The sequence below is a fragment of the Micromonospora sp. WMMC250 genome (genome assembly GCF_027460215.1).
Classification (GTDB): domain Bacteria; phylum Actinomycetota; class Actinomycetes; order Mycobacteriales; family Micromonosporaceae; genus Micromonospora; species Micromonospora taraxaci.
In genome coordinates this window covers 3,096,303-3,209,804 of sequence record NZ_JAPZBJ010000002.1, presented here as the reverse complement: position 1 = coordinate 3,209,804, position 113,502 = coordinate 3,096,303, and the positions used below count along the sequence as shown (strand labels likewise).

At 71.7% G+C, this 113,502-nt stretch carries 105 protein-coding genes and 8 tRNA genes (2 of these 113 running past the window's edge); 53 read left to right on the top strand and 60 right to left on the bottom strand.

Translation table 11 applies throughout. The features are described from left to right. A protein-coding gene (locus O3438_RS14045) for an aldehyde dehydrogenase family protein (RefSeq protein ID WP_269680397.1) crosses the window boundary here: on the bottom strand, positions 1-698 show its start. 868 nt of this gene lie to the left of the window's left edge; 698 of the gene's 1,566 nt are visible here — the first part of the coding sequence; it begins with the start codon at positions 696-698; its stop codon lies beyond the left edge, outside the window. A 347-nt stretch (positions 699-1,045) separates the two neighbouring features. On the opposite strand from O3438_RS14045, the gene O3438_RS14040 reads away from it, so the two are divergent. Further along, positions 1,046-3,943 carry a glycoside hydrolase family 9 protein gene (locus tag O3438_RS14040; RefSeq protein WP_269680396.1) on the top strand — a complete coding sequence of 966 codons (2,898 nt, stop codon included), beginning with the start codon at positions 1,046-1,048 and terminating at the stop codon, positions 3,941-3,943. A 92-nt stretch (positions 3,944-4,035) separates the two neighbouring features. On the opposite strand, the gene O3438_RS14035 is transcribed toward O3438_RS14040, so the two are convergent. After that, positions 4,036-5,187, bottom strand: a complete 1,152-nt coding sequence (locus O3438_RS14035) for a DDE-type integrase/transposase/recombinase (protein WP_269678512.1) — start codon at positions 5,185-5,187, stop codon at positions 4,036-4,038. A gap of 201 nt (positions 5,188-5,388) precedes the next feature. Between O3438_RS14035 and O3438_RS14030 the strand changes: the two genes are divergently transcribed. After that, positions 5,389-5,916 carry a DUF488 domain-containing protein gene (locus tag O3438_RS14030; protein ID WP_269680395.1) on the top strand — a complete coding sequence of 176 codons (528 nt, stop codon included), beginning with the start codon at positions 5,389-5,391 and terminating at the stop codon, positions 5,914-5,916. 9 nt (positions 5,917-5,925) lie between these two features. Here O3438_RS14030 and O3438_RS14025 read toward each other — a convergent pair whose 3' ends face one another. Genes O3438_RS14025 through bioB form a run of 3 tightly spaced genes read right to left on the bottom strand, consistent with a single transcriptional unit; the run spans position 5,926 to position 7,631 of the window. Next, positions 5,926-6,432, bottom strand: a complete 507-nt coding sequence (locus O3438_RS14025; RefSeq protein ID WP_269680394.1) for a GNAT family N-acetyltransferase — start codon at positions 6,430-6,432, stop codon at positions 5,926-5,928. Between the two features lie 6 nt (positions 6,433-6,438). Further along, positions 6,439-6,630 (bottom strand): biotin synthase auxiliary protein BsaP, encoded by a 192-nt coding sequence (gene bsaP, locus O3438_RS14020; protein ID WP_269680393.1) that lies wholly within the window; start codon positions 6,628-6,630, stop codon positions 6,439-6,441. A 5-nt stretch (positions 6,631-6,635) separates the two neighbouring features. Next, positions 6,636-7,631, bottom strand: a complete 996-nt coding sequence (gene bioB, locus O3438_RS14015) for a biotin synthase BioB (protein ID WP_269680392.1) — start codon at positions 7,629-7,631, stop codon at positions 6,636-6,638. Positions 7,632-7,784: 153 nt separating this feature from the next. On the opposite strand from bioB, the gene O3438_RS14010 reads away from it, so the two are divergent. Genes O3438_RS14010 through O3438_RS13995 form a run of 4 tightly spaced genes read left to right on the top strand, consistent with a single transcriptional unit; the run spans position 7,785 to position 11,970 of the window. Further along, positions 7,785-8,921 carry an 8-amino-7-oxononanoate synthase gene (locus O3438_RS14010; protein ID WP_269680391.1) on the top strand — a complete coding sequence of 379 codons (1,137 nt, stop codon included), beginning with the start codon at positions 7,785-7,787 and terminating at the stop codon, positions 8,919-8,921. Further along, positions 8,918-9,643 carry a dethiobiotin synthase gene (gene bioD / locus O3438_RS14005; protein WP_269680390.1) on the top strand — a complete coding sequence of 242 codons (726 nt, stop codon included), beginning with the start codon at positions 8,918-8,920 and terminating at the stop codon, positions 9,641-9,643. Before O3438_RS14010 ends, bioD begins: the two co-directional genes overlap by 4 nt. Before the next feature lie 36 nt (positions 9,644-9,679). Then, positions 9,680-11,296 carry a sensor histidine kinase gene (locus tag O3438_RS14000; RefSeq protein ID WP_269680389.1) on the top strand — a complete coding sequence of 539 codons (1,617 nt, stop codon included), beginning with the start codon at positions 9,680-9,682 and terminating at the stop codon, positions 11,294-11,296. Beyond that, positions 11,293-11,970 (top strand): response regulator, encoded by a 678-nt coding sequence (locus O3438_RS13995; protein WP_269680388.1) that lies wholly within the window; start codon positions 11,293-11,295, stop codon positions 11,968-11,970. The genes O3438_RS14000 and O3438_RS13995 overlap by 4 nt, the downstream gene beginning before the upstream one ends. 36 nt (positions 11,971-12,006) lie before the next feature. Here the strand turns inward: O3438_RS13995 and O3438_RS13990 are convergent, their stop codons facing one another. The 5 genes from O3438_RS13990 to O3438_RS13970 all read right to left on the bottom strand — a co-directional run bounded on the left by O3438_RS13990 (position 12,007) and on the right by O3438_RS13970 (position 16,524). Then, positions 12,007-12,777, bottom strand: a complete 771-nt coding sequence (locus tag O3438_RS13990; protein WP_269680387.1) for an ABC transporter permease subunit — start codon at positions 12,775-12,777, stop codon at positions 12,007-12,009. After that, positions 12,774-13,706: an ABC transporter ATP-binding protein gene (locus O3438_RS13985; protein WP_269680386.1), complete on the bottom strand. Its 933-nt coding sequence runs from the start codon at positions 13,704-13,706 to the stop codon at positions 12,774-12,776. Before O3438_RS13985 ends, O3438_RS13990 begins: the two co-directional genes overlap by 4 nt. Before the next feature lie 85 nt (positions 13,707-13,791). Beyond that, positions 13,792-14,643, bottom strand: coding sequence for a polysaccharide deacetylase family protein (locus tag O3438_RS13980; protein WP_269680385.1), 852 nt, complete (start codon positions 14,641-14,643; stop codon positions 13,792-13,794). A 24-nt stretch (positions 14,644-14,667) separates the two neighbouring features. Next, complete coding sequence (locus O3438_RS13975) at positions 14,668-15,846, bottom strand: cytochrome P450 (protein WP_269680384.1); 1,179 nt, start codon at positions 15,844-15,846, stop codon at positions 14,668-14,670. A gap of 9 nt (positions 15,847-15,855) precedes the next feature. Continuing rightward, positions 15,856-16,524, bottom strand: a complete 669-nt coding sequence (locus tag O3438_RS13970; protein ID WP_269680383.1) for a class I SAM-dependent methyltransferase — start codon at positions 16,522-16,524, stop codon at positions 15,856-15,858. A 151-nt stretch (positions 16,525-16,675) separates the two neighbouring features. Here O3438_RS13970 and O3438_RS13965 point away from each other — a divergent pair, with 151 nt between their 5' ends. Beyond that, positions 16,676-17,563 carry a hypothetical protein gene (locus O3438_RS13965; protein WP_269680382.1) on the top strand — a complete coding sequence of 296 codons (888 nt, stop codon included), beginning with the start codon at positions 16,676-16,678 and terminating at the stop codon, positions 17,561-17,563. A gap of 46 nt (positions 17,564-17,609) precedes the next feature. Here O3438_RS13965 and O3438_RS13960 read toward each other — a convergent pair whose 3' ends face one another. From O3438_RS13960 to O3438_RS13950, 3 genes are all read right to left on the bottom strand, one after another. After that, complete coding sequence (locus O3438_RS13960; RefSeq protein ID WP_269680381.1) at positions 17,610-20,540, bottom strand: M36 family metallopeptidase; 2,931 nt, start codon at positions 20,538-20,540, stop codon at positions 17,610-17,612. Between the two features lie 228 nt (positions 20,541-20,768). Next, a complete protein-coding gene (locus O3438_RS13955; RefSeq protein ID WP_269680380.1) occupies positions 20,769-21,350 on the bottom strand; it encodes a TIGR03086 family metal-binding protein in 582 nt (193 codons plus the stop codon). Between the two features lie 79 nt (positions 21,351-21,429). Next, a complete protein-coding gene (locus O3438_RS13950) occupies positions 21,430-22,032 on the bottom strand; it encodes a TetR/AcrR family transcriptional regulator (protein ID WP_269680379.1) in 603 nt (200 codons plus the stop codon). A gap of 387 nt (positions 22,033-22,419) precedes the next feature. Here O3438_RS13950 and O3438_RS13945 point away from each other — a divergent pair. The 3 genes from O3438_RS13945 to O3438_RS13935 all read left to right on the top strand — a co-directional run bounded on the left by O3438_RS13945 (position 22,420) and on the right by O3438_RS13935 (position 22,685). Next, positions 22,420-22,492 (top strand) — tRNA-Gly (locus tag O3438_RS13945). Between the two features lie 34 nt (positions 22,493-22,526). Next, positions 22,527-22,597 (top strand) — tRNA-Cys (locus tag O3438_RS13940). 13 nt (positions 22,598-22,610) lie between these two features. Next, a tRNA-Val gene (locus O3438_RS13935) sits at positions 22,611-22,685 on the top strand. Between the two features lie 61 nt (positions 22,686-22,746). Here O3438_RS13935 and O3438_RS13930 read toward each other — a convergent pair. The 3 genes from O3438_RS13930 to O3438_RS13920 all read right to left on the bottom strand — a co-directional run bounded on the left by O3438_RS13930 (position 22,747) and on the right by O3438_RS13920 (position 25,194). Then, positions 22,747-23,235 (bottom strand): winged helix-turn-helix domain-containing protein, encoded by a 489-nt coding sequence (locus O3438_RS13930; protein ID WP_442929723.1) that lies wholly within the window; start codon positions 23,233-23,235, stop codon positions 22,747-22,749. A gap of 185 nt (positions 23,236-23,420) precedes the next feature. After that, complete coding sequence (locus tag O3438_RS13925) at positions 23,421-24,155, bottom strand: GNAT family N-acetyltransferase (RefSeq protein ID WP_269680378.1); 735 nt, start codon at positions 24,153-24,155, stop codon at positions 23,421-23,423. 58 nt (positions 24,156-24,213) lie between these two features. Next, positions 24,214-25,194: an ArsR/SmtB family transcription factor gene (locus tag O3438_RS13920; protein ID WP_269680377.1), complete on the bottom strand. Its 981-nt coding sequence runs from the start codon at positions 25,192-25,194 to the stop codon at positions 24,214-24,216. Positions 25,195-25,264: 70 nt separating this feature from the next. Here O3438_RS13920 and O3438_RS13915 point away from each other — a divergent pair, with 70 nt between their 5' ends. Then, on the top strand, positions 25,265-26,080 hold the full coding sequence (locus tag O3438_RS13915) for an isocitrate lyase/PEP mutase family protein (protein ID WP_269680376.1): 816 nt from the start codon (positions 25,265-25,267) through the stop codon (positions 26,078-26,080). Between the two features lie 111 nt (positions 26,081-26,191). Here the strand turns inward: O3438_RS13915 and O3438_RS13910 are convergent, their stop codons facing one another. Beyond that, positions 26,192-26,434, bottom strand: a complete 243-nt coding sequence (locus tag O3438_RS13910) for a DUF6458 family protein (RefSeq protein WP_269680375.1) — start codon at positions 26,432-26,434, stop codon at positions 26,192-26,194. A gap of 148 nt (positions 26,435-26,582) precedes the next feature. Between O3438_RS13910 and O3438_RS13905 the strand changes: the two genes are divergently transcribed. After that, positions 26,583-26,655, top strand: a tRNA-Gly gene (locus tag O3438_RS13905). A 48-nt stretch (positions 26,656-26,703) separates the two neighbouring features. Then, positions 26,704-26,778, top strand: a tRNA-Val gene (locus O3438_RS13900). Positions 26,779-26,844: 66 nt separating this feature from the next. On the opposite strand, the gene O3438_RS13895 is transcribed toward O3438_RS13900, so the two are convergent. From O3438_RS13895 to O3438_RS13880, 4 genes are read right to left on the bottom strand one after another with little or no spacing between them, the layout of a single operon-like run. Continuing rightward, a complete protein-coding gene (locus tag O3438_RS13895; RefSeq protein WP_269680374.1) occupies positions 26,845-29,604 on the bottom strand; it encodes an FtsX-like permease family protein in 2,760 nt (919 codons plus the stop codon). Then, complete coding sequence (locus O3438_RS13890) at positions 29,601-32,771, bottom strand: FtsX-like permease family protein (protein WP_269680373.1); 3,171 nt, start codon at positions 32,769-32,771, stop codon at positions 29,601-29,603. The genes O3438_RS13895 and O3438_RS13890 overlap by 4 nt, the downstream gene beginning before the upstream one ends. A gap of 7 nt (positions 32,772-32,778) precedes the next feature. Continuing rightward, positions 32,779-33,501 carry an ABC transporter ATP-binding protein gene (locus O3438_RS13885; RefSeq protein WP_269680372.1) on the bottom strand — a complete coding sequence of 241 codons (723 nt, stop codon included), beginning with the start codon at positions 33,499-33,501 and terminating at the stop codon, positions 32,779-32,781. Further along, on the bottom strand, positions 33,498-34,430 hold the full coding sequence (locus tag O3438_RS13880) for an ABC transporter ATP-binding protein (protein WP_269680371.1): 933 nt from the start codon (positions 34,428-34,430) through the stop codon (positions 33,498-33,500). Before O3438_RS13880 ends, O3438_RS13885 begins: the two co-directional genes overlap by 4 nt. Positions 34,431-34,656: 226 nt before the next feature. Here O3438_RS13880 and O3438_RS13875 point away from each other — a divergent pair, with 226 nt between their 5' ends. Further along, positions 34,657-35,649: an NAD-dependent epimerase/dehydratase family protein gene (locus tag O3438_RS13875; RefSeq protein ID WP_269680370.1), complete on the top strand. Its 993-nt coding sequence runs from the start codon at positions 34,657-34,659 to the stop codon at positions 35,647-35,649. 16 nt (positions 35,650-35,665) lie between these two features. Here the strand turns inward: O3438_RS13875 and O3438_RS13870 are convergent, their stop codons facing one another. Then, a complete protein-coding gene (locus O3438_RS13870; protein ID WP_269680369.1) occupies positions 35,666-36,640 on the bottom strand; it encodes an Acg family FMN-binding oxidoreductase in 975 nt (324 codons plus the stop codon). Positions 36,641-36,825: 185 nt separating this feature from the next. On the opposite strand from O3438_RS13870, the gene O3438_RS13865 reads away from it, so the two are divergent. Further along, on the top strand, positions 36,826-37,464 hold the full coding sequence (locus O3438_RS13865) for a response regulator (RefSeq protein WP_269680368.1): 639 nt from the start codon (positions 36,826-36,828) through the stop codon (positions 37,462-37,464). A 10-nt stretch (positions 37,465-37,474) separates the two neighbouring features. Here O3438_RS13865 and O3438_RS13860 read toward each other — a convergent pair whose 3' ends face one another. From O3438_RS13860 to O3438_RS13820, 9 genes are all read right to left on the bottom strand, one after another. Then, positions 37,475-39,208, bottom strand: coding sequence for a sensor histidine kinase (locus tag O3438_RS13860; protein ID WP_269680367.1), 1,734 nt, complete (start codon positions 39,206-39,208; stop codon positions 37,475-37,477). Positions 39,209-39,248: 40 nt separating this feature from the next. After that, entirely contained in the window at positions 39,249-40,232 is a 984-nt protein-coding gene (locus O3438_RS13855; RefSeq protein WP_442929598.1) for an Acg family FMN-binding oxidoreductase, read from the bottom strand. Between the two features lie 92 nt (positions 40,233-40,324). Beyond that, positions 40,325-41,170, bottom strand: coding sequence for a universal stress protein (locus O3438_RS13850; protein ID WP_269680365.1), 846 nt, complete (start codon positions 41,168-41,170; stop codon positions 40,325-40,327). A gap of 11 nt (positions 41,171-41,181) precedes the next feature. Beyond that, positions 41,182-43,575: a phosphoketolase family protein gene (locus tag O3438_RS13845; RefSeq protein WP_269680364.1), complete on the bottom strand. Its 2,394-nt coding sequence runs from the start codon at positions 43,573-43,575 to the stop codon at positions 41,182-41,184. Between the two features lie 62 nt (positions 43,576-43,637). Then, a complete protein-coding gene (locus O3438_RS13840) occupies positions 43,638-44,498 on the bottom strand; it encodes a universal stress protein (RefSeq protein ID WP_269680363.1) in 861 nt (286 codons plus the stop codon). A gap of 184 nt (positions 44,499-44,682) precedes the next feature. Continuing rightward, positions 44,683-45,567: a DUF1963 domain-containing protein gene (locus O3438_RS13835; RefSeq protein WP_269680362.1), complete on the bottom strand. Its 885-nt coding sequence runs from the start codon at positions 45,565-45,567 to the stop codon at positions 44,683-44,685. A 149-nt stretch (positions 45,568-45,716) separates the two neighbouring features. Then, the gene (locus O3438_RS13830; RefSeq protein ID WP_269680361.1) at positions 45,717-47,480 is read right to left on the bottom strand and encodes an FtsX-like permease family protein; all 1,764 of its coding nucleotides are present in this window, start codon (positions 47,478-47,480) and stop codon (positions 45,717-45,719) included. Between the two features lies 1 nt (position 47,481). Continuing rightward, entirely contained in the window at positions 47,482-48,210 is a 729-nt protein-coding gene (locus O3438_RS13825; RefSeq protein WP_269680360.1) for an ABC transporter ATP-binding protein, read from the bottom strand. Then, entirely contained in the window at positions 48,207-48,746 is a 540-nt protein-coding gene (locus O3438_RS13820; protein ID WP_269680359.1) for a PadR family transcriptional regulator, read from the bottom strand. Before O3438_RS13820 ends, O3438_RS13825 begins: the two co-directional genes overlap by 4 nt. Before the next feature lie 127 nt (positions 48,747-48,873). On the opposite strand from O3438_RS13820, the gene O3438_RS13815 reads away from it, so the two are divergent. The 7 genes from O3438_RS13815 (at position 48,874) to O3438_RS13785 (ending at position 55,295) form a co-directional block, all read left to right on the top strand. Further along, positions 48,874-49,110: an HTH domain-containing protein gene (locus O3438_RS13815; protein ID WP_007457155.1), complete on the top strand. Its 237-nt coding sequence runs from the start codon at positions 48,874-48,876 to the stop codon at positions 49,108-49,110. Continuing rightward, a complete protein-coding gene (locus O3438_RS13810; RefSeq protein ID WP_269680358.1) occupies positions 49,110-49,688 on the top strand; it encodes a Clp protease N-terminal domain-containing protein in 579 nt (192 codons plus the stop codon). Before O3438_RS13815 ends, O3438_RS13810 begins: the two co-directional genes overlap by 1 nt. 93 nt (positions 49,689-49,781) lie before the next feature. Then, complete coding sequence (locus O3438_RS13805; RefSeq protein WP_269680357.1) at positions 49,782-50,786, top strand: diacylglycerol/lipid kinase family protein; 1,005 nt, start codon at positions 49,782-49,784, stop codon at positions 50,784-50,786. Then, positions 50,779-51,780 (top strand): YihY/virulence factor BrkB family protein, encoded by a 1,002-nt coding sequence (locus O3438_RS13800; RefSeq protein ID WP_269680356.1) that lies wholly within the window; start codon positions 50,779-50,781, stop codon positions 51,778-51,780. Before O3438_RS13805 ends, O3438_RS13800 begins: the two co-directional genes overlap by 8 nt. A 71-nt stretch (positions 51,781-51,851) precedes the next feature. Continuing rightward, a complete protein-coding gene (locus O3438_RS13795) occupies positions 51,852-53,342 on the top strand; it encodes a phosphatase PAP2 family protein (protein ID WP_269680355.1) in 1,491 nt (496 codons plus the stop codon). An 8-nt stretch (positions 53,343-53,350) separates the two neighbouring features. Beyond that, positions 53,351-54,151 carry an endonuclease/exonuclease/phosphatase family protein gene (locus tag O3438_RS13790; RefSeq protein ID WP_269680354.1) on the top strand — a complete coding sequence of 267 codons (801 nt, stop codon included), beginning with the start codon at positions 53,351-53,353 and terminating at the stop codon, positions 54,149-54,151. Positions 54,152-54,197: 46 nt separating this feature from the next. Beyond that, positions 54,198-55,295 (top strand): hypothetical protein, encoded by a 1,098-nt coding sequence (locus O3438_RS13785; protein ID WP_269680353.1) that lies wholly within the window; start codon positions 54,198-54,200, stop codon positions 55,293-55,295. Between the two features lie 132 nt (positions 55,296-55,427). On the opposite strand, the gene O3438_RS13780 is transcribed toward O3438_RS13785, so the two are convergent. Both O3438_RS13780 and O3438_RS13775 read right to left on the bottom strand, forming a co-directional pair. Further along, complete coding sequence (locus O3438_RS13780) at positions 55,428-56,303, bottom strand: alpha/beta fold hydrolase (protein ID WP_269680352.1); 876 nt, start codon at positions 56,301-56,303, stop codon at positions 55,428-55,430. After that, positions 56,300-57,262 (bottom strand): TIGR03557 family F420-dependent LLM class oxidoreductase, encoded by a 963-nt coding sequence (locus O3438_RS13775; protein WP_269680351.1) that lies wholly within the window; start codon positions 57,260-57,262, stop codon positions 56,300-56,302. Before O3438_RS13775 ends, O3438_RS13780 begins: the two co-directional genes overlap by 4 nt. Positions 57,263-57,639: 377 nt before the next feature. Here O3438_RS13775 and O3438_RS13770 point away from each other — a divergent pair, with 377 nt between their 5' ends. Beyond that, a complete protein-coding gene (locus tag O3438_RS13770; RefSeq protein ID WP_269680350.1) occupies positions 57,640-59,001 on the top strand; it encodes a cellulase family glycosylhydrolase in 1,362 nt (453 codons plus the stop codon). Positions 59,002-59,073: 72 nt separating this feature from the next. Here O3438_RS13770 and O3438_RS13765 read toward each other — a convergent pair whose 3' ends face one another. The 7 genes from O3438_RS13765 to O3438_RS13735 form a co-directional block, all read right to left on the bottom strand. Then, a complete protein-coding gene (locus tag O3438_RS13765) occupies positions 59,074-59,394 on the bottom strand; it encodes a DMT family transporter (protein ID WP_269680349.1) in 321 nt (106 codons plus the stop codon). 212 nt (positions 59,395-59,606) lie between these two features. Next, positions 59,607-60,818: an RNA polymerase sigma factor gene (locus tag O3438_RS13760; RefSeq protein ID WP_442929597.1), complete on the bottom strand. Its 1,212-nt coding sequence runs from the start codon at positions 60,816-60,818 to the stop codon at positions 59,607-59,609. A 63-nt stretch (positions 60,819-60,881) separates the two neighbouring features. Continuing rightward, a complete protein-coding gene (locus tag O3438_RS13755) occupies positions 60,882-61,283 on the bottom strand; it encodes a YciI family protein (protein ID WP_269680348.1) in 402 nt (133 codons plus the stop codon). A gap of 94 nt (positions 61,284-61,377) precedes the next feature. Then, positions 61,378-63,513: an alpha-galactosidase gene (locus O3438_RS13750; RefSeq protein ID WP_269680347.1), complete on the bottom strand. Its 2,136-nt coding sequence runs from the start codon at positions 63,511-63,513 to the stop codon at positions 61,378-61,380. After that, positions 63,510-64,391 carry a carbohydrate ABC transporter permease gene (locus O3438_RS13745; RefSeq protein ID WP_269680346.1) on the bottom strand — a complete coding sequence of 294 codons (882 nt, stop codon included), beginning with the start codon at positions 64,389-64,391 and terminating at the stop codon, positions 63,510-63,512. The genes O3438_RS13750 and O3438_RS13745 overlap by 4 nt, the downstream gene beginning before the upstream one ends. Then, the gene (locus tag O3438_RS13740; protein ID WP_269680345.1) at positions 64,388-65,344 is read right to left on the bottom strand and encodes a carbohydrate ABC transporter permease; all 957 of its coding nucleotides are present in this window, start codon (positions 65,342-65,344) and stop codon (positions 64,388-64,390) included. Before O3438_RS13740 ends, O3438_RS13745 begins: the two co-directional genes overlap by 4 nt. A gap of 21 nt (positions 65,345-65,365) precedes the next feature. Continuing rightward, the gene (locus O3438_RS13735) at positions 65,366-66,694 is read right to left on the bottom strand and encodes an ABC transporter substrate-binding protein (protein WP_269680344.1); all 1,329 of its coding nucleotides are present in this window, start codon (positions 66,692-66,694) and stop codon (positions 65,366-65,368) included. A 284-nt stretch (positions 66,695-66,978) separates the two neighbouring features. Between O3438_RS13735 and O3438_RS13730 the strand changes: the two genes are divergently transcribed. After that, entirely contained in the window at positions 66,979-68,994 is a 2,016-nt protein-coding gene (locus tag O3438_RS13730; RefSeq protein ID WP_269680343.1) for a beta-galactosidase, read from the top strand. 1 nt (position 68,995) lies between these two features. After that, positions 68,996-69,772, top strand: a complete 777-nt coding sequence (locus O3438_RS13725) for a DeoR/GlpR family DNA-binding transcription regulator (RefSeq protein WP_269680342.1) — start codon at positions 68,996-68,998, stop codon at positions 69,770-69,772. Positions 69,773-69,936: 164 nt separating this feature from the next. Here the strand turns inward: O3438_RS13725 and O3438_RS13720 are convergent, their stop codons facing one another. From O3438_RS13720 to O3438_RS13710, 3 genes are all read right to left on the bottom strand, one after another. Continuing rightward, positions 69,937-70,467, bottom strand: a complete 531-nt coding sequence (locus O3438_RS13720; protein ID WP_269680341.1) for a hypothetical protein — start codon at positions 70,465-70,467, stop codon at positions 69,937-69,939. A gap of 23 nt (positions 70,468-70,490) precedes the next feature. Continuing rightward, a complete protein-coding gene (locus O3438_RS13715; RefSeq protein WP_269683641.1) occupies positions 70,491-70,751 on the bottom strand; it encodes a hypothetical protein in 261 nt (86 codons plus the stop codon). Positions 70,752-70,825: 74 nt separating this feature from the next. Continuing rightward, the gene (locus O3438_RS13710) at positions 70,826-71,083 is read right to left on the bottom strand and encodes a DivIVA domain-containing protein (protein WP_269680340.1); all 258 of its coding nucleotides are present in this window, start codon (positions 71,081-71,083) and stop codon (positions 70,826-70,828) included. Positions 71,084-71,414: 331 nt separating this feature from the next. Between O3438_RS13710 and O3438_RS13705 the strand changes: the two genes are divergently transcribed. The 4 genes from O3438_RS13705 (at position 71,415) to O3438_RS13690 (ending at position 74,820) form a co-directional block, all read left to right on the top strand. Next, positions 71,415-72,287 (top strand): helix-turn-helix domain-containing protein, encoded by an 873-nt coding sequence (locus tag O3438_RS13705; RefSeq protein ID WP_269683640.1) that lies wholly within the window; start codon positions 71,415-71,417, stop codon positions 72,285-72,287. Then, the gene (locus O3438_RS13700) at positions 72,284-72,505 is read left to right on the top strand and encodes a DUF397 domain-containing protein (protein ID WP_269680339.1); all 222 of its coding nucleotides are present in this window, start codon (positions 72,284-72,286) and stop codon (positions 72,503-72,505) included. Before O3438_RS13705 ends, O3438_RS13700 begins: the two co-directional genes overlap by 4 nt. Positions 72,506-72,628: 123 nt before the next feature. Then, on the top strand, positions 72,629-73,657 hold the full coding sequence (locus tag O3438_RS13695) for a HEAT repeat domain-containing protein (protein WP_269680338.1): 1,029 nt from the start codon (positions 72,629-72,631) through the stop codon (positions 73,655-73,657). 212 nt (positions 73,658-73,869) lie between these two features. Continuing rightward, positions 73,870-74,820 (top strand): sporulation protein, encoded by a 951-nt coding sequence (locus O3438_RS13690; protein WP_269680337.1) that lies wholly within the window; start codon positions 73,870-73,872, stop codon positions 74,818-74,820. A gap of 67 nt (positions 74,821-74,887) precedes the next feature. Here O3438_RS13690 and O3438_RS13685 read toward each other — a convergent pair whose 3' ends face one another. After that, positions 74,888-75,265, bottom strand: a complete 378-nt coding sequence (locus O3438_RS13685; RefSeq protein WP_145784774.1) for a hypothetical protein — start codon at positions 75,263-75,265, stop codon at positions 74,888-74,890. Positions 75,266-75,443: 178 nt separating this feature from the next. Further along, the gene (locus O3438_RS13680; protein ID WP_269680336.1) at positions 75,444-77,486 is read right to left on the bottom strand and encodes a glycerophosphodiester phosphodiesterase family protein; all 2,043 of its coding nucleotides are present in this window, start codon (positions 77,484-77,486) and stop codon (positions 75,444-75,446) included. Between the two features lie 193 nt (positions 77,487-77,679). Here O3438_RS13680 and O3438_RS13675 point away from each other — a divergent pair, with 193 nt between their 5' ends. Continuing rightward, positions 77,680-78,099 carry a hypothetical protein gene (locus tag O3438_RS13675; protein WP_269680335.1) on the top strand — a complete coding sequence of 140 codons (420 nt, stop codon included), beginning with the start codon at positions 77,680-77,682 and terminating at the stop codon, positions 78,097-78,099. A gap of 58 nt (positions 78,100-78,157) precedes the next feature. Here O3438_RS13675 and O3438_RS13670 read toward each other — a convergent pair whose 3' ends face one another. Further along, a complete protein-coding gene (locus O3438_RS13670; RefSeq protein WP_269680334.1) occupies positions 78,158-80,449 on the bottom strand; it encodes a HelD family protein in 2,292 nt (763 codons plus the stop codon). A gap of 147 nt (positions 80,450-80,596) precedes the next feature. On the opposite strand from O3438_RS13670, the gene O3438_RS13665 reads away from it, so the two are divergent. Beyond that, positions 80,597-81,232, top strand: a complete 636-nt coding sequence (locus O3438_RS13665) for an SGNH/GDSL hydrolase family protein (RefSeq protein WP_269680333.1) — start codon at positions 80,597-80,599, stop codon at positions 81,230-81,232. Between the two features lie 58 nt (positions 81,233-81,290). Here the strand turns inward: O3438_RS13665 and O3438_RS13660 are convergent, their stop codons facing one another. Then, positions 81,291-82,454, bottom strand: coding sequence for a LolA family protein (locus O3438_RS13660; protein WP_269680332.1), 1,164 nt, complete (start codon positions 82,452-82,454; stop codon positions 81,291-81,293). Positions 82,455-82,549: 95 nt separating this feature from the next. Here O3438_RS13660 and O3438_RS13655 point away from each other — a divergent pair, with 95 nt between their 5' ends. Together O3438_RS13655 and O3438_RS13650 are read left to right on the top strand one after the other, a co-directional pair. Beyond that, positions 82,550-83,206: a response regulator transcription factor gene (locus tag O3438_RS13655; RefSeq protein ID WP_269680331.1), complete on the top strand. Its 657-nt coding sequence runs from the start codon at positions 82,550-82,552 to the stop codon at positions 83,204-83,206. A 68-nt stretch (positions 83,207-83,274) separates the two neighbouring features. After that, complete coding sequence (locus tag O3438_RS13650; protein ID WP_332367495.1) at positions 83,275-84,663, top strand: sensor histidine kinase; 1,389 nt, start codon at positions 83,275-83,277, stop codon at positions 84,661-84,663. Between the two features lie 371 nt (positions 84,664-85,034). Here the strand turns inward: O3438_RS13650 and O3438_RS13645 are convergent, their stop codons facing one another. Both O3438_RS13645 and O3438_RS13640 read right to left on the bottom strand, forming a co-directional pair. Next, positions 85,035-86,609, bottom strand: a complete 1,575-nt coding sequence (locus O3438_RS13645; protein WP_269680330.1) for a tetratricopeptide repeat protein — start codon at positions 86,607-86,609, stop codon at positions 85,035-85,037. A gap of 57 nt (positions 86,610-86,666) precedes the next feature. After that, entirely contained in the window at positions 86,667-87,128 is a 462-nt protein-coding gene (locus O3438_RS13640) for a MarR family winged helix-turn-helix transcriptional regulator (RefSeq protein WP_269680329.1), read from the bottom strand. Positions 87,129-87,177: 49 nt separating this feature from the next. Here O3438_RS13640 and O3438_RS13635 point away from each other — a divergent pair, with 49 nt between their 5' ends. Further along, a complete protein-coding gene (locus O3438_RS13635; protein WP_269680328.1) occupies positions 87,178-87,699 on the top strand; it encodes a VOC family protein in 522 nt (173 codons plus the stop codon). A 24-nt stretch (positions 87,700-87,723) separates the two neighbouring features. Beyond that, positions 87,724-88,605 carry a hypothetical protein gene (locus tag O3438_RS13630; protein WP_269680327.1) on the top strand — a complete coding sequence of 294 codons (882 nt, stop codon included), beginning with the start codon at positions 87,724-87,726 and terminating at the stop codon, positions 88,603-88,605. Between the two features lie 75 nt (positions 88,606-88,680). Here the strand turns inward: O3438_RS13630 and O3438_RS13625 are convergent, their stop codons facing one another. Continuing rightward, a complete protein-coding gene (locus O3438_RS13625) occupies positions 88,681-88,860 on the bottom strand; it encodes a DUF4236 domain-containing protein (RefSeq protein ID WP_088990736.1) in 180 nt (59 codons plus the stop codon). Positions 88,861-89,108: 248 nt separating this feature from the next. On the opposite strand from O3438_RS13625, the gene O3438_RS13620 reads away from it, so the two are divergent. After that, entirely contained in the window at positions 89,109-89,792 is a 684-nt protein-coding gene (locus tag O3438_RS13620; RefSeq protein WP_269680326.1) for a malonic semialdehyde reductase, read from the top strand. A gap of 58 nt (positions 89,793-89,850) precedes the next feature. Here the strand turns inward: O3438_RS13620 and O3438_RS13615 are convergent, their stop codons facing one another. Beyond that, positions 89,851-90,306, bottom strand: coding sequence for an RrF2 family transcriptional regulator (locus O3438_RS13615; RefSeq protein ID WP_145784759.1), 456 nt, complete (start codon positions 90,304-90,306; stop codon positions 89,851-89,853). Positions 90,307-90,313: 7 nt separating this feature from the next. Beyond that, positions 90,314-91,294: a helix-turn-helix transcriptional regulator gene (locus O3438_RS13610; protein WP_269680325.1), complete on the bottom strand. Its 981-nt coding sequence runs from the start codon at positions 91,292-91,294 to the stop codon at positions 90,314-90,316. Positions 91,295-91,524: 230 nt separating this feature from the next. Here O3438_RS13610 and O3438_RS13605 point away from each other — a divergent pair, with 230 nt between their 5' ends. Next, positions 91,525-92,301, top strand: coding sequence for a glucose 1-dehydrogenase (locus tag O3438_RS13605; RefSeq protein ID WP_269680324.1), 777 nt, complete (start codon positions 91,525-91,527; stop codon positions 92,299-92,301). Between the two features lie 117 nt (positions 92,302-92,418). Here the strand turns inward: O3438_RS13605 and O3438_RS13600 are convergent, their stop codons facing one another. Further along, positions 92,419-92,850: an SsgA family sporulation/cell division regulator gene (locus O3438_RS13600; protein WP_007457244.1), complete on the bottom strand. Its 432-nt coding sequence runs from the start codon at positions 92,848-92,850 to the stop codon at positions 92,419-92,421. Between the two features lie 273 nt (positions 92,851-93,123). Here O3438_RS13600 and O3438_RS13595 point away from each other — a divergent pair, with 273 nt between their 5' ends. The 5 genes from O3438_RS13595 (at position 93,124) to O3438_RS13575 (ending at position 96,460) form a co-directional block, all read left to right on the top strand. Further along, positions 93,124-93,702: a TIGR02611 family protein gene (locus O3438_RS13595; RefSeq protein ID WP_269680323.1), complete on the top strand. Its 579-nt coding sequence runs from the start codon at positions 93,124-93,126 to the stop codon at positions 93,700-93,702. Positions 93,703-93,753: 51 nt separating this feature from the next. After that, positions 93,754-93,825: transfer RNA gene (locus O3438_RS13590), tRNA-Val, on the top strand. Between the two features lie 164 nt (positions 93,826-93,989). Next, positions 93,990-94,844, top strand: a complete 855-nt coding sequence (locus O3438_RS13585) for a helix-turn-helix domain-containing protein (RefSeq protein ID WP_269680322.1) — start codon at positions 93,990-93,992, stop codon at positions 94,842-94,844. Positions 94,845-94,908: 64 nt separating this feature from the next. After that, positions 94,909-95,853 carry an NADP-dependent oxidoreductase gene (locus O3438_RS13580; RefSeq protein ID WP_269680321.1) on the top strand — a complete coding sequence of 315 codons (945 nt, stop codon included), beginning with the start codon at positions 94,909-94,911 and terminating at the stop codon, positions 95,851-95,853. A 106-nt stretch (positions 95,854-95,959) separates the two neighbouring features. Then, entirely contained in the window at positions 95,960-96,460 is a 501-nt protein-coding gene (locus tag O3438_RS13575; RefSeq protein ID WP_269680320.1) for a cupin domain-containing protein, read from the top strand. A gap of 425 nt (positions 96,461-96,885) precedes the next feature. On the opposite strand, the gene O3438_RS13570 is transcribed toward O3438_RS13575, so the two are convergent. Together O3438_RS13570 and O3438_RS13565 are read right to left on the bottom strand one after the other, a co-directional pair. Continuing rightward, the gene (locus tag O3438_RS13570; protein WP_269680319.1) at positions 96,886-97,386 is read right to left on the bottom strand and encodes a hypothetical protein; all 501 of its coding nucleotides are present in this window, start codon (positions 97,384-97,386) and stop codon (positions 96,886-96,888) included. Between the two features lie 565 nt (positions 97,387-97,951). Beyond that, positions 97,952-98,341: an integrase gene (locus tag O3438_RS13565; RefSeq protein ID WP_269680318.1), complete on the bottom strand. Its 390-nt coding sequence runs from the start codon at positions 98,339-98,341 to the stop codon at positions 97,952-97,954. A gap of 142 nt (positions 98,342-98,483) precedes the next feature. Here O3438_RS13565 and O3438_RS13560 point away from each other — a divergent pair, with 142 nt between their 5' ends. After that, positions 98,484-99,071, top strand: a complete 588-nt coding sequence (locus tag O3438_RS13560) for a nucleoside monophosphate kinase (protein ID WP_269680317.1) — start codon at positions 98,484-98,486, stop codon at positions 99,069-99,071. Positions 99,072-99,126: 55 nt separating this feature from the next. Here O3438_RS13560 and O3438_RS13555 read toward each other — a convergent pair whose 3' ends face one another. Further along, a complete protein-coding gene (locus O3438_RS13555; protein ID WP_269680316.1) occupies positions 99,127-99,966 on the bottom strand; it encodes an NAD(P)H-binding protein in 840 nt (279 codons plus the stop codon). A 108-nt stretch (positions 99,967-100,074) separates the two neighbouring features. Between O3438_RS13555 and O3438_RS13550 the strand changes: the two genes are divergently transcribed. After that, positions 100,075-100,437, top strand: coding sequence for a winged helix-turn-helix transcriptional regulator (locus O3438_RS13550; protein ID WP_269680315.1), 363 nt, complete (start codon positions 100,075-100,077; stop codon positions 100,435-100,437). A gap of 175 nt (positions 100,438-100,612) precedes the next feature. Here the strand turns inward: O3438_RS13550 and O3438_RS13545 are convergent, their stop codons facing one another. Continuing rightward, positions 100,613-101,236: a DUF4291 domain-containing protein gene (locus O3438_RS13545; protein ID WP_269680314.1), complete on the bottom strand. Its 624-nt coding sequence runs from the start codon at positions 101,234-101,236 to the stop codon at positions 100,613-100,615. A 73-nt stretch (positions 101,237-101,309) separates the two neighbouring features. Here O3438_RS13545 and O3438_RS13540 point away from each other — a divergent pair, with 73 nt between their 5' ends. Beyond that, on the top strand, positions 101,310-101,783 hold the full coding sequence (locus O3438_RS13540; protein ID WP_269680313.1) for an SRPBCC family protein: 474 nt from the start codon (positions 101,310-101,312) through the stop codon (positions 101,781-101,783). A 36-nt stretch (positions 101,784-101,819) separates the two neighbouring features. On the opposite strand, the gene O3438_RS13535 is transcribed toward O3438_RS13540, so the two are convergent. Both O3438_RS13535 and O3438_RS13530 read right to left on the bottom strand, forming a co-directional pair. After that, entirely contained in the window at positions 101,820-102,320 is a 501-nt protein-coding gene (locus O3438_RS13535) for a nucleotidyltransferase family protein (RefSeq protein WP_269680312.1), read from the bottom strand. A gap of 76 nt (positions 102,321-102,396) precedes the next feature. Then, positions 102,397-103,254 carry a LysR family transcriptional regulator gene (locus O3438_RS13530; RefSeq protein WP_269680311.1) on the bottom strand — a complete coding sequence of 286 codons (858 nt, stop codon included), beginning with the start codon at positions 103,252-103,254 and terminating at the stop codon, positions 102,397-102,399. A gap of 101 nt (positions 103,255-103,355) precedes the next feature. Here O3438_RS13530 and O3438_RS13525 point away from each other — a divergent pair, with 101 nt between their 5' ends. From O3438_RS13525 to O3438_RS13490, 8 genes are all read left to right on the top strand, one after another. Beyond that, positions 103,356-104,234, top strand: a complete 879-nt coding sequence (locus tag O3438_RS13525) for an NmrA family NAD(P)-binding protein (protein WP_269680310.1) — start codon at positions 103,356-103,358, stop codon at positions 104,232-104,234. Between the two features lie 970 nt (positions 104,235-105,204). Continuing rightward, the gene (locus O3438_RS13520) at positions 105,205-108,390 is read left to right on the top strand and encodes a penicillin acylase family protein (protein ID WP_269680309.1); all 3,186 of its coding nucleotides are present in this window, start codon (positions 105,205-105,207) and stop codon (positions 108,388-108,390) included. 133 nt (positions 108,391-108,523) lie between these two features. Further along, the gene (locus tag O3438_RS13515; RefSeq protein WP_269680308.1) at positions 108,524-109,348 is read left to right on the top strand and encodes a TIGR02452 family protein; all 825 of its coding nucleotides are present in this window, start codon (positions 108,524-108,526) and stop codon (positions 109,346-109,348) included. 112 nt (positions 109,349-109,460) lie between these two features. Beyond that, positions 109,461-109,859 carry a hypothetical protein gene (locus O3438_RS13510; protein ID WP_269680307.1) on the top strand — a complete coding sequence of 133 codons (399 nt, stop codon included), beginning with the start codon at positions 109,461-109,463 and terminating at the stop codon, positions 109,857-109,859. Between the two features lie 94 nt (positions 109,860-109,953). Beyond that, positions 109,954-111,366 (top strand): hypothetical protein, encoded by a 1,413-nt coding sequence (locus O3438_RS13505; RefSeq protein ID WP_269680306.1) that lies wholly within the window; start codon positions 109,954-109,956, stop codon positions 111,364-111,366. Between the two features lie 19 nt (positions 111,367-111,385). Beyond that, a tRNA-Lys gene (locus O3438_RS13500) sits at positions 111,386-111,457 on the top strand. Positions 111,458-111,467: 10 nt separating this feature from the next. Further along, positions 111,468-111,539 (top strand) — tRNA-Pro (locus O3438_RS13495). Between the two features lie 225 nt (positions 111,540-111,764). Further along, positions 111,765-112,952 (top strand): amidohydrolase family protein, encoded by a 1,188-nt coding sequence (locus tag O3438_RS13490; RefSeq protein WP_269680305.1) that lies wholly within the window; start codon positions 111,765-111,767, stop codon positions 112,950-112,952. Between the two features lie 16 nt (positions 112,953-112,968). On the opposite strand, the gene O3438_RS13485 is transcribed toward O3438_RS13490, so the two are convergent. After that, positions 112,969-113,502: the 3' end of a prolyl oligopeptidase family serine peptidase gene (locus O3438_RS13485; RefSeq protein WP_269680304.1), read on the bottom strand. The gene runs 732 nt beyond the window's last position; only the last 534 of its 1,266 coding nucleotides appear in the window; its start codon lies off the right edge, out of view — the gene reads right to left on this strand; it ends in the stop codon at positions 112,969-112,971.

Genomic DNA, 113,502 nt, shown 5'->3' with positions numbered 1-113,502 from the left:
GGCGCCCGGACCAGCACCTCGGACAGTTCCTCGCCACCGCCGCTGACGAGGGTGGCCGGCAGACCGGCGCGGCGCAGCAACGCGTGCGCGACGGTCAGACAGACCGCGCCGCCCTGGGACGGGGTCTTGGCGATGACGGCGTTGCCGGCCAGCAGCTGCACCAGCTCGGCGTGCACCAGGACGCTCATCGGGTAGTTCCACGACGCGATGTTGCTGACCGGGCCGGGCAGCGGCTCGCGGCCGTCGGCGAGCATCCTGTCGATCTCGCCCGCGTACCAGCGGACGCCGTCGAGCGCCCGGTCCACATCGGCGCAGGCCAGCCGCCAGGGCTTGCCGATCTCCCAGACCAGCAGCATGGCGAGCAGGTCACGGTGGGCGGTGAGTGATTCCAGCGCCTCGCCGACGCGGGCCTTACGGTCGGCGAGTGGGGTCAGTGCCCACTCCCGGTGTGCGGCGGCGGCGTGGGTGACCGCGGCGCGGGCGGTGTCGGCGTCGAGTCGGGGCAGGTTGATGAGGACGGTGTTGTCCACCGGGGTACGGACCGGCGCGGGCTGGCCGTCCGCCCGCCATTCGCCCTCGATCAGGTTGTGCAGAGTGGTGACACCGTCCACCTCGGCGCCGAACGCCTCCGGTGTGGCGGCCATCGCGCGGGCCAGAACCTCGGACCAGGCGGTGCCGTCGGCGAGTCGTAATGCCATCGCTTCTCCTCAGGGTCGACCGGGAACGGCGGCGTCGATGGCACCGCTGATGGTCGTACTGTCTCGCGCGAAGTAGCAGGTCGGCAACGGTGTGTCCCCTTTTCTGGGGTCGCCGCCCCGGGTGCCTGGGGGAGTCCGAGAGCGCCTCGTGAACCGTGGGGGTGGGCTGGTCCACGTGCTGGCTCTTCCCAACGTCGCAGCCGACGGCTAGATTGACGCTCATCTGTGGGAGCGCTCCCGAGGGGCGCGTCCCGGCTCCACCACCACCGCCGCCGGGCACCCGAAGAAACCCGAAGCCGTCCCGCCTCGGTCGGGCTGCCTGGCGGCGCCACCGACAGGAGTCCGCGATGTCCTACCCGGAACGGATCCGCCGGCGGTCTGCTGTGCAGCCGGTGCGAGACCAGCCCTGGCCGCGGCGGCTACTGGCCGCCGGGGTGGCCCTGCTCACCGGTCTGTCCCTCGTGGTCACCGGGCCGATGTCGTCGCCGGTCTCGGCCGCGCCGGCGACCTACAACTACGCCGAGGCGTTGCAGAAGTCGCTGCTCTTCTACGAGGCGCAGCAGTCCGGCCGGTTGCCGGACTGGAACCGGGTCTCCTGGCGCGGCGACAGCGCGCTCACCGACGGCGCCGGCGCGGGCCTGGATCTCACCGGCGGCTGGTACGACGCCGGTGACCACGTCAAGTTCGGCTTCCCGATGGCGTTCAGCGCGACCATGCTCGCCTGGGGCGCGGTGGAGTACCGCAGCGGCTACGCCTCCTCGGGACAACTGCCGCACCTGCTGAACAACCTGCGCTTCGTCAACGACTACTTCATCAAGGCGCACCCGTCGGCCAACGTCCTCTACGGGCAGGTCGGCAAGGGCGACGACGACCACAAGTGGTGGGGTCCGGCCGAGGTGATGCCGATGGCGCGGCCCGCGTACAAGATCGATGCGAGCTGTGGCGGCGCGGACCTGGCAGGGGAGACGGCGGCGGCGATGGCCGCCTCGTCGATGGTGTTCCGACCCACCGACGCGACCTACGCGGACAAGCTGCTCACCCACGCCAAGCAGCTCTACACGTTCGCCGACACGGTACGGAAGTCGTACCACGAGTGCATCACCGACGCGACGAGCTTCTACCGGTCGTGGAGCGGCTGGCAGGACGAGCTGGTGTGGGCCGCGATCTGGCTGCACCGGGCCACCGGCGAGGCCAGCTACCTGGCCAAGGCCGAGAGTGAGTACGACAAGCTCGGCACCGAGAACCAGACCACCACCCGCTCCTACAAGTGGACGATCGCCTGGGACAACAAGCAGTTCGGCGCGTACGTGCTGCTGGCCAACCTGACCGGCAAGCAGAAGTACGTCGATGACGCCAACCGGTGGCTGGACTACTGGACCGTCGGCGTCAACGGGCAACGGGTTCCCTACTCGCCGGGCGGGATGGCGGTGCTCGACTCCTGGGGCGCGCTGCGCTACGCCGCCAACACCTCGTTCGCCGCGCTGGTCTACAGCGACAAGACCACCGACGCGACCCGCAAGGCGCGCTACCACGACTTCGCCGTCCGGCAGATCAACTATGCGCTCGGCGACAACCCGCGCAACTCCAGCTACGTGATCGGGTTCGGGGCCAACCCACCGAAGAACCCGCACCACCGCACCGCGCACGGCTCCTGGTGGGACAGCCAGACCGTGCCCGTGGAGACCCGGCACACCCTGTACGGCGCGCTGGTCGGCGGCCCGTCGTCGGCCAACGACGCGTACAGCGACAGCCGGTCGGACTACGTGATGAACGAGGTCGCCACCGACTACAACGCCGGCTTCACCTCCGCGCTGGTCCGGCTGACCTCCGAGTACGGGGGCACGCCGCTGGCGAACTTCCCGGTCGCCGAGACGCCGGACATCGACGAGCTGACCGTGGAGACCACCGTGGCGCAGGCCGAGCCGCGGGCCACCGGCCTGAAGGTGATGGTCTACAACAAGTCGGCGTTCCCGGCCCGGGCGCTGACCGACGGGAAGTTCCGGTACTACTTCCGGCCCGACGGCACGGGCCCGGTGCAGGTGACAGCCGGCTACACCCAGGGCTGCCCGTCCCCGACCACCGCCAAGCAGTACAGCGGTGACATCTGGTACGTCGAGGTCGACTGCACCGGCTACGCCATCGCCCCGGCCGGCCAGTCGCAGCACCGGATGGAGGTGCAGTTCAAGGTCGGCGTCCCGGAGGGCGGCACCTGGGACCCGACGAACGACCCGTCGTACCAGGCCACCGCCGGGCCGAACCGGAAGGTCCCGCTGTACTCCGGCACCACCCGCGTCTGGGGCGAGGAGCCGGGTCCGGTCGTGCCGGACACCACAGCGCCGACCGTCCCCGGCACCCCGGTGGCGTCCGCCCTCGGACCCCGCACCGTCACCCTGACCTGGGCGCCGTCGACCGACAGCGGCGGCAGCGGCCTGGCCGGCTACGACGTCCGCGAGGTCCAGGTCAACAGCGACACGGTTCTGGTCCGGCCGGTCACCGGCACGACGTTGACCATCACGACGCTGCTGCCAGCGACGTCGTACGAGTTCACCGTCGTGGCCCGCGACGGCGCCGGCAACACGTCGGCCGCCTCGCCGAAGCTCACCGTGACCACGCCGCCGGCCGGCACCGCCGACACCACGGCGCCGACCACGCCCGGCACGCCTGTCGCGTCGGCCGTCACCGCCACCGGGCTCACCCTGGCCTGGACCCCGTCGACCGACAACGTGGGCGTCACCGGCTACCGGGTCTACCGCGAGGCCGGCGCCACCGACGTGCTGGTCGGCTCGCCGACCGGCACCACCCAGGCGGTGTCCGGGCTGACCGCCTCCACGGCGTACCAGTTCTACGTGGTGGCCGTGGACGCGGCCGGCAACAACTCGGCGGCGTCCGCGCCGGTCGCGGTGACCACCGCGGCCCCGCCGGTCGGTGGCACCTGCTCGGTGGGGTACGCCACGACCGACTGGAACACCGGCTTCACCGCCAACGTGACGATCACCAACACCGGCACCACGGCGATCAACGGCTGGACTCTGCGGTTCAGCTTCACCGGCGGGCAGACCGTCAGTCAGGGCTGGTCGGCGGCGGTCAGCCAGAGCGGCGCGGCGGTCACCGCCACGAACCTGTCCTACAACGGCACGCTCGCGCCCGGGGCGTCGGTGAGCTTCGGCTTCAACGGCGCGCACAGCGGCACCAACCCGAAACCGACGGCCTTCACAGTGAACAACACCACCTGCGCCGTCGTCTGAGTCACCGGTTCCACGAGGTCTTGGACAGTTGCCGTTCGCGCTGGACTGTCATGTCCCGGGAGGTGTGTCAATGGCATGTCCCGGGAGGTGTGTCATGGGGTGGGGGTGAGTCGGGTGTACTTGCTGTCGCTGGTGGTGGTGTGGCCGATGGGGGTGCCGTCGGGGGCGTAGACGGTGATGTGGTGGTGGTCGCGGATGGCGGTGAGGGTGTGGCCGCGCCAGGCGCAGCCGATGCCGATGCGAGCGTGAGCAACGCGGATGGTGCCGGTGTCGGAGACGCGGGGTCGGTGGATGGTGGCGTCGGTTTGGATGGGTAGGGCTTGAGGGCTGCCGTGGTGTGTGGCGGTGTGCCAGGTGTGGTGGGGGGTTGCCCGGGCGGGTAGGGCGCTGTGGCGGCGGTGGTTGTAGTAGTCGCGGTAGGTGTTGAGTAGGTGTTGCAGCTGCGTCAGGGTGCGGGGTTGGTGGGGTTGAGCGGCGAGCCATTTTTTGAGGGTCTGGTGGTGGCGTTCGACCTTCCCGCAGGTCTGTGGGTGGTAAGGGCTGGAGTGGATCAGGCGGGTGCCGTGGTGGTGCAGGGTTTGGGCGAAGCGTGATGGTCCGGCGTTGTCGTGCCGGTGTCGGCTGGTGAATGCCGCTCCGTTGTCGGACAGGACGATCGCGGGTGCGCCGTGGTCAGTGACCGCCTGGTTGATGGCGGTGATAGCGGCGGTAGCGGTTTCGGCGAGGGCGGCGTGGCAGGCCACCAGCATGCGGGTGCAGTCGTCCAGGACGTCGAACACCGCGACGAGACGGCCGTTGGCGAGCGCGACCATCGTCGCGTCGATCTGGTAGCAGTCGCGGGGGCGGGCGTAGGCGAACCGGCGCCAGGAACACCGCGGCTTCTTGGCCGGATTGCGCTGCAGCAGGTCGTGGCGGGACAGCACCCGGTTGATCGTGGACCGTGACGGCACCGACCAGCCAGGACGGATCTCGGCGTGCACGCGCATCAGTTCGTCATGGATGTGGTCCGCGCCGTTGTCGACGCCCAACTCGGCGCGCAGCTTGCAGATCCAGGCATCCAACTCCGGCGGCGTCTGGCCCGGGCTGTGATGCGGCCGGCTCGATCGAGGCCGCCACACACCCTCGGCCTCGACCCGTGCCCGATGTCGGTAGAACGTACGCGGATTAACCCCGTTCTCCCGGCACCACTGCTGAACATTACCGATCTTCACCCCTGCCGCCAGCAGGGCATCCAACGCGCTCATGACCTGACGCCGAGTCGCCATGCCCAGCAATCAAACCGCCCTACACACCCCCACCCAACCCGCTGATCTTGTGACACGCCTACCGGGACATGAACTGCGACAGAGGTCATGGGACTGAAGAGTTCGCGCTGGACGGTAACTGTCCAAGATCTCGCCGGCGTCCGGGGATAACCTCCCGGTATTGCGGGCAAAGGCAAACCCGTGGGGGAGTTGCTGACCGTCGGGCACGGCACAGCCGACCGGGTGCGGCTGGGTGAGCTGCTGACCGCCGGCGGGGTGGCTCTGCTGGTCGATGTCCGGCGCTACCCGGCCAGTCGCACCAACCCCGACGTCCGCCGCGAGGAACTCGAACGGTGGCTACCCGAGTACGGGATCGACTACCGCTGGGAGCCACGCCTCGGCGGACGCCGGCACGTCCCGGCCGGAGAACCCGAGCCGGACACCTGGTGGAAGGTCGAGGCGTTCCGGGCGTACGCCGCGTACACCCGTACGTCGGAGTTCGACACGGCGCTGACCGAGGTGCTGGCCGACGCGGCAGCGCGGACCACAGCTGTCCTGTGCAGCGAGAGCCTGTGGTGGCGCTGCCACCGCCGGCTCATCGCCGACGTCGCGGCACTCGGTCGCGGAACACCTGTGGCGCACCTCATGCCGGACGGGCGGCTCAGCCCCCACCAGCCCGCCGAGGGCGCCCGCCGACTGCCCGACGGGCACCTGTGCTGGGACGGTTGACCCGCCCGCTCACTCCACCAGGTCGTCGGCGAGCAGATCCATCAGCAGACCGTCGTGCCACCGCCCGTCCTCGCCGCGCTCGTAGCGGCGCAGCACCCCCACCGGACGGAAACCCACCTTGGCGTACGCGCGGATCGCGGCGCTGTTCGCCGCCGCCGGGTCGATGGTGAAACGGTGATGGCCGTACTCGTCGATGAGGTGCCGGGCCAGGGTGCGGATCGCGTCCACACCCAGACCGGCGCCGCGCACCGCCGGGTCGAGGAAGACATCCAGGCTGGCGTGGCGGTAGTCCGGGTCGGCCTCGGCGTACCACTGGATCGCGCCGACCACCCGGCCGTCGTGCTCGATCGCGTACACGTGCAGGTCGTCGTCGCCGAGGTCGGCGCGGACGGCACCGGTCAGGTCGTCGCTGCCGCGCCACCACCGGCGCACCTCCGGGTCGGCGCGGATCGCCGCGAGGGCCTGCACGTCTGCTGCCGTCGCCGGTCGCAGGGTCACCGCCCGCCCGTGCAACATCGGCCGTCAGCCCCGCACTTCGCCGTGCTCGACGCAGATCGCCGACCAGCCCACCGGCAGCACCTGCACCTTCATCCGACGCCGGCACCGGGGGCAGAACCGGGGCGGCTCCAGCTGACGGGCCGTGGCGCAGGCCGGGTGGGCGGCGGCCGTCGCCGGCTCACCGCACCTGTCACACCACAGCCCGGTCGTCGTCATCGTCGTCACAGGGTGGCGGAGAGGGCCTTGACCGGCATCTTCAGCTCGTCCAGCAACTCCAGGTCGGCGGTCGCCGGTCGACCCAACGTGGTCAGGTAGTTGCCGACGATCACCGCGTTGATGCCACCGAGCAGACCGTCGCGGGTGCCCAGGTCACCGAGGGTGATCTCCCGGCCGCCCGCGTACCGCAGGATGGTGCGCGGCATGGCCAGCCGGAACGCGGCGATGGCCCGCAGCGCGTCCTTGCCCTCCACCACCGGCCGGTCACCGAGCGGGGTGCCCGGACGCGGGTTGAGGAAGTTGAGCGGCACCTCGTGCGGGTTGAGTTCGGCGAGCTGCGCGGCGAACTCGGCCCGCTGCTCGACGGTCTCGCCGAGGCCGAGGATCCCGCCGCAGCACACCTCCATGCCGGAGTCGCGGACCATCCGCAGCGTCTCCCAGCGCTCCTCCCAGGAGTGCGTGGTGACCACGTTCGGGAAGTAAGAGCGGCAGGTCTCCAGGTTGTGGTTGTAGCGGTGCACACCCATGTCGACCAGGTCGTCGACCTGCTCCTTGGTGAGCATGCCCAGCGACGCGGCGACCTGGATGTCGACAGCCGCCTTGATGGCGGCGACGCCCTCGCGCATCTGCTTCATCAGCCGGGCGTCCGGACCGCGGACCGCCGCGACGATGCAGAACTCGGTCGCCCCGGTCGCTGCGGTCTGCTTCGCCGCCTCGACCAGCGACGGGATGTCCAGCCACACCGAGCGCACCGGGGAGGTGAACAGGCCGGACTGCGAACAGAAGTGGCAGTCCTCCGGGCAGCCGCCGGTCTTCAGCGAGACGATCCCCTCGACCTCGACCTCCGGACCGCACCAGCGCATCCGCACGTCGTGAGCGAGTTGCAGGGCGGCGGGAAGGTGCTCGTCGGGCAGGTTCAACACGGCGAGGATGCCGGCCTGGTCGAGGCCGACACCGTCACCGAGGACCTGGGTCCGGGCCTGGTCGAGGATCTCTGGCATGGCTCGTACCCTACAAGGCGGCCCGACCGGCCGGAATGACCTGGCAGCCCCTATACCTGCCGGCGAGTGGGATCGGTCGGACGTCGGCGGCGGGTGGTAATTTCGCCCGGCGGGTGTCGGGCTGACCGGCACGGACGGCGGTGAAGGGGTGACGTGGCGGACTGGCTGGCGGCGCTCGACCGCCGCGCGGATCTGCGGGCGAAGGCTGGGCTGACCCGGCGACTGCAACCGCGTCCCGCCGCCGACGGGATGACCGACCTGGCCGGCAACGACTACCTCGGCCTGGCCACCCACCCGGAGGTCACCGCCGCGGCCGCGGCGGCGCTGTCGGCGTACGGGCTGGGGGCGACCGGGTCGCGCCTGGTGCGGGGTTCCACCGAGGCGCACGAGGCGTTGGAGACCGAGCTGGCGCAGTGGCTGGGCACCGACCGCGCTCTGGTGTTCTCCTCCGGCTACCTGGCAAACCTGGGTGCGCTGCGGGCGCTCGTCCAACCTCGGACGCTGCTCGTCTCGGACGCGCACAACCACGCGTCCCTGATCGACGGCTGCCGGATCTCCGGTGCGGAGACGGTGGTCACCCCGCACGCCGACGTGGACGCGGTGGCCGCGGCGCTCGCCGCCGCTCCGGGACGCCCGGCGGTGGTGGTGACGGAGTCGGTGTTCTCCGTCGACGGTGATCTCGCCCCGCTGACCCGGCTGCACGCTGTGGCCCGCCGTCACGGCGCGCTGCTGCTGGTCGACGACGCGCACGCGCTGGGTGTGACAGGTCCGGCCGGCGCCGGTGGGGTGGCGGCGGCGAAGCTGGCCGGTGAGCCGGACGTGGTGGTCACCGCCACCCTGTCCAAGGCGCTCGGCGGCGCGGGTGGCGTGGTGGCCGGCCCGGCGGAGTTCGTCCGGCACCTGGTCGAGACGGGGCGTACGTTCATCTTCGACACGGCCCTGCCCCCGGCGGTCGCCGCCGGTGTGCACGCGGCGCTGCGGCTGACCCGGGTCGGCGACGACCTGCGCGTGGAGCTGGCCGACCGGGTGGCGTTGGCGGTCGGTCGACTGCGGTCGGCGGGGTTGACCGTCTCCGCGCCGGACGCGGCGGTGGTCTCGGTGACGGCTCCCGGCCCGGAGGCGGCGACCGCCTGGGCCGCCGACTGCCGGGACCAGGGTGTGGCGGTGGGGTGCTTCCGGCCGCCGTCCACCCCGGACAGCCGATCCCGCCTGCGACTCACGGTCAGCGCCGGGGTGCCGCGCGCGGCGTTCGAGCGGGCCCTGGACGTCATCGTGGAGTGTGCCCCATGACCGGGTGGGAGGGGCCGGTCCTGGTCACCGGGACCGACACCGAAGTCGGCAAGACGGTGGTGACGGCGACGATCGCGGCTGCCGCGCAGGCCGCCGGGTTGCGGGTGGCGGTCGTCAAACCGGGGCAGACCGGTACGGCGAGCGGTGAGCCGGGCGACGTGGACGCGGTCAACCGGCTGGCGGCCCCACTGACCGGGCGGACCCTGGCCAGTTATCCCGATCCGCTGGCTCCGTTGGCTGCCGCCCGGGTCGCCGATCTGCCGCCGTTGGAGCTGTACACGGCGGTGGACGCGGTGCGGGACGAGGTCGACAAGCACGACCTGGTGCTGGTCGAGGGCGCGGGTGGGCTGCTGGTGCCGATGGGGCTGCGTCCGTCGGGGGAGCCGTGGACGATGGCCGACCTGGCGGTGTCGCTGGGCGCGCCGGCGGTGGTGGTCGCCCGCGCCGGGTTGGGCACGCTCAATCACACGGCCCTGACCCTGGAGGCGCTGGACCGGCGCGCCGTGCCGGCGGGTGTGGTGATCGGCGCCTGGCCGGCGCGGCCGGAGTTGGTGCACTGGACGAATCTGACGGATCTGGTGCCGAACCTGCTCGGCGCGGTGCCCGACGGCGCCGGTGCGATGGACCCGGGGGTGTTCCGGCGGTCCGCCCCGGGTTGGCTCACCCCGGCGCTGCACGGTGTGCTCGACGACTGGCGGGTGTGGGCCGAGGAGAGCGGCTGAACACCTGACTTTCGTCGGTGTCCGCGCAGGTCGGGCGTGGGTAGCCTGACCGCCGTGCGGATCCTCGACTCCTCGTCGCCGGGCCGGCTGGACCGGTGGCGTCGCCTGCTGTCGGACGTGCTGCTCTGGGCGGTGGTCGCCGCTCCGGTCGGGTACGCCGGCTTCAGCCCGCCCTACGCGCCGTACGCGGTGCCGCTGGTCGTCGGCAAGTTGGTGGTGCTCGGCGCGGCGGTGGTGGCGAGTCGACGGCAGCCGTTGCTCGCCCCCGTGCTGGTGGTGCTGGGGTCGGTGGTCGACGGCAACTTCGCGTTCGCGATTCCGGTCTTCAGCTACCTTGCCGGGCGGCGCACCGCGTCGGTGGGTCCGGCGGCTGGTGTCTTCGTGTTGATCGTGGGCGGCGGCACGGCGCTCAACCTGGGGCTGCTCGGCACCGGCGCGGCCACCTGGTTCCTGCTCGCCTCGGTGTTGCTCTTCGCCGCGGTGTTCCCCTGGTTGGTCGGCCGGTACCGGCGTCAGCAGCAGGAGTTGGCGGACGCCGGTCGGCGGCACGTGGAGGCGTCGACCCGCGAGCAGCGCGGTGCCGCCGAGCGGATCCGGCTCCGCGAGCGGGCCCGGATCGCCGGGGAGATGCACGATTCGCTCGGTCACGACCTCAGCCTGATCGCGTTGCGTGCCGCCGCCCTGGAGGTGGCCGCCGACCTCGACGACCGGCACCGGGCGGCGGCGGGGGAGTTGCGGGCCAGTGTCTCCGCCGCCACGGAGCGCCTGCACGAGATCATCGGGGTGCTCCGTGAGGAGGGGGGCGCGTCGGTGCGGCCGAGCGGGGAGACCGTCGCCGAGCTGGTCGAGGGTGCCCGGGAGGCCGGCATGGCGGTACGGATGGAGGCGATCCCGACGGTCGCGGAGCTACCGGCGATGACCGGTCACGCCGCCCACCGGATCGTGCGGGAGGCGTTGACCAACGCCGCCCGGTACGCGCCCGGCGCTCCGGTCCAGGTGTCGGTGACCCGCGCGGGTGACCGGGTGGACGTGGCCGTCGTCAACGACGCTCCGCCGGCGGGGCCGTTGCCCGCTCCGCCGTCGCAGGGCAGCGGGTTGCTCGCCCTCGCCGAGCGGGTCCGTCTCGCCGGTGGAACGCTGCACGCGGGTCCCCGTACCGGCGGTGGTTTCGCGGTGCGGGCGGCGTTGCCGGCCACCGGGCCGGTGGAGAGCGCGGCTGGCACGGGCCCGGCGGGACCGTCCGACCCGGCGCTGTCCGACCCGGCGCTGTCCGGCGCGGTGGGGGAGCCCGGCCCGTCGGAGCGGCCGGTGGACGCGGAGCGACGGCTGCACGACGCCCGCCGACGGGTGCGGCGCAGTCTGCTGGTGGCTCTGCTGGCACCGGTCGGGTTCGCCCTGGTGCTCTCGCTCGTCTACTACCCGGTGGCGACGGCGGGCACGGTGCTGGACCGGGCCACCTTCGAGCAGATGCGCCTCGGTACGGCCCGTTCGGAGCTGGCCGGCCTGCCCCGCCGGCCGTTGGAACGCCCGACGACCGCCGACCGGGACGGCTGCGAGTACTACACCGACGGCAACTTCCCCCTGGCACAGCCGACCTGGCGGCTCTGTTTCACCGACGGCCGGTTGGCCAGCAAGGAGTGGATCGCGCAGTGAACAGCGACACGGCCGGCGCGCAGCGGGTCCGGGTGGTCCTGGCCGACGACGAGGCGATGATCCGCGCCGGTGTCCGGGCCATCCTCGCCACCGATCCCGGTATCGAGGTGGTCGCCGAGGCCGGCGACGGGCACGAGGCGGTGGAGCTGGTCCGTGCGCACCGACCTCGGGTCGCGTTGTTGGACATCCGGATGCCCCGGTTGGACGGTCTGGCGGCGGCCGCCGAGATCCGTCGGGTCGTGCCGGAGACCGCGACGGTCATGCTGACCACGTTCGGCGAGGACGACCACGTGGCGCGGGCGCTCGGGCACGGCGCGAGCGGCTTCCTGCTCAAGGCCGGCGACCCGCGTGAGTTGATTGCCGGGGTGCGCGCGGTCGCGGACGGTGGCGCGTACCTGTCGCCGACCGTGGCCCGCCGGGTGATCGAGCTGGGCGCCGGGCGGTTGGCCCGCCGACCCGTGGCGCGGGACCGTACCGCCGGGTTGACCGAGCGGGAACGGGAGGTGCTGGCCCTCGTGGGGGCCGGGTTGTCCAACGCCGAGATCGCCCGTCGGCTGCACCTGGTGGAGGGCACCGTGAAGAGCTACCTGACCAGCATCTTCACCCGGTTGGACGTGCGCAACCGGGTGCAGGCGGCGATCCTCGCGTACGAGGCGGGGTTGGTCGACGGCTGAGCGAGGGCCGGGGCAGCCCTCGCTCAGCCGCCGTCGTCACGCGTCGCGACGACGCAGGGCGACCCGACCCAGCAGGAGCGCGGCGCCCGCCCACCCGGCGAGCAGGAGCAACCCGACCAGCCGTGGGTACGGAGCGGCGTCGCCGGACATGAAGTGACCGCCGGCCACACCGGGGAACGCGTCGGCGATCCGGGTCAGCACGTCGATGTCCGGCTCCTGGAGGGACAACGGCACGATCATCAGGGTCGCCAGGAGCACGGTGATCGTCAGGACCGCGCTCCGCAGCGCGGCGCCGAGGCCCAACGCGAGCACACCGATCAACGCCAGGTAGACCGCCACCGCCACGATGTCGCCGATCGTGTCGGCGGCCGGGGCGCTTCCCCACTCGCCGAGCACCGGCCGGGCGACCAGGGCGCCGACGAGGCCGAGCAGCAGACCGAGGGCGAAGGTGACAGCTCCGGCGACCACTGCCTTGCCCAGCAGGACGCGACCACGCGACGGGGTGCACTGCAACGTGCTCCGGATGGTGCCGCTGGTGAACTCGGAGGTGATCGCCAGCAGGCCGAGCGCCAGCACCACGTACTGGGTCATCTCGACCGAGTCGATCAGCACGCTGCCGACGGTGACGACACCGGCGTTGTCGGCCGGATCGTCGTTGGTGTTGCCGTTGGCGACGTAGATGGCCAGTTGACCGGCGCCGGCGGCCGTCACCAGCAGCCCGGCCAGAGCCGTCCACCAGGTGCTCCGCACCGAGGAGAGCTTGGTCCACTCGGCGGCCACGACGCCACCACGGGTACTGGTGCTCATTGCGCGCCACCTCCGGTCGGTCCGCCCGCGTACTCGACGCTGTCGGCGGTGAGTTCCATGAACGCCTCTTCCAGTGACGCGCCGTGTGGGCTCAGCTCGTGCAGTCGTACCCCCAGGTCGTGGGCCAGGTCGCCGACCTGGTCCACTGTCGCGCCGGTGACGGTCAGCTCGTTGCGGTCGGCGGCCGTGACTGTCGCGCCGGCGGCGGTGAGGCGTGCGGCGAGGGCGGCCAGGCCGTCCGGGTGCGGGCTGCGGACCCGGACCGCGACGGCGCTGCCGGCGATCACCTCGTCGGTCGGCGCGTCGGCGAGCAGCCGTCCCCGACCGATCACCACGAGCTGGTCGGCGGTGAGCTGCATCTCGCTCATCAGGTGGCTGGAGACGAAGACCGTCCGTCCCTCGTCCGCCAGCGAACGCATCAGGTGACGTACCCAGCGCACCCCGTCCGGGTCCAGGCCGTTCACCGGCTCGTCGAACATCAGCACCGGTGGGTCGCCGAGCAGCGCGCCGGCGATGCCGAGCCGCTGGCCCATGCCGAGGGATAGGGTTCGCCCCGGTTTCCGGGCGGCCCGCCCGTCCAGGCCGACGGTGTCCAGCACCTCGTCCACCCGGCGGGTGGGGATGCCGTTGCTGCGGGCCATGGCCAGCAGGTGCGCCCGGCCGGATCGGGTCGGGTGGATGGCCCGTGCGTCGAGCAGTGCCCCCACCTCGTGCAGCGGGCGGCGCAACTCCCGGTACGCGCGCCCGCCCACCAGGGCCTGCCCGGCGGTGGGGCGGTCCAGCCCGAGGATCATCCGCATGGTGGTGGACTTGCCGGCGCCGTTGGGGCCGAGGAACCCGGTGACGCGACCGGGCGCGATGTCGACTGTCAACGCGTCGACAGCGACTGTCGCGCCGAAGCGTTTCGTCAACCCACGTAATGTGATCATGCGTTGACGCTAGGCGAGCGGCGGGCTGTCGCACCGCGCCCGAACGGCACCTCCCGACCCTGACTTTCGTCAAGCCCCGGCGGGCTCAGAGCACGTAGTCCTCCAGCAGTGCCGGGGTGAGCCCGGCACGGTGGATCGCCTTCAGCGCCGCGAGGAGGTCGTCCATCAGCGCCGGCCGGAAGTGCATGAGCAGCACGTCACCGGGTTGCACCACCTTCTCCGGGGTCTGGTAGCGCACCTTCCCCTCGTGGACGGTCTCGGTCCAGTGCACTACCGCCTTCGCGCCGCAGTCGTGGGCGGCCTTCAACGTGGTGCTGTCGTGTTCGCCGAACGGTGGGCGGAACAGCGTCGCCCGTCTGCCGAACAGCGCCTCCAACCGGTCCGCCGCTCCGCAGATCTCCCGCTTCTGGTAGTCGTACGACCGGCCGGCCAGCGAGTTGTGGTTGATGGTGTGGTTCTCGACGACCCCGCCCGCGACCTGAATCTGCCGGAAGTACTCGGGGTACTCCTCCGCCGCCGGTGAGTTCAGGAACATGGTGACCGGGATGTGCGCCCGCCAGACGAAGTCGGCCACCTCGCTCGGGCGGGCCAGGCCGCCGTCGTCGATGGTGATGAACGCGACCTTCTGGTCGGTCGGCAGGCGGTGCCAGAACGGGGCCGCGTCGGTGGTGGGCAGCGGCACCGGTTGCGGCGGCGGCGCCTCGGGGAAGGTCGGCACCTGCGAGAGATACCAGTCCAGGCTGCCGGGAGCGGGCTTCGCCGTCGGGGACGGCGAGGCGGACGGAGAGGTGGACGGCACGAACGGCGAGGCGGACGGGGTCGGCTGGTGCGCGGAGATCCGCCGGGCGTGCGCCGGGCCGGTTGTGCAGCCACTCAGCACCAGCAGGGCCAGAAGCGTTACGGCGGCGAGGCTTCGACGAGCCGGGGTCGCTGACACGCCCGGAAACCTACCGAAGTGACGTCAGGCCGGTGTGACCGGTGAACGCCGGACGACGAAGGCGTCGGGCATCCGGAAGGTGAGGTTGTCCGGGCACCAGGGCGGACGGACCACCCGCACCCCGTCCAGCAGCGGCGCGGCCTCGGCCACCACCACTGCCGCCTCCATCCGGGCCAGCACGTCGCCGACACAGCGGTGCGCGCCGGCCCCGAACGCCAGGTGCCGACGTGACCCGCGCTGGCCCGGGCGGAACTCATCCGGCGACTCCACGACCGCGGGATCCCGGCCGGCGCGACCCAACCACAGCACGAGGCTGCTGCCGGCCGGCACCGCCGTCCCACCCAGGGTGCTGTCCGTCGCTGCCACCCGCCGCCAGGTGACGATCGGCGGCTCCAGCCGCAGCCCTTCCTCCACGACGTCGGCGACGGAGACCTCGCCGCTGCGCAGGCCGGCCCGTACCGCCGGCTCGCCGGCCAGCCGGTGCAGCAGCAGGGTGAGGAACTGCGAGGTGGTCTCCTGCCCGGCGACCAGCAGGAAGAACAGCGCGCCGACCACCACGTCCGGCGGGTGCCCGGCCGCGCGCAACTCGGCCGCCAGGCCGCCGCCCGTGGCGGCGAAGTCCCGCAGTACGTGGTGGAACCGGCCCACCTCGGCGGCGAGCGCCACCTGCCGGTCGGCGTCCAGCGGTGCCCAGAACAACTCCAGCGCGGCACGGGCGAACTCCTTGACCGCGCCGACCGGGGCGTCCGGCAACTCCACCAGCCGGGCCAGCACCAGCAGCGGCAGGTCGGCGGCGAGGTCCGCGTACAGGTCGACCGACTCGTCGGCGTCGAGCGCGGCGGAGAGCCGGGCGACCCGGTCCCGCACCAGCGTGGTGAGCCACTGCCGTTGCGCGGCGACCCGGGAGGGGTGCAACGCGTCCGCGACGATCGTCCGGATCTGCGGATGGCTGACGCCCGAGTTGTTGGCGAGGGTCGGCGGTAGCCGGAACCGGTGCCCGGCGAGCACCCGCAGGGCGGTCACCGGCATCGGCGTCACCGCGTCCAGTGCGTTGTCCGGCCGGTAGGTGACCGGGTCGGCGAGGACCTGACGGACCAACGCGTGTCGGGTGACGACCAGGTGGGTGCCGCCGACGTGGTCCGGCACCCGGGCCACGTCCGGCCACGCGGGATCGGCCACCTGCGCCCAGCTGCGGAACAGCACCCGGACACGCTAGCCGGAGGCCCCCGGCAGCCCGGCCCGCAGTCGCCAGACGGTGGTGCGCTTCACCCGGACGCTCTCCAGCACCTCCGGCACCGGCACGTCGTACACGGCCAGCTCGTCGAAGCGGTCCTGGGGCAGGAACGCCCGGCCGGGGTCACCGACGAGCACCGGTGCGCCGGCCCGGGTGGCGCGCAGCAGGAACCGCAGGAACCGGCGGGCCATCGCGTCGCTGTAGAAGACGTCGCCGGCCAGCACCACCTCGGCGTCCCCGGCGTCGCCGTCGAGGATGTCGCCGAACTCGGCGTCGACGCGTACCCCGTTGGCCTCGGCGTTGAGCGCGACGGCCGCGACCGCCAGTTCGTCGACCTCGACGGCCCGCACGGACGCCGCTCCGGCGCGGGCGGCGGCGATGGCCACCAGACCGGAGCCGGAGGCGAGGTCGAGCACCCGGCGGCCGGCGACCAGCTCCGGGTGGTCGGTCACGTAGCGGGCGAGGGCCTGCCCGCCGGCCCAGGCGAACGCCCAGAACGGCGGCGGCCGGTCGGTGGAGAACTGGCCCTCCGTCAGCTCCCACAGCCCGATCGGCTCGTCCGCCTGGTGCAGGCGAACCTCGGGGACGAACGCGACGGGGGTGAGCCGGGCATGCAGCCGGACGAACGTGCTGGAGAGCTCGGACACGTCACCGATTGTCCCAGCGGCCCGACTCCGGGCGTGTCGCGGGGGAGTGGTGACCGGTTCACCACGGTCGGTGAAAACCCCTCCCGTCCTTAGCGCCCGGTGCGAACACACCCGTCTGGTCGGCCCCTCGCGCTGCTCCTAGCGTTGCCCAGTGGAGGCGACCGAACGGAGGGCGGCGGTGGTGACGGTGTGGCGGTACGCGGTGCGGGTCGGGGTGGTGCTGGCCTGTCTGAGCGGGGTGGAGCTGGCAGTGGCCGCTCCGGCGCAGGCGGCGTTCACCACCGAACTGAGTGGGCTGCCGGCCCGGTTCACCGCCGGTGAGCAGGTGCGCACGGTGTCCGCCGTCGTCTCCCGCACCGATCGGCGCGGAGGCTGCGTGAAGGTGCGCTGGTCGATGGTGCTGAGCGTGCAGGGCCTCCGACTCGACCAGGTCAAGATGGACCGGGTGGAGGAGGCCGGGGACTTCCCCCTGGACATCCGGACCGGGGGCGACGTCGCCCGGTTGACCGACCGGCAGCTCGACCCGGGCACCCTCTGCCCGGGCCGTACTGTCACCGCCCGCTACCGGGTGGCCTTCGCCGAGGACGTCACCCCGGGGCGGGTCACCCTCGCCGCCGAGGCGTACGACGCCAACTCGCGCCTGTTGGCCCGGCAGACCGCCACCCGTTCGGTGGTGGCCGCGGGTGGTGCCCCGACCAGCAAGCCGAAGCCGAGCGTCACCCCGCCGGAGCCCACCGACCCGCCGAGCGAGCCGGCCGAGGAGGAGACCACGGCCGGGGAGGAACCGGCCGCGGACTACCCGGTCGACGCCGCGCCGCCGGCCGCCGGCCGCCCGGTGTCGCAGTCCGGCGGGTTCGGTGCGGTGCAGGCCGCCTTCCTGCTCGGCGCGCTGCTGCTCTTCCTCGGCATGGGGTTGCTGCTGCGGCTGCGGCACCTGACCCGGCCTGCGGGCGACGAGGCGGACGAGGCCGACGGCCCGCCGGTGGACCGGCGGTGGGAACGCCCGACCGTCGACAGGTGGCGACCGGCCCGCCGCTGATCCGAGGACAGTGGGGGCCGGCGACCTGCCGCCGGCCCCCACTGTGTCACTTCGAGAACGCCTGGAACTCGGCGATCCGGACCTGGGCACGGGCCGGGCTGGCCGTCGCGCAGTCCGTCGTCGTGGCCGGGTCGGCGTCCTGCTCGCCCGCGTACTGCGGGCCGCCGGTGCACTGGCTGGCCAGCACCTCCAGCCGCAGGTGGGTGGCGAGGGTGGTGGGCACCGCGAACGTCCGCAGGTTGATGTCCCGGCTGTACGCCCGGTACGCCCCGCCGGGGAACGCGTCGTCCGCGCTGGTGTAGATCCGCTGCCAGCGCGCCGGGTCGGCGCAGTCGGTGGTCTTCGCGTTGCACGCCGACACCGCGAACGAGCGCAGCGCGCTGAGCGCGTTCTGGCTGCCGGTGTCGGCGTCGGCGGTGATCGCCGGGCGCAGCATCGCGCTGACGTTCACCCGCTTGACGGTCTGCGGGGCGTCCCCCGGCAGCGTCACCGTAACCTGCTTGCCGGCCACCCCGTCGAGCGAGGCCCAGTTCGTCGCCTCGGTGTCGTCGCCGACCCGGTCCAGGTTGACCCCGTCACCGGTGATCGTGGCCCCGGACGCGGTGGACGCCAGGTTACGGCTCATCCGCAGGTCGACGTACCCCTGCTTGCCGGCCGTGGCGACCACGCTGAGCCGCTGGTGGCCGAAGCCCGGCGCGACCGCCAGCAGGTCGTACGTGCCGGCCACCATCTCGACGGTGTCCGGGATCGGCGTGGCCGGGTCGGTGTCGGCGATCGGCACGGCCCGCGCCTCGTAGTGTCCGACGTAGACCCGGATCGGCGCGTCCGCGCTGTCCCCGCGCGGGCGCAGGGTGAGCGTGGCGTTGCCGCCGCGCGGTGAGGCGAAGCTCGGCGTCGGGTCGGTGTCGGCGGCGCCGTTGGTGACGGCGTCGCGGCCCATCCCGGAACGGGCGAACTCGGCCCAGATCAGGTCCTGGTTGGCACCACCGAAGCGGAGCAGGTCGGCGGTGAGCATGTTGTCCCGCATGTCGAGCATGCTGACCTGGCTGGCGGCCTGGAGCAGGAACGAGTCGAAGACCAGTTGCGACCAGCGCCGGTTGCCCGGGCACTGGTCGGCGGCGACCTTGCCCTGTGCGCAGTCGAGTTGCCGCTGCGGCGTGCCGAGCCCGTACCGCTTCACCAACGCCGAGCGGACCCGGAAGTTGGTCGCGCCCCAGATCTCCCCGTCGGCGTGCACCGCCGGGCCGCCGGTGTTGTAGCCGATGTCGGAGTAGTTCAGCGGGCTGCGGCTGAGGTCGTAGTTGCGGATGCCGCTGACCAGGTTGCCGGTGACGTAGCCGCCGGTGATGAAGGGCGTCTCGCCGGGTGCGCGCAGTCCGTGCTGGAAGAGGTACTCGGCGGCGAGCAGGTCGCCCCACGACTCACCCATCGCCCCGCCTTGGTGGCCGCTGATGCCGCTGTCCGGGCCGGCGATCATCCGGTTGGTGATCGCGTGGGTGTACTCGTGGCCGATCACCGTCATGTCGTAGTCGCCGTCCACACACGGCGGGTACGGCCCGCCCGCCTGCGGCTGCCACAGGTACATGTTGGTGGTCGGCGGCAGCCCGTCGCGCGGGGTGCCCTGGTTGGCGTTGTTGCGGTTGCCGGTCAACGCGCCCTGCTGGGCACGGCCCTGCTCGGCGTCACCGCCCAGCCCGGACGGGGTGAGGTTGACCGCCTGGAGGTTCCACGCCGACTCGGTGAAGCCCAACTGGTACGACCAGTCGTGCATCCGGTTGTGCATGGCGAAGAGGTTGGCGATCGACGCGTCCGCGTCGTTGCGCTGGGCGGAGGTGAACACCTCCGGGTTGCACTTCGCCTGGTGCCACTGGTCGGTGAACGGGTACTCGTAGCGGCGTTCCGGGCTGGTGGGGGCCGGGACGACAGGGGTGTTCGCGCCCCAGGAGAGCACCGTGTTGGCCGAGTTGCCGCGCGAGGTGTACGTCGGCGTGCCGGTTGCCGCGTCGACGTCCCACGGCTGGCCGGTGGCCGGGTCGCGCCAGGAGGCCACGCAGCCGGGCGCCGGGTCGGCGCACCACCGCACCCGGGGGTCCTGCCCCGGGCCGAGGTCGCGGGGCGGGGTGGCCGGGAAGACCGCCCAGCTGGGGTTGTCGGAGTCGTAGTCGACGAGATCCTCGCGGACCAGCACCTGCCCGGTGGTGCCGTCCACGTAGCTGGTGAACGCGGCGGGGTGCTCGGTGTCCGCGCCGATCATGGTGACCTCGTACGCGGCCCGGGGCCCGTCCACCGGGGTGGGCACTGCCACCGCCCGGACGGTGTGGCTGGCCACCGCGTCGGCGGTCAGCCTGGCGTCGGCGAGCGCTGCCTCGTACGCCTGCTCGGGGGTGCGGGTGGCCGGGGCGGGGGTGCCGCCGTTGCGGGCCAGCGAGGAGCTGACCGAGAGCACCGTGCCGCCCGCGACCGCGAGCGTGACGAGGCCGTCCGGCCCGGCCGGCAGGTCGCCGAAGCGTTGCCGGAGGGTGACCACGGCACCGCTGCCGATCGGCCGGACCAGCACGCGGTCCATGGCGGCCACCGAGGCGGCGTCCAGCCCGAACAGGTCGCGGTTGGCGGTCAGGTAGGCGCGGGCGGCGGCCTCCGGGTCGGCGGGCAGCCCGGTGGCGAGAGGGGTGCGACCAGGGCCGAGCGCCTGCGGGGTCCCGAGCCGGTTCCACCGGACGTCGGGGTCTGCGGCGCGGGCCAGGCCGCGCTGGCGGGAGTCGGGTGCCGCCGTACCGGTGCGGTTGTCGGCGTCGGCGGGCTCGTGGCCCTCGGCGAATGGTCCGGACGTGCGCTCGGCGGGCGCCGCGTTGCCGGTGGGGGCCGCGGTGCTCACGCCGGTGGGGAGCAGCGCGGCGACCGTCGCCGTCGTCGCCAGGACGGCGATGAGCCGGCGTCGACGCCGGCTCATCGGGGGTGACCACTCCGGTTGTGGCACGGGACCTCCTCGTGGGAGCGGGATGGCCGGCGGTCGCCGACCGTCGATGCGCGGTAACGCATGCGCATACGTGGATATCAGTCGATCGTGGTGGCGGCAAGGCCCGGGTAGGTCGGCATGTCGCGGGATCGCGGAAAGACGAAGCCGCCCTCGGGGTGTCCCGGGGCGGTCGCGACGATCGGTGTGGGGAGGTGGGCCGGTGGTCGGCCGGCTACGGGTGCGGCGTGTTCAGTCGGTCGGCGCCCAGTCGGGGTCGCGGCCGAAGGCGGCCAGGAGGTGGTCCTGTTCGTCGGCGTCGTCGGGCACCCGTACCCCGGTGCGGACCAGGTTGTTGCGCCGGTAGTCGTCGATCTGCCCGGCGAACCACTGGGCGGCCACGTGCACCGCGTCCGGGTCGAGCCGCGGCTGGGCGCCGATCGCCACGGCCACGTCCCACCCGTGGATCAGGTGCTCGGCGAGGAGTTGCCGGAGGTATTCCGCGGCCGGTGTCTCGCCACTGGAGAGGTGCACGGTGCGGTCGATCGTGCCCGGGTGGGTGGCGGCGATCTCGGCCTGTGCGGCGGCCTCCCGTGCGGTCGAGATCGGGTCGGTGCCGAGCTGGTCGCCGTCGAGTCGGTCGCCGACCTCCTCGATGGTCCGGCCGGCGAGGAGCGGGACGCTCCACCGGGCCTCGGTGACCACGTGGTTGACGAGCGTGCGGACGTTCCAGTCCGAGCAGGGTGTCGGGTCGGACCACTGGCCGGGCTCGACCTGGTCCACCCGGTCGACGAACTCGGCCAGGCTCCGGCGGTACGCCTCCAGCAGATCCATGCTGCCGATTGTTCCGGTCGGAGGGGCGGGACGAGCCGTTTTGCCCGGCCTGGTCGGGGATTGGTGCTTTCTGCCCGGCTCAGTCCAGGTCGGTGGGGTCCAGACCGAGCTCCCGGGCGGTGACCAGCCGGACCCACTCGCCGAACTGCCGGCGGGAGATCACCCGGTCGTGCACGGCCAGTTGGACGGCGAGACCGTCCATGACCGCGCTGATCCGCCAGGCGGCTCCGTCCGGGTCCGCGCACTGGAAGGTGCCGTCGGCCACCCCGGCGGAGATCACCTCGGCGAGGTCCTGCCGCCAGCGCAGATCGAGTCGGCGGGAGACCTTCTCCAACTCCGGAGTGCGCAGCGACTCGGACCAGCCGTCTATCCACATCGACCAGGAGGTCGCCCGCCCGGCCGGGGTGTAGAGCTTCAAGATCCGGCGGAGCTTGGTCAGCGGCGGGGCCGAGGAGCGGGTCACCGCGTCCAGTCGGGCCAGATCCTGCTCGACCGCGTACGCGAAGGCCTGCGCGAGCAACCGTTCCTTGGTGGCGAAGTGGTAGAAGACCAGGGCCTGGCTCACGCCTGCCGCGTTCGCCACGTCCGCCGTTCGGGTGTTGGCCAGACCGCGCTCCACGATCACGTCGCAGGCGGTGCGCAGCAGGGCATCCAGGCGGATTTCGGCCGCACGTCTCGTCACGACCGTTACCGTAGCCCATCCGAGTGAACACGAACAGTTACGGCCGCCTGCTGAGCGGCGCTCGGGTCAGTCGGAAGCCGGACACTTTCCCGGGGTGCCGTCGATCGTTCTGTAGGGGAGCATTCACCGAGGTCTGCCGCCGGAAAGCGCGTGCGGGCGGTCCGTCGGTCGAGCTGCGACACGGTGATGACGATCGTTGCCTGGCGGTGTCGGAGTGTGACCGCCACCAGCGCGTCGAGGCACCAGGCCATCCTCCTAGGAAGCCTGCGGGGGATGGTGGCGATCTCGTCCACGACGGGTCAGACGCGCCGAGACGACCCCGAGTTGGCAGTCGTTCGCCGGCTCGGCTAAAGTTCTCATCCGTCACCCGGGAACGTCCGGGGGCGTGCGGACGTAGCGCAGCTGGTAGCGCATCACCTTGCCAAGGTGAGGGTCGCGGGTTCGAATCCCGTCGTCCGCTCGGAGCTGCCGCCACGCATGACGGGGGCAACCTCGGTGGGGTGGCCGAGAGGCGAGGCAACGGCCTGCAAAGCCGTGTACGCGGGTTCAAATCCCGTCCCCACCTCGGCAACAAGCACGGGCGATTGGCGCAGTGGGAGCGCGCTTCCTTGACACGGAAGAGGTCACTGGTTCAAACCCAGTATCGCCCACCACGGGAAACGGCCCGTCACCGGAACATCCGGTGGCGGGCCGTTTCGCATGTGCCACCGGCGGTCAGTCCACGCTGAGCCGGTAGCCGATTCCGCGTACGGTCTGCACGCCCACTGTGGCGTCGGCGAGGCGCAGTTTGCGCCGCAACCGCTTGACGGCCGAGTGCAGGACGGACGAGTCGCCGAGGTAGGCGCACCCCCAGACCGACTCGAAGAGCTTCTCGTACGTCCAGACTCCGACCGGTGCGGTGGCGAGTTGGGTGAGCAGGCGGTGTTCGAGCCGGGTCAGGGCCAGCGGCTGCCCCTGCCACGTCACCAGGTGGTCGAGAGGGTCGATCTCCAGGTCGCCGAGGGTGATCCGGCCGGAGGTGGGGGTCGGGGCCGTGGCGGAAGCGGAGACGGCGGCCGAAGGGGTGGCGGCGACGGTGGGTTCGGTCGCAGGGCCGACGACCGGGGCCGGTCCGCCGATCGCGGGCGGGCCGATCATCGCCTGCAACGCGGCGAGGTCGGTGCAGATCACCAGGGTGCCGAGCCCGTCCAGCCGCCGCACCATCCGTTCGCGTACCGACACGTCGGCCGTCACGCAGAACACGAGGGACACGCCATCGATCACTGTTGTACCTCCCCAGGTGCCAGTGAAAGACAACGCTGTCTGAACCCCATAGTCAATGGTTTCCGGCAGGTAGCCATCGTGATCGACTCGGATCCGCCGACGTCGGGCCTCCCGGCGCGTACGGCTCAGAACGTCAACACGCGGAACTCGCCCACCGGCCGGAAACCGAGGCGGCGGTAGACCGACTCGCCGATCGGCGAGGAGGTGAGCGCGGCAGTGCGGGCACCCCGCTCGCTGGCCAGGCGTAGTGCCGCAGTGGTCATCGCCGCACCGATGCCCCTGCGCCGCTGCTCGGGCTGCGTACCCACGAAGTAGAGCGTGACCAGGCCGTGGCTGAGCCAGGCGACGGCGGTGCCGACGACCCGGCCGTCGTCCAGCCGGCCGGCCAGTCTGATCACCGTGCCGTCACCGGAGAACGCCTTCTCCCGCTCGATCGTCGCCGCCACACCGTCCGCCGGGATTCCCGACACCCGGGCGTAGGCCGTGACGAACGCGGCCAGGTCGGTGGTCTCGGCGATGTGCAGGCCGGCCGGAGTCGGACCCTGCGCCGCCTCGTCGATCACCGCGGTCATGATCGGCAGGCGGGCGGACTCGACAGCCCCGAGGGAGACCAGGCCGTCGCTCGTGCCGGGGTCGCTGTCCGGGCCGACCCACCACACCCGGGGTACGCCGTGCAGGCGCTGCCGGGCCTCCAGGATCGCGGCCTGCGGTGTGCGCCCGGTCACGCGCAGCACGCCGTTGAGGGTCGGGTGCGGCACGTCGCTGCGGTAGGTCGTCAGGTCAGGACCTCCGACCGGGCCGATGTTCCAACCGAGCAGGTACGCCCGGTGCGCGGCCAGCACCGTGTCCAGGGACTCCATGATCTGGATCGTAACGCGGTGTCGGACACCCCTCGACCAGCCAAAACGGCGGTGACCGTCATCCGGTCGCGGAGAGCAGCGCCTCGGCGAGGTCGGTGCGGGCGCTGAGCAACGTGCGGCCCTGCCGGTGGGTCACCACCAGGCCGGCCGCGCGTAGTGCGGTGAGGTGTTGGGAGACCCCGGCGGGCGACATCTCGCTGCGCCGGGCCAGCTCGGTGGTGCTCACTGGCGAGGTCAGCTCGGTGAGCAGCCGGGCCCGCCCGCGACCGAGCACGGCGGCCAACGCCTCCGGTACGCCGCTCGGACGTTCCCAGAGCGTGCCGAGCCCACGGGCGGGATAGGCGAGCTGTGGCGCGTCCCCGGCGGACACGCTCAGCACCGACGGCCACACGAAGACGGACGGGATCAGCACGAGGCCCGGGCCGTCCGTGACGTCCGGCGCCAGGCAGTGCCGCTGCGCGACGAGCAGTGTGTCGTCCTCCCACCGGACCTGCCGGTGGAGGTCGTTGAGGAGTACCGCCGCGCCGTCCTCGGCGAGGATGCGGGCGCGGGAGGTGACGTCCGCGTCGAGCAGCAGCCGCAGCCGGGACCAGTGCGGGGCCAGCGCGATCCGCCAGTACGCCTCGATCTCGTCGGTCAGTCGGCGTAGCCCGCTCGGCGGGTCGGCGTGCAGGGCGGCGAGGGCCGGTGTGCGCTCTCCCGGGTACAGGTCCAGGTGCCCGCGGACCGTGGAGGCGGGTGTGGCGCGCAGTGCGGCCAGTTCGGCGGCCAGGTCGGGGGTGAGGCCGGTGGGCGGCGGGGTGAGGAAGTCGGCCAGGTAGCCGGGCGGGGCCGGCACGAGCTGCCAGAGCAGCCCGCCGGTCGGGCCGGCCAACCCGGCGTCGACAAGGGGCTGACGGACCCGGCGCACCCAGGGCAGGTGCACGGCGTGGTCCCCGGGGTCGCGCAGCACCCGGACGCTCGCGACGACCTCCCACAGGCAGGAGACGGCGAACCGGATGCGGGCGACCGCGCCCGCCGACAGGCTGATGGCGACCACGGCACCCCCGGTGGATTCAGCTGGGACTGAAACATTATCGCCGGGCCCGGGCGCGTCCGACACTTGCCGGGTGAGCGAACACCACACCCGAGCTGAACTGTTCCGATCCCTGCACACCCCCGGGTCGCCGCTGGTCCTGGTCAACGCCTGGGATGCCGCGAGCGCCCGCATCGTGGCGGCTGCCGGCGCCCGCGCGGTGGCCACCACCAGCGCCGGCGTCGCCTGGAGCCTCGGCGCGTCGGACGGCGACGTCCTCGGCCGCGACGCGGCAGTCGGCCTGGTCGGCCGGATCGTCGCCGCCGTGTCGCTGCCGGTCACCGCGGACATCGAGTCCGGGTACGGGACGACGCCGGCTGAGGTCGGCGCGACCACCCGCGCGGTGCTGGACGCCGGCGCTGTCGGGGTGAACGTCGAGGACGCCCTTCACGGCGACGGCGGGCCGTTGCGGGACGTGTCCGACCAGTGCGCGCGGATCGGCGCGGTGCGGGCGGCGGCCGACGCGGCGGGTCTGCCGCTCTACGTCAACGCCCGGATCGACACGTTCCTCACCGGCGCGGGAGGCCTCGACGAGACGGTCGCCCGGGCCGTGGCCTACCTCGCGGCCGGCGCGGACGGCATCTTCGTACCGGGCGTGGTCGACCCGGTGACCGTCCGCGCGCTGGTGGAGGCGGTGCCGGCGCCGCTGAACGTGCTCGCCGGACCGGGTGCCCCGTCGGTCGGGGAGTTGGCCGGCCTGGGGGTGGCCCGGGTGAGTCTCGGCTCGGCGGTCGCGGAGGCCGCGTACACGGTTGCCCGCCGGGCGGCGGACGAGGCGCTGGGCGCGGGCACCTACGGCGCGTTGGGGGATGCCCTCGACTACGGCACGCTCAACGCTCTGATGCGCTGAGCGAGCGCGCATTTTCCCCGCCCGAGCGTCACGGACCGGCCGCCCTCGTCGAGGTGGCCGGTCCGTGATCGCCTGACCTGCCGGCTGCGCCGGCGACGAGACGTCGTCGTGTCACATCGGCGGGGCGATGTCCCGCCGCTCCTCGACGTGGCGGTACTCCACCGGCTGCTCGGTGGTCGTGACCACCTGGCGACGCCGACCCCAGATCACCGTGGTCATGATCAGGCCGAGCACGCCGGCGCCCATCAGGATCCAACCGACCACGTCGAGGTTGATGCCGCCGACGCTCGCGTCCAGCGCGAAAGTGAGGATCGCGCCGAGCGCGATCAGGAAGATGCTGGTGCCGATACCCACGACAGCCTCCTTAAGGGGGTGTGGTGCGCTGTCGAGTCCCTCTGTACCCCGGTGGCGACCAGCGCAATCGCCAACCGTCCAGGGTGCCGCGCCAAGCGATCTTGGCATCGGGTAGAGTTCACCTGTCGCCGGCGCGAGTCGGGGACGTGCGGACGTAGCGCAGCTGGTAGCGCATCACCTTGCCAAGGTGAGGGTCGCGGGTTCGAATCCCGTCGTCCGCTCGCGATCTGCCCCACCGGGGCCTGACTGCCGGGTTCGGCGGTCGCCACGGGCGATTGGCGCAGTGGGAGCGCGCTTCCTTGACACGGAAGAGGTCACTGGTTCAAACCCAGTATCGCCCACCATCCATACGTGGATCAGCTGGCCCGTTACCGGACTCCGGTAACGGGCCTCGCCGTTGTGACGGCCTGTCACTCGCCGGCGCGGAGCACCTCGCTCAGCCGGTCGCGTCGCCGCAGCGCCGACTCGACAGGTACGACGGTGGTGGCCGCTGCCAGCAGCACCACGCCCACCAGGGCGAGCAACCACCACGGCAGGACCGCCGCCGGGTCGGTGCCCTGGCCGGTGAGCAGCCGCAGGTCGAGCGGGCCGAGCGTCAGGTGCGCGAGCAGGGTCGCGAGCAGCGGACCGCACACCGCGGCGACCACGACCGGTGGCAGCACCTCTCCGGCGGCGACCCAACGGGCGTCGCGTGGTCGCAGGCCGAGGGTCCGCAGCCGGGTCAGGGTCTGCCACCGTTCCGACGCGCCGGCGGCGGCGGCGAGCGTGAGGCCGAGCAGCCCCAGCGCCAGCAGCACCGCGGCGGCCGTCCACGCCAGCCGGAGGAGCCCCGCGGTCAGCGGAGCCACTCGCTGCGCCCGCAGGACGTCCGCGCGCAGCACGACGTCGGCGGCGACGCCGCTGTTCGACACGGCCTGCGCCGCGCCGGGGCCGGTCACCCAGACGGTGTTCGGAACGGCGGGCAGCCCGGCGTCGGCGAGGGCCGCGGCGTCCACGATGACGACGTCGGCGACGCCGCCGACGGAGGGCGCGGTGCCGACCGCGGCGAGACGGATCGCCGGTGCGCGGTCGCGGGGTAGCTGTAGCCGCGTGCCGGTCCGCAGAGCGCCGTCGCCCGATCGGACCAGCGCCGGGACGTCCCCGGGGCCAGGACCGGGTGCGGTGAGCCGGGCCAGTGCCGGCGCGTCCGGCAGCGCAGTGGTGGCCAGCAGGCGCTGGAACGCGGCGGTGTCCACGATGACCAGTCGTGGGGTGAGCAGCGTCGATTCGCTGAAGAGGCGCGCGGAGTCGGTCACCTGCGCGACGACGACCTGCTCCACCCCGGGTGCGGCGGCGATGCGCTCGGCCAGCGCGGGCGTGGCGGCCGCGGCGTCGGCACCGACGTCGAGGCGGGCGTCGGCACCGACGGTGCTCCACGCGCCGTCGCCCAGGCCCCGGGTGACGGTGGTGCCGAGGATGAGCGCGAACGACGCCAGCGCCGTGGTGCTGACCAGCACGAGCAGCGGCAGCGCGCGTCCGGTCGTCGTGGCCGCCTGGGCGGCACCGAACACGGCCAGCGGGCGGCGCGAGCGCAGGGCCTGGCGGAGCGTGAACCGCGCCGCGAGGGGCAGCAGCCGGAGCAGGACGAGAGCGCCGACGAGCGCGCCCAGAGCGACGGCGCTGATCGGCAGGATCAGGTCGCCGGTCAGCTCACCGGTGTCGTCGTCGGAGGCGACGGGCAGAAGCCCGCGTTGGTGCAGTGTGACGAAGGCGGCGACCGCGGCGATCAGGACAGCGACTTCCACGGCGGCGCGGCGCAGTTGGCCGGTGGCCCGGATCCAGCGCCGAGCGGCCGGGTTGGCGGGCTGCCGTCGGTCGCGGCTGGCGCGGGCGGCGGCGAGGGTGCCGAACGCCGGCCCGGCGACGGCACCCGCCAGCACCACGGGAACGGCCCAGGCCCAGGAGACGCCCGGAACGACCGCGCGGGCGAGCGCGAGCCCGACGGCGGCGGCCGACAGGGACACCACAGTGGACTCGACGACCAGTTCCGCCCCGAGGTCGGGTAGTGCCGCCCCACGCTGCCGGGCGACGCTCAGCGCCGCGGTACGGCGGCGGACCAGCAGGTCGGCGGCGAGCAGCAGGACCAGTACCGTGGCGGTCAGCACCCCGGCCAGCAGGACGGCGGCCTGTGCGAAGGCGGCAGTGATCTGCGTACGGGCGTCGCGCAGGGCCGTCTCCAGCTGCGACTCCCACCTCAGGGACTGGTCGCGGTCGCTCGATGCGCCGGAGGTGGCCTTGAGCTTGACCACCCGACTGGCGAGCGTGGCGGTGGTGTCCCAGGTGAGCGCGCCGGGTTCGGGCGCGAAGTGGATGGTGCGCGGCAGTTGGTCCTCGTTCACGGCGAGCCGGGCGTCCGGTAGCGACTCGCGGGACAGCAGGCCGCCGAAGCGGGTGATCCCCACGCCGTCGACGCCGGGCACCGGGCGCAGGAGCGCCGGGGCGAGTCGCCAGGCCGGGTCGTCGCTGTCCGCGGGTCGGTAGATCCCGCTGATCCGGACGTCCTTGTCGCGGCCCTGGCTGTCCTTGACCGGGATTCGGTCGCCGGGGCCGAGGTCGAGTGCGGCGGCGTCCGCCTCGGAGAGACCCACCTGCACCGGCCAGGGCGGCCCGTCGTAGGGGGTCTCCACGTACTCGTCGACGACGGCAGGGCCGGGCGCGCTGCCGGCGATCCAGGTCACGTCCGGGCCGTCGCGGTCACCGGCCAGGTAGGTGAACTGGAAGGTCCGTGGCGTGCTGCCGTCGGTGACGGTGAGGATCGGGCCGTTGACGACGGTGACGGGTGGGAGCAGCGCGGCGTCCAGGTCCGGCCCGAGCGCGGACGTCACCCGGGCGCGGAAGTCGTCGACGTCGTCGGCGAGGCGGGGCATCCGGACCCGTCCGCCGTTCGGTCCGTCGTCGCGTTCCCAGTCGGCGTGCGCGAGGACGTTCGCGTCGGGGCCGGCGCGGCGGACCGTGTCCCGCACGGCGTCGTCGGCGGCGGCGCGGAGCAGCGCCGGCGCCGCCCCGGCGAGCAGCGCGACGGTCGCGATGACGGCGGCGGTGAGCAGCAGCGGTCCGGCGTCGGTGCGGCCACGGCCACGGATGCTGGGCCAGTGCACCGCCGGCAGTCGGCGGGTCAGCCACCGGTTCACGGCGCCACCCGCAGGTGTGCGGCGTCGGCCCGGCGGACCTGGACGCTGACCACGACGGCGACCGCCAGCATGCATCCGGCCAGCAGTACGGCGAGCAGCGTGGCCTCGGCCGGCCACGGCCAGTGCGGTTGGGCGGCCGGGACGGGCGCGGCGCCGGTGTCGGAGCGCACGAGCAGGGGAGCGACGACGCCGGTGGCGAGCGCGCCGACGGCCGCGCCCGCCGCGAGCAGGGGCAGCAGGACACCGGCGTGCTGACCGAGCAGAACGGCCCGGATGCCGCGCCGGGACATTCCCAGGCCGCGCAGCCGCGCCACCTCGACGGCGCGGACCTGTAGGTCACAGGTGACGTGCAGGACGACGCCGGCGAGCAGCAGCAGGGCCGCGGCCGGGACGATGAGCCGCAGCGAGGCCGGCAACCCGGCCTGGAGCGGGCCGCCGATGAGGCGGGCGGTCTCCGCTTCGCGGGTCGCGACGGTCCCCAGGTGCAGGGCGGCGGCCCGCTCGGCGGCACCGGGCCCGGCCGGGTGACCGACCCACCACGCATCGACCGGGAACGTCAGGTCGCCGGTGACGACGCGTGCGCGGGACAGTGTGTCCAGGTCGGCCAGGACGGCGACGGCGCCGGGGGCGGACGGTACGGTCGGCACGACCTCGGCGACGACGATCGGGACGGGCGTGATGCCGACCGTGACGCTGAGCTGACTGCCCCGGTCGGCACCGACCTCGCTGGCAAAGCGCTCGGAGACGGCGACGGGCACCCGGCCGGGGTCCGGGAAGGCGCTGGCGACGAGGGTCCGGGCGGCGTCCTCGGCGCCGCCGAGGTCGACTGTCGCTGCCATCCGCAGCGTCGTTCCCGTCGGCGTGGCGGACACCAGGGCGGTCGGGTCGGTCACCTTGCCCGGGACCGGCGGCGCGGACGTGGCGGTCCAGTCCGATCCGTCGGTGGACTCCTCCACCGCCGATCCGGCGGGCGGCACGGTGAGTGTGACGGCTACGGCGACGCGCCCGCCGACCGGTTCGGCGGTGACCGGCAGGGCGACCGCGACGAGGCGCAGCCCGTCAGTCGTCGCGCAGGCGGGCAGCCGCACCTCCTGGCCGTCGAGTGGTACGGCGGGACCGGTGCAGGAGGTGCGGAGGCCGGTGGCGTCCTGCAGCAGCAGCCGGGGCGTCACCGCGAGTGGGGTGCCGCCGGTGGTGGTGCCGCTCAGGACGAGCGGAGCGCCGGTCGGAATGGCGATGCCGGTGACCCGCGTGCGTGGGGCCAACGCGGCGCCCACGTCCGCCCAGCCGCTGTCGCCGTCCAGCCGCCCGCGCAGCAGCGCGTCGGCACGGGCGGTGTCGACGGCGACCAGGCGCGGTGCGTCGCCGGCGGTGCCGAGCCACTGACCGACCGAGGTACCACGGTCGAGGACCGGACTCACCGCCCCCGCGGTGGCCGCGCCGACGGCCGCGCCGTCTCCGGCCACCGGTGTCGTGGTGAGGGTGAGGGCCAGGTCGGTGCCGACGGAGACGGCGGCCTGGTCACGCTGCGACTGGTGCCACGTGTCGTCGAAGGCGAGGCCGAAGGTTCCGGCCGCGCAGGCCAACCCGACGAGTAGACCGGCGGCGACCGCCTGGGGCCGGCGGGCGGCCTCGGCGACCGCCAGCGGAAGGGCCAGCCCACGGGCCCGGTACGCCAGCCGGTCGACACCACGCAGGGCGGGCAGCACCACCCGGAGAGCCAGGGCGGCGCCGGCGGTGAGCAGCAGCGCCGGCGCGAGCACCCGCACCGCGTCGGCGCGAGGGCTGGCGGCGGGGGGCTGCGCGTACAGCTGCCACCATCCGACGGCGGCGAACACCGCGAGCATCAGGTCGGCGCCGGACCGGGCCAGCAGTGCGCGGCGGGTGCGCCGGTCACCGGCCGCCGGGACGGGCCGGATCGCCAGGACGGTGAGTACGGCGGCGAGGACGAGCGCGCCGCCGGCGACCGCGAGGACCTGGGCACCGATGACGGCCGGCCGGACGGCCAGGCCGACGCCGTCCAACGGCGGTAGGTGGGTCAGGCCGGCGTGCAGGGCCGACGAGGCCGGTATCGCGAGCGCGGCGGCGACGGTGGCGACGAACCCGGCCTCGAGTGTCGCGGTGGCGGCGAGCTGGCGACGACTGGTGCCCAGGGCGGACCGCAGAGCGGTCTCGTCGGCGCGGAGGCCAGCGGTCAGCCGGCCGGCGAGGACGAGCGCCGTCGCGGCCAGGACGCCACCGAGGACGGCGACGGCGAGCACGACGGCGGCGGTGACACGCCGTTGGTCGTCGGCGGCCCGCAGGGTCAGCGGCAGCTCGGAGGAGACACGGGCGAGCTGGACGCGGTCGCCGAGGGTGCCGGCCAGCCGGCGGTCGGCATTCTCGACGGCCCCGGCCACGGCCGTCAGGTCACGGCGGTTGTTGTGGGACAGGTCCGGATGGGCGGTGACCTCCATCCGGTCGACTGTCGCTCCCGTGGTGACCAGGTCGGCGAAGTCGACGAGGAACGGGCCGTAGGCGTTGACCGGCTGCATGAACCGGCCGTCCCGGTAGCCGGTGGCCGAGCCGGCCGCGGCCAACGGGTCGCGGTCCCAGCCGCGGCCCGGCAGCGGGCGTACGACACCGACGACTGTCACGTCGAGGGCCGGGACGGGAGGGTGGGCCAGCTCCGCGCCGAGTCGCACCCGACGACCGGGGGTGAGGTCGAGCAGCTGGGCGGTGGACTCCAGCAGCACCGCGTCGCCCGGCTGTCGTGGCCAGTGCCCGGTGACCAGCTCGGCCCGGGTCGGCAGGTCGTCCAGCCCGGACAGGTACGCCTGGGCGCCGACGGTGGTGCCCGGGGCGAGCGTCGGCGGTAGCGCCCGCAGCACCGTCGACGCCCGCGCGGTCGTCGTCACCGGGAACGGTGCGAGCGTGGAGGCGACGGCGGTGCGGGTGTCGGCGGCGACGGACGGCACGTTCGGGCCCTCGACAGCGCCGGTGTAGACGGTCACGTCGACGGCGGCGGGGGCGGCGCGGGTCATGGCGACCTCCAACGCCCGCTCGGCGGTGCGGGTGACCAGCAGGGTGCAGGTGCCCAGCAGCGTCGCGCCGATCGTGACGACCCCGAGGAGCGCTGCCAGCAACGGCCACTGCGCGCGGGCGCGCCGGCTGACCAGCCTCAGCATCGTCGTGTCACCTGACGTCCGGCACGGGCTGGTACGGCTGCCCGGCGGCCTGTTCGTCGAGGTGCCCGTCGTGGATGCGGATCACCCGGTCGGCCAGGGCCATCATCACCGCGTCGTGCGTCGACACCAGGACGGTGACGCCCTCGGACTCCACTATGCCGCGCAGCAGGGCCATCACCGACAGGCCCGTCTCGGCGTCGAGTTGCCCGGTGGGCTCGTCGGCGAGCAGGAGGCGGGGCGAGGCGGCCAGTGCGCGGGCGATCGCCACCCGCTGCTGCTGACCGCCGGACAGCTCGGCCGGACGCTGTTCGGCGTGGTCGGCGAGGCCGACAAGCTCCAGCAACAACGCGACCCGCCGTTCGCGATCGGCCGGGGCGACGCGGGCCAGCCGCAGCGGGGCGGCGACGTTCTCCGCCGCCGACAGCACCGGGATCAACCCGAAGCTCTGGAAGACGTACGACAGCTTCTCGCGCCGCAGCCGGGACAGGCCGTCCTCGTCGAGCGCGGTGACGTCGGTGTCGTTGACGTGCACGGTGCCGGCGTCCGGGCGGTCCAGGCCGCCGATGACGTTGAGCAGTGTGGTCTTGCCCGAGCCGGACCGGCCGACGAGCGCCACCATGGAACCGGCGGCCACGTCGAACGACACACCGCGCAGGGCGTGTACGACGGTCGGCCCGGTCTGGAAGCGCCGGTGTACGCCGCGCACGCTCAGCAGCGGCTCGCTACTCATTCGCCGCCTCCCGAGTCGGGGCGGATCGTGATGTGGTCGGGTTCCAGGGCCAGCCGGACCCGTCGGGTCAACGCCAGCGCCTGACGGAACTCGCGGGGCACCTGGACCCGCCCGGCGCGGTCCATCACGGCGTACTCCTCGGCGATCGTGTGTTCGTCGCCCGCCGCGTCGGTGGTGGTGCGGCGCAGCACCTCGCTGCTGGTGCGCCCGTCCCGGATCGCGACGGTCCGCTCGACCTGGCCGCTGACCTCCGGGTCGTGGGTCACCACGACGACGGTCACGCCGTAGCGCCGGTTGACGTCCCGTAGCACGCCGAAGACCTCCGCGGACGTGGCGGCGTCCAGCTCGCCGGTCGGCTCGTCGGCGAGCAGGACCTGCGGCTGGTTGGCCAGCGCCACAGCTATCGCGACCCGCATCTGCTGCCCACCGGAGAGTTGGCCGGGACGCCGATCGGCGCAGTCGGCGACACCGAGGCTGTCCAGCAGGTCGGCCGCGCGTTCCCGGCGCTCCTCCTTCGCGGTGCGCGCCGCCGTCATCGGCAGGTCCACCATCTCCCGTGCCGTCAGGTAGGGGATCAGGTTGCTCGCGGTCTGCTGCCGTACGAACCCGACGGTGTGCCGCCGGTAGTCGACCCGGTCCGCGCGGGACATCGCCAGCAGGTTCCACCTGCCGACCCGGACCCGCCCGGCGGTGGGGGCGTCGATGCCGGCCAGGATGGACAGCAGCGTCGACTTGCCCGACCCGGAGGCACCGACGACGGCGACCAGCTCACCGCTCTCCACTGCCAGGTCCAGCCCCTGCAGTGCCTGCACCTCGATCGAACCGGTCTGGTAGATCCGCACCAGGTTCTCGCAGACGATGAGCGCGTCGCGGCCGAACTCGGGTGCCCGCGCGGATGGCTGTGGCAGGGACAGCGGTGTGCTGGGCATGCCCTTCTCCGTCCTCGTGCCGACGTCGAGCCACCGCATGCGTCAAGCGCCTCGATCGCCCGTGCTGACGCAGATTGAAGCAGCTTCGCAATCGGCGGCTTCGTTGACCATGCCCCTGGGCGGCTTTCCTGCATCCTGGGCGGAGGCCCGCGGTTCTGCCACGGGCAGATCTGCTGTCGGTGAAGCGGGGTGCCGCCCGCCGACCCGTGCCGGCAGGGTGGCCTGCATGAGACTGCTGGTGCTGGGCGGAACGGGCTTTGTCGGCGGCGCGACGGTCACCGAGGGCGTACGCCGTGGTTGGTCGGTGACCGTGTTCAACCGGGGGCTGCACGGGGTGGTGCCTCCTGGCGTACACCGGTTGCGGGGTGACCGGACCGCGCCGGACGGCCTGGCGGCGCTGGCGGGCGGTGGCTGGGACCTGGTGGTGGACACCTGGGACGGCGCGCCGCGTGCCGCCCTCGACGCCGCCCGTGCCCTCACCGATTCGGTGGGCCACTACGTGTACGTGTCGAGCGGTTCGGTCTACCGCGACCCGTCGGCGCACGGGCTCGACGAGGAATCCCCGGTGGTGGACGCCGACGCGGACTCTGTCGACGGCGACTATCCGCAGCTCAAGGCCGGTGCCGAACGTGCCGTGCGAGAGGTGTTCGGCGACCGGGCGCTGATCGCCCGGGCCGGTCTGATCCTGGGTCCGGGGGAGGACGTCGGTCGGCTGCCGTGGTGGCTGCGGCGCGTCGAACGCGGCGGTGACGTGCTCGCGCCCGGGCCGGCCGGCCTGTCGGTGCAGTACGTCGACGTCCGCGATCTGGCGGGGTGGATGCTCGACGCGGGCGCCCGGCGGCTCGGCGGCACTGTCAACGCGGTCGGTCGTCGCGCGCAGACCACGATGGGTGAGCTGCTCGACGCGTGCGTGACCGCCACCGGCGCTGATGCCCGGCTGCGCTGGACCGATCCGGCCCGGATCGTCGCCGCCGGTGTGCAGCCGTGGAGCGACCTGCCGATCTGGATGCCGACCGGCCACCCGTACCGGGGGCTGTTGGAGCAGGACGTGTCCCGCGCACACGCCGCCGGGTTGACCTGCCGGCCGGTGGCCGAGACCGTCGCCGACACCTGGCGGTGGCTGCGCGACGTCGGTGACGTTCCGCCGCGCGCCGGGCGACCGCATCGCAGCTCGATCGGGTTGGACCCGACCCGGGAGGCGGCGGTGCTCGCCGCCTGACCGCGTCGGTCGCCGTTCAGGCCGGCACCGCCGGCAGGTCGAGCACCTCGTCCACGTCGCGTCGGGGGGTCGGTCGGCCCGGCTGGCCGTACCCGATCCGCAGCACCATCTGTGGCGTGCCGAACCGCCCCAGCGACAGCCGCAGCTGCTCCCGCGCCGTCGGCACCTCGATCGGTTGGGAGAGCATCGACACGCTGAGCCCGGCGTCGGTGGCGACGAGCAGCAACCGTTGCAGGGCCTGGCCGGCGACCACCTGGTCCACCGCCGTGTTGCCGAACGAGCCGAGCACCCCGACGAGGGGCTCCGGTTCGAAGTCCCGCCCCGGGGCGCGGTCGCGCCCACCGAAGCCGCGCGTCGGCAGGACGTCCTGCGGCTCGCCCTGCGGACCTCCGGCCGAGGCGGGTACGCCGTCCGGCGCCGGCTCCCGACGCGACCACCGCTCGCTCTCCGCCCGGTACGCCGGGTCCCGCTCGAGCACCCGGTGCGCGCCGCGGGCGATCTCACCGATCGCGGAGACCGCGCTCACCCCGATCAGCAACTCCAACCAGCACTGCTCGGCACGAGCCGCCTCGCCGAGGCGCCACCGTACGTCGGCCGGCACCCGGTCCGGCCAGAACGGCAGCCGGTTGCTGAACCGGCGAGGGATGGCCGCGCACAGGCTCTGCTCGGCGGGGGAGGGGCGGCGCGGGGCGTCCGGCACCAGCCGGGCCAGCAGGTCCGGTTCGGCCGGGTCGGGGCGCAGGCGTACCCGCGCCGGGATTCCGGCCACGGCCAGCGCCAGCCGGAGGTTGAACAGCGCCGCTCCGCAGGCGAGCCGGACACCCCAGCCGCTCGGGTCGGTCGCCGGCAGCCGCCGGGTCGGGTCGGCGAGCACCTCGATGCCGCCGTCGCGCAGCCGCAGCCGCCACGGCTGGGTGTTGTGCAACGACGGTGCCCGGACCGCGTCCACGGCGGCGGCCCTTAGCTGGGCTTCGGTGTAGCCGACGTCCATGGCGGTGCTCCTCTCCCGGTGCGCCGACGGCTGACGGTGCCGCTGCGGCTGGCGTACCTCCACGGTGCGCCGTCGGGTCGGCCAGGGAGCAGGGCTGGACGTCCCGACCGCCCCCGAACGTCGGCTCGACCCGGTCGGGACCTTCGGCCCGTGCGGCGCGACGGGGTACGGGGTAGAAACGAATGATGATCCGCGTCTTCCTCCTCGACGACCACGAGGTCGTCCGCCGTGGCCTGGCCGACCTGCTTCAGAGCGGCGGCGACATCGAGGTGGTCGGCGAGTCCGGCTCCGCGCAGGAGGCGGCGCGCCTCATCCCGGCGTTACGGCCCGACGTGGCGATCCTCGACGCGCGGCTGCCCGACGGCAACGGCATCGACGTGTGCCGTGACGTCCGCGCCGTCGACTCGTCCATCAGGGGCCTGATCCTCACCTCGTACGAGGACGACGAGGCGCTGTTCGCCGCGATCATGGCAGGTGCCGCCGGATACGTGCTCAAGCAGATCCGGGGCACCGACCTGGTCGACGCGGTGCGACGGGTGGCGGCCGGGCAGTCGCTGCTCGACCCGGCGATCACCACCCGTGTGTTGGAGCGCATCCGCAACGGGGTCGAGCAGCCACGCGAGCTGAGGTCACTCACCGAGCAGGAGCGACGGACCCTGGAGTACGTGGCGGAAGGGCTCACCAACCGGGAGATCGCGGCCAAGATGTTCCTGGCCGAGAAGACGGTGAAGAACTACATGTCCAGCGTGCTGGCCAAACTGGGCCTGGAGCGCCGCACCCAGGCCGCCGTGCTGGCCACTCGCCTGCTCGGCAAGACCCCCTGACCCGGGCCGCTCAGTCGTTCAGCGGCACGGACCAGCTCACCTCGGCGCCGTGCGGTTCGACCGGGCGGACGGTGAAGGTGCCGCCGTGCCCCTCGGCGCGTTCACGCAGGTTGACCAACCCACCCCGGGCGGCGGCCGGGTCACAGCCCACCCCGTCGTCGGTGACCGTCACGCTCACCCGTCGGGCGTCGACGCGTACGGCGACGGCCACCCGGGTGGCCTGCGCGTGGCGGACCGTGTTGGACAACGCCTCGCGCAGCACAGCGGTGAGGTCCGGGCGGATGGCGTCCGGCACGGCGCTGTCCACCGGGCCGGTCACCTCCAGGTGCGGTGTGAAGCCCAACGACTCGGCGGCCAGCTCGATCGCCTCACGGATCTCGGTACGCAGCGGGGCGTTCATCGGCGTCCGCAGCTCGAAGATGGTCCGGCGGATGTCCCGGATGGTGGCGTCCAGATCGTCGACGGCCGTGTTGATCCGCTTGGCGGCCTCCGGGCGACCCGTCATCGGCGCGGCGCTCTGGAGTTGCAGGCCGGTGGCGAAGAGCCGCTGGATCACCACGTCGTGCAGGTCGCGGGCGATCCGTTCGCGGTCCTCCAGGACCACCAGCAGCTGCCGTTCCTCCTGACCGCGTGCCCGTTCCATGGCCAGCGCCGCCTGACCGGCGAAGCTGCCCAGCAGGGCCACGTCGTCGTCGCTGCTGACCGCGCCGCGATCGGTGCGGTGGGCCACGACCAGAACGCCGTGCAGCGTCTCGGCGGTCGCCAGCGGTGAGATCACCGCCGGCCCGGTGCGCAGCAGGGCCGGCCACGGCGCGGCGTGCGCCAGGTCGTCCACCCGGTCGTGGCGGCCCTCGGCGACCGCCGCGCCGAAACTGGTGTCGGCCACCGGCAGGACCGTGCCGACCAGTGCCTGGGCCTGCGCGTCGGCACCGTCGACCACCTCGACGGTGAACTGGGCGAGGTCGGCGTCGTGGAGCAGCACCAGCGCCAGTTCGGCCTCGGCGACCTCCCGGGCCCGGCGGGCGACAAGTGCCAACGCGTCGGTACGCCGTACCTCGCCGAGCAGCACCGAGGTGATCTCCGCGGTGGCGGCGAGCCACCGTTCCCGTCGGTGCGCCAGGGCGTAGAGGCGGGCGTTCTCGATGGCCACGCCGGCGGCGGCGGCGAGCGCGACGACCAGCTCCTCGTCGTCATCGGTGAACTGCGCGCCGCCCTGCTTCTCGGCCAGGTAGAGGTTGCCGAACACCTGGTCGCGGATGCGTACCGGCACGCCCAGGAAGCTGTGCATCGGTGGGTGGTTGGCGGGGAATCCGTAGGAGCGGGGGTGCTGGGTGATGTCCGGCATCCGCAGCGGTCGCGGCTCGTCGATGAGCAGACCGAGCACTCCCCGCCCGTGCGGCAGGTCACCGATCTTCGCGTGCTGCGCCGGGGTGATGCCGTGCACGATGAAGTCGTGCAGCAGCCGGTCCGGGCCGAGGATGCCCAGGGCGCCGTACCGGGCCCCCACCAGGTCGCAGGCGGACCCGACGATGCGTTGCAGGGTGGTGCGCAGATCGAGGTTGCTGCCGATGCCGACCACCGCGTCGAGGAGGGCCCGCAGCCGCTCCCGGCTGGTGACGACCTCACCGACCCGGTCCAGCATCTCCTGGAGCAGCTCGTCGAGGTGCACCCGGGACAGTGGGCTCAAGCCGAGCGACGGGGTCGCCGAGGGGTCCTGACGGGGCGCCGGCACGCTGCTGGTCATCGGGGGATGGTAGCGCCGGTGACCTCGTCGCCAGAGCCGGTCAGCGGACGGCGGAGGTGTCGACCACCTGCGCGGTGGTCAGCCGCGGCGTGTGCGGTGGACCCGCGTGTGCGGGGTCCGCGATGCCCAACCGGAGCACCAGGTACGGGAAGCCGATCCCGGAGAGCAGCTGACGCAGGGTCTGCCGGGTGCCCGGCACCTCCACCACGGCGCTGAGCGGCACCATCGACACGCCGAGGCGGGTGGCGGTCAGCCATCCGGCGGACAGGGCCTCGCCCGCGCGCAGCCAACTGTCCGGTACGTCCTCGTCGCCGTGCAGCATCGCGTACGCCGCGGCCTGGTCGTGGCCGGGGCCGATGGGCAGGCTGCCGGGGCGGCCGAAGTCGCGGCCCGGCACCGTGGTCTGCGCGGGCTGCTCGGGCAGTACCTCCGCCGTCAGCCCGGTGCCGGCGTCGGCCCGGTTCGTCCAGTACGCCAGTTCGGCGCGCAACTCCGGGTCTTCCGCCTCGACAGCGTGGGCCTGTCCGGCGGCGGAGGCCAGCTCCAGCACCTGGTCGCGGTCGAGGATCTGCAACCGGCAGCCCTCGCCGGTCACCGCGCGGGTGATCTGTTCGATCGCGGAGGTCGGCACCGGCTCGTCGCTGACCGGCCGCCGGTCGGTGTGCCGTACCCGCATGCACTGCACGAGGCGCATGGCGTCCGGGTCGGCCGGGACGCGGCTGAGATCGGTCAACCGGGCCAGCAGTTCGGTGTCGTCCGGGTCGGGCCGCCGTTGCACCGCGGCACGCCATCCCTGCGCGGCCAGCGCCACCCGGGCGTGGTGCAGGGCGGCGCCGCAGCTGACCGCGAGCAGCCGGCCCTCCGGGTCGGAGGCGGCGAGCTGCCGGTCGGCGACGGAGCGAAGTTCCAGCGCGTCGGGCAGCACCCGCCAGTGCCACGGCTGGGTGTTGTGCACCGAGGGGGCGTGGCCGGCGGTGGCGGCGGCCTCCGCCAGCGCGGTGGCCGGCTGGCTCTCCTGACTCATGGTCACGACCTTTCCGTCTCTGCTCATCGTGCCTGACGTCGTCGGTGCAGGCAGGGGGTTGCCGCCCGATTACGGGGCCCTGCGGGTGTGCCTCAGCGTTCGCGGACCACGGCGACCGGGCAGTGGGAGTGCTGGATCAGCTGCTGGCTCACCGAGCCGAGCAGCATTCCGGCCAACCCGCCCCGGCCCCGACTGCCGACCACCACCAGCCGCGCGTCGCGGCTCGCCTCGATCAGCATCGACGCCGGGCTGCCCCCGACGAGGTCGACGGTGATGTCCAGCTCGGGAAACGTCCGCCGCCACGGCTCCAGCTGTGCCTCGACCGACGCCCGCTCGTCGGGGACCCCGGCGGCTCCGCCGGGACCGGGTGTCCAGGCGTGCAGCACCCGCAGGGGAACCCGCCGTTGCGCGGCCCGTTCGGCCGCGAAACCGAGCGCCACCAGCGACGCGTCCGAGCCGTCCACACCGACCGCCACCGGGCCGTCCGGCCCGCCGGTCGTCCCGTCCCGGACCACCAAGACCGGGCAGTGCGCGTGCGCCGCGACCGACACCGCCGTCGACCCGGCCAGCAGACCACCGAAGCCACCATGCCCCCGGCTGCCGAGCACCAGCAGGCCCGCCTCCGCCGAGCGTTCCTGCAACACCAGGGCCGGCGGCCCGTCGTACACCTCGCCGGTGACAGTCAGGCCGGGGTTCGCGGTGGCGGCGTCGGCCGCCGCCGTGCGGACCAGGTCGTCGACCTGCCGGCGAGCGGTGTCGTCCGGCCAGACCCCGGGTGCCACGCCCGGACCGACCCAGCTGGCGACCGTCAACCACTCGAACACGTACGCCAGTCGCACCGGTCGGCCGCTGTGCCGAGCCTCCTCCAACGCCCAGTTGAGGGCCACCGACGCGTCGGTGGAGCCGTCGTAGCCGACCAGGATCTCCGCGTCGCGCACGTCGTCCTCCTTCAGGGGTTGGTCGGGTCGGTTTCGCGGACCCAGCGCCACTCGGCGACCTGGGGGTCGTCCTCGCCGTACTGACGGGTGTAGTCGCGGGCCGCCTGCCGGGCGTCGACCATCTGCTGGCGCAGGTGCGCGGCGCGGGCGGCCAGGCCGGGCACCCGGTCGATGACGTCGATGACCAGGTGGAAGCGGTCCAGGTCGTTGAGCATCACCATGTCGAACGGGGTGGTGGTGGTGCCCTCCTCCTTGTAGCCGCGCACGTGCAGGTTCTCGTGGTTGGTGCGGCGGTAGGTGAGTCGGTGGATCAGCCACGGGTATCCGTGGTACGCGAAGATGACCGTCCGGTCCGCGGTGAAGATGGTGTCGAACTCCTTGTCGGTCAGGCCGTGCGGGTGCTCGGTGTCCGGTTGGAGTCGCATCAGGTCCACCACGTTGACCAGTCGCACCTTCAGCTCCGGCAGGTGCTGACGCAGCAACCCGACGGCGGCCAGAGCCTCCAGGGTGGGCACGTCACCGCAGCAGGCGAGCACCACGTCCGGCTCGCTGCCGCCGTCGTTGCTGGCCCACTCCCAGATGCCGAGGCCGCGTCGGGTGTGCTGGATCGCCTCGGTCATCGTCAGCCAGTTCGGCGCGACCTGCTTGCCGGCGACGACCACGTTGATGTAGTGCCGGCTGCGCAGGCAGTGGTCCATCGTGGCGAGCAGGGTGTTGGCGTCCGGCGGCAGGTAGACCCGTACCACCTCGGCTTTCTTGTTGACCACGTGGTCGATGAAGCCCGGGTCCTGGTGGGAGAAACCGTTGTGGTCCTGACGCCACACGTGGCTGGACAGCAGGTAGTTCAGTGAGGCGAGCGGCTGCCGCCAGGGGATGGCCCGGGTCACCTTCAGCCACTTGGCGTGCTGGTTGAGCATCGAGTCGACGATGTGGATGAACGCCTCGTAGCTGGTGAACACGCCGTGCCGGCCGGTGAGGAGGTAGCCCTCCAACCAGCCCTGGCACAGGTGCTCGGAGAGCACCTCCATGACCCGGCCGTCGGGGGAGAGGTGGTCGTCGCCGGGCACCGTGGCGGCCACCCACGCACGGTCGGTCACCTCGAACGCGGCACCCAGCCGGTTGGAGGCGACCTCGTCCGGGCCGAACAGCCGGAACGTCTGCGGGTTGGCGCTGATGACGTCACGGATCCACGGCCCGAGCGCACCGGTGGCACCGGCCATCGGCTGACCCGGCTCGGGGACCTCCACCGCGTAGTCGCGGAAGTCCGGCAGGGTCAGGTCGCGCAGCACCACGCCGCCGTTGGTGACCGGGTTGGCGCTCATCCGCCGATCGCCGCGCGGCGGCAGTGTCCGCAGCTCGTCGACCGGCGCGCCGGTCGCGTCGAACAGCTCCTCCGGTCGGTAGCTGCGCAGCCACCGCTCGAGTTCGGCCAGGTGGGCGGGGTTGTCGCGGACGCCCGCCAGCGGCACCTGGTGGGCGTGGAAGGTGCCTTCGACACGGGCGCCGTCGACCTCGCGTGGGCCGGTCCAGCCCTTCGGCGTCCGCAGAACGATCATCGGCCAGCGGGGACGCTCGACGACGCCCTGCGAGCGGGCCCGCTGCTGGATCTCGGCGATCTCGTCCAGCGCGCGGTCCAACGTCGCGGCGAGGATGCGGTGCACCTGGGCGGGGTCGTCACCGGCCACCACGTACGGCTGGTAGCCCGACCCGCGCAGGAGGTCGAGCAGGTCAGCCTCGGGGATCCGGGCCAGCACGGTCGGGTTGGCGATCTTGTAACCGTTGAGGTGCAGGATGGGCAGTACCGCGCCGTCGCGCGCCGGGTTGAGGAACACGTTGGAGAGCCAACTTCCGGCCAGCGGCCCGGTCTCCGCCTCACCGTCGCCGATCACGCAGGCCACTACCAGGTCCGGGTGGTCGAACGCCGCGCCGTAGGCGTGGCTCAACGCGTACCCCAACTCGCCGCCCTCGTGGATCGAACCCGGCACGTCCGCCGCGACGTGGCTGGGGATGCCGCCCGGGAAGGAGAACTGGCGGAACAGCCGGGACATCCCGGCCTCGTCGCGTGCCACGTCGTGGTACCGCTCCGACCAGGTGCCCTCCAACCAGGTGTTGGCGACGATCGCCGGGCCGCCGTGGCCGGGGCCGGTGACCAGCATGGCGTTCAGGTCGCGCGCCACGATCACCCGGTTGAGGTGGGCGTAGATCAGGTTGAGGCCGGGGCTGGTGCCCCAGTGCCCGAGCAGCCGGGGCTTGATGTCGTCGGCGGTCAGCGGCTCGCGCAGCAGCGGGTTGTCGAGCAGGTAGATCTGCCCGACGGTCAGGTAGTTCGCCGCTCGCCAGTAGGCGTCCAGCCGGCGCAGTTCCTCGTCGGTCAGAACGCGGTGCGTGTCGAGAGCGGTATCCATGATGCTGCCTCTCGCGGTAGGGAGCTTCCGGGCTTCAGCCTCGCCGCTGCGGACGCCCGGGGTCAGGGCCGTTGGTCCCGCTTCGGGTGGGCGTCGGGCCCGGTGAGCGGCTTGTCGGCCAGGCCGCGGACGACGACGACCGGTGCCGGTGAGTGGTAGAGCAGGGACTGGGCGACAGCGCCCAACATGGCTCGGCCCGGTTCGTCGCCCCGGGCGGCGACGAGCGCCACCTGCGCCGACCGGGAGGCGTCGATCAGGACGTCGGCGGGGTCACCTCGCACGACACGGCACTCGACGGGCACGGAACCGTGGCTGCCGACGTGCTGGGTCAGCGCCTCGTTGAGCTGTTCGGCCACCGCGTCGGTGTCCTCGTCGTACTCGACCGCGCGCAGCGCCAACAGTCGGCCGTCCCGGCGAGCCGCGCACTGCAGTGCCCATCGCAGCGCGAGGTGCGAGCTGGGGGAGCCGTCCACCCCGACCAGCACCGGGCCCTGTGGCGGTGGCTCGCGGCGCACCACGAGAAGGGGGCAGCCGGCCCGGGCGGCCAACTGCACGGCGGGGGTCTCGGCCGGCACGCACTGACCGCTGCCGGCCATCCCGCTGTCGCCGACGGCCAGCAGGAAGGCCGTCTCCGAGCGGCGGATCAGGGTGGGCAGCATGGCGCTCTCGACGATCTCGCTGCGGACGGTGAGTTCCGGCTCGGTCTGGTGCGCGAGCTGAGCCGCCATGGTGATCAGCTTTTCGGCCTCGTCGCGGGGTGCGGCGACGGTGTCCGCGGCGAAGGCCGCCTGCCAGTCGAAGGTGTGCAGCAGGTGCAGTGCCCGCCGATGCCCGGCGGCCTCCTGCGCGGCCTGTTCGACCACCGGGAGGTCGAGGGTCGACCCGAGGCCGACCAGCACCGCCGCGTCGGCGGGTACGGCCATCGATATCACCTCCCGGGCGTCGCGCCCGGCACGACCGCGCTGTCCCTCACCGAGGGTAGTCGGATGGTCGCGGCTGTGGGTCGATTGCGGGTTTGTGGGTTCTCCGCGACGTGCGCCTGTCGGCGCTCGGGGATGCCAGCGCCAGGCGCCTGCGACGCCGTTCGTGGCCAGGGCCGCCCGAGTGCTACGGGATCAGTTCAGCCATGCAGAGCGCCTCGTCCAGCCGGCCGGCGGCCAGGTCGTCGTGACGGATCACGAAACTCCCGACGCTCCGGTAATAGAGATCATTGGCTACCGGAAAACGGGCGAGCGACACCCACTCGGTCGTCAGCCGGTGGGTCTCCTGTTCCACTTGGGAATACCATTTCGCGACCGGGATGACGATCTCGCCGGTCTTCTCGCGCCACGCGAGGGTCTGCTCCGCGAAACTCTTGATCACCTCCTGGTCGGCGTACCCGCCGAGGTGGGCGCTGGCGTACCCGTCGTCAGGCGGCCAGAGATCGTCGGCCAGGGCGCGGAGTTCGTCACGGTGCGGCAGGTCACGCTCAAGGTCGCGAGCCAACTCTTGCTGGAAGGGCGACAGGTCGTTGTCGTCCTCGTCGTCGTCTTCGTCCGCCCCGAACCAGCCGGGGAGTTCCGCGCGCAGCGTCGCGCCGACGGCGTACTGCTCCTCGGTGAACGGCTGGTCGGTGGATCCTGCCGCCACCGTGGTCTCGGTGCCGGCGGGGACATGCACGACGCGCCCGTACCTCCGCTCCCCGGTCGCAGCGGCCTGCTCGTGGTCGAGGAAGAACAGCAGCGAGCCGTCTGCCGGCAGGCCGAGGCCGTCGACTCTTGGCAGCGCCGCGCAGTCGACCGAGAAGATGAACGGCAGCGGCCCGACCCCGTCGGACGGCCAGTCCGTGCCCACCGGCAGGCGGGGCAATCCACCGAACTGCCCGGCCGGAACACCGCTGGATTCTGCGCTCAACCGGATCGACAGCCGGAGGTGCTGGATGAACCGGCTTACCTCGTCGTCCGGGATGTCCGATGCGAGCGCCGCTCGACGAAGCCGTTCCCCATGATCCATAGCGGAACATGGTGCCACGGCAGTTGATTCGCGTGCCAGGGGCTGCTCGCGGCCGAGTCGGGGCGAAACCCGAAGCCCGTGCCCGGCGAGGCCTGTTCGACGACCGGGAGGTCGAGGGTGGTGGCGGGTGGGATCGGTTGCCTCGGCGGTCAGGTCGGCGCGGACCTGAGGGTGTCCACGACCGGTCGCCGGGCGGCGACCATCGCGGGGATGGCGGTGAGCGCGGCGATGGCGAGCAGGACTCCGAGCGCGGTGGCGAGCAGCGAGGAGTGGGGTGGGTACTGGACCTCACCGGTGCTGACGAACGCGACAAGCCCGACGCCGGCCGGGATCCCCACGGCGACGCCGGGGATGGCGGGAAGTAGTTGCGCCACCGCCAGGCCCAGGCCGGCCTGCGCGGGCGTCGCACCGAGCGTCCGCGCGACGGCCAGTGGCTGGCGGGCGTCGAGGACTGCGGTCCAGGCGCTCACGACGGCGTTGATGAGCGCGAGGACGCACAGCACGACGGTCAGCACGAGCGTGGCCTGCTCGCCCCGTTCCACCCGGGGATTGGCGAGTTCGGTGTAGCCGAGGTCGAAGTGCACAGCCTGGGAGTTGACCATGAAAATGCCGACGAGTGTGGTCGTGGTGATCAGGGTGTTGACGGTGACCAGCCGGGCGCGGCGCGGCCGGCGCGCGTTGATACGCACCCCGATCAGCAGGGCGGTGGGCAGCCGCCGCGACAGCCAGATGCGCCACCGCCGGCGGCGCGGTGGCGTTGCGGCGTCGGCAAGCGCGTGAACGGTGCTGGTGGCGGCCGCGCGCAACACCGGCACCACGGTCGCCGCCACAGCGATCGCGAGGGCAAGGACCGTGACGGCGACCACCATGCGCAGCGCAGGTGGCTGGGCGTTGACGGAGCCGATGAGTCCGGCGCTGGGGCGGATCAGCGCGGGTGCGGCGAGCCAGCCCGTGACGAGGCCCGTCGCTGCGGCGGCAAGCCCGATCGCCAGATACTCGGCGAGGTGGACGGCGGCGATCATGGCCGGTCCGGCGCCGACGGCCTTGAGTAGCCCCACTCGGCGACGCTGGCCGATGATCCGGCCCGCGACGATGCCGGCGACGCCGGCCAGCGCAAGGCCGTTGAGTAGCCAGCTGCCGACGAGCAGAGCGATCTGCGCGTCGCTGTACAGCCGACCGTTGAGGTAGCTGATCGCCTGCCAGGTGGTCAGTTGGTCGCCGATGGGGTACGTGCTGCTGGCCGCCGGGTCGGCGAGTCTGAGGTTGAGGGTGTACGACAGCGGCTGACCGCCCGCGAGCGTGGCGATGTCGCTCTGGTCGACCCAGACCAGGCCGCCGCGTTCGACCAGGACGCTGCCGGGGTAGTGCCACCCGGCGTAGGGGTACGTCGCTCTCGCGGCGGTGACCGCGGTCCCGAGCACGCGCAACAGATGGCCGCCGATGTCGACGGTGTCGCCGGTGCGGATGCCGAGGGCGTCGGCGAAGGCGCGCTCGACGACTACGCCGCCGGGGCGTACCCAGGTGCCGTCGGTCACGGCTGGTCGGTCGATCGACGCGGGTGTGGCGTCCCGACCCGCTACCACTGTGTGCGCGGACTTGCCGCGGGCTGTCATCGTCAGGTAGGCGATCGGGAAGGGGCCGCTGTGATCGGTGACGCCGGCCCCGGTGGTCAGCGATGCGAGCTCGTCCAGTGCCGCCTGACCGGTGGCCCGGGGTGTGACGATCACGTCTGGGCCGGCGGTGGCGGTCCGGGTCTGCTGGTACGGCCGATCGGCGACTTCGTTGAGGGTGAGGCCGATGGTCAGTGTGGCGGTGGCGGCGGTGATCGCGGTCAGGAGCAGGATGGTTTCGGTTCGGCGGCGGCGCAGGTCCCGCATCAGCAGCCGGCAGACGAGCAGGAGGCGGCCGGCCATCTCAGCGCCGCCCGTCGTAGAGGGTGCCGGTGGCGGAGCCGGCAAGCCGGTTGTCGTCGACGAACGCGCCGTCACGCATGGCGATCACCCGGTCGGCGACCGCTGCGATGCGGGGGTCATGGGTAACCACCACCAGGGTCTGTCCTGCGGTGCGCAGCTCCTCGAACAGCCGCAGCACGTCCAGGGTGGCGGCGCTGTCCAGGTTGCCGGTGGGTTCGTCAGCCAGTACGACCAGCGGCTCGTTGCTCAAGGCGCGGGCGATGGCGACCCGCTGGCGCTGCCCACCGGACAGCGCCGAGGGCAGGTGCCTGGCGCGGTCGGCCAGCCCCACCCGGTCCAGCAGGTACATCGCCCGTTTGCGGGCCCGCCCCGGTGACTGGCCAGCCAGCAGCGCGGCCAGCTCCACATTCTCCACCGCGGTGAGCTCGTCCATGAGCTGGAACGACTGGAAGACGAACCCGAGGTTGTCACGCCGCAGCCGGGCCAGGGCGCGTTCGCTCATCGTGTCGATGCGACGGTCGGCGAGCCACACCTGCCCGTCGGTCGGGCGTTGCAGCCCGCCGAGCAGGTACAGCAGGGTGGACTTGCCGCAGCCGCTGGGCCCCATCACCGCCAGCGACTGTCCGGCCGGCACGTCCAGATCGACCTCGTCGACCGCCCGGACCAGCGCTCGCTCGCCGCCGTACCGCATGCTCAGCCCGCGCGCCTGCAACACCGTCGACCCGGTCACGCCCCCGCCTTCCGCCTGGTCGGATCACACTCAGCCCACACGCGTTCACACGCCTCCAGCCATGCCAGGTCGGCCCGCAGCCGTAACACGACACCCTCCAGCAGCAGCCCGGCAACCGGATCCACCGACCGGTCCAACGCTGCCCGTTGGGCGTCGCGCAGCCGGCGCAGCACCTCACGCCGCTGCGCGTCGACCAAGGCCACCGGATCGGCCAGCCGGGCGGTCGCGGCAGCCACCAACTTGAGGTGAAACTCCGCGAGGTCCGGCTTCGGCCAGTTCACCTCGGCCAGCCAGGTGGCGACCCGCTGCTGCCCCGTCGGCGTCAGCGCGTACACCCGGCGTTCGGGCCGGTCCGGCAGGCCCTCGACCCGCTGCGAGGTCACCAGCCCCGCCTTGCCCAGGCGGGTCAGCGTCACGTAGATCTGCCCGGCGTTCATCGCCTCGCCCAGCGGGCCGAGCGCGGCACGCAGCCTGCTGCGCAGCTCGTATCCGTGCGCCGGCTCCTTGGCCAGCATGGCCAGCACCACGTCCTGCACCAAGCACGTCCTTCGTCTAGATCGTTAATGGATAACGGCTAGCTATAGCGCTGTCAAGTAGGAGGGAGTGAAACCCGTTCGTCAACTGGAGTTGACATGATGTGCGCTGTCAACGTATGTTGACGGCATGAGTCAGGCGACAGAACTCGCGGCGGCAGCCGGCAGCACCGACCCCCGGGTCGGGCTGCGTGCCGTCCGCGCGCTACGCCGGCTGCTCGAGCGGCTCGAGGTGGTCCAGGTGGACAACGCCCGACGACAGGGCTGGTCCTGGCAGGAGATCGCCGACGCGCTCGAGGTCAGCCGGCAGGCGGTCCACAAGAAGCACGCCGGGCGACCGGCGGTCAACTCATCCTGGGAGGCGTGATGTTCGAACGGTTCACCGACCGGGCGCGCGACGTGGTGCGGCGGGCGCTGGAGGAGGCACGGGTCGAGGGTCGACGGCCTGTCGGCACCGAACACCTGCTGCTCGCCCTCCTCTCCGACGACGCGGGCCTGGCCAGCCGGGTGCTCGCCGACGTCGGTGTGCGCGCCGACGACCTGCGCGAACGGGTACGCCGGCACACCACCACCGGTGGCGCCGGTCTCGGCGACGCCGACGCGGCGGCCCTGCGGGAGATCGGCATCGACCTCGCCGCGATCGTGGCCCGCATCGAGCAGTCCTTCGGCCCGGACGCGCTACGCGAGGCGGTGCCGGCGCCACGCCGCCGCTGGGGACGCAAGCGGTACCTCGGCGGCCCGTTCTCGCCCCGGTCGAAGAAGGCGCTGGAGTTGTCCCTGCGGGAGGCGCTGCGCCTGCGTCACAAGCACATCGGCACCGAGCACATCCTGCTCGGGGTGCTCCGGGAGGGGCAGGGGCTGGGCGCGTTGGTGCTCACCGAGTCAGGGATCGACCTCGATGACCTGCGCCGCCGGGTGGAGATCGCGCTCCGGGCGGCGGCGTGACGGGTGAACTCGCGTTGAAACCTGTCTGTGGCGCTTCCGACGCCGCCGGGTCGCCGGGTCGCTGAAGCCGTCCGGTTGCTGCACACTGGCGCCGTGGATGCTGGACACGACAGGCGGCCCTCGGGCGGCGACGGCGGGCTGCGCTCCGCGGTGGTGGTCAACCCGTCGAAGGTCGACGATCTCGACGAGCTGCGCCGCGTCGTCGACGACGCCCTCGCCGCGGCCGGCTGGCCCGCGCCGCAGTGGCACGAGACGACAGTCGAGGACCCGGGCCGGGGCCAGACCGAACAGGCCGTCAAGGACGGCGTCGACCTGGTCTTCGCCTGCGGCGGCGACGGCACCGTGATGGCCTGCGTCAGCGGGCTGGTCGGCACCGACGTGGCGCTGGCCGTGCTGCCCCAGGGCACCGGCAACCTGCTCGCCGCCAACCTGGGCCTCTCCACCGACCTGGCCGCCGGGCTGCAGGTCGCCGTCGAGCGGGGCCGACGACTGCTCGACGTCGGCGCCGTCGAGGACAAGTACTTCACAGTGATGGCGGGCATGGGCTTCGACGCCCAGATGCTCGAAGCCACCAACGAGACCACCAAGGCCCGCATCGGCTGGCCCGCGTACGTGATGGGCGCCGTCCGCCACCTGCGGGACCGGCCGATGCGGGTGCAGATCCGCGTCGACGACCGCCCACCGGTACGCCGCCGGGCCCGCTCGGTCCTGATCGCCAACGTCGGTCGACTCCAGGGCGGCGTCACACTGCTCACCGAGGCGGAGCCGGACGACGGTTGGCTCGACGTCGCCGTGCTCACACCGCACAACCTGCGGCACTGGCTCGCGCTCGGCTGGGCGGTGGTCCGTCGCCGCGGTGAGGTGCCTCGGATGGAGGTGTTCCGCGGCAAACGCGTGGTGATCACCAGCAGTCGGGCCCAGCCGCGTGAGCTGGACGGCGATCTCATCTCCCCGGGCCGGCAGCTCCGGGCGGAGATCCGACCGGAGGCGCTCTGGCTGTGCGTCCCCCAGCCGGAGGACGCACCCGACCTGGCCGTCGACGCGCAGGGCGCCGGAGAGCGGGGCGAGCAGCTGATCGAGGAAGCGCGCCGTGAGTAGTACCCGGATCGTGCCGGAGACCCGGCTGATGGCCGACGAGGAGCTGTCCGCCGACGACGCCTGGCACACTCTGCGCCGGGAGGGCGGCTGGCACCTGCTGCGCGACGCTTTCATCAGGTTCCGCTACGGAGACGGCTTCAGCCACTCCCGTGCGTTCGCGCTGCAACTCTGCCTCGCCGTGGTGCCGTTCCTGATCGCCCTCACGGGGCTGATCACCGAGCTGGGCGTCGAGGAGGGCGGCCGGGTCGTCGCCGACACCGTGCTGGCGCTCACCCCCGGTCAGAGCGCGGAGGTCGTCGGTGACCTGCTCGGCGAGGGCGAACGTGCCGAGGACGCCGGCGAGCTTGCGCTGACTCTCGGTCTGCTCACCGGCCTGGTCGCGCTGACCACCACGATGGCCCAGATCGAGCGGGGCGCCAACCGCATCTACGGCGTCGAACGGGATCGCCCGGCGCTGCGCAAGTACCTGCGCGCCGCCGTGCTGGCCGTCACCGCCGGCCTGCCCGCGCTCGCCGGCTTCCTGATCCTCGTCGGCGGTGGCGCGATGGGCCGCTCCGTGCGGGAGCACTACGAGTGGGGCGCGCTCGCCAACGTCATCTGGAACGTGGTCCGCTTTCCCCTCAGCCTCGGGCTGACCGTCCTCGCCGTGGCGGTACTGTTCCGCCACGCCCCGCGTCGCAACCAGCCCGGCCTGTCCTGGCTGTTCTTCGGCGCGGGCATCGCCACCGCCCTCTGGTGGCTGGCCAGCCTGCTGCTCGCCGCGTACGTCAAGTTCAGTGACGGTTTCGGGCAGACCTACGGCGCGTTGACCGGCATGATGGCGCTGCTGCTCTGGGCCAACCTGACCGGCATGGCGCTCTTCGGTGGTCTGGCGTTCGCCGCCCAGCTGGAGGCGCTGCGCATCGGTGTCCAGGAACCGGCCCAACCGGATCTGTGGGAGCCCGACACCGACCGGGCCGAACTGCTCGACACCGGGGACATGACAGCGCTGTAGCGACGCCCCGCGTGTACGCGTGACGCGGATCGGGTAAAGCGCCTCGCCAGAGCCGACAAGGGAGGTGCGGGGTGACCGCGGTCAAAGAGGTGGCACGGCGCCCGATCGGGCATTTCGCCGAACGGAGCATCGCCGGCCTGGTGGCCGTCACCGGCGCCGGGGTGGCCTTCGGGTTGCTGTTGATGCTCGTGCGGGTCCGGTGGAGCCCTCTGCAGGACGCCGACCACGCCGCCGCCGAGTGGTTCAACGGGCTCGTCGCCCCGCACCACGCGCTCGTCACCGTCCTCCAGGCGGTGACCGACCTGGGTGGCCGGCCGATCCTCATCTGGTTGGTCACCATCGCCGTGGTCGGGCTGCTGATCCGGCGTCAGCCTCGCCTCGCCGTCTACCTGATCATCACCGGGGTCGGTGGCCTGATCCTGGACCCGTCCCTGAAGACGTTGGTCGGCCGGCTCCGCCCGATCGTGGACGTGCCGATCGCCAGCGCCCCCGGCAACAGCTTCCCGAGCGGGCACGCGCTCGGCTCGTTCGTCGCGTACGGGGCACTGCTGCTGGTGTTCCTGCCGGCCATGGCGCCCCGCTGGCGTAAGCCGGCGATCGTCGGCGTCGGCGTGCTGGTGGCACTGATCGGTCTGACCCGGATCGCGCTGGGCGTGCACTTCGTCTCGGACGTGCTGGGCGGTTGGCTGCTCGGCGCGGCCTGGCTGGGCGTCACCGCGTACGCCTTCCGGCTGTGGCGTCGCGAACGCGGACGACCGGTGCCGCCGCTCACCGAGGGCCTGGAGCCGGAGGCGGGGCACGACATCGCGCCCGCCCCGGCCGAGGAGCACGTGCTGGCCCACCCCCGGTCCGCGGTGGCCGAACTGCTGGTCGGCTGGGTGCTCGTGTTCGGTGCGCTCTACGGCTTCGGCACCTACGTCAGCTACCACGCCAAGGGCACCTTCTTCGACACCCTCGACACCGACGTTCCGCGCTGGTTCGCCGAGCGGCACACCGACACGTTGACCGAGGTGAGCTGGTGGTGGAGCAAGTTCGGTGACACCCACGCGATTCTGCTGATCTCGCTGGTGTTCTGTCCGCTGGTGCTGGCGGTGTGGCGGCGCTGGCGGCCGGTGCTGTTCGTGGCGCTGGCGATGGTCGGTGAGCTGACCCTGTTCCTCGCGTCGGCCCGAGCCGTCGACCGGCCTCGCCCGGCGGTGGAGAACCTCGACGGGCAGATGCCCACCTCGTCGTTCCCGTCCGGGCACATCGCCGCCACGATCTGCGTCTGGCTGGCGATCACAGTCATCGTGTTCCCGCGTACCGACAGGTGGTGGCGTTGGATCTTCGTGGGGTTGGCAGTGCTCATGCCGGTCGGTGTGGCCACCTCCCGGATGTACCGGGGCATGCACCACCCGACCGACTTCATGGGTGCGATCCTGCTGTCCGCGCTCTGGATCGGGCTGCTCTACCTCGTGATCCGCCCCAACGCCGATCTGAAGGAAGGCAACCAGCCGGCCATCGAGTCGGAGGACGTGGACACCCTCGACGACGAGCTGGCGCGGGCCGGCCGGCCGGACTGAGCGTCGCCGTGCTGCGGTTGATGACCTGGAACATCCGCACCGGTGGTCGGGACCGTGGCGGCTCCGACCGGCTGGACCGGGTGGTCCAGGTCGTCGAGGAGCAGGCGCCGGACGTGCTGGCCCTCCAGGAACTGCGCGGCTTCGACCGCGACGGGCTGATGGCGGCCGTGGCGGACCGGGTGCGGATGACACCGCACCTGGCCAGGTCCTGCTTCGGGCAGCCGGTCGCGGTCCTGGTCCGCCCGCCGTACCGGGTCGTCGACGCGGGGACCCTGCGCCGGCCCTTCCACCACGCCGCCGCCCGCGTCGTGGTGGACACTCCCGCCGGCCCGTTGACCGTTCTCGGCACCCACCTCCATCCGTACTCCGGCGGACGGCGGCGGATGGAGGTCGACTGGCTGGCCGCTGCGGTGCGACGCAGCCGAGGGCCGTTGACACTGCTCGCCGGTGACCTCAACTCGCTCGACCCGGCCGTCGACCACACCGCTCGCCTGGCCGGCATGCCCATCCTCTACCGGCGGCGGCACCTGCGTCGGGGCGGGGGCACGGTGGACACCCGGGCGATCGCCCGGCTGCTCGCCGCCGACCTGGTCGACCTGTGGCCGGCGTGCAACGTCGGGGTGCCGGAGCCCGACGGTCACACCGTTCCCACCAGGTTCGGCGGGGCCGAGTTCGCCGGGATGCGCCTGGACTATCTGCTCGCCACCCGGGCCCTGGCGGAACGGGTGGGCGACTGCCGGGTGATCCGCGGCGGAGCGGCGGACACGGCCTCCGACCACTATCCACTCCTGGCCACCATCGACCTGTGACCGGAAGGGGCCCCGCGCGTGGCGCGGCACGGCTACCGTGCCCACCGTGACCGACCGCCCCACCGTCCGGCCGCCGCTTCCCGGGCCACCGCCCGATCGTCCGGCCGCGCCGACGGCGACGCTCGCCGCCCGCGCCCCGTCGGCCGTCCACACGGCCGAGCCGGCCACCGTCGCGTTTCCGCTCGTCGCGGCCGTCGCGCGCGGTGTCGCGCTGGTCTTCGTGCTGCCGGTACGCCTGCTCTGGGAGCTGATCACGGCTGCCGGCCGGCTGCTGTATCGGCACCTGCTCAGCCCGGCCGGTCGGTTCCTGCGCGACTGGCTGATGGCTCCGCTGATCTGGGCCCTGCACCGGCTGCTGTGGCGTCCCCTGGTCTGGTGCGCTCGCAACCTGATCTGGCTCCCGTTGACCTGGGCGGCACGCCATCTCGTCTGGCTGCCACTCGTGTGGCTCGGCCAGGGTGTTGCGTGGGTGGCCCGTACCCTCGTCTGGTCGCCGCTGGTGTGGTTGGCCCGCGGTGTCGCGTGGGTGGTCCGCACCCTCGTCTGGTTCCCGCTGGTCTGGCTGGCGTACGCCCTCGCCTGGGTGGCCCGCACGGTGGTCTGGTCGCCGTTGGTGTGGTTGGCCCGCCGAGGGCTGCGCCCGCCTCTCGTGGCTCTGGGCCGCGTGCTGGTCTGGCTCACCGAGCATCTGGTCCTGCGGCCGCTGCGATGGGTGGGAGCGGCGCTCACCCCGTTCGGCCGCCTGGTGTGGCGCGGCGTCGGCATGCTCGCCGGGGCGTTGGGCATCGCACTAGCCGGGCTCGTACGCGGAATCCGTTGGGTCGTCGTGGGGTTCGGCCGGTTGGTCGTCGTGGCGGTGGTCGGTGCGTGGCGGACCGCCGGTTGGGTGCTGCGGCTGGTCTACCGACTGGTCCTGCGCCCGATCGGCCACGGGTTGCGCTGGTTGTGGCGGCACACGGTGCGTCCGCTGCTGTCGGGCGTTCGCTGGGTCTGGTCGGTGACTGTCGTGTCGGTGGCGCGCGGCCTACGAGCGGCCTGGCGGGCAACCGTCACGCCGGCGGCCCGCTGGACCCGCCGCGCGGTGCTCGACCCGGCCCGAGTGGCCTCCCGGGAGGTGCTCGGCGCTCTGGGTCTGCGCCGCTGACCGCGCGTTACAGCACCAGGTTGACCAGGACGGTCAGCACCACCGAGGCCACGATCGAGAAGAGGATCATCAGGAGGCAGCCGATGCCACCACCGAGCGGGCGGATCTCCGTGTTACCGATGCGCATGGGTTTCACCTGTCCGTGAGTGCGGGCTGCGGGGCGAGGAGGCGGCGGATCGCGTCAGCGACCCCCACCGGTGCGGTCGTGACCACGTTGTGCGCGGCACCGGGTACGACAGTCAGGTCGGCGTCCGGCACGAGCCGGGCCGCCTGGTCGCGCCACCGCGCCGGCACCACCGGGTCACGGCCGCCGGTCAGCACGAGGGTCGGCGTGGTGATCCGCACGAGGTCGGCCTCGATCGCGTTGTGCACCGAGTGCGACAGCGTCGCGAAGACCCGCCAGGGCCGGGCGTCCCAGATGTCCCGGACCAGGATCGGCGCCTGCAACGGTGCCTCGCGCAGGGTGTCCACCAGCCACCTGCCGAACAGGGCCCGTCGGGACCGGGCCACCGGGTCACTGGTCGGCCCGGCCAGCACCAGCGCGCGTACCGCACCCGGGTGGTTCACGGCGACCGCGGCGGCGACCTCCGCGCCGAACGAGTGCCCCACCAGGCAGACCGGCGGCAGTTGGTACGCGGCCAGCCAGGCGGCCAGGTGGTCGGCGTGCCCTGCCACGTCGTACGCGCCCCGGGGGTGTTCGCTCAGACCGAAGCCGGGCAGGTCCGGCGCGTACACCGGGTTGGTGGTGGCGAGCGCGGCGGCCAACGGGGTGAGATAGCGGTGCGAGACGGCCAGACCGTGCACCAGCACCACGGGCGTCGCCCCGGTCGCCGGGTCGGCAGCCCGCCGGGTGTGGGTACGCAGTCCGTCGACGAGCCGCCAGTCGCTAATCAGCCCGGCGGCCGGCCGGGGGGCGGCCAGGGCGAGCCGAAGCTCCCCCAGCCCGAACCGGCCGGCGGGCGTGAGCCCGGCAGGCGGGCGCGGCCCACCTGCCGTCGGGTCGCTCACAGCTCGCGCAGTCGGGGCAGCAGCTGATCCTGCGCCCAGTCCAGGAACATCGGCTGGCTCTCCCCACCGACCTGGATGATCGCCACGTGGGTGAAGCCGGCGTCGACGAACTTGCGGAACGCCTCGACGTGCGCGTCCACGTCCGGGCCGCAGGAGATGCCCTCGGCGACGTCCTCCTCCCGGACGAACTGGGTGGCGGCGGCGAACGACTCCGGGCCGGGCAGGTCGGCGTTGACCTTCCACCCCATCCCGAACCAGCGGAACTGGTCGTGCACGATCTTGCGGCACTCCGCCTCGTCGGGGCCGTAGCAGATCGCCACCTGCCCGTAGCGGGGCTGGCCGGCACCGCCGGCGTCGTCGTACATCTCGATGATGTGCCGGTCCGGTTCGGTAGAGATGATGCCGCTGCCGTACTCGGCCGCCAACGTCGCGGACTGCCGACCGGACGCCGCGATGGCCATCGGCACCGGCCGCTCCGGCCGGTCCCAGACATAGGCGTCGGGCACGTCGAAGTGGTTGCCGGAGAACGTCAGCGTCTCGCCGTTGAGCAGCGGCCGGATGATCTGCAACGCCTCCTCGAACATCTCGTGGCGCTGCTGCACGTGGGGCCAGCTGCCGACGACGTGCTCGTTGAGGTTCTCGCCCGCCCCGAGGCCCAGGGTGAAGCGGCCGTCCGAGAGCGCCCCGATCGTGCTGGCCTTCTGCGCGACGACGGCCGGGTGGTAGCGGCGGATCGGGCAGGTCACGAACGACATCAGCTGCGCGCGGGAGGTGGCGTGGGCGACCGCGCCGAGCACCGACCAGGCGTACGGCGAGTGGCCCTGGGAGTCCAGCCAGGGGTAGTAGTGGTCGGAGACCACGAGTTGGTCGAAGCCGGCCGCTTCGGCTCGGATGGCGTGGTCCACCAGTTGCTTGGGACCGGCCTGCTCGCTCATCAGGGTGTAGCCGACGCTGACCATCCTGGTTTCCCCTCTCCACCGACGGATCGTTCCCGGGATACCCAGGTCGGCAGCCGTCAACCCTCCCGTCCGGTTCGGCTCCGGCGATGCTTGACGGATCGCGGCGACCTGCCTACCGTCGCTCTTAACCGGTTAAGAGCCGGATGTGGCGCACATCCTGTGGTGGGGATGATCGCCCCGTGACGGCCTGCGCCTGCGTGGGCCGTTGCGGCTGTTCGGGCCCAGAGCCTGACTACTGAACCGGTTGCGACTGCCTATCCATCGCCCTACGCTGATGCGTGCGTTCCGGGAGCCGGGCGCGGCTGCCGGGCTGCAGCCGCCTTCCCCTGTCTCGTCCCACCCCTGTCGGGCACCGGGGGTTCTTCCTGAGGAAGGCCATGAAGACTCGACTCTCTGCCGTCGGCGCGGCGCTGCTCGCGTTGCTCGTCGCCGTGCTGGCGTTCGGCCAGCCGGCGCACGCGGCGGCTGGCTTCTCCGTCGCGGGCGGCAAGCTGTACGACGCCAACGGCACCGAATTCGTCATGCGCGGCGTCAACCACGCGCACACCTGGTATCCACAGCAGACCAGCTCGTTCGCCGACGTCAAGGCGCTCGGGGCAAACACCGTGCGGGTGGTGTTGTCCAGCGGCGACCGGTGGACCCGCAACACCAACGCCGACGTCGCGAACGTCATCTCACTGTGTAAGGCCAACCGGCTGATCTGCGTGCTGGAGGTGCACGACACCACCGGGTACGGCGAGCAGAGCGGCGCCATCACCCTCGCCCGCGCGGTCGACTACTGGCTCAGTCTCGCCGACGTCCTCGTCGGTCAGGAGCGGTACGTCATCGTCAACATCGGCAACGAGCCGTACGGCAACCAGAACTACGCCTCCTGGGCCACCGACAACGCCAGCGCGATCACGCGCCTGCGTGCCGGCGGGCTGACCCACACCATCATGGTGGACGCGCCCAACTGGGGTCAGGACTGGTCGTTCACCATGCGGGACAACGCCGCGTCGGTCTTCGCCGCGGACCCGGCCCGCAACACCGTCTTCTCGATCCACATGTACGGGGTGTTCGACACCGCCGCCGAGATCAGCGACTATCTGGGCCGTTTCCGTTCGGCGGGGCTGCCCATCGTGGTCGGTGAGTTCGGCTTCAACCACTCCGACGGGAACCCGGACGAGGACGCCATCCTCGCGTACACCCAAGCCAACGGGATCGGCTGGTTGGGCTGGTCGTGGAGCGGCAACGGCGGCGGCGTGGAGTATCTCGACCTGGCCACCTCCTTCAACCCGGCCAACCTGACCACCTGGGGTCAGCGGCTCTTCAACGGCGCCAACGGCATCCGGCAGACCTCCCGGGAGGCCAGCGTCTTCGGCGGCACCCCGCCGCCGACCACTCCGCCTCCGACAACGCCTCCGCCCACCACCCCTCCGCCGACCACCCCTCCGCCGACGGGTGGCTGCTCGGCGACCTACACGGTGACCAACCAGTGGCAGGGTGGCTTTCAGGGTGAGGTCCGGGTGACCGCCGGCGCCGCCGCGATCACGGGTTGGACCACCCGGTGGACGTACGCCAACGGCCAGAGCGTCACCCAGGCCTGGAACGCGACGCTGACCAGCAGCGGAGCCACGGTGACCGCGCGCAACGCGGACTACAACGGCCGACTGGCCGCCGGTGCCAGCACCAGCTTCGGTTTCATCGGCGGCTGGACCGGCAGCAACGCCCCACCGGCGGTGAACTGCACCGCCGGTTGAGCGGGAGAGTGGTGGTGGCCGGGCCCGCACGGGCCCGGCCATTCCGCCGCCGCGCGGGGACCGTCGATCCGGTCAGTGCTCCCCGGACAGGTTCACGATGACCACCCCGGCGATGATCAGCGCAATGCCGGTGAGTTTGGTCAGCCCGACCCGCTCGTCCAGGAACACCGCCCCGATCGCCACGATGGCTGCGGTGCCCAGACCCGACCAGAGCGCGTACGCGACACCGACCGGGATCTCCTTGACCGCCTGCGCCAGCAGCAGGAATGCCAACACGTAGCCGGTCAGACAACCCACCGTCGGCCAGAGCCGGCTGAACCCCGCGGTGCTCTTGAGCAGGCTGGTCGCCAGCACCTCGGCGAGGATGGCGATCCCCAGCAGCACGTACGCCATACGGTCCCCAGTCCTGAATGCTCGACGGCGGATGTCGGTGGTCAGGCTATCGCCGGCGTCCGGCGCCGCTCGCCATCCAAGAGCCACCGTCGTCGCGTGGCCGCGTCGCACCTGCCCTCGGCGGACGACCCGGCTGGCGGATGGCCCTGGCTGACGGAGGACCCTGTCCCCGGCACCGCCGTGCGCACGCACCGGGCCTACCGCATCGTGGGTCAGTCCTCGGGTTGCACCGGTGCTGGTTCGGCGGCGAGCCGGGCCGCTCGCATGGTGAGGTAGCGCTGCTCGGGCAGGCTGTTCGTGCGCGCGGCGGCGGCCCGGTAGTCGGCGATCGCCCGATCCCGGTCGCCGGCCATCTCGTGCAGGTGTGCGCGGGCAGCGGGCAGTCGGTGGTGTCCGGCGAGCTGGGGGTCGTCGGCCAGCGCGTCGACGGCCGCGAGACCGGCTGCCGGCCCGTGCACCATGGCGGTCGCCACGGCCCGGTTGAGCGCCACCACGGGGCTGCCGGCGAGTCGTTCCAGCACCTCGTAGAGCGCCAGGATCTGCGGCCAGTCGGTCGCCTCGGTGCTCGGCGCCTCGTCGTGCAACGCGGCGATGGCGGCCTGTACCTGGTACGGGCCGACCGGCCCACGCGGCAGCGCCCGGGTGACCAGTGCGACGCCCTCGGCGATCGCCGCCGCGTCCCAGCGGCTGCGGTCCTGGTCGGACAGGGAGATCAGCTCGCCCGAAGGCCCGGTCCGCGCCGGGCCACGCGCCTCGGTGAGGAGCATCAACGCCAGCAGCCCAGCCGACTCGCTGTCGTCAGGCAGCAACGTGTGCAGCGCGCGGGTGAGCCGGATCGCCTCGGCCGCGAGGTCGACGCGACGCAGGTCCGGGCCGGTGGTGCTGGTGTGCCCCTCGGTGAAGATCAGATAGAGCACCTGCCGGACGGCCGTCAACCGACCGGCGCGCTCGGCCGGCTCGGGCATCCGGAACGGCAGCCCGGACGCGCGGATGCGCTGCTTGGCCCGGCTGATCCGCTGCGCCATGGTCGCCTCGGGCACCAGGAAGGCGCGGGCGATCTCGGCGGTGCTGAGACCGCCGACGGCGCGCAGGGTCAGAGCCACCGCTGACGTCGGGGCGAGCGCCGGGTGGCAGCAGAGCATCAGCAGGACCAGGGTGTCGTCCCGCTCGGCGGTCAACTCCTCGTCAGCGGCCGGCGCGTGCCGCTGGTCGTCCGGGTCCCGCCGGGCGACGAGATCCTCCCGGCGGCGTCGGGCCTGCTCACCGCGGACCAGTTCGATCATCCGGCGGTAGCCGACCTGGATCAGCCAGCCGCGTGGGTTGTCCGGCAGCCCCTCCGTCGGCCACTGGGTCGCGGCGGCCAGCAGTGCCTCCTGTACCGCGTCCTCGGCGGTGGCGAAGTCACCGAAGCGGCGGGCGAGCACGCCGAGGACCTGCGGCGCGAGGTCGCGCAGCAGGTCCTCGACGCGGGACTCGGTGGTCAGCGCTCACAGCTCCTGCGGTGGCGCGGACATCACTGGGTGCACCTCGATGGGCATGTTCAGCGGACGGCCACCCGGGCCGGGCGCGGTGGAGATGTGTGCGGCCAACTCCACCGCCCGCTGCGGGCTGTCGCAGTCGACGATCCAGAACCCGGCGAGGAACTCCTTCGTCTCGGCGAACGGCCCCTCGGTGACGACCGGCGTACCGCCCTCACCGGCGCGGACGATCCGGGCCTGCTGCGGCCCGCCGAGGCCCTGCCCGTCGACCCACTCCCCGGCGGCGGTGAGCTTCTCGTTGACCTCGCCCATGAACGCGATGTGCGCCTGGACCTCCGCCGGCGTCCAGGTGTCGATGCTCGGGAAGTCGGTCCCCGCGGCGCTGAACTGCATCAGCAGCATGTACTTCATCGTCTCGCTCCTCACACCTGCGCACCACCCTCGGTGCTCTCACAGTGAGGTAGAAGCAGACCGCACCGTTCTCGACACCCCGACCAAAGTTTTTCTAACCGGCCTCGACGACCTCCAGCACCAGGCTCTGCTCCGGGTGCAGCGCGGGCATCTGCAACCCCACCCGGGCCAACGCCGCCCCGGTCAGGACGACACCGTCCGCCAACCAGGTCAGCGTGGACCGGTCGATGCTCGCGGGCAGCGGCACGTCCGACACCGGTCGTACCCGGTAACGGCGCACAGGGTCCAGGCCGGGCAACCGGACCGCGCCGGGGGACGGCGTGGCGGAGGTGGCCAGCCGCGCCACCGCGTACACCCCCCGGGTTTTGTCACCGCCGACCACGCCGTGTGCCCAGACGGCCGGGTCCGGGTGGTCGACCCGGACCACCCGCCCGGCGTGCAGCAGCGGGCGCAGCCGTTTGTGCAGTGCCACCCAGGCGGCCAGTTCGGTCTGCTCGGCGGTGCTGATCGAGGCGATGTCCCACTCGATGCCGTGGTGGCCGAAGAGCGCGGTGGCCGCCCGGAAGCCGAGGTCGTGTACGCGGTTGGTGGTGTGCGAGCGCTGCGGGCCGATGTGCGTGCCGACGAGTTCCGGCGGCAGCAGCAACCCGGTCCAGCGTTGGATGCCGAGCCGTTCCAGGGCGTCGTTGCAGTCGCTGGCCCAGACCCGGTCGGTGCGGGCCAGGATGGCCAGGTCCACCCGGGCCCCGCCGGACGAGCAGCTCTCGATCTCCAGGCCCGGATGACGGCTGCGCAGTTGGTCGAAGAGCCGGTAGACCGCCACTGTCTGCCCGTGCACGCCGGGTCGGCCGTGGTGCCCGGCCTCGGTGAGGTCCCGGTTCTGGTCCCACTTGAGGTAGCTGATGCCGGGGTGTTCGGTGAGCAGGGCGTCGAGACGTTCCAGCACATAGGCGTACGCCTCGGGGCGGCCCAGGTCGAGCGCCTGCTGGTTGCGCCACGGCGGCGGCAGCCGCCCCGGTACGGCCAGCAGCCAGTCCGGGTGCGCGCGGAACAGGTCGGAGTCGGGGTTGACCATCTCCGGCTCCACCCAGAGACCGAACTGAAGGCCCTGGCCGGTCACGTGATCGATGAGCGGTTGCAGGCCGTCGGGCCAGACGCCTTCGTCGACGTACCAGTCGCCGAGGCCGGCGGTGTCGTCGCGCCGACCGCGGAACCAACCGTCGTCGAGGACGAACCGCTCCACGCCGATCTGCGCGGCCCGGTCGGCCAGGGCCCGCAGCCGGTCCAGGTCGTGGTCGAAGTAGACCGCCTCCCAGACGTTGAGGGTCACCGGCCGGGGGGAGCGCGGGTGTCCGGGTCGGGCCCGCAGATGCGAGTGGAGTACGTCGCTGAGCCCGTCCAGCCCGACGTCGGACCAGACGGCGTAGAGCAGGGGAGTCTCGTACGACTCGCCGGGGCCGAGCCGGACCTCACCGGGGGCCAGCAGTTCGCCGCCTCCGAGTGTCGACTCGCCGGTGGGTCGGCGCTCGGCGACGGTGACGTGGTCGCCGCTCCACGCGGTGTGCACCGCCCACACCTCGCCGTGCCCGAAGCCGAACCCGGCGGTGCCGGCCACCAGCAGCAGCGTGGCGTCGTGCCCGGTCCGCCCGTGTCGACCCTCGCGGACCCAGGCACCCTGCTGCCACGGGTGCCGTTGCGGGGACCGTTCCCGGCACCAGCGGCCGGTGAGGTCGAGCAGTTCGGTGGCGACCGGCGGCACCGGCAGCACGGGGGTCAGCTCCCGCAGCTCGTACGGGCTGTCGCCGTCGTTGCGCAGCCGGTGCCGGACGGTCAGCAGGCCGTACGGGTCGAGCGTGATCTCGATGGTCAGGGCCAGCCCGGCGGCGGCGTCCGCCGCCCGCACCGTCACCCGGGCCCCGCCGTCGGCGGGCTGGTCGACGTCCAGGTCGTCGAGGCGGAACGCGGTGGACCAGTCCCGTCCGTCGCGGTGCCCGGCCAGACCTGGGCGCCCGCCCCAGCCGGCGCTCGCCTCCGGCAGCAGGGACAGCACGGGCGGCTCGTCGAAGGCGCTCGGCACCACCGGCGGTACTGTCGCGTCGGTGAGCTGGCGCAGACCGTCGTCGTCGAGGTCGCCGACGTCGCCACCCCAGTGCACGACCCGGGGCAGCCCCGGGCCGCGCGCGTCGAGCACCAGGCTGGTCCGCGCGCGGCGCAGGTGCAGGATCGTCATCCCTTTGAGGCTCCCAAGGTCAGGCCCCGAACGAAGTGTCGCTGGAGCATGAAGAAGATCACGAGCGTGGGGATCGCGACGAGGACGCTGCCCGCCGAGACCAGGTTGTTGTCGGTGAAGAACTCGCCTCGCAGGTTGTTCAGCGAGCTGGTCACCGGGAACTTGTCGCCGGTGCGCATGAGGACGGTGGCCCAGAAGAACTCGTTGTAGATCCAGGTCACCTCCAGCGTTGCCAGCGCGGCCAGGGCCGGTCGGCACAGCGGCATGGTGACCTGCCAGTACTGCCGCCAGATGCTCGCCCCGTCGACCATCGCCGCCTCGTACAGGTCGCGGGGGAGCGCCTTCATGTAGTTGCTGAGTACGAAGACGCAGAACCCGCACTGGAAGGCGACGTTGATCAGGATCAGGCCCCAGTAGCTGTCGTAGAGCAACTCGGAGTCGCTCATGAACTCCGGCAGCGGCACCTCGGTGAACAACCGGAACAGCGGGATGAGCAACGCCTGCTGGGGCAGCAGGTTGGCCGCTGTGAACACCCCGAGCAGGACGATGTTGAGTTTCCAACTGAACCGGGCGATCACGAACGCCACGCAGGACGCGAGGAAGAGGGTCAGCAGCACCGCCGGCAGTGTGATGTACAGCGAGTTGAGGAAGTGCTGGCCGAACTCCGCCGTCCGCCAGGCGGTGACGTAGTTGTCGAAGGTCCAGCCGCCGAACGACACGTACCCGTTGGCGGCGGTGTAGTCGTACGAGCGCAGTGAGGTCAGCACCGCCCAGGCGATCGGGAAGAGCCAGGCCAGCGAGACGGCGATGAGGAAACCGTGCAGCAGCAGCCGCTGCGGGGTCAGCTTGCGCCGACGGACCGGAGTGTCGACGCTCATTCCCGGTTCTCCCTCATCACGGTAGCGAGGTAGATGGTGATGAAGACCAGCGAGACGACCAGCATGATCGTCGCCAGCGCCGAGCCGAACCCGATCCGGCTCGCCTCGCCCACCACGTTCTGGGTGACCAGCGCGGAGAGCAGTTCCAAGCCGTTGCGGCCCTTGTTGACCACCCAGACCAGGTCGAACGCGCGCAGTGACTCGATCACGGTCACCACCAGCACGATGATGTTGATCGGCCGCAGCACCGGGAAGACCACCCGGAAGAAGGTGCGGGTCTCGGACGCGCCGTCGACCGCCGCCGCTTCCCGCAGTGAGGGGTCGACGCCCTTCAGCCCGGCCAGGTAGAGCAGCATGATGTACCCGACGTGCCGCCAGCCGGAGGCGACCAGGACCGCCCAGATGTTGACGTTCGAGTCGCCGTACCAGTCGACGTTGCTGTTGAACGCGGCGTTGATCAGGCCCTGGTCGCGGGAGTAGAGCAGCTGCCAGACGAAGCCGATCAGCGCCAGTGACAGCACAACCGGCAGGTAGAGCGCGGTCTGGTAGAAGCGACTGCCGCGCAGTTCCTTGTCGAGCAGGACGGCCAGGAACATGCCGAAGGGCGTGGCGACCACGAACAGCGCCGCCAACCAGAGCAGGTTGTTCTGGACCGCCGGCACGAACGGCGGGTAGATGTTCACCACGTCGTCGTAGTTGCGCGCGCCGACGAACTCGATCTCGTTGAGTGGGCCGATGCCGTCCCAGTTGGTGCCGGACAGCAGCACGGTGGCTGCTGCCGGGAGCCAGACGAAGCCGGTGACGAGTAGCAGCGGCACGAGCACCATCAGCGTGATGACCACGCGGTCGGTGCGGGACAGGAGCCGTAGCCGCCGACGGCGGCCACCCGTGGGGGTGGTCGCCGCCGGCGGCGGCACGGCGCGATCCGCTTGGATCAGGGGCAGGTCGGACACGAGGTCCTCCCCCTTCCGCCGTCAGTCAGTGAAGATCGACTTCTTCTGGTTCTCGATGGACGAGGTGAGCCCGCTGATGTCCTTCGGGTTCTTGATGAACTGCTGGATCGCCGGGATGATCACCGTGGAGGCGAAGTCCGGCCGGGTGTCCCGGTCGAGGAACTGGGCGATCTCGGTGGCCGAGCCGACCAGTTCGGCTGCCTTCTTCTGCAACGCGGTGTAGCCGCCGACGTTCGCGCCGCTGTTGGCGACCAGGACGGCCGGGTCGTTCTTGAGCGTGATGTCGGCGGACTCCTTGCCGCCGAAGTACTCCAGCAGCTTGCGCGCGTTGTCCTCGTTCTTCGGCTTGCGGGCCATCATGTAGCCGTCGATCGGGGCGTCCAGCGCCTTGGCGCCGATCGACGGGTCGATCTCCGGGAAGGTGAAGAAGTCGAGGTCGTCCTGCTCGTCGTTGCTGAACTGCTGGCCGACGAAGAGACCGAGCAGGTACATGCCGCTCTTTTTCTGCTGCAACGACTGGGCGGCTTCCTGCCAGGTGCGCCCGAGGCTGTCCGGCTGGTGCAGCGGGAGCAGACCGGCCCAGGTGTCGAAGACCTTCTTGACCTTGTCGGAGGTCCAGGCCTCCTTGCCGGCCATCAGGTCGATGTGGAACTGGTAGCCGTTGATCCGCAGGTTGAGGATGTCGAAGGTGCCCATCGCCGGCCAGCCGTCCTTGTCGGCGAAGGCGATCGGGATCAGCCCGTCCTTCTTCATCTGCGCGCCGAGGTTGGTGAAGTCGGTGATGGTCTTCGGCACCTGGTAGCCGTACTGCTGCCAGACCGACTTGCGGTAGAAGACAGCCCACGGGTAGTACGTCGCCGGTACGAAGTACTGCTTGCCGTCGTCGCCGGTGGACGCCTTCTTGAACGCGTCGGAGAAGCCGGAGAGCTTGCTCCACACGTCGCTGATGTCGCCGGCCAGGCCCTTCTGGGCGAAGAAGCGCATCCGGTAGCCGGCGAACCAGGTGAACACGTCGTCCGGTTTGCCCTGGAGGTAGTTGTTGATGTTCTCCTGGAACGTGTTGTGGTCGACCGTGTTGATTCCAACCTGGACACCGGATGAGGTCTTGAACCCGTCGGTGACCTTGACCAGGACGTCCTTGGGCTTCGGGTCGGACTGGTTCGAGCCCAGCGACACGTCCTTCGAGGACCCGCCGGAGCCGGAGTCGTCGCCGCATCCGGCGAGTAGACCGGTGCCGAGCAGCGCTCCCGTGCCGGCCGCGCCGGCCAGCAGCGAGCGTCGGTTGATGCCGGCGACGGAGGGCGGTACGAGTCGAGCCAGGTACTCGGCCTGGGATTGGGGACGGGACATCTGTGCCTCCTGCGGATGAAGAGGTGCTAGTCCAAGGGTCAGCAGAGGGTGGTGAAGGCGAATCCGTCGTCGTGATCACTCATCGGGATCCACCGAGAATCCACATTGGCGAACACGAACGGCCATTGGGGCATCAAGCTACCCCTCCGTAGGCCTCTGTCAAGAGGGCTGTTCGCCTCTGATAACCCAGTCGTGACAAGGCTGTTACGGGGTAAACGTTGGAAAGAAAGTCGATGTTGGAACCTGTTGACTTGCGTACTTCAACCGGTGCACCCTCAGCTGTCATGCGGCGATGGCAGGGTGACGGCATCTATTTCGGCGGCGACTACAACCCCGAGCAGTGGCCCGAGCAGACCTGGTCGGAAGACGTCGAGTTGATGCGCCGGGCCGGCGTCAACCTGGTCTCCGTCGGGATCTTCTCCTGGGCGCTGCTGGAGCCCACGCCGGGCCGGTTCGAGTTCGCTTGGCTGGACCGGGTGCTGGACCTGCTGCACGACGGCGGCATCCACGTCGTCCTGGCCACCGCCACCGCCAGCCCACCGCCGTGGCTGGCCCGCGCCCACCCGGAGACGCTGCCCCGCCGCGCCGACGGCGCGATCCTCTGGCCGGGTGGCCGACAGGCGTACTGCCCCAGCTCCCCCGTCTTCCGGGAGCGGTCGTTGGAGTTGGTGCGGGCGGTCGCCGGCCGGTACGCCGAGCACCCCGCCGTGGTGATGTGGCACGTCTCCAACGAGCTGGGCTGCCACAACGTGCACTGCTACTGCGACGTCAGCGCCGAGGCGTTCCGCAGTTGGCTGCGGGAGCGCTACGGCGACCTGGACCGGCTCAACGACGCCTGGGGCACCGCGTTCTGGAGCCAGCGCTACGGCGACTGGGCCGAGATCAACCCTCCGCGCACCGCCCCGACCTTCGCCAACCCCACGCAGCAGTTGGACTTCCTGCGCTTCTCCTCCGACGAGCAGCGGGCCCAGCTGCGCGCCGAACGCGAGCTGTTGACGACGCTGGTCCGCCAACCGATCACGACCAACTTCATGATCGGCATGGCCAAGAACATGGACTACCACTCCTGGGCGCACGACGTGGACCTCGTGTCCAACGACCACTACCTGAACGCGGCCGACCCACAGGGGCACCTGGGGCTGGCGCTCGCCGCCGACCAGACCCGGGGCGTCGCCGGCGGTGCGCCGTGGTTGCTCATGGAGCACTCCACCAGCGCTGTCAACTGGCAACCGCGCAACGCGGCCAAGCTGCCCGGCCAACTGCGCCGCAACAGCCTGTCCCACGTCGCCCGCGGCGCGGACGGGGTGCTGTTCTTCCAGTGGCGCGCCTCCCGGGCCGGCGCCGAGAAGTTCCACTCCGCGCTGGTGCCGCACGCCGGGCCGGACACCAAGGTGTTCCGCGAGGTCTGTCAGCTCGGCGCGGACCTCAAGGCCCTCGCCGAGGTACGCGGCAGTCGGGTCGACGCCGACGTGGCGATCCTGTTCGACTGGGAGGCATGGTGGGGGGTCGGGTTGGATTCGCACCCCAGCGTCGACGTGACCTACGCCGACCGACTCAACGCCCTGTACGGCGCACTGTGGCGGGCCGGCGTGACCGCCGACATCGTGCACCCGTCGACCGACCTCAGCGGCTACCGGCTGGTCCTGGCACCGACCCTCTACCTGGTCCGGGACGCCGACGTCGAGGCCCTGCACCGCTACGTCGAGGGCGGCGGGACCGCCGCCGTCACCTACTTCAGCGGCATCGTGGACGCCAACGACCACATCCGGCTGGGCGGCTACCCCGGCGCATTCCGGGAGCTGCTCGGCGTACGGACCGAGGAGTTCTTCCCGCTGCGCGAGGGCGAGCAGGTCCGGCTGGACGACGGGAGCACCGCCGACGTGTGGACCGAATGGCTGCACACCGAGGGCGCGGAGGTGCTGGCGTCGTACACCGATGGGCCCTTGCCGGGTGTGCCGGCGCTGACCCGGCACCGGGTCGGCGACGGTGCCGCCTGGTACGTCGGCACCCGGCTGGACGAGCCGGCCACCGACCGGCTGGTCGCCCGGCTCGTCGACGAGGCCGGCGTCCGACCGGCCGCGCCGGCGCCGACGGGTGTGGAAGTGGTACGCCGACGCGACGGCGACCGCACCTGGCTGTTCGTGCTCAACCACACCGACGCGGAGGTACGGCTCCCGGCGGCCGGCGTCGAGTTGTTGACCGGCGCACCGTGTGCCGGTGAGCTGACAGTGCCGGCCGGTGAGGTGGCAGTCGTCCGAGAGGCCCGGGCCGATGCCTCCGCTGTGAAGGAGGTTCCCTGAGGTGCTCGCCCAGCAGCGGCAGACCGCCATCCTCGACCTGATCCGCCAACGCGGCGGTGTGCGGGTGAGTCAGCTCGTCAGCCGGTTCGGCGTATCCGACATGACCATCCGACGCGACCTCGAGGTGCTGGCCGAGCGCGGCCTGGTGGACAAGGTGCACGGCGGCGCGACGCTCGCCGGGCCGGGTTCCGCCGAGGAGCCCGGCTTCGCGGCCAAGTCGATCCGGCAGCAGGCGGAGAAGCGGGCCATCGCCGAGCGGGCCGCGCGGATGGTGGAGCCGGGGATGGCCATCGCGCTCTCCGCCGGCACCACGACCGCCGCGTTGGCGACGTTGCTATCCGACGTACGCGGACTGACAGTGGTGACCAACTCGATCCCGGTGGCCGACGCGCTCTACCAGAACCCGCGCGCCGATCAGACAGTCGTGTTGACCGGCGGCATCCGCACCCCGTCGGACGCGTTGACCGGGCCGGTCGCCGAGGCGGCGATCAGCGCGCTCAACGTCGACCTGCTCTTCCTCGGCGTGCACGGGCTCAGCCCGCGCACCGGCTTCACCACGCCCAACCTGCTGGAGGCCGGGGTCAACCGATGCCTGATCGGTGCCGCCCGCCGGCTCGTGGTCCTCGCCGACCACACCAAGTGGGAGACCATCGGGATCGCCACCATCGCCCCATTGGAAGCCGCAGACGTCCTGATCACCGACGCCGGTCTGCCGGCCGAGGCCCGCACCACGATCGGCGAACAGGTCGGCGAGCTGGTCGTCGTGGAGGTCGACTAGACGCCGCAGCCCGGACCTTGATCGACTCGGTCCGGCCTGAGCCACGCATGGTTGATCGACTCCATGTCGCCGATGTGGCGGTATCCCGCGCGACGGATACCGCCACATCGGCGATCTGGCGCGCGGCCGGTGGCGACCTCGCGCGAGGAGGCGGCGAGGGCCGACTAGTTGTCGTTCAACATGAACAGCAGCGTGTGATGCTGCAGATCCAGGAACACCACACGCCTGCGTGGCGACGGCTGTGTCTCGTTGTAGGTCTGACTGTGCAGCCATTCGGGGTTGGCCGGGAGGAACGCTACGAGGTCCGGTCGCACGTCCCTAGGCGTGTGCGAGTGAGTCAGCTCAGCCGGGTCGATAGATGCGAACGGAACGAACTCGAACCGTTCGGCCAGCGTGCGCGCGTCCTCGGGACGGAGAACGATGACGCCCTGGTATTCCCAGTCCGTCGGGCCCGGAACCCGTGAGCACGGATTGCCCAAGGCGCGCGCCTGCCAGTGAATCTCCGCATACTCGCCGATGAGCGGAAGCTCCTCCGGCCACTCCCAGCGGCCGACCCGGACCTTCGCCTCATCGGCCTGCCGTTGCTCCTGACATCCACGCGTCTCGTCCACCGCTGCCGTGTCGCATCCGACCACCCCCAGCAGCACGACTGCCGCAGCGAGCGCGGCCGCACGTGCCCGTCTGCCCGTTTTCATCGCCCACGAGATTAGACGTCGGTTCAGGGGTCGTCGACAGGCGAGCAGGCGTCGTCGTGGTCGGCCTGCCGCGCGCACCGGCGGCGGTCGGGCATGACCCGGTCGCAGAACACCCAATGTCGTACGCGCTGCGCGTCCTCGGCGGAGACGGTGCTACCGCCGACGTCGACCTGCGGCATCGAGGCCAGCGCGCGAGCGAGCGTCCGGGCCAGGTCCAGGGCCCCGGCCAGGTCGGCGACCACCACCGGCAGATGAATCACGTACCGGGGCGTCGGCTCCACCATTTCGGTGTACGCCTCGACGGCGAAGCGCGGCAGCGGCGTGAAGAGCCCGCTGTACTGGTGCTCCCAGCCCGGGCTCATGCCTGACGCCGCTCGGACCAGGCGCTCTGCCAGTCGCGTAGCGCCCGCTTGATCCGCGCGTTCTCCTCGCCGAGCCGAGCGACATCGTGATGCAGCGTCGCCAACTCCAACGCGACGCGGTGCAGAAACCGCCGTACCTCCCGGGGGTCGAGACCCCGGCGGCCGAAGCCGACAGTGGAGAACTGCCGGTCGCGCACCTGACTCGGGTGCAGCCGCGCCAGCCGCGTGCCGTCGTAGAGCGTGCCTCGGGTCATTCGTCACCTCGCGCGTCGTGAATCGGCGGGCGGGTCAGGGTCGCGGGAGCGCCCTTTCCCGTGGTAGTTATTCGTCAAGTCGGTTCGGAGCCGGGAATCGCACATCCCGACGCTCCAGTTGAGACCCGACGAGAGCCGGTATGCGACTGCCACTCGCGAAGCCGTCTCTCGTCACCTTCTCGGCTGTTGGCACAGCCGCGGTTGCCGTGTTAGCACCGGGCGTCCCCGGGGGCCGGCGATCACCCTCACCCGCAGGCCACGTTTCCAGTGGCTTCGGCATTGGTGCAACGACACCAACAGATTCCCTGACGGGATACTCCGAGAGGTGGTCATGGTCGCGAACAGGGAGCCGTTCGTCCGTACGCTTCGAGCTCAGTGGCTGGGCCAGCAGATGCGCGAGCTGCGCGAGCAGCGTGGGCTGACCCTCAAGTACGTCGCCCAGTATCTTGAGCGTGACTTCTCGTCGCTGGCCCGTTACGAGAGGGCAGAGTGGCCGTTCCGGCGGGATCTGGTCATCGCGTTACTCGACCTCTACGGCGTCTATGACGAGGGCGAGCGGGAGCGGATGATCCAGCTCGCCCAGGATGCCTGGCGCGTGGACCGCTGGGACAGCGGCTTCGACAAGACGATCTACGACACCTCGTTCATCGACTTCCCCTGGCTGGAGTCGAGAGCTGAACAGGTCTGCACCTATGCGTCACTGCTGATACCCGGCCTGCTTCAGACGCGTGACTACGCCGAGGCGGTCATCAGAAACGCGGAGCCAAGTTCAGCCGGCGAGGTGGAAATCCGAAGGTGGGTTCAACTACGGATCGACCGGCAGCGGCTCCTGGACGGGCCGTCACCGACCAGGCTGGCCGTCATCATCGAGGAGTCGGCGTTACGGCGGCCGGTGATGAGCAGGAGCGTGATGGCCGCGCAACTGAGCCACCTGGCGAGGTCGACGGCGAGACCAACGATCGAGATCCGCATCGTCCCACTGACCCTCGGGCTGCACGCCGGGTTGGACGGGACGTTCTGGCTCTTCAAAATGCCAGCTCCGTATCCCGATGTAGCCCACGCCGAAACGCTCGGTGGGCGTCTGTTCCTCGAATCGGGCAATGCTTTGCGATACGTCCGCGCGTACGATCGCCTGAGGGAGGCCGCACTCAGCGTGAGCGAGTCGGCGAAGCTGATAACAGCACTCGCGGAGGAGCTGTCATGAGCGAGTCCATGCCGAGCGTGGCCTGGCACGTCAGCACCAGAAGTCCGGACAACGGCGGCAACTGTGTCGAGGCGGGGCCGGTGCTGGATGGGTCCGGTCGGGTGGCGGTACGCGACAGCAAGGATCGGGCGGCGGCCACCCTCGTCTACAGCGCCGATCGATGGACCGCGTTCGTCACCGGGGTGAAAGACGGCGTATTCGCCCGCACCCACCCCTGATCGGCTCGGCTTCCTGGAAACCGGGGTGTCCCGGTCGCTCGGACACCGCAGTTCTCGGGAACCCGAGTTGATCACGGCGAGAACGGCCCAGCCGTCGATCATCTGGTGTGGCACCATCCGGCGGTGAAGTCGCACGAGGTGGCGGAGTTGTTCGACCAGGCGGTGCAGCGCCTGCGTGGCGTCGTCGAGTCGGGCGACTCCGACGACGGGTCCGACCTGCTTCGTCGCGCCGCCGACTCGGGCGCGGAGGCCGTCGGGCTGGCTGTCGGCAAACTCTCGGATCCTGACCGTGTGGTTCGCGCGGCGGCCTGCGACCTGCTCGGCGCGACGAGTAGCCGACACATGGACCTGCGCGAAGAGGTCGCCACCGCCCTGATCCGGTTGGCGGCGTACGAGTCCGACCCCGAGGTGCACTGGTCGATCGCGCGCGCCCTCGGCGACACCTTCGACGCCCGGGCCCTGCCGACCCTGGTGGCCCTCGCGGGCAGCCCGGACTCTGACGTGCGTTTCCAGGTCGCGGTGGCGGTGCCGGCGGTGCTCGACGATCCGCCGGTGGCGGCCGGCGAGGCGGTGTTGATCGAGCTGTGCACCGACTCCGATCCGCAGGTCCGGGAGTGGGCCACGTTCGGCCTGGGTTTCGTCAGCACCGCCGATGGGGGAGCCGTCCGGCAGGCGCTGTGGGACCGTACCCAGGACACCCACCCGGAGGTACGCGCGGAGGGCGCGCGGGGTCTGGCGCGGCGGCGGGATCCCCGGGCGCTTCCCCTGGTACGCGACCTGCTCGCCCAGGACGAGGTCCACCCGCTCACCTTCCGGGCCGCCGCGTACCTGGGCGACCCGTCGTTGTTACCACTGCTGGACGGCTTCGGTCCCGGCGTGGACGCTGTCGCCGAGGCGCTGCGCGAGTGTGACCCGCTGCTGCGCGCCCGGCGTGACGAGTCGGCGTGGTTGCTTCTGCACGCCGTCCACCGGCGTCGGCCCGACCTGGAGGTCGCCGTCTTCGGTGAGCGGTGCGACCTCGGCCTCTACCTCGACGTCACCGACGGAGCGGACCTGTCCGGCCACTGGTGGGTCGACGGGTTGCTCCGGCGGGCCGAGAATGACCCCGAGCGGGCGGCCGACCTGGTGATCGCAGACGTCACCTCGGCGTGAGCCGCGCCCGACGATGATCCACTCCAGCTCGCCGATGTGGCGGTAACCCGTGCGACGGATACCGCCACATCGGCGAACTGGCGCGGAACCTGCCGGCGCGAGGCCCAGCCCCGCGCGCTTCACAGCCATCTCACAGGGGTTCTGGATAGGGTGCGCGGTGAGTGAACGTCCGACTCCATCCTGGATCGGTCGGCTGTCGCACAGGAGTTCCGATGGTCTTCAAGAAGATGTTGAGCGCGTTCGGCGTGGGCGGTCCCAGCGTGGACACCGTGCTGACCAACCCCAACACCCGGCCCGGCCTGACCCTCGACGGGCAGGTCAACCTGGTCGGTGGCGATGCCGAGGCAGCCATCGAGCAGGTGGTGATCGGCCTGGTCACCCGGGTCGAGGTCGAAGGACACGACGCCGAGTACGCGGGCACGATGGAGTTCCACCGGATGGTGGTCAGCGGCCCGTTGCAGCTCGCCCCGAAGCAGCAGCTGTCGATCCCGTTCCAGCTGCCGATTCCGTGGGAAACCCCGATCACCGACGTGTACGGGCAGCGCCTGCACGGCATGACGATGGGTCTGCGCACCGAGCTGGCCATCGCCCGCGCCGTCGACAAGGGCGACCTGGACCACGTGGCGGTGCACCCGCTGCCGGTGCACGAGCGGATCCTGGAGGCGTTCCAGCGCCTCGGTTTCCGGTTCAAGAGCGCCGACCTGGAGCGCGGTCACATCCGGGGGGTGCAGCAGACGCTGCCGTTCTACCAGGAGATCGAGTTCTTCGCCTCCCCGCAGTACGCGAACACGATCCGTGAGGTCGAGCTGACCTTCGTGACCAGCCAGTACGGCGTCGAGGTCATCCTGGAGTGCGACAAGCGTGGCGGCTTCCTCAGCGCCGGGCACGACGCGTTCGGCCGCTACCAGGTGTCGCACGCCGACGTCGACCGCGTCGACTGGGCGCAGGTCGTCGACGGTTGGCTGCGTGAGACGACGTCCCGCTACGGCAGCCTCCGCTCGCAGTACGGCCCGAGCCACGGTCACGGTCACGGCCGGGGCGGCATGGGCATGGGCGGCATGGTGGCCGGCGCAGCGCTCGGTGTCGCAGGCGGGATAATCGCCGGCGAGATGATCGAGGACGCGTTCGAGGGCGACTTCGGCGACTTCGGCGGCGACGAGTAGTCGTCCACACACGACGACAGTGGCCTCCGGGAGAGTCTCCCGGAGGCCACTGTGAGCTGCGGACCGGTTAGTGCCGGGCCTTACGCTCCTCGCTGCTGCGGTGGTTGCTGCCGGCCTTGGCCAGGCCTCGGCTACCGAGGTAGCCCAACGTCAGCAGGGTGATCAGGAACCAGGCGTTGTCGGCCCGGAAGATGTCCACCCCAGCCGAGTTCTGCCCGACGACCTGCGACGCGCCCAGTACGGCGGCCACCGCGATCAGGTAGATCCAGAACTCGGTGGTCTTGAACGCCTGCTTGGTCTCCGTACCGGGTGCCTGCATGTCGTTGCGGCGCCCGTCATGCATCACCGGCATCTGCTGGGTTTGCATGTCCCGCATCTGAGCGGGGTTCTGCGGGTCGTTCATGGGCCGGTTCATCGGCCGGGTGGAAGCAGCCTGCGTGCTCATCTGGTCCTCCTCAGGATGCGATGAGTCGTACCTGCATTCCCTCGCCCCGCTACCGCGTTTCGGCCACGGCACGGTTCGCTTTCGTGGCGGGGACAACCCCCGACTACCCGAGGCCAGGGAGCAGGTAACACCGATCGCCGGCCGGAGAAATCCGGCCGGCGATCGGGTGTTCGTCGGGTCAGCGCAGGCCGTTGCGGACGGCCACGCTCACCAACAGGTCCGGGTCGTCGGTGATGATGCCGTCGACACCGAGGTCGATGACCCGCTGCATCACCGCCGCGTCATCGACGGTGTACGGGATCACCTTCAGGTCGTCCCGCGTCTGAAGGGTCCGGACGTCCGGTCCGTGGAAGTATGCCGGGTTCTCCCGCAGGTACCAGTCGGCCGAGGCGACAGTGCCCTGCTTCGGGTCGTGCACCTGCCAGTTGGCCGACACCGTGCCGGCGCCGGCGGCCCGGGTCAGCTTGCCCAGGTCCCGGTACTTCCACCAGTCCAGCCCGCCGGTCCACGGGCTCTTCACCGACGGGTCGCCGTACGCCGCCTGCAACGAGCACTCGTCGGCGAGCGTCGCGCACTCGGACGGCCCGTACTGCCAGACCAGCGCGACAGTGCCGATCCGCCGGTCGAGCTGGCGGGCGTAGGTAATGGTGCGCCAGTCGAACGACTGGATGGTGGCCCGGTTGGTGAAGCCGGCGCGCTGGATCGCGTCGACCAGCTTGCGGGTGAAGCTGCGGTACGGCTCGGTGTCGTCCACCACCGGGCTGATCTTCGTTTCGATGTTCATTCCGATGTCACTACGGCCACTGGCCTTCACCAGGGCGAAGACCTCGTCCAGGGTCGGGATCCGGGCACCCGGTGCGGGTACCTGCGCGGGCAGTTCCGGCAGCGTCTTCGTGCCGCAGTCGACGGTCTTGAGCTGCGCGAGGGTCAGTTCGTGCACGGGCTTGCCCACGTACGGGAACTTCGGGTCGTTGCGGCGCACCGGCTTGGTGTCGACGCAGTGCGACCCGTTGACAGTGCGGTCGTGCAGCACCACGAGCTTGCCGTCGGCGGTCACGCCGGTGTCCAGTTCCAGCGTCGAGATGGCCCGGTTGGACAGCGCGTTCGCGAACGCCGGCAGGGTGTTCTCCGGCCGGGTGGCCCGACCGCCCCGGTGCGCCTGGATGTCGAACGGCGACGCGTACGCCTTCGGAAGCCGGTAGCCGCGCTGCGCCAGCAGGCCGCGCAGCCGGTCCGGGTAGTCGGTGATGATGCCGTCCACGCCGTCGTCGATGAGCTTGGCCATGGTCGGCACGTCGTCGACGGTCCACGGGATCACCTTGATCCCGTAGCGGTGCGCCTGAGCGACCATCTCCTTGGTGACGTACGGCTGGTAGCCGGGGTCGGTGACAGTGCCGTTCTGCGGCATGCCGTGCACGGGCGAGAAGGCGCTGGCGCCGAAGCTACGGATCGCCGCGATCGGGTCGCCGCCGAAGTCGTCGATGTCCAGCCCGCCCAGCCACGGTGAGGCACCGGGCTTGCCGGTCTGGAGGAAGTCGTAGTTGGTCAGGGCGACCAGCGGCAGCTTCGGCTCGACCTGGCGCATGCGCATCAGCGCACCCCAGTCGAAGCTCTGGATGGTGACCTGCTTGAGCAGCCCGGCGGCGCGGATCTCGGCCGCGGTGACCCGGACGAACTGCTCGCGGGGGGCGGTCTCGGTGGGCGCTCCGGCCTCGACCTTGGTCTCGACGTTGAGCTTCACGTCCTTCGCCCCGTAGCGGTTGACCAGCGCGAAGACCTCACGCAGCAACGGCATCCGGGCGCCCGGGGCGGCGACCTGCCCCGGCTTGTCCGCGAGGGTCTTCGACCCGCAGTCCAACGTGCGCACCTGGGCGAGGGTGAGCGTGTTGATGTACTTGCCGACGTACGGGAACTCCGCGTCGCCGGGCGTCACCGCTGTGGTGTCGACGCACTTGGCGCCGCTGATCTTCCGGTCGTGGGTGACGACGGCCTGACCGTCCTCGGTGATCTGCACGTCCAGTTCGAGGGTGGTCACCCCGAGTTGAAGGGCGTTGCCGAAGGAGGCGAGGGTGTTCTCCACCCGCAGCCCGAGGCCGCCCCGGTGGGCCTGCACGTCGAATGTCCGGTCCGGTCGCGGCTTCGCCTGGGCGGGCACCGCGAGCCCGGTCGTCACCGTCGCGGCCACCACAGCCGCGACGGCGGTACGGCGTACTGTGCGCACGCTGTCATCCCCTCCTGCCGGCGGGCATCTCCCACCGGTCGCCGGACAGCATGGACATCTCGCGCGGCGGGAAGGCGGCCAGTGGACGGCGTACCGGTGAACCGCCGTGGACGACCCTTACCGGTCAGCCCGGGTTTGGCCGGCCGGTGGCCGGGCACGCAGTCAGTTCCACAGCTTCTGCGAGGTGATGGACGTGCGTGAGGACGACATGCGGCAGAACGCCGCCCGCGAGGCCGAGGACCGGATCGCCGGCGGTGTGTACGGCAAGGGCGCCCTCGACGAGGTGACAGTGCCCCGCACCGATGTGGAGAGCCAGATCCAGCGCGACGACCCACTCGACCCGGCGCAGGAACGGATCGACCCGCAGGTGTTGCGCGACGGTGGCCCGGTCGGCGGTCAGGGCGCGGTTACCACCACCGGTGGCACCGCCGGGCCGGCGAGCGTACGCCGGGTGGCCCGCCAACCCGAGCGACACTCGGGCACGGTGGCCCCGACGACCACCGGCGACGCCACCACAGGTGGCCTGAGCACCCCGAGGGGCGGCGGCACCAGCGACCAGTCCACGTCGGCGACCGGCCCAGCGAAGTCCATCCAGGACCGGTCCCCGGACTGACTGACCGGCCGGGTTGCCCCCGTCGACGGACCCGTCGACGGGGGCAGCGCGTACCCGGTCAGTTGGGGCGCAGGACGCCCAGGCGTTGGGTGGCGCGGGTCAGGGCCACGTACAGGTCGCTGCGGCCCCGGGGTGACTCGGCCACCATCCGGTCCGGGTCGACGACCAGCACCGAGTCGAACTCCAGCCCCTTGGCCTGCGCGACGGTCAACACCACCACCCGGCTCTCCAACTCCGGATGCTCGCCGACGGCGGCCTCCGGCAGGGCGGCGGTGACGGCCGCGCCCAACTCGCCCACCCGTCCGGCCGGCACGAGCACGCCGAGTCGACCGTCGGTCAGCCCGGCGGCCTCGCGGGTGGCTTCGGCGACCAGTTCGGCCGCCAACTGCTCGTCGGGCACCGTCCGGTCCCACGGGGGTACGCCGCTCTCGCGCACCGAGCGCGGCGGACGCAGCGCCGGGTCGATCTCGGCCAACACGTCGGCGGCGACCGCCATGATCTCGGCGGGCGTGCGGTAGCTGACCGTCAACTCGGTCAACCGCCACCGCCGCGCGACGTACGGGGCGAGGGCGTCCGCCCAGGAGGGCGTGCCGCTGAGCGCGCCGGTCTGCGCGACGTCACCGACGATCGTCATCGACCGGCTCGGGCAGCGGCGCATCAGCAACCGCCAGGCCATCGGCGACAGCTCCTGCGCCTCGTCCACGATCACGTGCCCGAACGCCCAGGTCCGGTCGGCGGCGGCCCGCTGCGCGGTGGTCAGACGGTCGGCCTCCTCCTGCCGCTCCAGCAGCCGGTCGGCGTCGATCAGGTCGGTCACGCCGAGGATCTCACCGCCCTCGGCCTCGTCCTCGACGTCGATCGAACGGGAACCCCGGGCGATCTCCAGCACACCCTCGGCGTACTCCCGTTCCATCATGCGGATGCGGTCGCGCCGGGCGGCGGCGGCCCGTTCGTCCTCGCCGAGCAGCTCGGCGGCCTCATCCAGCAGCGGTACGTCGGCCGGCGTCCAGCCACCCGGCTCGCGCCGCAGCAGCGCGCGCTCGTCGTCGGTCAGCATCGGCGCGGCGGCGGCGATCCGGTCCGGGTCGGCGTACAGGTCGGCGAGCAGCCGCTGCGGGGTCAGCACCGGCCACAGCCGGTCGAGCGCGGCCTGGATCTCCGATTCCTCCCGCAGCTCCCGCCGGATCTCGGCCCGGTCCGCCTCGTCGAGGAGGTTGTCCCCGCCCAGCGGGTCGGCGCCGATCCGTTCGGCCACCTGCTCGGCGAGCGCGTGCACGATCTCCACGTCGAACAACGCACGGGCCAGGTTGTGCGGCCGGTCGGTGCGGCGTACCCGGTCCCGGGCGGTACGCACCGTCTCCGGGTCCAGGGTCAGCGTCTCCCGCTCGACCTCGATCTCCAACGGCTCGTCCGGCACCCACTGTCGGTCCCGCACGGCCAGCGCCAGCACCTCGGCCAGCACCGCCCGGCCCTTCAACGCGGCCGTCTCGGCGGGCTCGGCGCGTTGGGCGCTCACACCCGGAAAGAGATCACCCTGGGTACGCAGCAGCACGCCGGTCTCGGCCAGCGTCGGCAGCACCTGGGAGATGTAGCGCAGGAAGGTCGCGTTCGGGCCGACCAGCAGCACGCCCCGGCTGGAGAGTTCCCGTCGGTGCGTGTAGAGCAGGTACGCCGCCCGGTGCAGCGCGACGGCGGTCTTGCCGGTGCCCGGCCCACCCTGGACGACCATCACGCCCGGCAGTTCCGCGCGGATGATCTCGTCCTGTTCGGCCTGGATGGTCTCGACGATGTCGCGCATCCGCCCGGTACGACCCGCGTTGAGCGCGGCGAGCAGTGACGCCTCACCGGTCAGCTCCTCGTGGCCACCGGGGGAGGCGGTGTCGATGTCGAGCACCTCGTCGTTGAGCCCGGTCACCTTGCGCTGCCGGGTGCGCAGGTGCCGGCGTCGACGTACGCCCTGCGGGTTCGCGGCGGTGGCGAGGTAGAACGGGCGGGCGGCGGGGGCCCGCCAGTCCATCAGCAACGGGTCGTAGTCGCCACTGGTGTCGAAAATGCCGATCCTGCCGATGTAGTGGCGGGAGTCGTCGTCACCGTCGAGGCGGCCGAAGCACAGCCCGTTCTCCACGGCGGAGAACTGTTCGACCTGATCGGCGTACATCGCTACCGAGCTGTCGCGCTGCGAGCGGTCCTGGAGGGTCCCGCCGGTGTTGCGCAGCTCGGCGGTGAGCCGGTCGGCGGCCTGCTCACGCAACCCGTCCAGCCGGTCGTAGAGCATCGAGACGTACTCCTGCTCGCGACCGATCTCGTCGTCGAGCGGCAATTCGCCGGAACCGCCGGAGTGCCTTGACAAGCCGTCTCCCTAAAGATTAGAATCCTTTGCAGGAACGGCTTTCAGCCGTTCTTTTTTGTGCCCTCGAACTGTTGAAGATAGCGCGTCCCGCCGGTTCTCACCAAGCCGGTCGGGGCTGGCGCGCCGGTGATCGCGAGGTGGCGGCGGATGATCCTGCGGACCGGTCAACGGGTGGTCTTCATCGGCGACAGCATCACCGATTGTGGTCGACGTGACAACGCCGCGCCCTACGGAAACGGCTATGTCAGCCTCGTGCGCGCACTGGTGGACGCACGGCACCCCGAGCTGCGGTTGGAATGGGTCAACCGGGGTGTGAACGGCAACACCGTACGGGACCTGGCCGCCCGCTGGGATGACGACGCCATCGCCGAGCGCCCCGACTGGCTCGCGGTGCTGATCGGCATCAACGACATCTGGCGCCACTACGGTGACCGGCCGGATGAGGCCGTCGGCATCGAGGAGTACGAGCGCACCCTGCGCGACCTGCTCCGTCGGGCGGTCGACGCCACCGGATGCCGACTGATCCTCGGTGACCCGTTCTTCATCGAGGCCGATCGCAACGTCCCGCAGCGCGCCGACACCGACCGGTACGCGGCGGTCGTGGCGGGGCTGGCCGTCGAGTTCGACGCGGTGCACGTGGCCAACCAGGCGGCGTTCGACCGGGTGCTGGCGGTGAGCCCGGCGAAGCGCTGGGCCGACGACCGCGTACACCCGCACCTGCCCGGTCACGCGGTCCTCGCCGACGCCTACCTCGACGCCCTCGGCGCGACCACCGCTTCCTGACGCCGGGCAGCGGAACGCCGGGCCGACCGTCAGGTCGACCCGGCGTTGACACCGCAGATCAGCTGCGGGCGGCCTCGTACAGCCGCTCCGGAGTGACGGCGCCGGCGAGCACCCGGCCGTCGTCGGTGAGCAGCACACTGAACAGCTTGCTGGTGAGGAGCCGGCCGCTGCCCCAGTCCCCGTTGACGGCCGCCAGCCCGCCGAGGAACGTCGACACGTCGACGTCCGGCACCGAGCCGGCGGCCGGCGCTGCCTGCTTCGCCGGGGCCTTCGCGCCCGCGAGCGGCCCGTCGAGGTGGGCGACCAGCACCGTCGTCCAGCCGGAGCCCACCGCGCGGACCTTCGGGTCACCCGCCGGGCCGGCGTGACCAGGCTTACCAGCCGCCGGCGGTACGGAGTGACCGGGCTTACCGGCCGTCGGCGCTTCGGCCTTCTCCTCGGTGACCGTCACGCCGGGCGGCGGGTTGAAGGTGAACTGGTCGGCGTCCGGGCGGCGGTAGTCGACCTGGGTGAAGGCCACCTCGAACGCCGGCCGGTCACTGCCCTTCGCGAGCACCTCGAAGCGCAGCGGCACGTGCCGCTTGGCGTCGATGGCGATCCGCAACTGGTGCACCAGTGAGGCCCGGTCCCGAGGCTGGAGCACCAGCTCGTACGCGTCCTGGCCGGCGACGGTCGCCGACCGGCCGACGCTGACCTCGGTGCTCGGGTCGACCGCTCCCAACGCCAGGTCGGCGGCCTGCTGCGGGGTTGCCGGGAGGTTGGCTGCCTGCTCGGGAGTCGGCTTTCCGGCCCCGAGATCCCCGCCGAGGGTGCGGTGGGTGGCGGTGTTGGTGCGGCTCTGCCAGGTCCACAGGTCCCGGCCGTTGCGGATCACGTCCTGTTCGCCCAGGGTGTCCAGCAGCGCGACCCGCTGCTGGTCCGGGCCGGAATACCAGACCCGCAGGGTGTGCGTGCCGGTCAGCATGGTGGTCAGCTCGTTGCCGGGGACCAGACCGACGAGGGGCGGCAGGCCGAGGTCGGCGCGCTGCACGACGGTCCCGGACAACCCCTCCAGCCGGGACGTCTGCAGGTCGACCAGCAGTTGGGCCGCGGTGCGTGGGGGCAGGCTCGGCTCGGCTTCGGCGGCGAACGTGCCGACCGCCGCGCCACCGCCGATGACGGCGACGGCCGCGGTGGCGGGGACCAGCCAACGAAGGACGGGACGGCTCCTCAGGACGGACATGGTGACACCTCCTGCGTACATCGTGCCCTCTTGGTCCTGTGAGCGTGCTGAGGAAGCCGGACCGTCACGATTGACCCGGGTGGCACTCTTGGGTGGTGCGCTTGCTGGTGGTGGAGGACGAGGCCCGGTTGGCGGCCGCCCTGCAACGTGGCCTGCAGGCCGAGGGGTTCGCTGTGGACGTGGCGGGGACGGGCCCGGCCGGCCTCGACGCGGCCCGGCACGGCGGCTACGACGCGATGATCCTCGACGTGATGTTGCCCGGCCTCTCCGGCTACGAGCTGGTCCGACGGCTGCGGGCGGAGCAGCACTGGTTGCCGGTGCTGATGCTCTCCGCCAAGGACGGCGAGTACGACCAGGCCGACGGCCTCGACTGCGGCGCCGACGACTACCTGACCAAACCCTTCTCGTACGTGGTGCTGCTGGCCCGGCTGCGGGCGCTGCTGCGTCGGGGCGCGCCGGAACGCCCGGTGGTGCTGGCCGTCGGTGACCTGCGACTGGACCCGGCCCGTCGACAGGTGACCCGGGCCGACGCCGAGGTGGCCCTGACCGGGCGGGAGTTCGCGCTGCTGGACTACCTGATGCGCCGACCCGGCCAGGTCGTCTCCAAGACCGAGTTGCTGGACCACGTTTGGGACGCGAGCGTGGAGACCGCGCCGAACGCCGTCGAGGTGTACATCGGCTACCTGCGTCGCAAGCTCGGCCGCGACCGGCTGGAGACGATCCGGGGTGCCGGCTACCGGCTGGCGACGTGACCAGCCCGGCGGGTGGCCGCCGGGCGGGGAACCGCTGGATGCCGGTGCTCGGTCTGCGGGGCCGGCTCATGGCGATCGGAGTGCTCGGCCTCACGGTAGGGCTCGCCCTCGGCGGGGTGGTGCTGCTCGGCGCGCTCGGCTTCGTGCTCCAGCGAACTGTCGACACCGAGGCGTTCCGGACCGCCGACGCGGTCGCCCTGCTCGCCGCCGAGGACGCGTTACCCGATCCGCTGCCGGTGGCCGGCGGTCAGGTGCGTGTCCAGGTCGTCGACGCGCAGGGGCGGATCAGGGCCGCCTCGATCGATGCCGACCGGCTGGTGCCGATGGTCCGCCCGGAACGGCTCGACCACGACCGTCGGCAGCGACTGGAGGTGCCGGCGGAGCGGGTCGGGCTGGCCGGCCCGGTCCGGGTGGTCGCCGTGCCCGTCGGCACCGCGGCGGACCCGCTCACCGTGCTGGTCGCCCGTTCGATGGCCGACGTGCGGCACAGCACCCACGTGGTCCGGACCATCCTGCTGGTGGCGTTCCCGCTGCTGGTGGCTGTGCTGGCCGCGGTGGCCTGGCGGGTGGTCGGCGCGACTCTGCGGCCGGTCGAGGCGCTGCGCCGAGGTGCGGAGGAGATCACCGGACGGGCTGGCGCCGGCCGGTTGCCGGTGCCCGCCTCCGCCGACGAGATCCACCGGTTGGCGGTCACCCTCAACGGCATGCTGGACCGGCTGGAATCCGCCCGGATCCGTCAGCGGGCATTCGTCTCCGACGCCGCACACGAGCTGCGCAGCCCGTTGACCAACATCCGGACCGAGTTGGAGGTGGCCGAGCGCCTCGCCGACCGGACGGACTGGACGGCGGTGACCGCCAACCTGCTCGCCGACACCGACCGGTTGAGTCGTCTGGTGGACGACCTCCTGCTGCTGGCCCGCCTGGACGAAGCGCCACCAGGTCGAGGGGTCGGCCCGGTGGAGTTGGGCGCGCTGCTGGCCGAGGTCGCCGCCCGCTACCCGTCGCCACCGGTCCGGGTGGAGCTGCCCCCCGGCCCGCTGTGGACGACCGGCAACGCCGACGAGGTGCGTCGTGTGCTGGCCAATCTGGTCGACAACGCGGTCCGGCACGCGGACAGCGCTGTCGAGCTCGCGGCCGGGGCGACCTCGACGGCAGGGCCTGCGATCGGGCCGGGTGTCGGGGCGTACCACCTGGTGACGGTGACCGACGACGGCCCGGGGATCCCGGTCGCGGACCGGGAACGGGTCTTCGACCGGTTCACCCGGCTCGACGACGGCCGCGCCCGCGACGACGGGGGCGCCGGCCTGGGGCTGGCCATCGTCCGGGAGCTGGTGCGGCGAGCGGGCGGCAGCATCGCCCTGACCGACGGGCCAGAGCAGCGCGGGCTGCGGGTGCGCCTGCTGCTGCCGGCGGTAGCCATCGAGGACAGCCGTGGGCCACATCCGAACGGGCCGTGACGGCATTGACATTCCGTGACGGCGACGGACCCCCCATCCACCCACCGGCGACCCTTTGCTTTGCACCCGCGGATGCGACAGCTACCCAGTGTGATGCTCGCCGCGCGTGCGCCGCAACGCTTGCCGCGACGTTTCACCTGTTCAGCCGTGATGGTGCGTATTGGTAAGCACAGCAAAGGCGGGTTGAGGCGTGTGATGGGGGTGCGCTGGACGCTACTGGGTGTGACGGCGGGCTCGTCGGCAGGTGCTCCACGCTGAGTGAGGGCGACAGGGCGTGGGTCGGCAGGGCGCAGCTGGCCGGGCGTCGCTGGCCGGGCCGGCTGGTGAGGGCTCGGCGGCCGGGTCGGCGGCCGCCGGTGAGCGCGGCGGGGTCAGCGGCGGCGGGTGCAGACCTGCTCGGAGCTCGCGACGGTATCGGTGGACCAGACGACCGCGACGGTGAAGCAGTAGTCGTTGGTGCGGTTGAGGGCGTAGATCACGTAGTTGGTGGTGCCGGCGGGCAGGGTCGCGAAGACGTTGCGGTCCTGGCCGGTGCGACCACCCGCGATGACCACCGGGCCCTCGCTGCCGGTGGGGTAGGTCCAGTTCAACACGATGCTGTCCCGGCTGTCGCGCAACGTCACCGTGCCCGGGGGACTACCGATCGGTGCCGCGGCAGCACCTGACGTGGGCGGGCTGACGGTCGGGGCGGGTGCGGTGCTGGCCGGTGGAGCGGCGGTGGGGGAGCCGGTGGCCGGCGGCGGGGTCGGCTCGTCGTCGCCGCCGACCCGGGCCACCCCGGCGATCACCGCAGCCGCGCCGAGCAGCACCACGACCACGCCGGCCACCAACACCGGCACCAGCCGGTTGCGCTGCGTCGGCGGCGCGCGGTGCACCGGCACCGGCAGCAGCCGGGACGGGGTGTACGGCTCCAGTGGCGCGTACGGGTCGGCCGGCGCGGGCGGTCGGCGCAGCCGGTACACCCCGGACTGCTCCTCGGTGCCGCCGGCCAGCCCGACCACCGACGGGGGCACCGGGGCTTCCCTGGGGTACGGCGTGGGCTCCCTCGCCGGCTCCGGTGGCCATCCCGCCGTCCCGACGGGTTCGTCGGCTGGCGCTCGGGGGTTCGGCACCGCCCCGCCGGCCGCCATCGTCGCGGCGTGGTGTGGCGGAGGCGTTGGCAGATGGCCGGCCTCGGCCGGGTTGTCGTCCTGGGGTGGGACGCGGGCGGCTGGCACGACCGGAGTGTCCCGGTCGGTCGGCGGGTTGTCGGTGCACACGTGGTCGGGATTGGCCGCCGCCCGGGCCAGGGCCGCCACCTGCGCCGCCAGCGGGTCGTCCGCCGGCAGGTGCTGCCGGCACAGCTCGCGGGCCAGCGCCAGATTGTCGTGTGCCTCGGTGAACTGCCCGCAGTCACGCTGCATCGCCCCGAGCCGCGCCAGCATCTTGATGCCGCTGGGATGCCCGTCGCCGTACACCTCGCGGTGCAGTTCCCAGGCGTCCTGGAGCCGGTCACGGGCCACCGTGCACTGGCCGCGGGCGTACTCCACGGTGGCCAGGTCGGCGTGCGCGGCGAGCACCCGCAGGGATTCGGGGCCGTCCTGCGCGGTCAGCTCGATGATGACTTCCTGGTAGAGCCGGGCAGCTCGGGAATGGCTGCCAACCCGGTGCAGCACGGCCGCCAGGGTTGCCGCGGCGGCCACCGTGCGCGGGTCGGAGCGGCCGTGCAGCCGGGTCGTGGCCGCGTACGCGAAGGCGGCCCAGCCCCGGGCGGAGTGCGGCTCGCCGAGGGCCACCAACACCCGCGCCTGGAGGCTCGCGGCCTCGGCCAGCTCCGTGGTGGCGTTGGCAGGGCGGGGGTCGGCGTCGGTGAGCGCGTCGGAGAGGAGCTGCTGCGCGCCGGCCAGATCGCCAGACGACACGAGGTCGTGCGCTTGATCAGTCAGTTCACCGAAGCCGGAAGACACGCCCCATCGTGCTCATCCGACGACGGTAAGTACAAGACCCGCGCCGGTGTCGATTGGTCAGGATCCGGTCAGGTGCTCGGCCAATGTCTCGCTGATCCGCCGCAGTTGGTCCACCTGGGCGGGGCTCAACGCGTCGAACAGGTGCCGGCGTACCCCCTCGACGTGGCCGGGGGCGGCGGCCGCGAGGGTGGCGAAACCCTCGTCGGTGAGCAGCGCGATCTGCCCGCGTCGGTCGGTGGGGCAGTCTTCCCGGCGCACCCAGCCGGCGGTCTCCAGCCTGGCCACGGCGTGCGAGAGACGGCTGCGTGACGACCCGGCGGCCTCGGCCAGCTCGCTCATCCGTAGTTGCCGACCCGGCGCTTCGGAGAGGCGGACCAGGATCTCGTAGTAGGCGTGCGGCATGCCCGCGTCGCGTTGCAGCTCGCGGTCGAGAGTGTCCATCAGCGCCCGCGACGCGGTGAGGTACGCGCGCCACGTGCGCTGCTCGTCGGGGTCCAACCAGCGCGTCATGACCGCCATCATACCCCAGATAGTTGAACGCTCAACAAAATCGCGCTAGCATCGGGGCATGGGTATTCACCGGCTCAACCACGCGGTCCTCTACGTCAGTGACCTCGCCCGCAGCGTCGCGTTCTACAGCGACGTGCTGGGCTTCCGTGCGGTGGCGATGACCCCGGACGGCTTCCGCGGCGCCACCTTCCTTCAAGCGCCCGACTCCACCAACGACCACGACCTCGGTCTGTTCGAGGTCGGAGCCGGCGCCGGGCGGTCCACCGCCGGCCGGTCCACCGTCGGCCTCTACCACCTCGCCTGGGAGGTGGACACCCTCGACGAACTGGCCGCCACCGCCGAGCGGCTCGCCGCCGCCGGTGCGCTGGTCGGCACCTCCGACCACGGCACCACCAAGAGCCTCTACGGCAAGGACCCGGACGGTCTGGAGTTCGAGATCGTCTGGCTGATCCCCGCCGACCTGCTCGATGACAGCGCCATCGCTGCCCGCAAGCAGATCACCCGGCTCGACCTGGACGCCGAGCGGCAGCGCTACGGCGGGCAGACCAAGGGTGGGGTGGGGATCTCCGTCCCCGCGTGATCGGTCGTGAGGTAGAACGGACCGATGTCGACCGACCGCACCACTGACTTCCTCCGCGAGCTGCTGGTCCGCCAGCTGACGACCTGGCTGCCCGCGGCCCTGCACCGCTCCCGGCGGGCGACCGTCGCGATCGCGGGCACGGACGCGGGCAGCGCGGAGGCGGCGTTGCGCCTGGTCGCCGCGCACGGCGACCAGGTACGCGGCCGGCAGGTGACGGTGCTGGCGCTGGCCGACAGCGCGGCCCTGCCGGCCCGTCTCGGCCCGATCGAGGCGGAGTTGCCCGCCGAGGTCACCGTGCACCTGCTCTCCGGTGATCCTTACCGGCTTCCGGTCGCGGTGAAGGCCGCCGGGGCGGCCGGCGCCCCGCTGTTCTCCTTCGTGGACCTGCCCGGCGCGGTGACGCCGAAACTCCTCGCCGCCGCGGCCAACGGCCGCGCCGGAGAGCTGTTGCTGCACACCCGTGACACCGCTCGCGACGCGCTCGTCTCCGCCGGTTTCCCCCTGGTCGCCGAGGTGACGCCGGTGCTGCCGGACGGCGACGCCGCCGGTGTGGTCGCGTTCGGCAGCCGCTCCGACCGGAGTCTGGAGGCCGTCCGCGACGCGCTCTGGGCGGTCGGTGCGGATCTCGACGTGCGCTACCGCGACCCGCAGGACCCGATGGGCGTCACTGTCGGTGTGGTCGGCGATCCCGAGCTCGAACCCCTGGCCCGCGAGTTGCTGGCCGAGTTGCGCCGGGGCGGTTCGCGGCCGGTCACCGAGCTGCGCCGGCACACGCTCACCGCCACCGTCTACCGTGCCGCCGACGCCAACCGGGCACTGACCGACCTGCTCGACGCGGGCGACGTACGCCGTGATCGCGAGTCGGGCAGGCTGGCCGGCGACGAGATCATCGCGCTGGCGCGCTGAGCGCGACGTCGCCCCTGTCCAGACGCCGAGCGGGGTGCCGGTGAATCACCGGCACCCCGCTCGACTCCCGGGATGCTACGACCGGGCCTTGTCCTGCTTCCACGACAGCGGACCCGGCAGGTCGACCCGGTGCGCCCGCGCCTTGGAGTTCCAGGACCAGCGCCCGATCTTGATGCTCCACGAGGAGAAGCCGTTCTCGGTGAAGTTCAGGATGATCGGTCCGTACTTCTTGCGCTTGCGAAACATGAGGCCCATCGGAGGTCTCCCCTCGTCACCGTTCCCTGCCGTGTCGAGATCGAACATTCCCGGACCGGCAACCTTTGAAACCCCTTCGCTGTCCGTCCTGGACAGTGCCCAACGCGCATCCACAATCCCTATTCAACAGATAGGTCTTTCGCCGCGATAAACGCTGTTGAACACAGTCCACGATATCGACGGCGACGCAAGTCTCACCTTCTGGAAGAGCGTTGACCGCTCGATCCCGGCGCCGGCAGCATGAGGTCATGTCGCAGCGGGACGAGCTCCTCCTCACCGCTCGTGCGCACGTCGACCGCGGTGTCGGCATGACCGCACCCACCGAACAGGACCTGCTCGCGCTGGACCGGGCCGCACAGGACCTGCTGTTCCGGGAGGCCCGAACCGCAGAAACGTTCACCGACGAGCCGGTCACCGACGCGCAGGTCGCGGCAATCCACGACCTCATCCGGCACGGGCCGACCGCGTACAACGGTCAGCCACTGCGGGTGCTGCTGCTGCGCTCGCCGGTGTCCCGGGCCCGGCTGCTGCCGTACCTGTCCAGCGGCAACCGGGCAAAGACGGCCAGCGCCCCGCTGACCGCGATCCTCGCCGCCGACGTGGACTTCCACCAGCGGCTGCCCGAGCTCTATCCGCACCGCCCGCAGGCCCGGGACTGGCTCGCGGACCGGGCGGCGCGCGTCGAGCAGGCCCGATTCAACGCGACCCTGCAGATCGGCTACCTGATCGTCGGTGTGCGCGCGGCAGGTCTCGCCGCCGGCCCGATGGCGGGTTTCGACTCCGGGGGCGTCCAGCGGGAGTTCTTCCCCGACGGCCGTCACGAGGTGCTGCTCCTGCTCAATGTGGGGCGCCCCGGCCCGGGTTCGGGGCGCGCACGGCTGCCCCGGCTGGACACCGGTGAGGTGATCCGCACCTTCGAGGGCGTTGGCTGAGCGAGGAACGGCGACGTGCCCGAGCCAGCCGCGCCCGGCGTGACCAGCGCCGGTGGCGTCAGCGCGGTTCCCAGGCGTCGGGCATCGCGGTGAGCTTGCGGACGTGGGCGGGCAGTCGGCCACTGACGATCTCGGCGAGGCTCACCTCGTCGACGACCCGCCGCACGGCGGCGCGCACCGCCACCCACAGGCCGGGCAGGTTCTCCGCCGAGCCCTCGTAGCGGGTCTCCTCGGGGCGCAGCCCGCGTACCCCGGCCAGCGGCCCCTCCACCGCGCGCAGCACCGCGCCGACGGTCACCTCACGCGGCGGGCGGGCCAGGGTGTAGCCGCCCTCGGCGCCGCGCTGGGCACGCACGATGCCGGCCCGGCGCAGGTCCGCCAGGACCGCCTCCAGGAACTTGCGGGGCATGTCCTGCTCCGCCGCGATGGCCTGGGTGGACAACAGCGAGGGGTACGCGGTGGCGAGGCTCAGCGCTGCCCGTACCGCGTAGTCGCCGCGCGCGGAGATCTGCACAGTGCCATCATGCCCGGCCGGTGTCGCCCGTCGGTGCGCTGGGCGACCCGCGTCGCGTGGCGTGGCCGCCATTCGTGGTGCCGACGGCGCGGAACCTGCCGCCGTTGGCACCGGTGGGCTCGGCCGGAGGCCGGGGCCGGACCACCCGTGCGGCGGGCTGATCCCGGGCGGCCCGGAACGCGCCGGGGCTGACCCCGACCTCCCGGGTGAAGAAACGGCCGAAGTTCGTGGGCTCGGAGAAGCCGAGGTGCCGACCGATCTGGGCGATCGGCTGGTCGGTCGCGGCGAGGAGCCGGCCGGCCTGCAACGCGACCCGCTCGTCGATGACCTGCTTGGCGCTGCGACCGGTGACGGCCAGGCACGCCCGGGTCAGGGTCCGCACCGAGCAGCGGAGGCTGGCAGCGTAGTCCTCCACCCGTCGGGTGTGCGGGTAGCCGTGCTCCACCTCCCGGCGGAACCTGTGGAACGTCTCGTCCTCAGGTCGGGGTGTCGACCGGTCGGCGTTCGCCAGGGCCAGCCGCAGCAGCAGCACTGCCAGTTGGTGACGGAGCAGCGCGCGGGCGGTGAGGCTGTCGGGATGCCGCTGACAGTCCACAGCCAGTTGGCTCACCTCGCTGATCACCGCGTCCTCGTCCTCACCGGCCAACTGCCGCCAGGTCACCGGTGTGTCCAGCTCGACGCCGAAACCACGCAGCGCCTCGGGTTCCCAGGCGACCACTGTGGCGTCGAACTGCCGGCCGGCGCAGCGCAGCACCTGGCCGGCGCGGACCCGCAGCAGCGTGCCGGGCCGACAGGGGAGCAGGTGGAAGTCGAGTTCCGCATCGCCGTGACCACGCGTGGTGAGGATCAGCAGTTCCCGTTCGACGATCACCGGTCGACGCCAGCCCGGGGAACCGGAGAGGTCGGCCAGCGCGAACGTGGCAATCTCGTCGGGCACGGGTGACGCCGTTCCGATCGATGACGCGGGGGCGGGATCGGTGGAGACCATCGCCTGCGACCGTAGCCCGAACCGCAGGTCATCGCATCCCGGTCGGTCTGTGCGCCGCAATCGGCGCGTCGGCGCGGGCTTGTCGTGGTCCCGCGAGCGGGCTACGTTACCCGGCGGTAGCGCTGTTCGGGCCGCGGCCCGGCCGGCGCTCCGTCGGCCACCCCGACCGGCCGACGCGCCGTCGGTCGACCGACCGGCCGGCGGCCCCGCCGACACGCGATGGGATGGGCATGACGCAACTGTTCTCGGTCGAAGGCAAGACGGTACTGGTCACCGGCGGGTCGCGGGGGATCGGCCTGATGATCGCCCAGGGCTTCGTCCGCGCCGGCGCGCACGTCGTCATCTCGTCCCGCAAGGCCGACGTGTGCGAGGCGGTCGCCAAGGAACTCTCCGCCGAAGGTCGCTGCGAGGCCATCCCCGCCGACCTGAGCGACGACACCGGCGCCGAGGCGCTCGCCGCCGCCGTGCGTGAACGCTTCGACCGACTCGACGTGCTGGTCAACAACGCGGGCGCCACCTGGGGCGCGCCGCTGGAGAACTACCCGGAGGCCGCGTTCGACAAGCTGTGGGCGGTCAACGTCAAGGCCGTCTTCCGACTCACCACCGCGCTGCTGCCGGCGCTCCGCGCCGCCGCCAACGCCGACGACCCGGCCCGCGTGATCAACATCGGGTCGATCGACGGCATCCGGGTGCCGTGGATGGAGGTGTACGCGTACTCGGCCACCAAGGCCGCCGTGCACATGCTCACCCGCAGCCTGGCCCACCAACTGGCCGGCGAGCAGATCACCGTCAACGCGATAGCGCCCGGCCCGTTCGAGAGCAAGATGATGGCGTTCGCGCTCGACGACCCGGAGAGCCGGGCCGCCATCGAGCAGCAGGTGCCGCTGGGCCGCATCGGACGCCCCGAGGACATGGCCGGCACCGCCATCTACCTCGCCTCGCGCGCCGGCGCGTACCTCACCGGAGCGGTCATTCCCGTCGACGGAGGCATCACCACGCACGGCTGAGCACCGGCTGACCGGGTGAGCTTGTCCGCGTACCCCATGGGGCGGGTGTGCCAGGGCCGCGCGGACTCGGCAGATCCGCGCGGCCCTGGGTTGGCCGGTGTTGCTCTTTTCGGGCGGTCAGCGACCGGCGAGCAGCCGGTTCACCGCCGTGTCGACGTCCAGGTGCTCGGCCTCACGGCCGCGCGGGACGACGACGTACGTCCGTCGAAGGAAACGCACCAGGACGCTGCGCGGCACCTCGAAGAGGGCGTTGCCGTCCGGTGACGAGAGGGCCAGCGCGACGAAATCGCCGCGCGGTGTGGCCCAGGGCCAGACCCGCACATCCCCGATGCCGGCCGGCTCGTCCAGGCCGGTGACCAGAAGTTCGCGAGCGAACGACCAACTCACCGCCTCGCCCCCGGCCGATTCGGCATGGAACAGGACATGGACCGCATACGGGTCAGCAGGGTCGTAACGCAGACTGGCACGCACCGGCAAGGCGGTGGCGTCAGGCGCGACGAGCCTTAGCGACGTCTCGACCTCTACGGTCGTCGGTCGGATGACACTCATGGACGTTCTCCCCCCGGCACCGCTGCGGAACGCGCGTGTCCCGCTTTTCCCATACTCAGGTGCTACTCCTGGCTACGCTCCGCCATACGCTGACTTCACCCAGTGGTGGGAAGGGGGACGGAAAGACCGCGTGAATGTGAGAATTCATGTAGGATTTCCGGTTCTGCCCAGTGCGTGATCCCGCCCGGCATCGGGTGGCTCAGTCGTCGACTTACTCCGGTAACGTCCAGTCGGGCGTTGCAGTGACGGGCCCGAGCGACACTGGGGGGTGAAATGGTGGCGAAGCGATCCTCAGTGGATCCGGCGACAGCGCCCGGCCCGCCGAACGTCGCGGTCCGAGTAGCCGAAAAGCGGGGGTATGAAGTGCCGATGGAACAGCCCGAACGGGCCGATCGGCCGGGGTTCGATGCCGGCCGTGCCGGTGGGATCCTCGTCGTCGCGGACCGGCCGCGCCGCCCCCGCTGGCGTGAACGGATCTCGATGACCCTCGACCTCATCCGCGCCAACCCCACCGGCCGCATCGCACTCAAGATATTCATCGCGATCGCCGGTGCGCTCGTGGTGACCATCGGCATCGCCCTCATCCCGCTACCCGGGCCGGGTTGGCTGCTGGTGATCGCCGGCCTGGGCATCTGGGCCGTCGAATACCACTGGGCGCGCCGGCTGCTCGGCTTCACCCGCCGTCACGTCCACGGCTGGACACAGTGGGTGACGCGACAGTCACTCGGGGTGCGAATCGTGCTCGGTTCTGTCGGCCTCGTCTTCGTCGCCACAGTGGTCTGGCTGTCACTCAAGTACAGCCTCGGCATCGACGTGGTCGCCGAGGCGATGCACTACCTCGCGACGCACTGACCCCCGGGTTTCCGGTCCGGTTCCACGATCGGGTAGAGTCAGTGTCGCTGAGGGCGATTAGCTCAGTGGGAGAGCGCTTCGTTCACACCGAAGAGGTCGCTGGTTCGATACCAGCATCGCCCACCCTTGGTTTGCGCAGGTCAGAAGCCCGTTACCGGATTGCCGGTGACGGGCTTCGCTGATGTGCGGGGTCCACAGTGCGAGGTCGCGCACCCAACGGTCGGTGCTCTGCCCGCCGTGACCGCCGCCACCGTCGCCGACTGCCTCGTCAGGGCACACTTGGGGCCGTGGAACGTCACGAGTTCGGTGCCGCCGTGCGCCAGTTGCGGGAGGGCACCGCCCCGGAGAAGGTGGGCCTGCCGGTCGGCCGTCGACGGACGCAGGGGTTGCGGCGGGAGGAACTCGGCGACCTCGCCGGGATGTCCGCGGACTACGTACGCCGGTTGGAGCAGGGGCGCAGCCATCCGTCGGCCGGCGTGGTGAACGCCATCGCCCGCGCCCTGCGAACCGGGCGGGCCGAGTACGAGCGGCTCTGCGCGCTAGCCGGGTACGCCGCCGCGGACGGGAAGGTGCCGACCGAGGTCGGTCCGGGCGCGATGCGGCTGCTCGAGCGGTTCACCGACACTCCGATGTTCGTCTCCGACGCGGCGATGAACCTGGTCGCCGTGAACGGAGCCTTCCTGGCCCTGGGGCACTGGCAACTCACCGGGGACCCGTGGGAGTGGAACATCGCCTGGCGGTCGTTCTGCGATCCCTTCGACGGTTTCCAGCAGTCCACGGCCGACGCGACCGATCACGAGGCGGTCCTGGTCGCCCGGCTGAGGAGCGCGCAGTTGCGCTACCCCGCCGACGCGTCGCTCGCCGCGCTGGTGGACGAGCTGCGGAGTAGGAGCCGCCGGTTCGACGACCTGTGGCGGGTGCCACGACCGGTGGCCGCCCACGAGAGCAGTGCCGTGTTCATCCATCCGGACGCCGGCGCGGTGACGCTGGTCGGCAGCATGCTCGCCATCCCCGGGGACGATCTGGCGGCGCTGATGCTCACCGCGGCGCCCGGCTCGGCCGACGCGGCGCGTCTCGCCGAGATCGTCGACGCTGCCGGCGAACCGACCATCCTCAGGGTGGGCCAAGCCGGCCCAGGCTAACCACGCCGGATCCGGCCAGATTGGGTGACGTCCCCAGCGACGCCCAACGGAAGCAGGTCCAGCAATGAAGGCAGTACGTTTCCACGAGTTCGGCGGTCCCGAGGTCCTCCGTTACGAGGATGTCGACAGGCCTACCCCTGGTGCCGGTCAGGTCCGCATCCGGGTCGCCGCGACGTCGTTCAACGGCGTCGACGGCAATATCCGGGCCGGTTTCATGCAGGGCCCGATCCCGGTCGAGTTGCCGCACACGCCCGGCCTCGACGTCGCCGGCACTGTCGACGCGCTGGGTGACGGCGTGGACGACGTCGCGGTCGGCGACCGGGTCGTGGGCTTCCTGCCGATGACGGGGACGGGAGCGTCCGCGGAGTACGTGATCGCGCCGGCGGAGATTCTGACGGGTGCACCCGGGAACATCCCGTTGGCCGACGCGGCGGCGCTCCCGCTGGTAGGCCTGACCGCATGGCAGGCGCTGTTCGACCACGGCAAGCTGACCGCCGGTCAGCGGGTGCTGATCAACGGTGCCGGCGGAGCGGTCGGCGGGTACGCCGTGCAGCTGGCCAAGGAGGTCGGCGCCCGGGTGATCGCCACGGCCAGCCCTCGCAGCGCCGACCGGGTCAGGACCGCGGGCGCGGACGAGGTGATCGACCACACCACCACCGACGTGGCCGCAGCGGTGACCGAGCCGGTCGACCTGGTCCTCAACCTCGCGCCGGTCACCCCGGAGCAGTTGGCCGCGCTGGTCACAGTCATCCGGGACGGCGGCACCCTGGTCAACACCACCGTCTGGATGCCCGCCCCTTCCGACGAGGGGCGCGGCGTACGGGGTATCGACCTGTTCGTGCGCAGCGACGCCGATCAGCTCGCCGACCTCGTCGCCCGCGTCGGCACCGGTGAGCTGCACGTCGAGGTCGGCCAACGGGTGCCGCTGGCCGATCTGCCGGCCCTGCACGCGCGGGCCGCCGAGGGTGAGTTGCCGGGCAAGACCGTCGTCCTCGCGCCCACGGCCTGACCCGCCCGGCTCGCACCGCCTCGCTGGCGCTGCTCGACGTCCTCCGGCGCGAGGAGTCGCCGACCTCAGATCGCTGTAGCACCGAAGCCCCAAAGGAGAAACCAGGATGATCCCCGACGACGACCCGTCCCGCACGCTGACCGTGACCGACCCCGACGACCCTGGTACGACGTACATCTCGCTGGTGGGTAACACCTACGGCATGTTGGTCACCGGCGAGCAGACCAACGGCAGGTACTGCCTGATCGACATGCGCGTCCCCGACGGCGGCGGGCCGCCGCCACACCGGCACGACTTCGAGGAGATGTTCACGATCCTGGAGGGCGAGATCGAGTTCACCTTCCGGGGTGAGCGGCACACCGTACGGGCCGGCTCCACGATCAACATCCCGGCCAACGCGCCGCACCACTTCCGCAACGTCTCGGGAGCACCGGCCCGGATGCTCTGCATGTGCACCCCGGCCGGGCAGGACGAGTACTTCATGAGGATCGGTGACGTCGTTGCGGGCGCGGACGCGCCGCCCCCGCAGCTGACACCGGACGAGCTGGTGGAACGCCGCCGGCGTGCGGCGGAACTGGCTTCGACGTACCGCAGCGAATTCCTCTGACACCCGTGCCCGACGACCCGACATCGGGCGGGTCAGGTCTGCAGGCCTGGCCGTTGGATTCGACGACCTCCAGTGCGACACCGTCGCCGAACTTCCGCATCAGTCCCAGGACGTAACGCGCGACGTTGTCACGTCCGACGATGGGCTCCTGGGCCGCCCGTACGACGCCGTGCGGGCGGCCTGGCGACAGACCGCGGTGAAGACCCTGACGTCCGTTTGGCTGCCGGGTGGCGGGTTGAAGCCGGTCGCTCCGGGCTGCAGTTTCACGGTCGGGCTCCGTGGTCGTCGCGGTCGGTGTGGGCTATCCGACGCTCCCCTCCGGTCCGCTCGTGATCTCCCGGCCAACTGGGTGACTATTTGCGACATGCAAATCGGCGGTGACCCCTCAGGCTGAGGGGTCACCGCCGATTACGTGGTCGAACCGGTCAGGCAGCCGAGCAGGCGGTGTCCAGTTCCTTGATGGCTGCTTCCAGGGCCTTCTTGCTCGGCTTGGCGTCGGCGGACTTGTTGTACGCGTCGCTCAGGCTCATCATCTCGTTCTGGATCTTCTCCGAGGCGGCGGTGACTGCCTCGTTGGCGGACATCGAGTGCGCCAGGATCGCTACCGAGCCGGCGGCCCACTGGGCACTGACCGCGAAGTGTCCGGCCGGCGGACCGATCTTCTCGGCCTTGGCGATCTTAGTCGCGTTGTCCGTGATGTCCTTCTTGATATCGGCGCAGGCCTTCACCGTGGCAGCGTCGCTGGCCGGGGTGCTGGCCGCAGTGCTGGGCGGGGCGGCGCTCGAGGCCGCCGCGGACGGTGTGCTTGCGGTGCCCTCAGATTCGGGCTGCGGATCGCAGCCGGACATTGCGATCGCCGCCGCAACGGCCAAGCCGGCCAGGACGGTTCGAGTTCGGTTCATCGATGTTTCCCCCGTGATCTTCATGTTCGGCGCACGCTACCAGCCTTGGTCGATCGGGTGGGGTCAGTAATTGGGGGGCCGGAGAGCACCGATCCCGGGTGCTGGAACTGGATGCCCGGGTCCGCCGTCACTGTGGACGGTGGGCTCCGCGCAGTGCTCGCAAAGGTCCGTCTTGAGGCGGCGGATGTCGGCCCGGCGTCCTGCTGAACACCGAAGAATCGCTGGTTCGACACCAGCATCACCCACGTCTAGTTCACGCAGGTCAGAGTTGCTTCCCGGGCTCGTGAGGTGGCCTTCTGCCTGCCTGGGGAACAGTCGTGGTCGTCGTACCTCTGGTGCGCTTGCTGGAGGTGGCGGTAGACGTGACAGACGTGTTGAGGTTCCAGGATCTACGCGGGTGAGCGACGTGCTGCTGGGCGCGGTGGCAGAGCGGTCCGGCGCGGATATCCATCACTTCAGGATGGGTGCCGATCTCTACAGGAATGTGACCTGAAGACCGCGTTCGAGCTGAAGGGCGATCGGCACCCGCCATTGGTCGTTATCCGAGCGGTTGCCGGGTGACGTGCCAGCGCTGGCGACGCTGGTCGGCTCACGGCAGGTCGATGAGGAGAAATCCCGGTAGCTCAAGCTCACCCGGCGACGTGACGCGGAACGTCCCACCCAACGCTTCCGGTGCCCATCCAGCGCGGATCCCGTAACGGACAAGAACGCGGACGTCCGCAGCTGTCGGATACGGGTACGTCTCCCCGCTGCCGTGCACGTCGGTCTCGACGTACTGATCGCCGGAGGCGACGGTAGGTGACGAGTAGGGCCGCTCGGTCAAGTCGACCTGGAGGGCGCGACCGTTCTTTCCCGCACCCCACACGCGGATCCTTATGTAGCGGTGCAGGCGACCGTCGGGGCCAGGGGCGGACCGGATGTCGGCCTTCCAGGTGAACTCCCGGCCGTCGATGTGTAGCTTGCGTAGCCTCGACCTCATCCGCCCATGCTTCCAACCAGGCGAACACCGTAGCGCCCTGACCCCGCTCAGGAGGGGACAGCTAGACGGTCCGGCCGACAACCGGTGCTGTGGGGCCTGGTTGCTAGCTTGGCTTCTCGACGTCCCCGATACGGGAGCGCACATGCCCAACGTGGCCCTCCTCGCGGGGCCGGTAGTCGAACTGGCCTCCGCCGCGTCGGCTCTGGCAGCCACCACCGGCCTGCAGGTCGTGAGCGCAGGCAACGTCTTCCGTGAACAAGTGCACCAGCAGACTCCGCTGGGCGAAGAGGCGAACGGGTATATGCGGGCCGGACATCTTGTCCCGGATGAGCTGATGGTCAAGGCCGTCGCCGACGCCCTGGCCCACGTCGACGACGGCTGGGTGCTGTACGGCTTTCCCCGCACCCTCCGTCAGGCCGAACTGCTGACGCAGAGCGGTCACGTCCCCGATGCAGTGATCGAACTCGTCCTGAGTGAGGACCAGCTCCGCCTGGCCGTCCACCGCCGGGTAGAACGACGGATAGAACTGGACTCCCCGCAAGCTTCGCGACGCGAGGAACTCCTGCTGATGTACGCGCATTCACAGGAGAACCACCAGGAGCAGATCGAGCCGCTGCGCGCCTACTACCGGACCCATGGCCTGTTGCACACCGTCAGCGGGTTCGGCGACGTTGACGATGTGGCAGCCAGACTGATCTCCGTCGCCGGCGATGACCAACGCCGCCGGTGAGATCGGGCAGGTAGGTCGGTGTCAGGAGCAGGGGCAGTGGGAACGGCGCGACGCGTCAGCGGAAGGCGGCGATGTTGCGCGTTGCCCAGTCGGCGAAGGGGCGTGGTGGTCGACCCAGGACCTCGGCAACGTCAGGGCTGATCCGCTGTTCGGAGTTGGTGGGCGTACCGAGGATCGCCAGCGTGCCCTCGACCACCGGTGGCGGCATGAACCGCAGCATCTGCGCGCGGGCTTCGTCGGGCGTCTGGTCCACGAAGCCGATCGGCTCGCCGAGCGCGGCGGCGAGGTCGGCGACCCGTTCGCGTGGCGTGCTCAGGGCCGGGCCGGTCAGTTCGTAGGTGCGGCCGTCGTGTGAGCGGTCGCGCAGCGCGGTGGCCGCCACTTCGGCGATGTCGGCCGGGTCGACCACGGGCAGACCGACGTCGCCGAACGGCGCGGACACCATCCGCGAGCCCCGGATGGGTTCGGTCCAGGCAAGGGCGTTGGAGGCGAAGCCGCCGGGGCGCAGGATCGTCCAGCCGAGGCCGGATCGACGGACGAGGTCCTCGATGGCGTGCAGGGGCGCGTGTGACGGTGAGTCCGGCCGTGTGACGACCGCCTGCGAGGACTGAAGCACGATGCGCTTCACGCCACCGGCTGCGGCGACCCGCAGGATCTCGCGCATGTCGAGATGGGCTCCGGCGCCCTCCACGAGCAGGTACAGCGCCTCGGCGTCGGTGAGCACCGGGCTCAGGCTCTCCGGCCGTTCGAGGTCCGCGCGATGGTGGCGAATCCCGTCCGGCAGGGCGATCGGGCGTCGTCCCCGGGATACCGCCGTCACAGCGGAGCCCGAAGCCGCGAGAAGTGACGAGAGCGTGCTGCCGACATTTCCGGTGGCTCCTACCACGACAAACATCTCTGAGTCTCCATTTCGACCGCATCGTTCGCGCGGTTGAAGGAGACGCTAGTAGCGCCGATATAGTAGGTACCTAGAGGATAGTAATGGGTTTGTGACGGAGGGCACGTGCAGCAATCGACGGATCCCGAGCTGGCGTGCCCGGTCGCGCCGGTCGTCGACATCGTGTTCAGCCGGTGGACCACACCGATCCTGTGGGCCTTGCACGAATACGGTAGGCAGCGCTTTGTGGAGTTGGAGCGCCGACTGACCAGCATCACGCCCAAGGTGCTCACGCAGCGGCTCCGCCAACTCGAACGCGACGGCCTCGTGACGCGCACCTACCACGCCGAGGTGCCCCCTCGGGTCGAGTACGAGATCACCGAGTTGGGTGCGAGCCTCGGCCCGCTCTTCGCGCACCTGGCCACGTGGGCCGACGCCAGCCTCGGAGAGGTGGAACGAGCACGGCGGGCATACGAAGCCGGGCGATGAGGCCGCGCCGACGTGATCGAGACCTCCGGCAACGCCATCAACCTGCCGCCAGCCGATGCGCCGCCGGTAACCCCGGTGTCGGCATACCCGCTATGTCTCCTCGCGGACGTGCCTAGCTCGCCACCGCCCCACGGCGACACCTTGTCCAGTGGGTACAGCTCGAACCGGAACCTGATCATCGAGGTAGTGCCCCGGTGACGTCCGGGCTGGCGTTGACGGTGGCGACGATCGGGGCCGGCAGCGGGTAGACGCGTTCGACAGGCAGGAGGGCCGCTGCCTGCTGTTCGTCGCCGCTACGCAGAAGGTCCCGGACGCGGTGCACGGCGGGGGTGATGTCCGTGATGGTCACCGTCCAGTCGTCGGCGTACCGATCGACCGCCTCGCCGGACAACCCGACCTGCAACGACCGGTACGGCAGCGCCGTGAGATGCGGTGACCGTTCCGGATCCCACTGAACCCGTACGGGGCTGGTCTTCAGGTGCCGTGACCAGGTCGCCCTGTCACCGTGCAGGTCCCGGTCGTAGTGGCTCAGGCAGGCTCGCGCCAGCGCCCACTCGAACCCCTCCCGCGTGATGTCGATGGACAGCACACGCTCCTGCCCTGGCTTGGTGGCCCAGCCGCTGCGGTACATCATCCACAGGAACGACGGTTTGATCCACGTCATCCGATCTCGCTTGAAGGGGGCCACGAGGCGGTTGGCTGCCACCGCCGGCAGCGCGATCTGCGCGGGGTACGCCTGGTAGACGGTGATGGTGTCGGCCGAGTATCGGGCGCGGACCTGACGGGTGGGTACGGACACCGCTTGATCGTCACCGATCGGGAGTCGACTGCTCAACCGTGATTTCGCCGTAGCGGTGCTCTAGGCTTCCGACGTGGCGGCGCTGATCGAGATCGTGTCTGTCATCGGCGCTGCTCCGACAGTCGTGTTCGACTTGGAACGTGACGTGGATGTTCATGCCGCGTCGCTGCCCGGTAGCCAGGAGACGGCCACTACCAGCACAGGTCGACGCCGCCTCACGCTCGGGGACGAGGTCACTTTCCGCGCTCGACATTTCGGTCTGCGCTGGAGCATGACCAGCCGTATCACCGCCTACGAACGCCCGCACCGCTTCGTCGACGAGCAGACGCAGGGTCCCTTCCGCGCCCTCCGTCACGAACACCTCTTTCGAGACGTCGACGGCGGGACGCAGATGATCGACCGAATGACCGTCACCGCACCTCTGGGGCCGTTGGGAGCGGTGGTGACCCGCGCGCTCGTCGCGCCGTATCTGCGACGGCTGCTCACGCAGCGAGCAGCCCACATCAAGCTCGTGGCGGAAGCCTCATTCGCTCAGCCCGATCGATGAGCCGTGCGGTGCGACGGGCAAGCGTCGCCCTCAGCGCTAGATCTCCAGCCGGAGCCCGGCCCACCGGTCGAGCCATCCCTTGGCCTTGACGCGGCGCTGGACCGTTGCGCGCCCCGCTGCGTTGTCGAAGGCCGGTGAGGGGCGGACCACCAATCCCACCAGGTCAGTCAGGCCGTGGCAGGCCACCAGGCGAACAGAGTCGCCCCGCAGGGTCACCGCGACGCAGGTCGCCGTTTCGGGCCAGCGCGATATCGCGTCCAGGGTGGACGTGTAGGGCTCCTCGCCGTTGCGCAGGTGCATCCGGGCCTGGTTGCGAATCTCCCACGGCACCTCGGGCAGGACCACTGCGGCGCGGGCTTCGGCGCGGGCGTCCTCGCCCGGGTCGAGCTTCCCCGGGTCGAAGTAGGCGACATCCACGTCGCGCTCCGGCAAGGCGGGGAGGTTGCTGATGGCGTCCCAGACGCGGTTGCGGACGAAGCCGGCGCCGATCCACCAGTCCGGTAGCCCCAGGCTGGCCGCAGCCCGAAGGACTCTCATCGCTGCGGGGTCTGACTCGATCACGCCCACAACGTCCCGCGCACTCATGACCATTGTCGTCCCTTCGAGACACGCGTCAGCCGCGGAGCAACTGCTTCTCGGGTGATTCGGCGACCTGGCGGGCCACGCGTACGAAGGCCGCCACCGCGGGTGAGCGTGACTCGGCCGGCCAGGCCACCTTCAGCGTCACCGGATCGAGTTCCGGCACGGGGCGGAAGGCGGTGCCCGGCCGGGAGTACCGCCGAGCCACCCATTCCGGCAGGAACCACACGGCGGTGCCCACCTCGACCAGGTTGAAGATCTGCGCGAGGTCCAGCGGCCGCCGCTTGCCCACCATGCGGGCCTCCTCGGCCGGTGACCCGTCCGGGAGTCGACGGCCGGCCAAATCGGCAAGGCGGATGGTCGTCCGCGCTGCCAGCGGGTCGGCGGCCGGCAGCGCCACCACGCTCGGCCCGGTCAGCAACAGCTCGCTGTCCAACCCGTCCTCGTCTTCGAGCGCCGGGATCAGCGCCACGTCGGCACGCCCGTCGCGCAACGCCGGCACCTGCTCGCCGCGTCCGCCGAGCAGCAGCTCGACCGGCATGACGTCGTACGCCTCCAGGATCAGCGGCAGAAGGCCACCGTCGTAGTCGGCCTTGAGCGCCAACCGCAGGGCCGGCGTCTCCTGCCCGGCCCGGTGGGCCCGGCGCTGGGCGGCGCCGATCGCGTCCAGTGCCAGCTTGGCGTCGGTCAGCAGGGTCTCGCCGGCCGGGGTCAACGCCACCTGTCGCGTGGTGCGGATCAGAAGCTGGACGCCGAGCTGCCGTTCCAGGTTGCGGATGGCACGCGACAGCGGCGGCTGGGCCATGCCGAGCCGGTCGGCGGCCCGCCCGAAGTGCCGCTCCTCGGCGACCGCCACGAAGTAGCGGAGCTGCCGCGTCTCCAGATCACTCATATCGTCACGGTATCAATCCAGAGGGAGACGGTCTTTCCGCTTCACCGCTGATCCGCGTTGACTGGCTACGTCAGATTCCCCACCGAACAGGGATGAAAGCCATGATTGTGGTAACCGCTCCGACCGGCACCATCGGCGGCCGTCTGGTCCAGGATCTGCTCGACGTCGGCGCGCCCGTGCGGGTGGTGGCCCGTGACCCCGCTCGGCTGGCACCGGGCGTCGTCGAGCGGGTCGAGGTCGTCCAGGGTTCGCACGGCGACCCGGCAGTCGCCGCCGAGGCGTTCGCCGGTGCCACTGCCGTCTTCTGGCTGGTGCTGGCCGACCCGCTGTCGGCAAGCCTGGACGAGGCGTACTCCGGCTTCACCCGCCCGGTGCTCGACGCGCTGGCCACCGTCCCGCGCGTGGTCGGCATCTCGGCGCTGGGCCGCGGCACGCCGGCGGCCGGGCGGGCGGGGCACGTCACCGCGACGCTCGCGATGGACGACCTGATCGCCGCGACCGGCGTACCGTACCGGGCCTTGACCATGCCGTCCTTCATGGACAACGTGCTGTGGCAGCTCGCCCCGATCACCCGGCAGGGCGTCCTGTACGGCCCCACCGCGCCGGACCTGTCCGCGCCCACGGTCGCCGCCCGGGACATCGCCGCGACGGCCGCCCGCCTGCTGCGCGACGACACGTGGACCGGCTTCGAGGAGGTGCCCGTTCTCGGCCCGGAGGATCTCACCCAGAACGAGATGGCCGCCGTCATCGCCGACGTGCTCGGCCGTCCCGTCCGCTACCAGCAGGTCTCCGGTGAGGCATACAAGAAGGACATGCTGCGGGCCGGCCGCTCCGAGGCCATCGCGCAGGGCCTGCTCGACATGGCCGTGGCCAAGAACGAGGGCCTGGACAACGGCGTGGCCCGCACCCCTGAGTGGAGTACGCCGACCACCTTCCGCCAGTGGTGCCTCGACGTGCTGAAGCCCGCCGCCGACGCCTGACCGGCCGGCTGCGGGCCGCGCCAGGCGCCGCAGCGCGAATCGCGAAGCCGGTCTTCGGTGCCATCCACCGCGTACCTCGGATCACGCCGTTCGGCCCGCGCTCGACCCCGCCCCCGTGGCGGGTCGCTCCGAGCGCGGGCCGAGGGCGCGCGCCTCGGCGGTCATCTCCTCCGTCGGTATCGGGCCGGTCCTGACATGCGTTCGCGCGTCAGGAGCGACCGCGCGCGGGCCGCGGCCTGATGCAGCCACGGGCGGGGCCAGCGATGCTCCCGCCCCAGCGGCGGCCGACGACCCGGGGATCTGCCGGGGCGGCTTGTCGCGAGGATCGGGCGCGCATGCTGGCCCGGGAGGCTGGCGGTATAGGAAACCAGGAGCCTGGTGTGGACGAGTTCGCTGTCGGCGATGACGCGGAACGTCCGGTCGCCGATGCCGGAATCGCAGTGGACGCAGCCGAGTGCGAGCAGCGGAAGCCCCGTGCGCCCGGCGGGCCAGGGCAGCGCGGTATGGGGACGCGTAGACATGATCTCTCCAAAGACCTGACGGAAGGCATGGGAACGAACCGACGGGGACGTCGGCAACCCAGGCGCGGGGAACGTGTCAGGTCTGGAGAGCAGGCGGTGTCACGCGGGGTGAGGTCCTCTCGTGAATGCGTCAGAGGTGGATACGTGATCGCACGGTAGGCCGGACCGGGTCGGCGAGGCCATCCATTTCGGCGCGGTGTCGGGCGGTCGCCGGCCATCGGCAGGCCCGTGACCGGGGTGGCCGGTGAGGGGAAATCGGCGAAACGTCGGCATTGGCGCGTGGTGAACGACGGGTATCCCAGATGGTGGTCGTGCGCCGATCATTGCCCGGAGATCGACATGAGTCATTCTCACCTCCCTGTGGATCGTCCGGGCGCGGAGGGCGAGACGTCGGCACCGTAGCCGGGCGATACCGAACGGCCCTGCTCCGCGTCCCCCGGAGGATCGCCATGCCCCGTACCGCTCTCCGTAACCGGCTCGCGGCGTTCACCGCCGCCACAGTGACCGCGAGCGTCCTGACGGTCATCCCGCCGTCTCCCGCCCTGGCCGCCACCACGTTCGCCGCCAACGACTACTGCCTCGGGCAGTGCGCCGACATCCTGCCCCCGGGGCAGAACGGCAACGCCACGCTCGTCGCCATCCTGGCGCACCAGGCGCTCGGCACCCGTCCGGCGCACTCCAGCGACCAACTCGACGAGTACGCGAACCTGGTCTACAACTACGCCGGGCTGACCGACGAGCAGATCGCCCACTTCTACAACGACGCCTCGTTCGGCGTCCCGGCCGGGCAGGTGGAGAGCACCGTCTCGCCGCGCGCGGACGTCACTATCGTGCGGGACAAGGCCACCGGCGTCCCCCACATCACCGGCACCACCCGCGGCGGCACGATGTTCGGCGCCGGTTACGCCGGAGCCCAGGACCGGCTCTGGGTAATGGACCTGCTGCGGCACGTCGGTCGCGGCAACGTCACCTCGTTCGCCGGCGGCGCGCCGGGCAACCGGGAGCTGGAGCAGAGCGTCTGGGCGAACTCCCCGTACACCGAGGCCGACCTCCAGGCCCAGGTCGAGGCACTGCGCACCAAGGGCGCGCGGGGCCAGCAGCTCTACACCGACGTTGTCGACTACATCGCCGGCATCAACGCCTACATCGACAAGTCGATCGCCGAGGACAACTACCCGGGCGAGTACGTGCTCGCCGGCGCCGGCAAGCCGAAGCACTTCACCATGACCGACCTGATCGCCACCGCCGGCGTGATCGGCGGCCTCTTCGGCGGAGGCGGCGGCAGCGAAATCCAGTCCGCCCTGGTCCGGGTCGCCGCCCGAGCCAAGTACGGCGCCACCGAGGGCGACCGGGTGTGGGCGGCGTTCCGTTCGCAGAACGACCCGGAGACCGTGCTCACCCTGCACGACGGGCAGAGCTTCCCGTACGGGGCGACGCCACCGGGCGCGACCAGCGCCGTGCTCCCCGACGCCGGGACGGTGGTCGCCGAACCCCTCGCCTACGACCAGAGCGGCGGGGCAGCCTCCCGCGCCGGGGCCAGCACCGCCACCAAGGAGCTGCTCGGAGGCCTGTCCAACCTGCGCGCACACGGCATGTCCAACGCCGTGGTGGTCTCCGGGCGGCACACCACCACCGGCAACCCGGTCGCCGTGTTCGGCCCGCAGACCGGCTACTTCGCCCCGCAACTGCTCATGCTCCAGGAGTTGCAGGGGCCGGGGATCAGCGCACGAGGCGCGGCGTTCGCCGGGTTGAACCTCTACGTGCTGCTCGGCCGGGGTCAGGACTACGCGTGGAGCGCCACGTCCGCCTCGCAGGACCTCACCGACACGTACGCGGTGCCGCTGTGCACCACCGACGGCAGCGCCCCGACGCTGCGCACCAACCGCTACCTCTACCGTGGGCAGTGCCTCGCCATGGAGGCGCTGGAGCAGCGCAACTCCTGGTCCCCGACGATTGCCGACTCCACCCCGGCCGGGTCGTACACCCTGCGGGCGTTGCGCACCAAGTACGGGTTGGTGGCCTACCGGGGCCTGGTCAACGGCCAGCCGACGGCGTTCACCAAGCTGCGCTCCACCTACCGGCACGAGGCGGACTCGGCGATCGGCTTCCAGGCGTTCAACGACCCGTCGGCGATGGGCGACGCAGCGGCCTTCCAGGCGTCCGCGGCCAGCGTCGGCTACGCGTTCAACTGGTTCTACGTCAACTCGACCGAGGCGGCGTACTACAACTCCGGCTCGAACCCGGTCCGTCCGGCCACCGCCGACCCGAACCTTCCCACGAAGGCCGAGGCGGCGTACGAGTGGGCCGGCTGGAACCCGGACACCAACGACGCCACCTACACCCCGGCGTCGGCGCATCCGCAGTCGGTCAACCAGGACTACTACGTCAGTTGGAACAACAAGCAGGCGCGCGACTTCGGGGCGGCCGACGGCAACTTCAGCTTCGGCTCCGTACACCGTGGTCAGTTGCTCGACGGCCCGGTGCGCGCCGCGATCGCCCAGCGCAAGCTCGGCCGCGCCGACGTCGTCAAGATCATGGCGGACGCGGCGGTGACCGACCTGCGCGGCCAGCAGGTTCTCGGCGACCTGCTGCGGGTGCTGGACAGCACACCGGTCACCGATCCGGCGCTGGCCGACGCGGCGAGCAAGTTGCGGGCCTGGCAGCAGGCCGGCGCCCGCCGGGTGGAGACCGCCCCCGGCTCCAAGGTCTACCAGCACGCCGACGCCATCCGGATCTTCGACGCATGGTGGCCGCTGCTGGCCTCGGCGCAGTTCCGCCCCGGCCTCGGGCCGGACCTCTACGCCGCGCTGGTCGACGCCATCGAGGTGAACGAGGCGCCGTCGGGCGGCCAGAACGGCGGGCGCGACGGCACCGCGAACTGGGCGTTGCAGGGCCAGGCGCACAAGGGCTCGTCGTTCCAGCACGGCTGGTGGGGCTACGTCGACAAGGACCTGCGCGGCGTGCTCGGCGACCCGGTGGCCGGTGGGCTGGGCCGCTCGTACTGCGGCAACGGCAACCTCGGCGCGTGCCGGCAGGCCCTGCTCGACACGCTCGGGCAGGCCGCCGCGGTGCCGGCGACCACCGTCTACCCGGGCGACAAGTCCTGCGGGGCCGGCGACCAGTGGTGCGCCGACTCGATCGCCCACTCCGGGCTCGGCGGCATCACCCACCCGGTGATCGCCTGGCAGAACCGCCCCACCTACCAGCAGGTCGTCTCCTTCCCGGCGCGCCGGGGCGACGACGTCACCAACCTGGCCCAGGGCCGCCCGGCCACCGCGTCGAGCACCCAGTTCCTGACCAGCAACACCCCGGACAAGGCGGTCGACGGCAGCCTGAGCAGCCGGTGGGCCAGCAGCTACAACGACAACCAGTGGCTCCGGGTCGACCTCGGCGCGGCCCGCAGCGTCAGCCGGGCGGTGCTGCGCTGGGAGGCCGCCTACGGCACCTCGTACCGCATCGAGGTCTCCGGCGACGGCAACTCCTGGACGCCGGTGTTCACCACCACCACCGGCAACGGCGGCGTCGACAACGCCACCTTCGCCCCGGTCACCGCCCGCTACGTGCGGGTGTACGGAGTCAAACGCGCCACCTCGTACGGCTTCTCGCTCTACGAGTTCGAGCTGTACGGACGGTGACCGCACCGGAGGGTCGGCGGGCGATCCCCGCCGGCCCTCCGTGGCGTGCGGAAAGTGCTTGTGGGTAGGGGCGCGGCCTGCCTAGCCTGCTGGCTGTGGACGCCTTTGAATTTCCCCTTCACCTGGTGCGCCGGTGAGCGGTCGTCTCCGCGAGATCGCTCGGCAGACGGTGGCAATCGCCGAGTCGGGGCGCTATCGCAACGGCAGCGGCGCTGAGGTCGTCATCGGCGAGGCGGTACGCGCCGCGGTCGCCGGCACTCGTCATCACCTGCCGGACGAGGTGCTCGCGGTGCGGGACGTGGAGCCCGGCCTCGCCACTGTCGAGGTGACGCACGAGTCGACGTTGCAGGCGGCCCACCGGCTGGGGCCGGATGCCGCGTGTCTGGTGTTCGCGTCGGCGAAGAACCCGGGTGGCGGGTTCCTGAGCGGGGCGAAGGCGCAGGAGGAGAGCATCGCCCGCGCATCGGCGCTCTACCCGTGTCTCCTCGCCGCGCCGGAGTTCTACGCGTTCCATCGGGAGCTGGGAGACCTGCGCTACAGCGACCGCGTCATCTACAGCCCGCTCGTGCCGGTGTTTCGTGATGACAGGGGCAACCTGCTCGATCAGTCGTACCCGACGTCGTTTCTGACCGCCGCGGCGCCGAACCTCGGCGCGATCGTCCGCAACCAGCCCACGCACGCCACGGATGTGCCTGCTGTGCTGGCCCGACGTGCCCGGCGGGTGCTGGAGGTCGCGGCCGCGCACGGGCACCGGACGATCGTGCTGGGCGCGTGGGGGTGCGGGGTGTTCCGCAACGACCCCGCCACCGTGGCCGGCGCGTTCGCCGAAGCGCTCCAGGTTGTCGACCGATTCGACCACGTGGTGTTCGCCATCCACGACGGTCTGCCGGGCACGCCGGTGTACCGCACGTTCGTGGAACGCTTCCCGGGAACCGGTGTGGTCTCGCCGCCAGCCTGATCCCCGCCGGTTGCCGTCGAACCCGGCGGGCCGGCGTTCTCGGCATGATGGCTCGCGGCGATGTTCGGGGGTCAGGACCGGCGTGGGTGACACGACAAGCGATCATGAGACGGTGACCGATGCCGCATCATCGTCGCTGGCTGCTCTGATCGACCTGGTCGACTCTCACATGCAGCGGGTGCTGAAGGGCCGAGAGGACCCGGTAGAGGTCGTCAGCGAGCTGATGAGTGGGCTGATCGATCTGCCCGTCGGTGCCGACAGGGGGATCGTCGGCCGGCTGTACGGCATCTACGGCGACTTGTCGGACATCGTCGACGGCTACCCGTTCAATTACGACGCCGGCACCGAGATGATCGCCCAACGGGAGATTCGCGATGCTGCCTGGGACTGGTTGAGCTCCCCGCGCGACGCCCACGGGATAAAGACGTACATGGACCAGTGGGGGGCGAGGATCCAAGCCTTACCGTCGAAGGAAGGAGGGCGGCCCTTCCGTGCGCCCGGTAGAGCCTGATTGTCTGCCGCAGCCGAGGAGCCCGGAGGCCGAGCCAGGTCGCGCCGGCGAATCGGATTGCCTCGGTCTCGTCGTGCCTGCCAGGATCCCAGTCATGTCTACCGCCGAGATGTCCGCCGAGGATGCGCTGCTCGCGCTGCACGAGTCGTTGGATGAGCGGCGTCGGCCGGAAGAGGTAGCGCACCTGGTGCTGCGGGTCGTCGGCGGCCAGTTGGGGCTCCGCGAGCGGATGACGGTGGGGCGTGCGGCCCGTGCCGCGGCGCGGTGGAACGGGTGGAGTGCCATGTCGACGGACTTCGCTCGGCCGGTCGGCGCTGCCCGTCAGGTCGACGCGGCAGTGCGGTTGTTCGAGCTTCGGGACGGCGGCGTCGACCCGGACGACCCGGCTTCGCTGCTGGATTTCTCGGCCCGTCTGAGCGAATCACTGGGCGCCGTCGATCCGCGGCGGTTGGACTTTCTGCGGGACCGGCTGAACCGTGAGGCGCGCGCCGCGGTGGGGATCGAGCTGTCGAAGCGGCAGTACAACAGGCGGTTCCGGGTGACGCAGCGGCTTTCGGCGAAGGCCGACCGCCTGGGGGTTGAGCAGACCAAGCGGCAGTTGACGATGGTCGCGCGGGCCGGGTTCGCGGCGAGCATCGAACGGGGCGCGTTCCTGGCCGATCCGTGGGCGGGGTGCTTCGTGGCGTACCTGACCGCCAAGCGCAAGCTGCGGCGGGAGTTCACGCTGGCGGGGAGGGACAACCCGTACGACGACATCGCCGATCTGCTCTTCCAACGCTGCGCCGCCGAACCGGCGACCGACTGGTGGATGATCGCGCAGGCGTATCCGACGCCGTCCGTTCTGGCCCGGCTGACCGACGCCCAGCGTGGTGAGCTGCTGGGCCGATGGTGGAGCACGATGCGTCAGGTCGCCGCCCTGCTCCAGCGGGTGTGGTCGGCCAGCGAGTTCGACCAGGCGACCATGGTCGTACGGCGGGGTAACGACTCGTCCACGTGGAACCTGTTCTGCGGGGCGTACAACACCGCGAGGGCGGCGTGGATCGCGACGCTCGACGCCGCAGGGAGCCTCGCGCTGCTGGACGCGTCCTGCCCGGGTAAGGCGATGATGCTGATTGCGGCGGACCTGGCGGCGTGGCATCGGTCGACCGGTGGCGGCCTGCACCCCGACGTCGGCGTGTGGGCGCGGCTGCCGCTGCCGTGGGACGTGCTCGACGGCACGGCCTCCTGCACCCGTGCCGACGTGGAGGCAGCCTGTGCCGACGGTGGCGTTGACCCGGTCACGTCGGGGTGGTCGGGGCCGCGGGCGCACGGCGCCGTCGGGACGTTCCGGCCGACACCCGAGTTGGTGCACGGCGTCTCGATCGCGGACCCGGCGTGGGCGTCCATCCTGCGCGCCGCCGGAGCGTTCTCCGGGAAGAAGATCAAGGGTGGCCTGGAGTCGTCACTGGTTCCGGCGGATGTGGTGGTCAGTGACCTGCCCGAACTGGGTGGACACGGCAAACCGTGATCCGGCAGCATGGCCGGTGTCCGTCGTAGCTCAGTGGTAGAGCGCCCGGCTCTTATCCGGGTGGACGCTGGTTCGAGCCCAGTCGTCGGAGCGCGTGGAGATCCGTTGTAGCTCAGTGGTAGAGCACCCGGCTAGGGTCCGGGAGGACGCCGGTTCGAGCCCGGTCAACGGATCTCCCGCCGCGACTGCCCCGGTCACGCCCGCGCGAGCACACGACACTCTGACACGTCGTCGAGCAGTCTCCTGGGAGGACGGCCGACCCACCAGAGGGAGGCGGGATCACCCTGGCGAGGGAGGCTGTGCACCCGGTGGCGGTGCGATCGTCAGGTCACGACCGATGGTCACCGCCGGGCGAGGACGACGCCAGGGCTGTGGCCGTGCAGGGGACTGGGGTGACGATGACGAAGCATGCTGTCCGGGCGGGACGAATGTTCGACGGTGAGCGGCTCGTGGATGGCGGGGTGCTGGTCCTGCTCGACGGCGGGCGCATCGTCGACGTGCGCCGGGGTCGGGCCGAGGCGCCGGAGGGTTGGCCGGTGCGCGAGGTGCCGGACGGCACGCTGCTGCCCGGGCTGGTCGACGCACACGTACACCTGTGCGCCGATGCCGGACCCGACGCGCTCGGCCGGCTCGCGGACCGCGCCGAGACGGACCTCGACGCCGTCGTCGAGGCGTCACTGCGCGCGCACCTGAGGGCCGGAATCACGACGGTACGCGACCTGGGCGACCGACGTGACGCGGTGCTCCGATGGCGGGGGCGGGGCGTGCGTGACGACCTGCCGACGGTTGTGGCGGCGGGCGCGCCGGTCACCAGCATCGGCGGGCACTGCTGGGCGCTGGGGGGCGAGGCGAGCGGTGTCGACGGTGTGCGGGAGGCCGTGCGGCTGCGAGCGGCGGCCGGCGCCGACCTGGTGAAGATCATGGCCAGCGGTGGGGTGTTCACCCCCGGCACGGACACCACCCGGCCGCAGTTCACCGACCAGGAGTTGGCCGCCGCCGTGAACCAGGCGCACGACCTGGGCCTGCCCGTGACCGCCCACGCGCACGCGCTCAGCGCTGTGGAGCAGGCGCTGCGCGTCGGGGTCGACGGCATCGAGCACTGCACGTGTGTGACAGCGACCGGGGCGCACGTACCCGAGGAACTCGCGGAGCGGCTGGCCGCGTCCGGAATCGTTGTCTGCGCCACGCTCGGCACCGATCCGGCCGTGGTCACGCCGCCGGAGGTGGTGGAGATGGCGGCGCGGGCCGGTCTCAGCGAGGCCGCGCTGAGGGCCAGCACTGCCACCCTGCACCGGGCCGGGGTTCGTCTGGTGGCCGGTTCGGACGCGGGCCTGGGCCCCGCGAAGCCGCACGGGATCCTGCCGGAGACGCTCGTCGAGTACGTGGCCTGCGGCATTCCCGCCACCGCCGCCCTGACCGCGGCCACCTCGGCCGGTGCCGAGGTGTGTGGTCTGGGCGGACGCAAGGGCCGCGTCCGCCCGGGCTTCGAGGCCGACCTCCTGATCGTGGACGGCGACCCGACGAGCGACATCACCGTGCTGCGCCGCCCTCTCGCCGTCTACCGCGCCGGTGACCTGGTGAGCTGAGGTGGGCGTGGCCGGATCACCGACGGCGGCGGGCCATCCACTGCCAGACATGGGTGCCGTTGAGGCTCGGGTCGTTGCGCGCCACGTAGATCCAGGACCAGTGACCGGGGAACTGATACCCGTCCCACACCACGTGGTCGTACAGGCTCACCAGTGATCCCGGGATGAGGTCGTGGGCGTGGATCGTGTTGGTCTCGGGTGGCACGGTGTCGTCGTCGAGCGAGGTGACCAGCCAGGTCGGGGTGCGGATACCGGCCAGCTCCGCGTCGGTGATCAGCGGTGGGCCGTCCCCGCCGAGCGGCTCGACGACACCGCAGATCGGCACGGACGCGGCGAACAGATCGGGGTAGGCGACAGTCATCTCCAGGGACATGTAACCGCCGTTGCTGCACCCGGCCACGTAGATGCGGTCGGGGTCGACACGCTTGCGGCGTACGAGGTCCTGGACGATCTCGCGGATCAGCGGGGCGAAGCGGGGGCCGTCCTCCATCCAGTACGAGGTGCTCTGCGGAGCGACGACGTACGCGCCGGAGAAGATCCGCTGTGCCTC

Coding starts and splice junctions, on each gene's coding strand:
- O3438_RS13750 (WP_269680347.1), bottom strand. CDS start 63,513: ATGACGATCCTGCACCTGCGCCGCGCGCGGACCAGCCTGGTGCTCGAC.
- O3438_RS13840 (WP_269680363.1), bottom strand. CDS start 44,498: ATGGCCGTACCCGCCGACGCGGCGGTGCTGGTCGGCCTCGGGTCGACC.
- O3438_RS14040 (WP_269680396.1), top strand. CDS start 1,046: ATGTCCTACCCGGAACGGATCCGCCGGCGGTCTGCTGTGCAGCCGGTG.
- O3438_RS13560 (WP_269680317.1), top strand. CDS start 98,484: ATGCCCAACGTGGCCCTCCTCGCGGGGCCGGTAGTCGAACTGGCCTCC.
- O3438_RS13745 (WP_269680346.1), bottom strand. CDS start 64,391: ATGAGCGTCGACACTCCGGTCCGTCGGCGCAAGCTGACCCCGCAGCGG.
- O3438_RS13525 (WP_269680310.1), top strand. CDS start 103,356: ATGATTGTGGTAACCGCTCCGACCGGCACCATCGGCGGCCGTCTGGTC.
- O3438_RS13845 (WP_269680364.1), bottom strand. CDS start 43,575: ATGGATACCGCTCTCGACACGCACCGCGTTCTGACCGACGAGGAACTG.
- O3438_RS13700 (WP_269680339.1), top strand. CDS start 72,284: ATGAGCGAGTCCATGCCGAGCGTGGCCTGGCACGTCAGCACCAGAAGT.
- O3438_RS13685 (WP_145784774.1), bottom strand. CDS start 75,265: ATGAGCACGCAGGCTGCTTCCACCCGGCCGATGAACCGGCCCATGAAC.
- O3438_RS13635 (WP_269680328.1), top strand. CDS start 87,178: ATGGGTATTCACCGGCTCAACCACGCGGTCCTCTACGTCAGTGACCTC.
- O3438_RS14025 (WP_269680394.1), bottom strand. CDS start 6,432: ATGTTGCACGGGCGGGCGGTGACCCTGCGACCGGCGACGGCAGCAGAC.
- O3438_RS13530 (WP_269680311.1), bottom strand. CDS start 103,254: ATGAGTGATCTGGAGACGCGGCAGCTCCGCTACTTCGTGGCGGTCGCC.
- O3438_RS13885 (WP_269680372.1), bottom strand. CDS start 33,501: ATGAGTAGCGAGCCGCTGCTGAGCGTGCGCGGCGTACACCGGCGCTTC.
- O3438_RS13835 (WP_269680362.1), bottom strand. CDS start 45,567: ATGGATCATGGGGAACGGCTTCGTCGAGCGGCGCTCGCATCGGACATC.
- O3438_RS13650 (WP_332367495.1), top strand. CDS start 83,275: ATGGCGATCGGAGTGCTCGGCCTCACGGTAGGGCTCGCCCTCGGCGGG.
- O3438_RS13625 (WP_088990736.1), bottom strand. CDS start 88,860: ATGGGCCTCATGTTTCGCAAGCGCAAGAAGTACGGACCGATCATCCTG.
- O3438_RS13870 (WP_269680369.1), bottom strand. CDS start 36,640: ATGGACGTCGGCTACACCGAAGCCCAGCTAAGGGCCGCCGCCGTGGAC.
- O3438_RS13765 (WP_269680349.1), bottom strand. CDS start 59,394: ATGGCGTACGTGCTGCTGGGGATCGCCATCCTCGCCGAGGTGCTGGCG.
- O3438_RS13520 (WP_269680309.1), top strand. CDS start 105,205: ATGCCCCGTACCGCTCTCCGTAACCGGCTCGCGGCGTTCACCGCCGCC.
- O3438_RS13770 (WP_269680350.1), top strand. CDS start 57,640: ATGAAGACTCGACTCTCTGCCGTCGGCGCGGCGCTGCTCGCGTTGCTC.
- O3438_RS13930 (WP_442929723.1), bottom strand. CDS start 23,235: ATGGTGCGGCGGCTGGACGGGCTCGGCACCCTGGTGATCTGCACCGAC.
- bioB (WP_269680392.1), bottom strand. CDS start 7,631: ATGCCAGAGATCCTCGACCAGGCCCGGACCCAGGTCCTCGGTGACGGT.
- O3438_RS13610 (WP_269680325.1), bottom strand. CDS start 91,294: ATGGTCTCCACCGATCCCGCCCCCGCGTCATCGATCGGAACGGCGTCA.
- O3438_RS13890 (WP_269680373.1), bottom strand. CDS start 32,771: ATGCTGAGGCTGGTCAGCCGGCGCGCCCGCGCGCAGTGGCCGTTGCTG.
- O3438_RS13955 (WP_269680380.1), bottom strand. CDS start 21,350: ATGGATCTGCTGGAGGCGTACCGCCGGAGCCTGGCCGAGTTCGTCGAC.
- O3438_RS13925 (WP_269680378.1), bottom strand. CDS start 24,155: ATGGAGTCCCTGGACACGGTGCTGGCCGCGCACCGGGCGTACCTGCTC.
- O3438_RS13665 (WP_269680333.1), top strand. CDS start 80,597: ATGATCCTGCGGACCGGTCAACGGGTGGTCTTCATCGGCGACAGCATC.
- O3438_RS13505 (WP_269680306.1), top strand. CDS start 109,954: ATGTCTACCGCCGAGATGTCCGCCGAGGATGCGCTGCTCGCGCTGCAC.
- O3438_RS13755 (WP_269680348.1), bottom strand. CDS start 61,283: ATGAAGTACATGCTGCTGATGCAGTTCAGCGCCGCGGGGACCGACTTC.
- O3438_RS14035 (WP_269678512.1), bottom strand. CDS start 5,187: ATGAGCGCGTTGGATGCCCTGCTGGCGGCAGGGGTGAAGATCGGTAAT.
- O3438_RS13865 (WP_269680368.1), top strand. CDS start 36,826: ATGATCCGCGTCTTCCTCCTCGACGACCACGAGGTCGTCCGCCGTGGC.
- O3438_RS13860 (WP_269680367.1), bottom strand. CDS start 39,208: ATGACCAGCAGCGTGCCGGCGCCCCGTCAGGACCCCTCGGCGACCCCG.
- O3438_RS13580 (WP_269680321.1), top strand. CDS start 94,909: ATGAAGGCAGTACGTTTCCACGAGTTCGGCGGTCCCGAGGTCCTCCGT.
- O3438_RS13630 (WP_269680327.1), top strand. CDS start 87,724: ATGTCGACCGACCGCACCACTGACTTCCTCCGCGAGCTGCTGGTCCGC.
- O3438_RS13715 (WP_269683641.1), bottom strand. CDS start 70,751: ATGGTGGAGCCGACGCCCCGGTACGTGATTCATCTGCCGGTGGTGGTC.
- O3438_RS13830 (WP_269680361.1), bottom strand. CDS start 47,480: ATGGCCGGCCGCCTCCTGCTCGTCTGCCGGCTGCTGATGCGGGACCTG.
- O3438_RS13555 (WP_269680316.1), bottom strand. CDS start 99,966: ATGTTTGTCGTGGTAGGAGCCACCGGAAATGTCGGCAGCACGCTCTCG.
- O3438_RS13775 (WP_269680351.1), bottom strand. CDS start 57,262: ATGGTCAGCGTCGGCTACACCCTGATGAGCGAGCAGGCCGGTCCCAAG.
- O3438_RS13735 (WP_269680344.1), bottom strand. CDS start 66,694: ATGTCCCGTCCCCAATCCCAGGCCGAGTACCTGGCTCGACTCGTACCG.
- bsaP (WP_269680393.1), bottom strand. CDS start 6,630: ATGACGACGACCGGGCTGTGGTGTGACAGGTGCGGTGAGCCGGCGACG.
- O3438_RS13855 (WP_442929598.1), bottom strand. CDS start 40,232: ATGAGTCAGGAGAGCCAGCCGGCCACCGCGCTGGCGGAGGCCGCCGCC.
- O3438_RS13640 (WP_269680329.1), bottom strand. CDS start 87,128: ATGGCGGTCATGACGCGCTGGTTGGACCCCGACGAGCAGCGCACGTGG.
- O3438_RS13660 (WP_269680332.1), bottom strand. CDS start 82,454: ATGTCCGTCCTGAGGAGCCGTCCCGTCCTTCGTTGGCTGGTCCCCGCC.
- O3438_RS13880 (WP_269680371.1), bottom strand. CDS start 34,430: ATGCCCAGCACACCGCTGTCCCTGCCACAGCCATCCGCGCGGGCACCC.
- bioD (WP_269680390.1), top strand. CDS start 8,918: ATGACCGGGTGGGAGGGGCCGGTCCTGGTCACCGGGACCGACACCGAA.
- O3438_RS13810 (WP_269680358.1), top strand. CDS start 49,110: ATGTTCGAACGGTTCACCGACCGGGCGCGCGACGTGGTGCGGCGGGCG.
- O3438_RS13875 (WP_269680370.1), top strand. CDS start 34,657: ATGAGACTGCTGGTGCTGGGCGGAACGGGCTTTGTCGGCGGCGCGACG.
- O3438_RS13575 (WP_269680320.1), top strand. CDS start 95,960: ATGATCCCCGACGACGACCCGTCCCGCACGCTGACCGTGACCGACCCC.
- O3438_RS13730 (WP_269680343.1), top strand. CDS start 66,979: ATGCGGCGATGGCAGGGTGACGGCATCTATTTCGGCGGCGACTACAAC.
- O3438_RS13990 (WP_269680387.1), bottom strand. CDS start 12,777: ATGAGCACCAGTACCCGTGGTGGCGTCGTGGCCGCCGAGTGGACCAAG.
- O3438_RS13600 (WP_007457244.1), bottom strand. CDS start 92,850: ATGAGTGTCATCCGACCGACGACCGTAGAGGTCGAGACGTCGCTAAGG.
- O3438_RS13490 (WP_269680305.1), top strand. CDS start 111,765: ATGACGAAGCATGCTGTCCGGGCGGGACGAATGTTCGACGGTGAGCGG.
- O3438_RS13815 (WP_007457155.1), top strand. CDS start 48,874: ATGAGTCAGGCGACAGAACTCGCGGCGGCAGCCGGCAGCACCGACCCC.
- O3438_RS13595 (WP_269680323.1), top strand. CDS start 93,124: ATGGTGGCGAAGCGATCCTCAGTGGATCCGGCGACAGCGCCCGGCCCG.
- O3438_RS13985 (WP_269680386.1), bottom strand. CDS start 13,706: ATGATCACATTACGTGGGTTGACGAAACGCTTCGGCGCGACAGTCGCT.
- O3438_RS13705 (WP_269683640.1), top strand. CDS start 71,415: ATGGTCGCGAACAGGGAGCCGTTCGTCCGTACGCTTCGAGCTCAGTGG.
- O3438_RS13720 (WP_269680341.1), bottom strand. CDS start 70,467: ATGAAAACGGGCAGACGGGCACGTGCGGCCGCGCTCGCTGCGGCAGTC.
- O3438_RS13620 (WP_269680326.1), top strand. CDS start 89,109: ATGTCGCAGCGGGACGAGCTCCTCCTCACCGCTCGTGCGCACGTCGAC.
- O3438_RS13565 (WP_269680318.1), bottom strand. CDS start 98,341: ATGAGGTCGAGGCTACGCAAGCTACACATCGACGGCCGGGAGTTCACC.
- O3438_RS13605 (WP_269680324.1), top strand. CDS start 91,525: ATGACGCAACTGTTCTCGGTCGAAGGCAAGACGGTACTGGTCACCGGC.
- O3438_RS13570 (WP_269680319.1), bottom strand. CDS start 97,386: ATGAAGATCACGGGGGAAACATCGATGAACCGAACTCGAACCGTCCTG.
- O3438_RS13690 (WP_269680337.1), top strand. CDS start 73,870: ATGGTCTTCAAGAAGATGTTGAGCGCGTTCGGCGTGGGCGGTCCCAGC.
- O3438_RS13535 (WP_269680312.1), bottom strand. CDS start 102,320: ATGAGAGTCCTTCGGGCTGCGGCCAGCCTGGGGCTACCGGACTGGTGG.
- O3438_RS13710 (WP_269680340.1), bottom strand. CDS start 71,083: ATGACCCGAGGCACGCTCTACGACGGCACGCGGCTGGCGCGGCTGCAC.